This window comes from Pedobacter sp. HDW13, from assembly GCF_011303555.1.
Lineage (GTDB): Bacteria > Bacteroidota > Bacteroidia > Sphingobacteriales > Sphingobacteriaceae > Pedobacter.
Map to the genome: position 1 here is coordinate 634,388 of NZ_CP049868.1, position 115,343 is coordinate 749,730.

Genomic DNA, 115,343 nt, shown 5'->3' on the forward strand with positions numbered 1-115,343 from the left:
TCCCCTTAATGTCATATAGCCCGTTCGATCCCGACCACCACATCTGTGCGCCATAACGGGTGTTATCAATATTATCGGCCACGCCTCTGCCTACATCTTCATCATCAGAACCATTCCATAATATTTCACCGGTTTTGGCGGCATAAACTGCTGCCCCCGGTCCTTTTGTACCTTCTTCTATTTCATGTACGCCAAAAACTTCTAAACCCGGATGTTCGGGATCAAGATCCGAAACATGAATGGCATCGCCATGCCTTAAACCTGTGGTGTACAAACCTTTTCCATTATCATCAACACACATCGAACCATAAATTATTTCATCTTTACCATCATTATCTACATCAGCAACGGTAAGGTTATGGTTACCCTGACCCGAAAATGGATTTTTGCCATCTTTGGTATCAAATACCCATCTTGATGTTAGCTTTCCGTTACGCCAATCCCAGGCAGCCAAAACTGTCCGGCCGTAATAGCCCCTGCACATTACCACACTGGGATGTATCCCATCTAAATAGGCCACGCAGGCATTAAACCGGTCGACACGGTTACCAGTATTGTCGTTTTTACCATTACCACCTTTACCACCCCAGGCACCAATATCGCCACGGGCAGGAATGTAATCGGTAGTGGCCAGGGCTTCACCTGTTTTACCGCTAAAAACGGTTAAAAACTCCGGACCATCTAATATTTTTCCATTTTGGTTGCGCCAGTCCTTGGTGGCATCGCCAATTACTTTTCCTTTGCCATCAATTGATCCATCAGCAGTTTTACAAACCATTTCTGCTATGCCATCGCCATCCAGATCGTACACCATAAACTGGGTATAATGCGCCCCTTCACGGATATTTTTGCCCAGGTTAATTTCCCATAAAAAAGTACCATCCAGTTTGTAAGCCTGAAAAATTGGCGGGTCTGTCAATCCGTTTGAAGAGTTATCGCGGCCCCTGCCGGTTTGGTGCAACACAATATCATACTCACCATCGCCATCTAAATCACCCACCGAAACATCGTTTGGGGTATAGCCTGCAGGAGTTTTTAAAGGGATAGTTAAATATTGCTGAATAGGTTGGTTAGCAGCCAAAGTAAAAGCTTTACTGGCTTCAGATTCATGGCCTTTTAAAACCGGTTTAACAAAATAACTGTTGGCCTGCCCAAACTTAACACGAGCATCAATAAAGTTGCTGCTTTGGGTAATTGGGTCGTGATTGAGCTTTATCGCTTCGCTGTTTCCGGTTTTACGGTACAGGTTAAAAGCAATATCATCAGGATCGGTGCCCAATACACGCCAGCTTACATAAACCGAATCTTTATTCTGACGTACGGCAATTACCCCACGCCCCAGCTTTTCCAGCTGGCGCTGGGCAAAAATGGCACTGAAAGAAAATGTAAAGCTGATTAAACAGAAAATGAAGATTTTGATGTTCATAACTGTTTTATTGAAAATATAGTTTGTTCATGTTTGTATGTTAATTGGTTATTGAATTTTATAGCTTGCTTTGGCCGCCACAGCTACACCTTTATCGGTAATTCCATCGGCTTTAATACGCACATTGCTCTTATTATCACTGTTGTGAAAAGTAATAGTTGCCTCTCCGTTTTCGTTTGTTTTTACGCCGGGGTTCCAGAATATGGTGGTCCTTAAATCTTTGCTTTGGGTCGCTGGGTTAGCATAATTGGGAGAATAAAAAGTGCGGGCGTTGTAATAGCCATTTAAGTTAACGTTCAGCAGGTTTAAGTTCGCACCTCGCAACGCTTCGTCTTTTAATACCAGACTGATGAGATACACTTCATTATTAGAGCGACCAATTAAATGCTGCACTTTTACCTGACTGATCTGATCCATGGTTAAACTGTAATAATCGAGCCGTTCGGTAACCAGCTCTTCGCGGTTGTTTACTTTAATCCTGGGCCTTACTTTTTTTCCCTCAATAATAAAAGCCACCCCTTCATTCCCAATGCTATCGGTATCATCAACCGGCATGGCACCATTGGCCTTGGTTAACAGAAAATGTTCCAGTCCTTTATACGAGTAATCGGCTGCTGTAATGTTAAAAACCTGCTCCGGATAACCAAAACTGGTTAAGGTTTCTTCAAAAAGATTAACCTGCCTACTCTTCGCTGCTTTAATTTCCACTTCACTTAAGGTAATGGAATCGCCAAATTTATAAGTACGGTTATAATCCATGCGTTTACCCAACTCTACATTTAAAGGATTTGGAATACCCGTTTGTGGCATTTTTAGCGAAGCCAGGTTTAAGGGCTTAATTAAGGTATCAATCTGCAACCAGCCACCTTTTTTGCCTTTATCGTCTTTTGATGAAATTTTAATTGACTGGTTTCCGAACCATTTTAAGCCATCAAGGAAATAATTTCCCTCCTGATCGGTTTTGGTAGTAAAAAGCTTATCGCCGGTAAAATTAGAACCAAATAAAGTAATGTTCATATTGGCCAGTGGTTTATTGGCCAGCTTTTCTCTTACCGAACCTTTAATGGTAATACCTGGTTCGGGCATGTAGCTGATTTTTATACTCGAATCGGCCAGTTTTTTCCATAAATAATCTCTCCAGCCCTGTGTAAGTAATAGTAAGTCGAGCTGTTTTAACCGAGATGGATTACTTAGATCAAAATATTGTGCAGCGTTTTTAACCTCCCCTTTAATTTCCGATTGCAATAGCAGATAAGCCATGATATTTTGCCCATCATCCGGAATCATTTCATCAACAGCCGCCAAAGAGAGCGAAGTTTTAACTGGCTGGCCAAGTGCATTACTTGTTTTAACCTTTAATGTTACCTTTTCGCGTGGCTTATAAGTTGTCTTATCAGCCGTGATGGCCATATTGATATTTTCATCACCCTGAATAAATACGAGTCTTTCGCAATTAGGCCTGCCCTGATCGTCAAGGAGTGTGATAGCCGAAATTCCCCTTGCAAAACCCTTGGTTGGAAAAGTAACCAAAACTGTAGGCTTGATGAGTTTGATAGCGCCTGAATAAATTACATCACCGCCATGCTTTACCATGATAGTAATGGTTTTATCTTTTAATTCGGTAAAAATTGGTGCATTTGCACTAATTACTGCCTTTATATTAGCTGAATCGGTAGTAACGTGTAGCGAAAGTCCTTTACCCAATATAACAGGCAATGTTGCTGCGAATTTTTCCTGATCATACTGCCCGGTAACGCGGTACTTTTCGTCTGGTTGAGGCGTTAAAGCAAAAATGCCCATTCCGGCTTCGGTACTGTTAAATGTGGCAATGGTATCGCCTTTTGATGAGATTATGCTTCCGGTTGCTTTTAGTCCGTTTCCAAGCTCATCATTGGTTTTAAAAGCTACCACACTTGTTATGCCCTCAACCAGCGAACCGCCTTCGGGGAAAAACGCAATTGATTTTGTTTTGCCGGCTGTTGCAGTAACATCGTTCTTTTTCTCCGCATTGCGGGTAAAATAAGAAGCGTTTTCCACAATATTATTGCTTACATATATCCTTTTCTGAAACACAAAATCATTACCAAAATTCCGCATCCAGCTGGTGTATGCCCTAATGTTGTACCAGCCCGAAGGAATGGAATCTTTTAATTCGAAATCGCCTTTGCCCAAACCTCCATCAATTCTGATAATTTTACTATCGAGTACAACTGATTTTGAAGAAACCAGCTCAACATATAAGTTGTTGCTGGTAGCGGTTAAGCTGGTGCTTTTTCCATTAACCAGATAGGCACTAAACCAAACCGTTTCGCCGGTGCTGTAATAACTACGGTCTAGTTGCAAATAAGATTTCTCAAAAAACAATTTAATACCCGGCTTAGCAATAGCAGGTACAGTTTTTTGCTGCGCGAAACCACAAAATGCAAGTACATTTAAAAGTGTAAGCAAAAGATATTTTTTGAAATCCATAGTAATTTTTCGATGGAATAAAACTGCTTTTCGGGCATAAACAGCCCTGCAAAAAACATCATCAATACAAGAAATATTGGCGTAGCGAAGGCTCATCATGTGCAATTGGTTAGCGAATCTTAACAGAAGCGTAGTAACAACGGTTAAATGATCCAAGCCGAATGTAAATAGTATATTTTTAACGTGCATCCTGTAGTATCCTGCTTTTTAATGATGACAATATGTTATAAGAAAGATTTTAAGGGTTTCTTGAAAATAAATTAAAAACATCAAGTAAAAAGTTACTTTACTAAACCCTTTTACTACTCCCTGACCAATTTTCGCGCGTCATATCATTATTCAGAATGCTAATATTCTAGAATTTATTAACAAAATTGACATGCAACAAAAAAATAAATGTTAAATTAACGTTTATTATTTTAAATATTTTACTTTTACGATTAGATTCTTCCAAATATTAAACCGTATGAAATTAAATTACCCTGTAAAAAGTGTGTTTTCTGCATGCATAGCGTATGCTACAATTGGAATTGGGTTCATATCCGAAGTACAAGCGCAAACCGCAAAAGTAATTAAAGTAAAAACCGACCATGCTATTGCCAAAGTGCAGCCTAACATGTGGGGAGTTTTTTTCGAGGACATTAACTTTGGTGCCGATGGTGGTATTTATGCCGAGTTGATTAAAAACCGTTCTTTCGAGTTTGCCAAACCCTTAATGGGTTGGAGTATTCAAAGAAAAAGGCCACAGGAAGGCGAAATATTGGTGGTAAACCGCAAGGAGGTGAACACCGCCAACCCAAGGTATTTACAGGTAAAAAAACAAACAGACGATTTTGAACTGGTTAACGAGGGCTTTAAAGGAATTGGTGTAAAAAAAGGCCTGCGTTACGATTTTTCGGTTATGTACCGTCAAGCTAAGCCTGGGGTTAAACTGGTACTCCTGTTAAAAGATGCCAGCAACAAGGTAATTGGGCAAGGAAGCCTAACACCCGATCAAACGGGGAACGACTGGAAAAAGCAATCGGCTAGCTTTACTGCTACCGAAACCGACCCTAAAGCCAAATTCTCTATTTTATTCCAGGGCAATGGAAATATCGATCTGGATATGATCTCCTTGTTTCCCGGCGATACCTGGAAAAACCGTCCGCAAGGTTTAAGGGCAGATATGGTACAGTTACTGGCCGATATGAAACCCGGCTTTATCCGCTTCCCAGGTGGCTGTATTGTAGAAGGAACAGATCTGGCCAACCGTTACCAATGGAAGAAAACCATTGGCCCAATCGAAAACAGACAGCTGATTATGAACCGCTGGAATACCGAGTTTGCTCATCGCCCTGCACCCGATTATTACCAAAGCTTTGGTTTGGGCTTTTTCGAATATTTTCAACTGGCCGAAGATATTGGTTCGGATGCTTTACCGATCTTAAACTGTGGCATGGCCTGCCAGTTTAACTCGGCCGAAGTGGCTTCACTTGATGAACTTGATCCTTACGTACAGGATGCTTTAGACCTTATTGAATTTGCCAATGGCGATATCACCACCAAATGGGGCAAAATGCGCGCTGATTTAGGACACCCGAAACCTTTCAATTTAAAAATGATGGGCGTGGGTAACGAAAACTGGGGACCACAATATTTAGAAAGGGTGGCAATTTTTACCAAAGCCATCAAAGCCAAATATCCTGATTTTAAACTCATCAACAGCTCGGGTACCGACCCTGACGGCGACCGCTTTAACCTATTGAACAATACTTTAAGAAGCAACAATGCCGATTTTATAGATGAACATTATTACCGCCCGGCCGATTGGTTTTTAAAAAATGCTGGCCGATATGATAGCTATCCCAGAAACGGATCGAAGGTTTTTGTGGGCGAGTATGCTGTACATGCCAGTGGCAATATTACCGGCAGCAATAAAAACAACTGGCAAAGTGCGTTGGCTTCAGCATCGTTAATGACGGGTTTAGAGCGCAACGCCGATGTAGTGCAAATGGCTTCTTATGCCCCACTTTTTGCTCATATCGATGCCTGGCAATGGGCTCCCGATATGATTTGGGTTGATAACCTGAAATCGTACGGCACGCCTGATTATTATGTGCAGAAACTTTTTTCGACCAATAAAGGCACCGATGTGGTAACCATTACTCTGGGCGATAAAAACATTACCGGTCAGGATGGTTTATACGCTTCTGCGGTAACTGATAAAGGCAAAAAAGAACTGATCATTAAAATTGCCAATAACTCAGACCAGGCACAAAATATAGATTTTGACCTGGATGGAAAATTGAAACTCAGAAACAAGGCTACCAACGAGGAAATAGCCAACAGCAATTTAAACCAACTCAACTCTTTCGATAACCCGGAAGCAGTAAGTCCGCAAAAGCATACCATTAACCTGAAAGGCAAAAAACTGAACCTGGCTTTAAAGCCCTACTCTTTTAACGTTATCAAAATTCCATTTAACCAATAGATTCAAGAGATTATGATTAAAAAACTATTCTTCTCTGCCACCATGCTCTGTTGTGCCATTTTTGCACAGGCGCAAAACGAAACGCAGTTAACCATTAAACCTGCAGGCGATCAGATTGTAAGCAAACACATTTACGGTCATTTTTCTGAACATTTGGGCCGTTGTATTTACGATGGTTTTTGGGTAGATGAAAATTCAACTATTCCAAATAAAGGGCGAATCAGACTCGATATTGTAGATGCCCTAAAGAAAATTAAAGTACCTAACCTACGCTGGCCCGGTGGCTGCTTTGCCGATGAATACCATTGGCGTGATGGCATAGGACCACGAAACCAGCGCCCAAAAATGGTGAATACCAACTGGGGAGGCGTAACTGAGGACAATAGCTTTGGAACTCACGAGTTTTTAGATCTCTGCCAGATGATTGACTGCGAACCTTACATAGCGGGCAACGTGGGTAGCGGAACCGTTGAAGAAATGGCCAAATGGGTAGAATACCTGAATTTTGATGGAGTAAGCCCAATGACGGCTATCCGCAGCCAAAATGGAAGGGAAAAACCATGGAAAGTGACATTTTGGGGCGTAGGAAACGAAAGCTGGGGATGTGGCGGCAATATGACTCCTGCTTACTATTCTGATTTATACCGCAGGTATGCAACTTATGCCCGCAACTATCCGGGTGCACCGTTAAAAAGGATTGCCAGTGGTGCAAACTCGGGCGATTACAACTGGACCGAAACCTGCATGAAAAATATTGGCAACCAGATGTGGGGACTAACTTTGCATTATTATACGATCCCAACAGGCAGCTGGGGTGTAAAAGGATCAGCAACCAAATTTGATGAAGCACAGTATTTCTCGACCATGAAAAACTGCTTAAAAATGGAAGAGCTGGTAACCAAACACTCAGCCATTATGGACAAATACGATCCGAAAAAGAAAGTAGCCCTGGTGGTAGATGAATGGGGAATCTGGACGGATGTAGAACCCGGCACAAATCCTGGTTTCTTATATCAGCAAAACAGCTTACGCGATGCACTTATTGCCGGCACTACCTTAAACATCTTTAACAACCATTCTGACCGTGTTAAAATGGCCAATCTGGCACAAACTGTTAATGTACTTCAAGCCTTAATTTTAACCGAAAAGGATAAAATGATCCTCACGCCTACCTACCATGTTTTTGATTTGTACAAAGTGCACCAGGATGCTAAATACTTACCAATTGCTTTTACCAGTCCTGATTATGCTGTAGGCGACCAAAAAATTCCAGCCTTAAACGTTTCTGCCTCGCAGGATGCCAGCGGTGCAATCCATATTTCGTTGGTTAACCTCGATCCGAACAAGAAAATTGCTTTAAGCACAGTTTTAGATGGTTTGAAATGGAGCACAGTTACCGGCCAGATCTTAACTTCGGCCAAACTAACCGATGTAAACAGTTTTACAGATGCCAATAAAGTGCATAATGCCAAGTTTAACGGCGCAAAAAAATCAGGAAACAGTTTAAAGGTAGAATTACCGGCTCAATCGGTTGTGGTATTAGAATTAAAATAATTGAAGATGAAATATAAAATTGCAAGCCTTATATTTTTGCTGTTTTCAGCTAACCAAATGCTTAAGGCGCAAACTAAATACGAAATTACAAGCCCGGATAAAGAATTAAGTGTTTCAGTTTTTCTTAAAAATAAACAAGCTTATTATACCATCAGCAGAAAATCTGCTCCTGTACTGGCAAATTCATCACTTGGTTTAATACGCGAAGATGCAGATTTTGCTAAAAACCTTACCGTAATGTCGGTTTCTAAAAATGAGCTGGTTAAAGATAACTATACTTTAAAAAACGGTAAAAGGCTAAACAATCAATATCTGGCCAATAAGCGGATTTTACACCTGCAAAATGCATCGGCACAAAAGATGGATGTTATTTTTCAGGTTTCAAATGATGGCGTGGCTTTCCGTTATTATTTTCCTGATGCAGATACACAACTGAAAAAAATTACTGAAGAAAAAACGGCATTTCATTTCTTTGAAAGTACCAAAGCCTGGATGCAACCCATGTCGGTTGCTAAAACCGGTTGGGAAAGTACTAATCCATCGTACGAAGAATATTATAAAAAAGAGATCAGTGTAGGAACGCCTGCGCCCACCCAAGCAGGTTGGGTTTATCCGGCGTTGTTTAATTATAAGAATACCTGGTTGCTGGTTACCGAAGTTGGCTTAGATGGCGGTTATTGCGCCACCCGGTTAAAGCAAAATTCGCCGGCAGGAAATTATCAGGTGGGCTTTCCAGACGGCAGAGAAGCTTTTACCAACCAAAATGTAAATCCCGAATCTACATTGCCCTGGTACACGCCCTGGCGGGTAATTGCTGTTGGCAGCCTTAAAAAAGTAACCGAATCTACTCTAGGGACTGATTTAGCCGCTCCGGCAAAAACAGCTATCAATCCCGAGTTATTTCAACTTGGCAAAGCTTCCTGGAGCTGGATCATGTTGAAAGATAATTCGATTGTTTACGACATACAGAAAAAATACATCGATTTCGCGGCTGATATGAAATGGGAATACTGCCTGATTGATGTGGATTGGGACACAAAAATAGGCTATGAAAAAATGCAGCAACTGGCCGATTATGCCAAATCGAAAAATGTAGGTTTATTGCTTTGGTACAACTCTGCCGGCGATTGGAACACCGTAAAGTATACACCAAAAAATAAATTAACCACACACGAAAACCGTTTAAAAGAATTTGCTTTGCTCCAAAAAATGGGCATCAAAGGCATAAAAGTCGATTTTTTTGGAGGTGATGGTCAATCGATGATCCGCTATTACCTTGAACTTTTTGAAGATGCAGCAAAATTCGGTTTAAGTGTTAACTGCCATGGCGCAACTTTGCCAAGAGGCTGGCAACGCACTTACCCGAACCTGGTTACCATGGAATCGATTAAGGGAATGGAATTTATCACTTTCGATCAAAACAATGCAAACGAGGAGCCTTTGCATGCCACTACCATTCCATTTACGAGGAATATATTCGATCCGATGGACTTTACACCGATGAACTTATCTAAAATCCCAAATATTAAACGTAAAACCACTGCTGCATTCGAACTGGCCTTGCCTGTAATTTTCCAATCAGGTGTTCAGCATTTGGCCGAATCGCCTAATGGTATGGCGACAGTACCAGCTTATGTAAAATCATTTTTGCAAACTTTTCCGGCAAGCTGGGAAGACACTAAATTTATTGATGGTTACCCTGGTAAATTTGTAGTGATGGCACGTAAAGCAGGTTCGAAATGGTATATCGCCGGTATAAATGGCGAAAATTCGGATAAGCTAATCAACCTTGATTTTTCAAAATTCAACGCAAAAGAGGCTGAAATCATTATTGATGCCGAAGAGGGTACTGATTTTATAACCGGAGGCATCGACCTTAAATCTCCCCCTCCTGTTAAAATGAAACCATATGGCGGTTTTGTAATTGTTGTAACGCAGAAATAAAATCATGAAGAAACTATTCTATACAGCTTTACTGCTTATTTGTGCTATTTTAAATGTGCAGGCACAGGCTAAAAAGGAAATTTATCTTTTCGCTTACTTTAAAAGCAATGGCGAAGATGGGCTTCACCTGGCTTACAGTACCGATGCCTATAAATGGACAGCATTAAAAAATGATCAATCTTTCCTCACTCCTGCTGTAAGTAATGACAAGTTGATGCGCGATCCATGCATTATCCGTGGGGCCGATGGCCTGTTTCACATGGTGTGGACGGTTAGCTGGAAAGATAAAGGCATTGGTTATGCCAGCTCTAAAGATTTAATCAACTGGAGCGAGCAACAATTTATACCGGTTATGGCAAAAGAAGCAGGCGCACGCAATACCTGGGCACCTGAAATAACCTACGACAGCCAGACCAAAACCTACATGATTTATTGGGCCACAACCATTAGCGGTAAGTTTAACGAAACGGCTTCGACAGAAGAAAGTGGCTACAACCACCGGATGTATTATATTACTACTAAAGATTTTAAAACCTTTTCAGAAACTAAACTTCTTTACGACCCCGGCTTTAATGTAATTGATGCAACTATTGTTAAAGATGGTAAACAGTTTGTGATGTTTTTAAAAGACGAAACCCGTGAGCCAGCTCAAAAAAACATTAAAATGGCTTATTCCGATCAGTTAATTGGTCCTTACAGCAAAGCTGGAAACCCGATTACCGGAAATTACTGGGCCGAAGGACCAACTACCTTAAAAACCGGCAACAACTGGATGGTATATTTTGATAAGTACCGTGATCATAAATACGGTGCAATCCAATCTACAGATTTAAAAAACTGGATCGATGTTTCCGATAAAATCAGCCTACCAAAAGGTTTAAGGCATGGCACCATCCTTAGCATTAAAGAAAAAGAACTTAAAGAATTATTAAAACAATAAGTATGGTAAAGAATTTTAAAAGATGCGGATTGATTTTAATGCTCGCATCTACCTACTTTACAGTTAAAGCACAAGAGCAGATCATAGTAGCCAAAGGCAACCCAATTATTACCGATAAGTACACCGCCGATCCAGCTGCTTTTGTATATGGCGATTCGGTTTACCTCTACACCGGGCACGATGTACCGCCAAAGCCTAAAAACACTTACGAAATGCACGAATGGCTGTGTTATTCGTCTGCAGATATGGTTACCTGGAAAGAACACAAATCGCCGCTCAATGTAAAAGATTTTGCATGGGCGAAAGACGATGCCTGGGCTTCGCAGGTGATTGAAAGAGATGGTAAATTTTATTGGTACGTAGCCATTACCCATGGCACGATACATGGCAAATCTATTGGCGTAGCTGTAGCCGATAATCCGAGAGGCCCTTTTAAAGATGCTATCGGAAAAGCTTTAATCACCAATGATATGACTACCGATGTAAAAATTAGCTGGGATGATATCGATCCAACTGTAATTATCGATGATGACGGTCAGGCTTATTTATTTTGGGGCAATCAGAAATGTTATTACGCCAAACTGAAAAAAAACATGATCGAACTGGATGGGCCAATACAGAAAGTAGATGTACCCGAGTTTACCGAAGCCCCATGGGTACACAAAAGAAAAGGATGGTATTATCTGTCTTACGCCTCTCAATTCCCTGAAAAAATTGTGTATGCAATGAGTAAAAACATTAATGGTCCCTGGGAATATAAAGGCATTTTAAATGAAATTGCCGGAAATTCGAATACCAACCATCAAGCTATTATTGATTTTAAAGGTAAATCATATTTCATTTACCACAATGGCGCCATCAATACCGATGGAGGCAGCTTTAGGCGTTCGGTATGTATCGATTACCTGAATTATAACAGTGATGGAACAATGAAACGTGTGGTAATGACCAGCGAAGGGATTAAGAAAGCTAAGTAGATCTTTTAATCATTTACATCAATGCTGATCCGACAGTAAAGTATAGAAGTCAAGTTTTTAAAAACTTGACTTCTATGGATTATATGCATCGATTTTAAAATTCAGGAAAGGATTTAACCAATCTGTCCGTAGAGTTCCGAAGGGCGCTACGGATATTATAAATAGAAAAGAGTCTACGACTCGTTTTTATTGGGTTTAAAAACTCATTCTTATTCACTAATCCGTAGTGACGCTGCGCTTAACACTACGGACAGGAAATGAAGACGATCGTATCTGATTGTACAAAACCTACTTCACTAACCTCACTTCATACACATTCGCTATCGTTGAGCCACTATCCGCAACAAACTTCAGCTCCAGCTCTGCTTTTAGCAATGCCTTTGGAATTTCGTACTCCTGTGTATAAAAAGCCTCCCCTTTACTCCCATCAAGCTTTACGTGTTCAACAGCAACACCATTAATCCATATCGAAAAGTTTCTGTTCTTATCCTTCCCGTAATAAGTTAAGATCAGCTTCTTAGCCAGTAAATCCTTGTTTTTAAGTGAATAACCGAACCATCCTTTTCCATTTCTAAAATGTCTTTCTTTATATGTGCCGTTATCGGTTTGCTCACCTTTGAAATGATGATCCGACTCTGGTTGTTGTTCGCCTGTATTGACCAAATCGACTGTTTTCTGCTCCAATATCATCTTTTCCTCTTCTGCCAATTTAATCGCTTTGGCACGTTCGGGCAATGCCGTTGTACTGCTATATGGAAAATAAACCACGTAACGCTTTTCGGCCAAAGTATAAAACGGTACCAGCTTTAACGATTTATATTTAGGTTGATAAATCGCATTTTGAGCACTAAAAGTTAAAGTGTTCCGATCAGTCAGCGTAATTTCTTGCGCTAAAGTATTTTTACTACCTGTAACCAGCGGTGCATCGCTAATTGGAAATAAAGCGCCCGAAGCGATGTGCCCCATCCTGCTATCATCGGCTGTTAAATTGGGTTCACTTAAAGTATCGAGTGACGCTGCAAGCACAATCGGACCACGAAGAAAAGCCACCCAATCCGAACCATCAGGCATAAACTCAGTTGTGGTGTTCATTGGTAAGGCAATATTAACCACATCACCACTTGCCCAAACACGGTCGATACTGCAATAACCGTTAACATCATTTTTTACAGCTGCCTTTTTCCCATTCACCATAACCGTCATTTTTTCTTGCCCTACCCAGGCAGGTTTACGGAAATGTAAAGCAAAACGCTGTTTGTTTTTCAAACTAAATTTGAGCGTAGTATTTTCAGCATCAGGAAAAAGTGTTTGCTGTGTAAGCTGAATGCCTTTCTCCTTCCAGTTTAAGGTAGAAGGAATAAAAAGGTTTACATATACATCATTCGCGTTATGTGCGTAAATCAGCTCGCCATATTTCCCATGGTTCTCCAGTCCAGAGCCTACACAACACCAAAAACTCTCCTGCGGACTCGAATAGGTGCGGTAATGCCCCGGGCGCATGGGCGTAAAATACACAAAACCACCTTCCGGCCTTTGCGAAGTAAGAATATGGTTATAGAGTGTGCGTTCGTAATAATCGAGATAAGTATTAGCGGGAGCAGCCAAAAACAGCTGTTTGGTAAGCTTTAGCATGTTATAAGAATTGCAGGTTTCGGGTCCTTCGCGCGATTCTGTCATAGATGAAAAATCATTTGCCGGATGAAAATGCTCACGTACACTGTTCCCCCAATGGCTACGGTGCGATGTTCTACAACTGTTTTCCAGAAAAAGTTAGCTGCTTTAGCCCATGCAGTATCTTTATCCAGTAAAGCGATCTGCTCAAAACCAATTACTTTGGGATCTGCGTATTGGCATGTAAGCCATTTAGCGCATCGGTATTTTTTAAAAGCGGTTTAAGGATAGACTGATCTGAAAACCGCCTCGCTAATTTAAGATACTTTTGATCGCCGGTTATGGCATACACATGTGCAAAAGTTTCGTTTAAACCACCATGCTCGCTCTTAAGAAGCTCCTGCACCTGCTGATCAGATAAATTAGCCACCAAATCAACACACCAGTCGGTTAATTTTACCAGCATTTGCTTGGCCTGCGCATTGCCTGCAACCGCATAGGCATCGTATAAACCTGCATAAATTTTATGGATGTTGTACAAAGGCACCCATTTGCCATTTAGTGAGAAACTAGATGACTTAATATTACCAGCCTTAATTTCTTTCCAGATTTCCTTTCCTCCCGGAATACCCGCCAGATAACCATCATCATTTCGATTCTGGCATTTGGCAAGCTCCGCAACCATATAATTCAATCTTTCCTTTAAACGTACATCACCGGTAGCGGCATACATTAACGAAATGGCCGATAAATAATGACCGCCGATATGACCGTCCAAACCGGTATTTTCCCAATTACCATACGATAGCGCTTTGGGTGTTAATCCAGCTTCTCTTAAATATGGAGCAAGCAGCCGGTCGGTATTGAGCGACAGCATATATTTTAAATCGGTTTCCTGTGCCCGCTTAAAGGGGCTTTCCAATAATTTAACTTCGCTTAAGGCAAATGGCTGTAACGCGTTTTGCCCAAAAACAGTAACCGCCGAAGAAAAAAGCAGCAATACCAATGTTATTCTCATTTTCTCCATTTGTTAATTGCCATCAGGTTTAACTACACTACTTTTCGGACTTTCGGGCCAGTGCCAGTTGTTTACATCATCTGGTTTAGCCGGATCAAACTTCGGCAGGTCATTAACTAGGTATTTCGCGATGCCCAGTTTCTGTTCCTTAATTCCTAAAATAATGCATTGTGCAATTTCGTAAGCTCCATAAGGATTAAAATGGGTATTATCGGCCAGTGCTTTATCCTGCCCCGGATAACTATTGGCCGGATAATGAACAAATGCTTTTTTAGAAGGTTCTTCGCCTAGGGCATTAAATAAAGTTGTTGTCATAGCATTCAGATCAATCAAGGCAACTTTTTCTTCGGCAGCTACCTTACGAGCCGCATTGGGGAAATCGCCCAGAGAATTTACAATTTTTCCTTCCGTCCCAAAAGACCGCCTGCTGGTAGAGGTTACCACTACAGGGATCCCGCCCTTTTGCTTCACTTCCGAAATGAAAGTCTTTATCCTTTCGGTATACGATTTATAAGCACCATCGTTTGGTCCTTTTTCTTTCTGGTCGTTGTGCCCAAATTCTATAAACAGGTAATCGCCCGGTTTCATAATGCTCAGTATCTTAGCTAAACGCCTGCTCCCTGCAAAAGAGCCTAATGTTAAACCTGATTCTGCATGGTTAGCAATGGCCACGCCGGGTTTAAAAAAGCGGGGAATCATTTGCCCCCAAGAGGCCCAGGGCTCATCATCCTGATTCACAACCGTCGAATTTCCAGCCAGAAAAACCGTTATCTGATCTTCTGCTTTGGTAATTTCGATAGCTTGCAGGGCAGTTTGGCGATCAAATTCTAAAGTCAGTTTATCGTCCCAATCCAGCTTGGTTAGTTCGCGTGGCTTTAGCCCAACAACCTGCCCACCTGCAATATTTTTATCTTTAATGTTCACCACAAAGGTTTTGCTGAGCGATTGGCCGGCAGCAGTTTTGATATTCTCGAGCATAAGTCTGCGCGACTCGGCTTTTACAGTGCTTAGCGCTGCATTTTTAGGGTCGCCAAGGGTTACAGTCACTTTATAATTCCCTTCGGGCAAAGCCACAGAAAAATAAAAAGGTTTATCACTTTTAACCAAATCGCTGGTTAAAAGATTTTTACCGTCATTTTCTTCAGCACTTACTTTTGAGTCAAAATCAAATCCATACCCCTTTTCTTTGCTGTAGTCATCAATAGGTAAAACCTGGGTATAGCCTTTGGCAACCTTGCCTGGACCGAAATCAAATTTGTAACTGGTTTTCTGCTGGGCCTGCGAAAGATTGGCCAATAGTGCTAAAACAACGAATGGTTTTATAAAATGCTGAATACTCATAATTTAAATTGATACCGACCTACCAATGGCAACCCACGGCGCACGATAGTATGATTTGAATTTGGCTAAATTAAACGTCTTATTAACGATTATAACACGAATATATAAAAACAATTTCCAATTAAACCATTAATACAGAGATCTTTTGATTTATAGTGTTTTTAATATTTATAGATACCTATAGCTTCGGAAAAAGCTAACAAACGGATCTCAACACATAATGATTAAAAATAAATAAATGTATTATTAAAACTACTTGGTGTTTTTATGGAATTTTCATATAAAAATTCCAGACAAGATATAAGTCATAAAAAATGACAAAGAAAACATAATCTACACAGACAAATCTGCAAAAACGAGAATAATCAACAATTAAGAACTTATAAAAACGCAAGCTTAAGCACTAATAAAGCAATCAATTAACAAATAAACCATACGAATTAATCAATTGATAATATTAAATCAATAACTGCTTAATTTTTAGCTTTCAAATCCTAAAAAACCTTAAAAACACATCGATTTCATTTAAACAATATACTTTCTGTTCAGAAAATTCATTTTAACCTAAAACGAAAACTTTAGTCTTTTATAATCGTTCAGTTCATTCATTCAGCTCCATTTCAGAAAATCTGACGCTGCCAATTTGTATCTTAGTCTAATTAATCATACACGCTCATTTCAACACTAAAAAGCTGAATTGCTGCGTGTTAAAGCCGGCATAAAGAACCATTATGCCGTATATAAAGTCATCCACCAAACAAAGTAGAAGATTCAAATCTAAAGCCATGAACAAATACGCCATTATTGGAGTAACTCCCTTCGAAATCCCTGATAGTAGATTGGTTTCCAATTTACAAAAAGCAGATTGCTTTCCGGTTCTCAGTCTTGGACATCGTATAAAAGAAGCTGAAAACGCAATTTCCTCAACTATTGCTACCGGCATCTCCGATTTTGGAGTAAGCATCAACTCGGCCGCATTAGTTAACATTGATCTACCTGCAAACGTAAGTTTGGTTATTGCACCTTTCGATCTTGCCTTAAAAAACAAAACCACAGCAAAAATCATTTATCAGGTTTTCGATCTTGAATCGGCCCGCGCAGCAGAAAAAAATGGTGCCTATGGCATTATCGTAAAAGGAAATGAAGGTGCTGGTCGCGTTGCTTACGAATCTTCTTTTGTACTTTTCCAACGAATTATCCAAGCTGTTAACATTCCGGTTTGGGTTCAGGGCGGTGTAGGTATTCATACTGCCGCTTCTTTAATAGCACAGGGTGCAGCAGGGATTATTTTAGATAGTCAGCTGGCTTTATTCCCGAATCTGCTGTACCGGAAGATTTAAAAACAGTTTGCAGCAAATTAAGTGGAACAGAAACCAAACTGATCGATAATTGCCGGGTACTGGTTCGTCCAAATTCACCAGTATTGCCAGAAGATACCGATTACAATGGCCTGCAAAAATACTTTAACGGTTATAATCTCGAAACAGATTACCTCCCAATGGGACAGGATATTGCCTTATCGATCGATTTGGTAAACAAATATAAAAAGCTCGATAAATTGGTCTTCGGCATAAAGGAAGCCATTTACGGACACATTAAACAAGCCAAAGCCATCAATGTAATCAAGGCAAACAATTCGCTTGCCCAGGATTTAAACATCACCTACCCTATTGCACAGGGGCCCATGACACGGGTGAGCGATGTTGCACCTTTTGCCAATGCAGTTTCGGAAGCTGGTGCATTATCATTCATCGCATTATCTTTATTAAAAGGCGAATCAGCCAAAAATCTGATCGAAGAAACCAAAAAGCTTGCAGGCGAAAAAACCTGGGGTGTAGGTATTTTGGGTTTTGCTCCACAGGAGCTTAGGGACGAACAGCAGGAATACATTTTAAATGCCAAACCTCCTGTTTTATTAATTGCAGGTGGCCGACCTTCGCAGGCTAAACCTTTCGAAAAGGCAGGTATCAAAACTTTTTTACATGTGCCTTCGGCCTCGTTGCTGGATATGTTTTTGAAAGAAGGTGCCAAACGCTTCGTTTTCGAAGGCCGCGAATGTGGTGGTCACGTTGGTCCCCTATCCAGTATGGTGTTGTGGGAAAAGCAGATCGAGCGTTTGTTAAAAGAAGAAAATGCAGATCAGATCAGTGTTTTCTTCGCTGGCGGAATCCACGATGCTTTTTCTACGGCTTTCATCTCGGTAATGGCTGCTCCTTTGGCGGCTAAGGGAATGAAAATCGGCGTTTTAATGGGTACAGCTTATTTATACACCAAAGAAGCGGTAAGTACTGGAGCCATTTTAGATAAGTTTCAGCAGGAAGCGATGCAGGCAAACGAAACCGTGCTGCTGGAAACTGCTCCCGGACACGAAACCCGCTGCCTGAACTCTTCATTTGCCACTTTCTTTAACGAAGAAAAACAAAAACTTCAGGCAGAAGGGATGGATAAAAAAGAAATCTGGGCAAAACTCGAGTCGCTTAATGTTGGCCGCTTGCGTATTGCAGCAAAGGGAATTGAAAGACGTGGAGATAAACTTGTAAAAATAGACGAGGCAGAGCAAACCGATCTTGGCATGTACATGATCGGTCAGATTGCACCGATGCACAAAGAAGTGATGTCACTGCTCAATCTTCATCAGGATGTAGCCGATGAAAATTATACACATATATTAAATGCATTACTTCCTTCGCCTCCGGTTAATAAAGCAAAAGCACTTGATGTGGCCATTGTAGGTATGGCCTGTATTTTCCCCGGGGCTAAAAACCTCGAAGAATACTGGCGTAACATTATTTTAGGTAAAGATTCGGTAACCGAAGTGCCCGACGAAAGGTGGAACAAAGAACTTTATTATAACCCCGATTCTACAGCCGGCGATATGTCGCATTCTAAATGGGGTGGTTTTATCCCAAGGATAGATTTTGATCCGCTCGAATTTGGTATTCCGCCACAATCACTTGCCGCTATTGAGCCAACACAACTGCTTACCCTAATGGTGGCCAAGCAGGCCATGCAGCATGCGGGTTATGCCGATGGTGGTGTAGATAACGAAAATGTGTCGGTAATTATCGGTGCCGAAGGCGGAAACGACCTTGCCAACAGCTACAGCTTTAGGGGCTATTACAAACAGATTTTTGGCGAAATGCCTGCAGAGTTAGACGCCGCTTTACCAAAAACGACAGAAGATTCGTTTCCGGGTATTTTGGCCAACGTAATCTCGGGCAGGATTACCAACAGGTTAAACCTGGGTGGTAGAAACTATACTGTTGATGCAGCCTGCGCTTCATCTCTTGCGGCAATTGACCTGGCCTGCCAGGAATTGTTTTTAGAAAAATCAGACATGGTCTTGGCCGGCGGGGCCGATCTGCACAACGGCATTAACGATTACCTGATGTTTTCGAGCACACACGCACTTTCTAAAAAAGGAAGATGTGCCACTTTTGATGCCGAAGCCGATGGAATTGCCCTTGGCGAAGGTATTGCCATGATTGTATTGAAAAGATATGATGATGCTTTACGCGATGGCGATACCATTTACTCCATTATTAAAGGTGTAGGCGGATCGAGCGACGGAAAAAGCCTGGGCTTAACAGCACCACGTAAAAACGGACAGGTAAATGCACTGGAAAGAGCTTACAGCCAGTCGGGAATCACCCCTTCGTTAGTCGGTTTGGTAGAAGCACATGGTACAGGCACTGTAGTTGGCGATAAAACTGAAATCAGCGCATTAACCGATATGCTTAACCAAGCAGGTGCAACAGCGGGGCAAACACATTTAGGCTCTGTAAAAACACAGATTGGCCATACCAAGTGCGCTGCCGGTATTGCAGGCTTAATCAAAGCATCGCTATCGGTTTACCATGGCATTAAACCTCCAACCATTAACTTAAAAACACCGAATAGCTTTTATAACGCACAAACCAGTCCATTTGCTTTCCATACCGAAGCAGGTTTATGGATGGAAGAAAAACGTTACGCAGGTGTTAGTGCTTTCGGTTTTGGCGGTACAAACTTCCATGCGGTACTCGAAAGCGCCCAAAATATTAATAATGAAAATCCGATCTTAAAATCGTGGCCATCTGAACTTTTTGTTTTCAGGGGCGATACCTACGAAGAAGCCAAAAACCGCCTTGTTTCGGTTAAAAACCTTTTAGAACTGAACGATCAGATCGAACTGAAAGATATTGCTTTTAGTTTGGCTACTGCCGATGCAAAACCAGTTCAATTAAGCATTGTAGCCAACCATGCTGAAGATTTGGTCATGAAAATCGATCTTGTTTTATCGGGCGTTGAAAGTAAAGATACCTACCTAACCAAAAAACAGGAGGGTAAAGTTGCCTTTATGTTTCCTGGTCAGGGTAGCCAGAGGGTAAATATGGCAAGAGATCTTTTTGTGGTTTTCCCCGAAATGAGAAAACTATTGAAAGCTTATCCGGAGTATGAAAAGGTCCTTTTCCCCAACACGGTATTTAACGATGTCGATGCCAAAGTACAAAAAGAGCAGATTAAAGATACCCGCATGGCCCAGCCACTGTTGGGGATTGTAGACCTGGCCATTGCCAACTTTTTACGCTCGTTGGGTATTGTGCCCGATATGGTTGCCGGCCACAGCTATGGCGAATTGCCTGCACTTTGTTTTGCCGGAGCTTTCGAAGAAGAAGCTTTGGTGCATCTTAGTGCCAAAAGGGCTGTAGCTATTTTGAATGCGGTCGAGAACGGCGATCCAGGTACCATGCTTGCCGTAAGTACCAAACAGGAAAATCTTGCACAATACCTAAACGATATTGAAGAAGTTTATCCGGTAAACTTTAATGCTCCAACACAATGTGTAATTGCAGGCAGTACCGAAGGTATTGCCAAATTAGTGACGGTTTTAAAGGATGCAAAAATATCCTTCCGTCCACTCGAAGTAGCCTGCGCTTTCCACAGTCCGTTGGTTGCAAAATCGAAGGTACTTTACCAACAGGTACTTTCGGGTGTAAACTTTAATGATCTTAAAATTCCGGTATGGTCTAACACCACTGCAAAAGCCTACCCTATTGAGGCCGCTGCTGTAAAAGAACGTTTAACCGACCACTTGATAAAACCTGTCCTTTTTGTTGATGAGCTTAGGGATATGTATGCCGCCGGAGCCAGGGTTTTCGTAGAAGTTGGCCCTGGCAAGGTGCTAAGCGGTTTAACCAAAGCCTGTATCGGTAAGGACGAAGTGATCCTGCACACCGAAGATCAGGGTCAGAACAAATTAAGCAATTTATTGGGCACACTGGCCGGCTATATGGCTACCGGCCGCGAAATTAAACTCGAAAAATTATTCGAAGGCCGTTCAGTTAAAACGATCAAACTGGATGAACCTTCCAATTATAAAAAAAGTCCGGCTATCTGGTATGTGAACGGTCAACACGCTGTTCCGTCAACAGGTAAACTTCCGGCAAATGGTGCATCACCTATTACTAAACCGATTACCCTTATGAACAACACCTCTACCCAAACTGAAAATCAACAGGCTAATGGCTCGGCCAAAGACCTGATGATGCAGGAATACCTGCACAGCATGAAAATGCTGATTCAGGCACAACGCGATGTTATGCTTTCCTTTTTAGGGCAGGCACCTGCAATGCCGGCGCAGATCATCAATCAACCCTTAACATCATACCAAACATCTCAACCCGTACGGATTGAAAACCAGATCACGATAAAACAAGAGGTACCCCAGGCACAAGCTATTGAAGTAATAGCCCCTGTAATTGCAGCAAAAGACCTGAAACTGGTGCTTTTGCAGATTGTAAGCGATAAAACCGGCTATCCACAGGAAATGCTGGGTATGGAAATGGATCTTGAAGCCGATTTAAGTATTGATTCCATCAAACGTGTAGAAATTATCGGTGCATTACGTACCGAACTGGGTGGTTTCTCTCAGCTAAACCTTCCGGAAGATAAAATTATGGAACAGCTTGCCGGACTGAAAACTTTGAGCAGTTTGGTAAATTGGATTACCGAAAATACTGCGCAACCAACAGCTGTTAGCACGCCAGCTCCTGTGACTCTGCCTGCAAGCCTGACAGAGCCAGCAAAATTCTCGATTGATCAGTTAAAGTCGGCCATTCTGGATGTGGTAAGCGAAAAAACAGGTTATCCTAAGGAAATGTTGGGCATGGATTTAGATCTTGAGGCTGATTTGAGTATCGATTCGATCAAAAGGATGGAAATTATTGCTTCATTAAAAGAAAAAATCGGTTTTGGTGCCCAAAGCGAACAAGCTGATGATTTAATGGAAAAACTGGCGGCAATTAAAACATTAAATGCCCTGGTTAACTGGATTGCAGATGTTGAAGCGGAAAGCTCGGAGGTGCTTACCGAAGCAAAAAAGCTTATTGAGGAGAGCATCGATGATCAAACCGTTAAAGAAAAATTATCGCGTTTGAGATTTGAGCTTACTCCTGCGGCCTTAACGGTTACCGAAGCCGCCATTTTAAAAGGACAACGTTTTGCCTTAACAGATGATGGTGGCGGACAAGCCATCAAAATCAAAAAGCTTTTAGAAAAACATGGTGCCATTGCCGATGTAGTCAATTTCGAAGATCCTTTGGACGGCTATCAGGGACTCATCATCATGAACATGTTCGAAGCGCAAAAGAAATCAGGCATCCTGGATCATTTTGCAACCATTAAAAAACTCAATTTTGATACTGTTAAATGGGTGTATCTGATTGCTGATACCAAGCGCTATTTTAACGACCAGTCTGATATTTCTTTCTTAAGGAATTACCAGGGTTATTCGGGTTTCTTTAAAAGCCTGGATCGCGAGTATGAGCATACCAAATGTCGTTTCATCAGTCTGGAAACCAAAATGTCGGCCGATGAAATTGCCAACATGGCGCTGAACGAAATTTTAAACCCGGATAAACCTTCCGAGATTATCTACAACGACCATAAGCGTCACATCATGGAGCTGATACCAACGCAGTTAAGCACGGAAACCGATGCACACATCCATTTGGATAAAGATGCCGTGGTGATGGTTTTAGGTGGCGCACAAGGGATTACAGCCGAACTGATGATCCATTTTGCCAAAGATTATCCTTGCAAATACATCCTGGTTGGCCGTTCTGCAAATCCCATCGCCTCGGCAAATGAGGCCAGTGCTGCATTAAAAACCAAAGATGAGATCAGGCAATACCTGATTAAACAGGGAGAAATTAAAAAACCTGCAGAAATTGAACAGGAAACCAACCGTATTTATAAAAACAACCAGATTTTACGTTGCATTGCAACTTTAGAAGAAGGCGGTTCTACCGTGGTTTACGAATCGCTCGATCTTAAAGATGAAGAAGCTTTAACCCGCCTGATTAATCAGGTTTACGAAGAACATGGCCGTATTGATGGTGTGGTACACGGTGCAGGTTTACTGGAAGATAAATTGTTCCACAGTAAAACATCCGAATCATTCGGACGTGTTTTCGACACCAAAGTAACCCCACTAAGGGTGCTTGCCGAGCAATTACGACCAGAAACTCAGTTTGTAATCCTTTTCTCGAGCATTGCTTCTGTTTACGGAAATCGCGGGCAAACTGATTATGCCGCTGCCAACAGTGTAATGGACAAATATGCTTGGGCCTTGAAACAGAAAATACAGGGTAAGGTAATGGCCATTAACTGGGGTCCGTGGAAAGGTGCAGGTATGGTTTCGCCAACTTTGGAGAAAGAATACCAGCGCAGGGGAATTGCACTGATCCCACTACAGGATGGAATGGAAACTTTCCTTAACGAACTAAAATATGGTAAAGAAAGCCAGGTATTAATCATGGCTGGAAACACCTGGACATAGTTATTCCCAAAGCGAACAAGATGAAAAAAAGCGACATAGCAATTATTGGAATGTCATGCATTTTTCCGGGTGCGAAGGATATACAAACCTTTTGGGAGAATATCATCAACCGGGTAGATGCTACGCAACAGGTTCCGGCCGATCGGATTGATCCGGTACATTTCGACAAAAACCTGGGGGCGTTGATCGTTTTTACTGCAATCGTGGTGGGTTTATCCCCGATCATCAGTTCGATCCGCAGCGCTTTGGCATTTTACCATTAGCGGTTGAAGGTACCGAACCCGATCACCTGCTAACCCTCGATCTGGTTCACCAGGCACTCGAAGATGCAGCGGTATTCGAAAAAAAATACTCCCTCGATAAAACAGGGATCATCATTGGCAAAGGTAATTACGTAGGTCCGGGGGCAACCCGTGCCATCGAAATTGTGCGCACAGGCGAGCAGATTTCGAGCATACTGAAAGATCTGATGCCCCAATTGAGCGAGGCTGAAATAGAAAAGGTAAAACACGAATTCCAGTTGCGTAAAGGCCGTTTCAGCGCCGATACTGCCATGGGATTAATCCCTAATTTAGTGGCTTCGCTTGTAGCAAACCGGCTTAATTTAGGCGGTTTGGCCTTTACTTTAGACGCAGCCTGTGCCAGTTCGCTCATTGCGGTTGATCATGGCGTGCAGGAACTGAATAGCGGCCGTTGCGATATGATTATTGCCGGCGGTGTACATTTGGGTCAGAATGCTGCTTTCTGGAGTATTTTTTCACAACTGGGTGCTTTATCCAAACAAGAAAAAATCAAACCTTTCGATCAAAATGCCGATGGCTTGATTATTGGTGAAGGCTGTGGTTTTGTGGTGCTTAAACGCCTCGAAGATGCTATCCGCGACCAGGATAAAATTTATTCGGTGATTAGAGGCGTGGGCATCAGCAGTGATGGCAGCGGAACCAGTGTAATGAGCCCCTCGGTTAAAGGCCAGTTAAAAGCCATTACCGAAGCATGGAAAAATGCCGGACTGGAAAGTAAAAATATAGGCTATTTAGAAGCCCATGGTACCGGTACTCCACTTGGCGATAAAACAGAAGTAGAAACCCTAAAACAGTTTTTTGGTCAGGATGCTGATCTTCCAAAGGCTGGTATCGGTTCCGTTAAATCGAATATCGGTCATGCCATGCCTGCAGCAGGAATTGCCGGTTTGATTAAATCGAGTTTAGCACTGTATCACGGCATCATCCCTCCTACTTTACATTGTGATGAGCCCCTCGCGCAACTGGCAGAAACCCGTTTTTCTGCTGTACAGAAAGCTGCCGACTGGAACCAATCGGGTTTACCAAAATTAGCGGCCGTAAATGCCTTTGGTTTCGGGGGATTAATGCCCATGTGGTATTAAGCGCTTATGATAGTCCTAAAAAAGATGAGGTTTTGGTAATTGCAAGGTCAAATCATGAAAGCTTGATCCAATCGCTCGAAAATGGCGATTATAGCATCGGGCAGGGTAATTTCCGCTTGGTACTGTTCAACCCGAGCGAAGAAAGGATCAAAAAAGCCTTAAAAATTGTAGCTAAAAATTCTCCATGGAGAAATAAACAGGATATCTGGTACACCAATTCGCCTTTATTGGCCAACGATGGCAAAATAGCCTTCGTTTTTCCGGGTTTAGACGGGCTTGCCGGTGGCGAAATTAAATCGGTAGCCGATTATTTCAACATCAATATCGATGAGAACGACAAACAGGATGGACTTTTAAGCGAGGCGCTCAATATCCTGAACAAAAGCAGCGTTTTAGACCAGGCCTTAAAACAATTGGGTGTTAAATCGGATATGAACGCAGGCCACAGTCTTGGCGAATGGCTTGCAGCAAGATCTTCAGAATTGGCAGAAGAAAGTTCGGTAATGAATTTACTGAATGTACTTAACCCCGAAACTTTTGAACTTAAAGATTCGCGCTTTATTGCCGTTGGTGCTGGTTTGGCTACCCTTCAACCCATTATAGAAAGTATCACTGATTTATACCTCTCGAATGATAACTGCCCGCAACAGGTAATTCTTTGTGGCAGTAAAAATGCGCTTGATGAGCTGGTGCCGATATTAAAAGCGAAACAGATTTTTCATCAGATCCTGCCTTTCCAGTCGGGTTTCCACTCACCATTTGTGGCCGATAAACTGGGATTGATCCTCGAGGGCATGCAGGATATGCAGTTCAGGAAAACCACAACGCCGCTTTGGTCGGCTACTACCCTGGAAACTTATCCGAGGGTTTCGAAGCCATCCGTCAGTTAAGTGCCGAACACCTGATTAAACCCGTGCGTTTCCGCGAACTTACCGAAAAACTGTATGCAGAGGGTGCACGTGTATTTATCCAGGTAGGCTCGGGTGGTTTGGTGGGCTTTATCGACGATACTTTAAGGGGCAAAGATTTTAGCACCATTAGTGCCAACGTGCCCATCCGTTCGGGCATTACGCAATTGCAAAGGGTTTTGGCTGCACTTTTTGTCGAAGGGAAAGAAATCGGGCTTCATTACCTGGGCAACATTAAATCAACGCCACCGCAAAAAAACAAAGGTATTAAGCTCGAACTCGGTTCGCCAATTATCCATAACCTGCAAACGCTTAAAGGTTTAACCATTAAGCAAGCTCAGCCAGCACAACCTAAAACTTTTGTAGAAGCTAAACATCCCGTTTTACAGGCTTTTAATGAAAATGTGATGGAAATGATCAACATGCAGAGCGAAATGATCGGGCTTTTCGAAAATGCTGCGTTTCAGGTTGATCAGCCAGTTAATTGGGCACCAGCCACGCCGGAAAAACCAGTCAGACAAGCATTCAGCAAAACGTTGGATGTAAGTTTGGAAAACTGCCCTTACCTTATCGATCACTCGCTGTTGAGGCAGCCAAAAGGTTGGCCAACCGTAGAAGATATGGATCCGGTGATTCCGATGACCATGATTTTTGAAGTATTTGCCGAAATAGCCAATGCGCAATCGCCCGAAGAAAAAGTGCAAAAAATTATGAATATGCGCGTTTTCCAATGGATGAATGTTGTTAAACCTTTTCAGGAAACCGTAACCGGCGAGTGGAAAGACGAACAAAGGGTTTACCTTAACCTTGAACGTTTTGCCAATGCAGAAGTACAGCTTGCAGCACAGTTAAGTCCTGCTCCAAACCGGAATTTCGACATCGGAAGGTTATTGGATATCGACCGTACATCCGAACAGATTTACGATGCACACATGTTCCACGGACCAGATTACCAGGGTATCAAAAAACTAGTCGCTGTTGGCGAAAAAGGAATTACCGGTATTATCGAAGCTGCAGGAGGAAAAGGTTCTTTATTGGATAACGCCGGTCAGTTGTTCGGTTTGTGGTTGCAGCTCACTTTAGAAAAAGACCGCATTGCTTTTCCTGTTAAAATTCAGGAAATAGAATTTTTCGGTGATATGGCCGATCAGCAAGGCACTTTCGAATGTACCTGCGTGCTAACCGAAATCAATGATGAATTTGCCACGGCCGATATCGTGATGAAAAGGGATGGTATTACCTGGTTGATTATTTCGGGTTGGCAGAACCGCAGGCTCGAAATAGACGAACCGCTTTGGAATGTATCCATGTCGCCACTACACAACCGTTTATCAGAAGAAGTTGCACCTGGTGTTTTTCTTTTCGGTAACGCTTACACACGTGTGGTATCATGGGATTTTATCCTGAAAAGGTACTTCAACCAAACGGAAAAGAAACATCACAACAACCTTTTGCCCAATAAAAGAAGAACCTGGATGATCAGTCGTGTGGCTGCAAAAGATGCGGTAAGGAATTTACTGAATACGCAGAAAAACCAGGCCTGCTACCCGATTACCTTCGAAATTTATTCAGACGAACACCGCAAACCTTATGTTAAAGGTGGTTTAACGGATGATATCAACATTTCTATTGCGCATAAAGGCACCGATGCCGTTGGCATAGCCCGCTTTAACGAACCTGTTGGCATCGATATCGAACATATAGAAGAACGCAGCGCAGGTTTTTTTAATCTTGTTTTTAATGAGCATGAGATGGCCCTGCTGCAAAACCGCGACAAAATTGAATGGGCAACCCGTTTTTGGGTAGCCAAAGAAGCTTATGGAAAATACCTGGGCAAAGGCTTACAGGGCAACCCCAAAGCCTATACCGTAACGGAAGTAAACGGCGAAGAATTACGCATTAATAACACTACAATTAAAACAATCAAACATAAAAACTATATCATCGGATGGACACTATAGCAACTACGAAACTGAGCAGCGAAGAAATTTTCGACCTCATGAAAAAATTTATCACTGAAGTAATCGGCGAAGAATTTGTTGAAGAAATGGATATCACCCCCGAAAGTTCTTTCACCAAAGACCTCGAAATGGACAGCATTGAAATTGTATCCTTTTCCGAAAAAATCAAAGCACATTTTGGTGAACAGATCGATTTTACGGGCTGGTTATCGTCAATGGATTTAGATCAACTGATTAACTTAAATCTGGGTATGATCATCTCTTATATCGAAGAATGCCAGTCATAACGGTAAACGGCAAATCGGTTCATATTCAGGAGCTCAACAAAGGGGCTGCCGAAACCATCATCCTCATTCACGGGATGTTCAGTAACCTTTCTGTCTATTATTTTAATATCGCACCGCTGCTGGCCACAAAATATCATGTGGTACTTTACGACCTGAAAAGTCATGGTATGAGCGAAAAAACATTGCTCGGCTATGATCTCGAAAGCATGACTAACGATTTGCTTGCACTTATGGAGGAATTAAACCTGCAGCAAGTGCATTTGGGCGGTTATAGTTTTGGCGGATTGATAGCCTTAAAAATGGCTATCCGTTTTCCGGAGCGTATTAACAAACTGGCCGTAATAGAGGCGCCCGATCCAAACGATGATAAAACAAGGGGCATTATTGACGAGTACAGCCGCGAGTTTCTTGAACATTACGTCGAAAATTTTACCGATACCACCAGAGTTAAAATGGGCAAAAGACAGATGGAACGCAACCACCGCATGTACGAATACCTTTTTTATCAAACTTCGATCAAAACCGATATGGAGCTTGAAAAAGACTTTTTCGGCACCCCGGCAATCGGAACCATAAAATTAACTACCCTATTACTGTATGGTACCGATTCTAATTGTTTAAATGCAGGAAAGCACCTTGATGAGCTGATTGAAAATGCAGATTTAATTGCCGTTCCGGGCGATCATAATATCCCAATCCAACAACCATTAGTTATTGCAGAAGCATTATTAAACTTCTTCCAGGAAAAATAAAATTAAACACAGATGGCAAAATTCGTATTTGTAGTTCCTCCCCTAACCGGCCACATTAACCCAACTTTGAGTATGGGTGCAGCTTTATTGGATAGAGGCCACCGTGTAGCATGGATTACTTTAGATCAATCGCTGGGCGATAAACTTCCTGAGGGCAGCGAGTTGCTTGTGATCAGCTACGACCAGAACGACCAGCAGAAAAAAGATTCAGAAAAATACCTCGATATTATCACCCAAAAAATCGTTTACGGCATCGATAGCATCAAATTTCTGTACGAAGAAGTGCTGATTCCGCTAAACAGGCACAGTTATGAAGGCATTGCCGATCTCCTCGATCAGTTTAAGCCCGATTTGGTGATTACCGATCACCAGATGTTTGCCGGTGCCATTGCTGCAACCAATAAAAACTATCCTTATGTTACTTCGGTTACTGCCCCGGCGGCGATAAAAGTAATGGATGAGTTGCCAAAAGTGCACGAATGGGAGGTAAACCAAATTGTAGAACTGCAAAAAGAATTTGGCATTACTGCAAACGGCTCTATTGCCTGCTCCGATTTGGCTACTTTGGTATTTACCTCGCGCGTTTTTTTTGGCGAGATGGATTTACCTGAACATTTTAAATTTGTAGGCCCTGTTTTTAACCGCCGCAAAACAACTATTCCTTTTAACTGGGAAGCATTTAAGAACATTACCCAACCTAAAATACTGGTAAGCATTGGTACCACCTTCGATCATGAACATAAAAAGGCATTTTTTGCCAAGGTAATCGAGGCTTTTAGCCATGAAGACCTGCACGTGGTAGTGGTTTCAGATCCTGCTTTATTTAACGAGTGGCCGGCTAATTTTACCGTGCAGCGCCAGTTACCACAATTAGAACTTTTACCACACCTTGATGCCGTGGTTTGCCATGGCGGCCACAATACCGTTTGCGAAACTTTAATGAACGGACTGCCCATGGTAGTGATCCCGATTGCTTACGACCAAAGCCATGTAGCCGGACGTGTTTTCAGGGTTGGTGCCGGAGAACGCTTAAACTTTAACCGTTTTAAAGCCAGTCACCTTAAAGAAGCCGTAAATAAAGTGCTGCAGAACAACAGTTATAAAACAGCTGCAGAGCAAATTAAACAATCTTTTATCCAGGCAGGTGGAACAGAAAGTGCCGCCGATTTACTGGAAGCTTTAAGCAATAGAACCTCAAACGTTTTCATCAGTTAAATTATACATCATGTCAAAATTCCTTTTCGTTGTCCCGCCTTTTTTTGGCCATATCAGTCCAACTTTAAGCATTGGCGCAAGTTTACTGGCCCGTGGCCATGAAGTAAAATGGCTTGGCATTACCCCGCTTGCCCAGGTGCATTTGCCCGAAGGTGGCGAATTTATTTACCCGGAAGAAGACCTGGTTGAATATGCTGATGAAATACAACGTATTTTAAAACGTCAGGATGATGGCCCTGCCTGTTCTGGTCCTGAGGTGATGAAACTGGCCCTCGAAGAAACTTATGTGCCTTTTGCCAAAATGATGATGAAAGGTCTGAACAACTTTGTGGATACATGGAAACCTGATGTAATTATTAACGATTGCATTACCTTTGCCGGTGCATTAAGCGCACATTTAAAAGGCATTCCATCGGTTACCACTACTCCGGTACCACCTGATGTAATGGGCGATACCGCCAACAGCGCACCTAAAATATTCGAATGGCAACAAAACCTGATTAAGGGCTTACAAAGGGAAGTGGGCATTTACAGCGATGATATCCACATTCATTCGCACGAGCTGAACATGGTTTTTACCTCGCAGGCTTTTGCCGGTTTTGAAGAAAAACCACCGCACATGCATTTTGTTGGCCCCGTAAAAGGCAGGCCAAATTTAGCGCCTTTTGATTGGGAACGTTTAAGTCAGGCAACTACACCAAAAGTATTTGTTTCATTAGGTACTTTGCTTGTTGATATCCGTAAGGAATTCTTTCAGAAACTGATTACCGCTTTCGAGAACGAACCCGTAACCATTGTAGCGGCAACCAATCCGGATATTTTCGAAAAATGGCCCGATAACTTTATTGTAAACGGTTTTGTGCCACAATCAGAACTGATGCCGCACATGGATGCTGTAATCTGTCACGGAGGTTTTAATACCGTAAACGACACCTTCACCAATGGTTTACCGATGTTGATTACACCTATTGCCTACGATCATTTCCATACGGCAAAATTAATTGAAGGCGCAGGCTGTGGCGTGAGCATCCGCTATAAACGTTTACGCATCAGCGATTTAAGGAACACTATTTTCAAGCTTTTGGAAAACCCGAAATACCGCCAGGCCGCACAAAAAATAAAAGAAACATTTATTGCCGCTGGTGGCAATGATAAAGCTGTACAATTGCTGGAGGATTTTGCCAGAACAACAACATTAGAAGCGGTTTAATCCCAGATCGTCATTTCGAGCGGAGTGCAACGCAGTCGAGAAATCTATCGTACATAGATCTCTCCATTCCACTGCGTTTCAGTAGAGATGGCGAGTTTTATACAACACTAACCTAAATGAAAAGAAAACTGCTATTTGGCGAAAGGATGTTATACGGAGACGGCGAAAGCCCGTTTAACATTGTAATACCATTCAAAATCCGGGGAGAAATTAAAGAGGATGATTTAAAGTTTGCCCTGTTCAAAATCCAGAAAAAACACCCCTGGTTAACTGCAGCCATACGCTTTGATGAAGATAAGAGACCCTGGTTTGTAACCAATCTTACCGAGGTTTTTAAAATTCCGGTACGCATTGTGGAGCGCTTAAGTGATGAACACTGGGAACAGGAATCGACCCAGGAGTGGAAAACGGTTTTCGATGCTTCAACCGCGCCACTCTGCCGCATTACCTGGATAAAGGGAGAAAACATTTCCGAAATCCTGATGGTGTACCACCACTGCCTTTGCGACGGTACCGCAGCACTTTCTATTTTAACTGAGCTGCTTCAGCTTTTAGACGATCCGGATACCGATATCGGCAAGGAAATTCCCATTATGGGCGTAAAAGATGTAATACCGGCAAAGGTATTGAACAGTTACCGCAACCGCACCAAAAATGGTTTGATCGGCAAAATTGCCACACTTGCCCTGTGGATGATCCCTATCAAAAAAGTAGCGATTGAACGTAAAAGGGACTTTATGCTCCGCTGGAGATTCAATCAGGAATTGACCAAAGCCATTATCAGTTTCTGTAAAACCAATCAGTTTACCGTAAACACATTGTTGAGTGCTGCCGTTTTAACCGCTTTTAAAGAGGTTAGGAAAGAAAAAGCATTCAACAAGATATCCCTTCCGGTTGATATCAGGAATTTTAATCCGATCATTAAAAAAGACCACATTTTTGCCTTTGGTTTAATGATCGTGCTTTCCCTGTTGCCCGAAAAAGATTTTCTGGAAAATGTGAAGTTCCTACAAAAAGAGGTGAACGATAAATCGGCCAAACTCAATCCATACAGCCTCATGATGATGATGGAATCCTGTCACCCGGCACTTAAAAATTTCACCAATTTCTTAAAATATGGCAAATCGAGTAACGATTGTATGTTTTCTAATTTGGGTAAAATCGACATTCCCTACCAATATCAACATTTTGAAGTAGAAGCTATATTTAGTCCTTCGGTAATGGGACCTTTAGGTAATACCACTACCATGATTGCTTCTACCTACCGCAACCAGATGGATTTTACTTTTGTGGCCAGCGAAGGCTATGTGCCTTTTGTAGAAGCCCAAGCAATCAAAGAGCGGGTAATATCCATACTTAAAAGCCAGATCGTACAACCCATTGAAATTTTAAGCGCAACCGCATGAGAAGAAGATTAATTTTAGGAGAAAGAATTATGCATGTGGATGCTAAAACCCCTTTAAACTGTGTTTTTACAGCTAAGATATTAGGCAGTATCAGCAAAGAAAACCTGCACAAGGCATTGTATAAAATCCAGCAGAAACATCCGCTACTGCAGATGAATATCGATGCAACTGGCAAAGTCCCTTATTTTATACTGAACGCTAACATTGGTAAAATACCTGTTAGGATTGCTGAACGTTTTACCAACGAGGATTGGCTCGCGGAATCTAAAATGGAATGGTACAAACTGTTCGATACCCAAAACGAACCATTGGCAAGGGTAGTTTGGTTAAAAGGAGAAACTGAATCCGATCTTTTACTCGTACTTCCGCATTGTATCTGTGATGGCACCACCATTTTAAACCTCTTGCGCGAACTGATGACTTTGATTGATAATCCCGAACAGGAGCTTGCACCCTATCCATCATTTATTTCGGTAAAAGATCTCCTGCCCGAAGATTTTTCCATCACCAAATTCGGCCATTTTAAAGGAAAGATTTTTGCAGCACTCGGCCGTTTGTTTTTCTTTTTTAAGGCTACTTCAAATCACAATCTAGATCGGAGTAATTATGCCGTTCACTGGAAAATCAGTACCGAAAACACCAAAAAATTATTACTGAAATGCAAAGCGGAAAATACCACTGTGCATGCCGCCATCTGTGTGGCATTTATGGAAGCCTTTAAACAGGTGCAGGGAGAAAAAGCTCACGGTAAGGTGATCTGTCCGGTTGATATCAGGCGCTTTGTCGAAGCCATTAAACAAGATACCATGTTTGCATTTGCACCCATTGCTGAGCTAAAGCTCGATCAAACTGAAAATAGTTTCTGGACAAAAGCACAGACGTTAAAAAGTGACCTGGATGCAAAAGTTGCTGAAATGAAAGTTTATGATCTGTTAAGCATGAGCGAATATTTCCATTCATCGGTAAATAAAATGATCGGATTTTTGAGGACCACAAAAGGCACCCACGATGTGACATTAAGCAACATGGGGCTTTTAAACATACGGCAGGATTACCAGAATTTCAAGATTGAAACCATATACAGTCCCACGGTGGCTTTTCCATGGAGAAATGCCAATACGCTGGTGTGCAGCACTTTTAACGGACAACTGGATTTCTCTTTTATGTCTAATGAATCTTTTTTAAGGGAATTTGATGCCTGGCAGATCAAAGCCAGGGCAATGGAATTAATTAAGGAAAATATAAACGAATTGGCCGATGTCTGATTATGTAGAATACGATGAGCAGACCAAGGTATCTAACTGGCGGAAGTTTGTGCGCAAAAACCTGCTTTTGCACCTCATTCCCAATACCATACTGAATACTGTTGTTCCTTATTTTGCTTTTAAGATGCAAAATTCGGTACATCTTTTTAATGGAGAGCAAAACCTCGCCAGGTTTTTACTGCCTATGTCTGCATTGCTCCCTTTTATGGTTACTTTTGATATTTTAAAGAAAATAAAGGAGTTACAGCATTCAGAAGCCATTAATTATAAAGTGGACGAAAAAATAACAGGATATTCCTTTATTCTAAAGAAAGCCGGCCTTAATGGGCTGTATAGTATTGCTATTGTTTTTGTTTTTATGCTTGCACTGCATTTCTCCTTCCCGCCTAACCACGATTTCGGCATTACCCCATCTGCAGTTTGTGCAGGTTTACTGGCTGGTTTATACTCCGTTACTTTTTTCTACCTCGCCATCAGGAAGTTTAAGTTTGAAGTGGTGTAGTGAAAAATCATTATCACAAAGTCGTCATCTCGACCGGAACGCAGTGGAGCGCCCGCCCGTACAGGCGGAGAGAGATCTACTCGAGATAGATTTCTCTACTACGTTGCACTTCGCTCGAAATGACGGTACCAAGGGAACTTTGCTACATTAATACTTCAATAAAAAACGTCGTCATCTCGACCGGAATGCAGTGGAATGCCTGCCCGTACAGGCGGGGAGAAATCTATCGAGACACATCTCTCTACTACGTTGCACTTCGCTCGAAATGACGGTACCAAGGGAACTTTGCTACATTAATACTTCAATAAAAAACGTCGTCATCTCGACCGGAATGCAGTGGAATGCCTGCCCGTACAGGCGGGGAGAAATCTATCGAGACACATCTCTCTACTACGTTGCACTTCGCTCGAAATGACGACACTGAATGGGCTGTTACTAATATTGATTTTTATGAAATAAATTAACCCTCAGGATGACAGCTATGCTTAAAAGCGGTTCATTACTCCAACCACACCATCTGCGTAAAAGCGCCGTTGGTTGCAATATCCCAGGCTTCTACCCTTACCCATTTACGACCTTTTAAGTTGACCGGCCATTTGAAATCCTTTTGACCAAAAGCCTGCGTAGTATTTAAATTAATCCGGTTACGGTAAACCTTTTGCCCATCGCCCGATACAATCTCTACAAAGCTTAAAGGAAAAGTCCATTTCAACTGCATATTAACGCTGGCTTTACCGGTAGCATCAGTTTTCAAGATTTCTCCTGCACCCTTTCCGCTAATATTGAATGCCGGGATCAATACTTCTCCCGAAGAAACAAAAAACTTCCCTTGTCGCATCACATCCAAAACCGGATGCCATCCATCGGCATAATTCGGTACCTTATCCAGCTGTAAATAATTCACATTTAAATGCGCATACATTTCGTTCTGCTCGGTAATGGTAAAAATATCAGCTTCAGAAATTACATGTTTTTTCAGCCCCCAGTTAGCCATATCATCCATCAGGTTCAATACCCTTTTACTTAATGTTGGCAATGAAAGATCAGCCGGGATGGCTTTCCATGCAGCGCCCAAAAAGGTTTCTGACTTAAAAAAATCTTCGTCTTTGTATTTATCCGGATAACCTGTTGATGCTTTCGTTCTGGCATGGGCCGTCCAGGCTAAACCCTTTTCTTGTTCCAGCAACTTTAGCATTTCTACTTTATCGTTAATCCGGTAAACTTTTCCATACTTCGGATCGTTGCTTTCGAAAGGTTTATCGCTTTGCCTCGACATGATCCAATAAACCGGCTTGGGAAAAAAGGCCAGCCAATGGCCGCCATAAAAATTATTGGCTTCTTCTCCAGGTAACAATAAAAAGTTTGGATCAGATAATCGTTTGGTCTGCTTAAACAGCTCATCCAGTTCTTTTAAACGAATAGAATCTGGTCCTTTTGGATGGCCCGGTCCGTGAAATTCGGCAAGCTTAACAATATTTAAACCCGTTTTTTTAAGCACATCAACAAACTCAGGCTTTTCAGGAATAGGTTTCCCGCTGAGTACCACATCTGAAATAAATTCATTGTGAAAATGGCTGGCCATGGTTTTGTAACCTGCCAACGGAACGTAAGAATCGTTATGTGTAAACTTTTTAACTTCAGCCAAAACTACACCTGCTTTGCCGGTACTCAATAAACAGAAAAAATTAAGGCGCTGTTGTGTATTTGGTGGCGCATTAAACCAGGGTACATAACGCTTATCGCCCAAAGGGTCCTGACGGATACCAATACCGAAACCAGGAATCAGATTTAAATAATTACCACCTTTCCATGTAAATTTAAGATTGAAGGCTTCATCCAAGGGATAAAAATATTGATGCGGAGCCGGAAACAAAGCCAAACTGCCAGCCTTATTTTCTCCAATTACGGTGCGGTATTTCACTTCGAGGGTTTTAGCTGCATCTGTTTCTACCGCTTTCTCTATTTGAAGCTGTCCTTTCACATCTGACCAAACGACATTAGCCCACATATCCTTTTTATTAACCAGACCGGCATCATACAGAATTGCCGTAGAATCTTTTGCAGTAGATACTACCGCAGCAACATTAAACAACGGACTCCCGTTATACAATGTAATTTCTAAAGCACCCTTAAAAGTTTCGGCGCTTAAACCCGCTATTTTAATAATGGTTTGGCTACCCTGAGTACTGACACTGGCTGCTCCCTTTTCGAATTTTACGGCGTTGGTGGTATATGGTCGTGTAGGTACCCGATCAAAAAACACATCCCAACCCCCGCTCGAAGGGCTTAAAGTACGTTTACCTACTCTCAACACAAACGCCGGATCAAGATTAGTTGCAATTTCTTTTAAAGCACCTTTTTTCCTCAGCTGCAAGCTACTAAACAAAGGTTTGGTATTATCGAGGTTTAAAACCATTTTCCCCACATCCCCTTTTCCAACGGGCCAGGTTAAAACCAGTTCATTTTTATTGGAAGAAACGGTAACTCCGTTATTTTTGAATGATTTTAAGCTCACTTGTCCTTTTGCATAAAAAGCTGAAAAACAAGCCATAAGCAACATAAAAATGCTATTCTTCATATTTGGTTAATCGTTTTAGTAAGGCAAGATAACGATTACAAACAAAATATAGCCTGTTCATGCATTATCGTTACATATTGTTCATTATTTATTTTTTTTGGAAAAATCCCTTAACATTGTTTAACTTAATGAAACATTAAAAACCAAACTATTTTGCATCCCACGCTCATTAGAAACAACGTAAAAATTCTTGGCGAAGGTCGCCAGGTGATCATATTTGCCCATGGTTTTGGTTGCGACCAAAGTTCATGGAAATTCGTAACCGATGCGTTTCTCAACGATTATAAAGTTGTATTATTCGATTATGTAGGCTCCGGCGATTCGGATATGAGCCAATACGACAAGCGAAAATATGCTACTTTAGAAGGCTATGCCTGCGACGTTATTGATATCATTGAAGCGCTCGAATTAAAAGATATTATCTTTATTGGCCACTCAGTAAGCAGCATGATTGGTATGATTGCGGCCTTACAGATGCCCGAAGCATTTAAAAAACTGGTATTTATTGGCCCTTCGCCCAGGTACCTGAATGACAGGGATTATATCGGTGGATTTAATGCTGAAGATATTGAGACTATTTTCGAGCACATTGCAACCGATTATGTAGGCTGGAGTAAAGCGCTGGCACCAATTGTTATGGATAAACCATCGCAACCTGAACTTGCCGATTTTTTACAGGAATGTTTCGAGTCTACCGAGCCCAGTGTGGCTTTAGCCTTTGCCATGGCTACTTTTAAAACCGACTGCCGGGATAATTTAAGAAAACTAAAAGTCCCAAGCCTTACTTTACAAAGTTCATACGATATTATGGCCCCACTCTCTGCTGGCGAATATATCCACAAAAACACACCTGATAATTTTTTGGTGGTAATGAAAGCTACCGGTCATTTTCCGCATATCAGCGAGCCAGAAGAAACGATTAGGGAAATAAAAGACTTTATTGGCGACAGAAGTTTCAGGTCGGCACCCGACCACCAATATGCTTAATAACCAAGGGGCCAAAGAAAAAGCATGTGATATTTCAGGAGTTTAGAAATGCCAGTGCTTCTTCTTTGGCCTTTGTGCAGATTGTGGCAACCAGTTGAACCTGCTGCAAGAGCTGTTCTTTACTTAAATCGTCAAACTCAATGGCATGAAGGTGTGTACTTACCTTTGAGCCCAGGCCCATTACATAAATAGTTGAAAGCATTTTATGGGCTACACTTTTAAGTTCATGGTAACGGCCGGCGGCCAGGCAAGAGTGTAATTTTTCCAGGTCGGTAGAGATAATTTCGATAAATTTAACAGTCATTTCCTGTTCATAGTCTGCATCACCCATGCTCACTTCTTTCAGGTAAGTTAAATCTATGGCTTCATATCCTGATTCATGTCCATTTGTTTGATGCTGCAATGTTTCATTGTGCAAAAACTGGGTTAATATCCCCACTACTTCAATTTTTGATATGGGTTTGGTAAAGTAGCCGCTTACACCTGCATCAAAACATTTGCTTTGCAACACTTCTGCATCGTACGGAATAATGGCTACAACCGGAATATCTGCGGGTAATTGAGGCAAGAGCATAAACCCACTGTTTTCGAGTATATATACATCTACCAGTATCAACTTAAAAGAAGTGTCTGCCAGATCTTGTAAAGCCTCTGCTGCATTTGAACTTACTTTAAAACTAACATCGTATTCGTTCAGGCAATTCAATAAGTGCTTCTGATCAGCTGATACATCCTGCAACACTAAAACATCAACCCAGGTATTCAGTCCCATATCTTTTTCTCTATTCATGGAGATGTTTTATAGTATCTGCATTCTTTTATTTAAAATGGTTTTGTAAGCATCAGATATGGGCACAAAACTTTTATGGATAATTAGAGTATTGCCCTCCACAGTGTCTATCCGGCTAATATTTACAATGAACGAACGGTGTACACGAATAAAAATTTTACCGGGCAACTTCTCTTCTATTGATTTTAGCGAAGAATGAATCGCAAATATTTTCTCGTTATGATAAATTTTTAGGTAATCACCTTGCGCTTCCAGATAATTAATTTCATCGAGCTTTAAACGCCTGATCAGACCCACATCGCGAATAAAAACAAAATTATCATGCTTATTATCTAAAAACAGGTTACTAAGATGTTCAATACCTGATATCCCTGGCATTTCAATATCAAGCAATAATAAATCTATTTTATTAGCAGCGAGATTTCGGTAGGCTTCGGTTGCATCTTCACATACTCCAATCAACTTTAACGATTGCTCAATCTGTAAGAGGTGGCTCACTGTGCTCCTTGCAATTTCGTGGTCATCAGCGATTAAACAATTCATTATTATCAGATTAGTGTCACGAATAAAACTAAGCATAACCTATAGGAATATTTTTCTCAAATAAATAATGAACAAAATGAATAAAATATATATTTGTAAAAATCTGTCCCCCCGTTTCACTCCGTATACACGCCCGTTCGTCTAGGTTTTTTGCCTTTCTACCACCTGGATATAGCCGAATAAATCAATCAACTGTAGTTTTGTTTAACATTTAACCCAATTACTAAATCATTAATCATAAAAAAATAAAATGAACACCATTAAAACAATTGCACTTTCAACGCTAGCTCTCCTATCGGTTTATACTGCAAAAGCCCAGACATTTAAAGAGCCTGTTGGCTACAAGCTTAAGAACGGTATGAACATCATTATTTCTGAAAATGATAAATCGCCAAAGGCCTACTCTAGTTTTACTTTAGATGCAAAATCTTTTGAAGACAAAAAAGATGGTGTGGTTGAATTATTAAATGCAGTACTGAACGAAAGTGTTTCCAAAAACGCTAACATTAGCTTTAAAGATAATAGCGGTAAACTGGCTACTACAAACACTGATCTTGAACAAGACCTGGTTAAAATGGCCGCATTGATCCAAAATGCAACTTTAGATCAAAAAACTTTCGATACGGCTAAAGCCAAACTGATTATCAGCTTAAAATTACAAGATTACGATTACGACCAAACCGTAAACGAAAAATCTATCAATGCTTTAACATTGGCTGATGTACAAAGCTTTTACAACCAGATTTCTCCTGAAAAAACCTTTTTAACTATTGCTGGCGATGTACAGTTAAGTACAGCCAAAGCTTCGGCAAAAAATGCTTTTGGTAACTGGAACAAACCTGCGGCCAACGCATTAGCAAAATAAATCGTCTTAAACAATTAAAATACTGCCTTCTGGTTTAAGCCAGGAGGCTTTTTTATGGGCTAAACAGAAACATTTAAGGCTTACCGTTGTTTAGACTGAAAATTATCCAATGAAATTTAAACCTCTTGCTTTCATCATCAATATTGCCATTACACTTGGTATTGGGGCCCTAGGCGGCTGGGCAACAGCACAATCGGTTAAAACCTGGTACCCTACACTAAATAAACCTGCTTTTAATCCGCCTAACTTGCTTTTTGCCCCAGTGTGGACTACGCTTTACATCCTCATCGGCATTGCCGCTTACCTGGTATGGTTAAAACGCGATCAGATTGTGCATTTCCCCCGAACGGTAGCCATTTACTTTATCCAGCTGATACTAAACCTGGCCTGGTCGTTCATTTTCTTTTACCTGCATGAAATTGGTTTTGCCCTAGCCGAAATATTTTTGCTGCTCATTGTTATTATAGTTAACGCAGTAACGTTTTACAGAATAGATAAGTGGGCAGGGCTGATTTTTATTCCTTACATCCTTTGGGTAAGTTTTGCATCATTTTTAACCTACAATATCCTCATATTGAATTAATTTAAAAGAAAACCCTATTTTTAGGTGTGGTAACTTTTAAAAGATTTTTGCTGATACTTTTCGTTCTGTGCTGTAACCAATTACGTGCGCAAAAGGTAGGTCTTGTTTTTAGTGGTGGTGGTGCCAAGGGCCTTGCCCATATTGGCACTTTAAAAGCACTCGAAGAAAACCATATTCCTATCGATTACATTACCGGTACTTCGATGGGCGGTATTGTGGGGGCTATGTATGCATCGGGCTATAGCCCGGCGCAAATAGAAGAAATTGCCCTCAGCAATGATTTTCAGAACTGGGTAAACGGCCGCTATACCAGCGATTATACCTTTTACTTTCAAAAAAGGGCGCCAAATGCATCCATGCTAACGGCTAAGGTAGCTATCGATACCGGCTTTCATTTTAGCTTCCGCTCCAATCTGATTAACGATATTCCGTTAAACTTTGCCTTTCTCGAACTGTTTTCGCAGGCTTCCGCAGTTTCTAAAGATAATTTTGATAATCTTTTTGTGCCTTACCGCTGTATGGTTGCCGATGTTCTTTCGCAAAAAAGCATTACTGTTAGCAAAGGAAGTTTGGCCGAAGCGGTAAGGGCAACCATGACTGTGCCCATTATTTATCGCCCGATTAAATTAGATGGAAAATATGTATTTGACGGTGGTTTATACAACAACTTCCCGGCCGATGTGATGGAAAGGGATTTTAAGCCCGATTTTGTAATCGGAGCCAATGTTTCGTCAAAAATCTATAACGAATATCCAAAAAACATCGACGACCGTTTAATGAACCGCTTTTTGGTGTATATGTTCCTGTCTAAATCAGATTCGACCATGATTGGCAAAAACGGCGTTTACATCCAGCCCAATTTAGCCGGTTATAGTGTAACCAATTTCGCGCCGGTGGCAGAGCTGATAAAAAAGGGATACGATGCCACCATGGCCGATATGCCTCGCATTAAGGCCTTAATTAGCCGCCGGGTAAACGACGAAGAACTGGCCAGGCGCCGGGAAAAATTTAATGTACGCAAACCCGATCTGAAATTCAGCAATATTGTTGTTTCCGGTGTAAATAACCAACAAAAAAAATACGTAGAACGGCTTTTCAAAAGCGACAAAGCTACCTTCGATTTAAAAGATATTAAACGTGGCTACTACAAACTGGTAGCCGATCAGACGTTTGAAACGGTATATCCTAAAATTTCCTATCAGCCAGCAACAGATAGCTATACTTTCGAAGTAGTGGCCCAGCCAAAAAAGAGCTTTAAGCTCGAATTAGGTGGCAATATCTCAACACGGCCCATTAGCAATGTTTTTCTGGGCGCCGAGTACAATTACCTCAACCGTAAATCGTACACTTTTGGCACCAGCTTCTACTCGGGCCGCTTTTATGAGTCTGTACAAGTTAACGGCCGGGTGGATTATCCAACAAAACTCCCCTGTTCCTTGCTGCCGAGCTTACCTACAACCACTGGAATTATTACAATACCAGTCAGATTTTTATCGAGAACCCAAGCCCTATTTACATCGAACAGTCAGACCGCAAAATTGACTTAATGATGGGCATGCCACTCAATTACAACACCAAAATTGTATTGCATTCCACTTTTATCAACAATAACGACAGATACAGCCCTAACAATACTTTTGCAGTAGGCGATCTGTTAGATCAAACCACCTTCAACGGTTTCAGGGGATCGTTAAATTTCGAGAAAAACTCACTTAACCGGAAACAGTATGCCACCAACGGACAAAGCTTCTCACTAAGCTTTAATTACACTACCGGGCGCGAGAATTACAACCCTGGCAATATCCTCAGAAATACACCTGGTTTCGTTAAAATACCCGGGAGTAGTCAGTTACGCCATTGGGGGAGCATTAAACTTACTCAGGAGAATTATTTCCTCCATATAAAAAAATACACCCTTGGTTACATTGTTGAAGGGGTAATTTCCGATCAGCCTTTGTTCAGTAATTATTATTCTACATTGCTGGTGGCACCTGCATTTTATCCGCTTCAAGATAGCCGTTCTTTATTCCTGGATAAATTCAGAGCTAAAACATATGCGGCAGGTGGCATAAAAAATATCTACAATGTGAAAAAAAATCTTGATTTTAGATTAGAAGGTTATTTATTTTTACCTCATAAAGAATACGAACTGAACGGTTTTCAGGATGTAGATTATGCAAAAGCCATTACAAAAGTCCGTTATGCGGGTACTGCGGGCTTGGTATATCACTCTCCACTGGGGCCAGTAAGTTTAAGTTATAATTTATATAATGATGCAGTTAAAAGAAATGGTGTATTATTGCATATCGGTTATTTAATTTACAATAAACGTTCTATCGAATGAAACGAATCTTACTCTTGCTTTTACTCTGTTTGATGGGCTTTGTCGGCCAGGGACAAACTGCTGCCATCAATAATTTTCTGGTTAAAGAAAACCTGCTCAAAAACAATAAACTGGCCATTATAGCCGCTGATTCGCTAAATAACCCCAACGAAAACATTAACGGAGTCTATACCTTTAGTGTAAGTGGTTTTACACAGGTTTTAAAGTTTAACGATGGTATAGCCGTACTGCCCTTACCTATCGATAAATCTACCTTTGTTTACATTAAACATCAAAACGATTCTGGCACGCACAGTAAGCTTGTTTATGTATTTAAAAAGGATAGCGATTTAAGCCCCTATGCCATTAGCAGTTTGTGGCTTTTCATTATCCCCATTGCGTTGATTATTATTGCCTTTGCTTTCCGTAAACTCATCATTTTTGTGGTTATCGCCTTTTTAATATTTGTGTATTTTAACCATAGCAACGGCCTCAACCTTTCTACCTTTTTCGAAAGTATTTTTGATGGATTGAAGAACCTGATTTGATAGATTCGTACTGTCAGCTGGTAACAGCTGACAGTCATTTACAATCCCTTTAACGCTTACGCTTGTTTCTAACAAGGGTGTTAATAACCTGTCGTTTCTAATAACGCCACTTTTTTTACTAAAATTTTTAGTAAATTTACCGCTATGGAAAATCTTTTTTTAGTCTGTTTAGTCCCTCCGGTATCCATTGTTGAAGATGTTGAAGAGATCAGAAATTACATTTCTGATAAATTTAAAGTGTATGAATCCTTAAAACGGCCGGCACACATTACCTTATATCCCCGGTAAAAATATCCTCGCGAGAGGCCGAAAAGAGGTTTTTTAATGCGCTCGAAACAGCTTCTTTTATTAGCCCCTTTAACCAGATATTAAAAAACTTCAACGCTTTCCCCGAACATACCTTTTACATCGATGTGGAACCAAATGAAGGCATTATGAACCTAGGGAAACAAATCAGAAAAGAATTAATCCCTTTAAAGCTCCTGGACAAAAAAGACAGTAATAAATTTAATCCACATTTAACCCTGGCTTTCAGAGATCTGAAACCGCCTGTTTTTAAAGAGATTTTAACCGATTTTAAAGACCGTAAATTTAAACGGGAATTTCAGGTTTCTTCTTTTGCTGTTTATAAATATATCGATAAAAGATGGCAGCCCTATAAAGAATTCGTCTTTAAAGCACTCACCGATAAACCTAAAATACCAAGTCTGTTCGATTAATTAGAACGGCATACCTATACCGAAGTTGTACTGTAAAAAGCGGTAAGTATCAGGGGCATGAGTTAAATTATAATTATTTTTAAAATCTCTGGCACCCGATAAAAATTTGCCAATCACCCATTGGTCCGATCCGATAAACTGCGGGTCTTTAAGCTTCAAACCAACATCAAACCTGAAAACGAAATACTGCACATCATAACGTAAACCTACACCCGTACCAATTGCAATTTGTTTAGCCAGTTTATTTAATCTAAAAATGGTCAGTTCATCCAATTCCGGAACTCCGGCGCTTATCGACTCGTTTTTGCGAATACTCCATACATTACCCGCATCAAGAAATGCCGCTCCCTTCAAAGTAGCGCCAAAAAAGTTTCGGGCAACGGTAAAGCGATATTCAAAATTGGTTTCAATCCGCATTGTACCCAATTGATCGAGCCCAAAAAATGCTTTTCGCAATTCATTACTGGCAATCACCTCTCTGTTATAGTTACCTGGACCTAAAGTTCTGGCTTGCCAGGCCCTGATACCGTTCGATCCGCCGGCAAAAAATTGTTTTTCGAAAGGAATACCATTTAGTACTGAGTTACCATAGGCATAGGCTACACCGGTATTTAAACGCGCAATAAATTGCCTGTCTCCTCCCAGATGCTTATACCACCTGATATCTACCTCCGGCCGCATATACTGGTTAAATGGCAAACCTAAAATCTTCGCAGGATCGTCGTTAGCAGGATCGTGCTTAGCGCCTGTTAACCTAGATATTCCCTGCAATAAGTTACCCGCAATGTCCATTCCTGCTCTCAAATACACAAATGTGCGGTATTGATTTAGCTTATCGGCATTTAGCGTATAAGTATATTTCATACCTAAGGTTAAATCCTTCCGATTTAACAGCGTTGAATAGTAAATATTATTGATTACCGTAGCAGAATCTACATTTGGATCAAGGTTTCCGAAACGGTATTCAAAATTTAAAGGCGTAAACGAGTGCAGTTTAGATTTGGTTTCAAACCAATCATAAGTAATCGAATTAATGAAAATCCTTCGTACCGAAACGTCTTTTTGCAAGGCATAAATGTAACTGGTAGCAAAAGTGGTATGCGGCATTCCGTTTCCACCCAAAACCGGATTATAAAATGGAATCATTAACCTTGGCACCGAAATACTGGCACTGATTGAGAAATCGCGTTGGTAAATATCGCTGAATACCTTTGCGCCGTTGCCAATACGAGATTGCAAACCACCTTTAACCTGGAGTTCGAACCGTTCGGCACCCCTAAAAATATTATTATTGGTATAGGTATTTCCAATGGTAAAGCCTACCGTTCCCCCATTAAAAGGCACCTCTCCTTCCACACGGTTGCTCATTACCTTTTGGGGAATAAGCTGAATTACCGTATTGATTTTATTGGAAGTACTATCTCTCCTGAAATAATCAATTTTAACGTTTTTAAATACATTCAACTCATACAGGCGGTCGTAGGTTAGGTTTTCGTTGCGTATGTCGTAAAGTTCTCCTTGTTTAAGAAAATCGTACCTCACAATTGGATTTCGTCTGTACCGCTTAGAAAAATCGGTAAAAATAATCCCGTTTAATGTATCCTTACTGAGCTTATACCTTACCGAGTCAGGAAATCCATCCGGGTTTGGTGCAATAATCATGTGGGTATAACCAATGTTAAATTGTTTGTGGGCACCGTTATCCGGATCACTTACATTTAAGTTTAAATCAATTTTATTGGTTTTAGAACTGGGTTCGGCACCAAAAACATCAAAAGTTACATATGGCCTTAAGAAATAGAAATAACCGTTTTCTTTCATAATCCGGTAAATCTGCTCTCTTTCGTAGGTCAGCGAATCTTCGTCGTACTGCATACCTTTGTGCAAATGGGTAATTTTTGCTTTATTCGATTCGTAAAGGTTTCGGATATTGACATTAGGTATTGAATCGCTTATGCTTTGGATAACATAGGCTGGTCCTGGTTTTGCACTAAATATAATTTCAGCTTTTTTATTGGCCACTTTAATTGCAGCATTAACTTCTGCCTGACGATAACCTTTGCTTTTTAAAAATTTTTGGATCTGTGTTCTCGAAATTTCCACCAGAGTACTGTCTAGTATTGCAGGCGGAGAACCAAAAGGTTTAATGTTATTGGTTTTATAGCGTCCATCTTTGGTATTGAACAAATTATACAAAGGCACATTGATACTTAGTTTAGAGGCTGGCCTGATATCTTTCTGAACGTAATTGTACGCCTGCTCTTCAAATTTAGCGTCTACGCTATCTATGGTTACCTTTTTAACAATCGATTGGTAATCCGGAATGTACCTGGTTGATGAACAGGCTTGAATTAAAAGAATAATAAATAGTAATATTGCAGTACTTTTCAGTTTAATATTCATTAAGTATTGGTATGCTTTCAAAATCACAGATTAGTTTTATAAAGTCGTTACATCAAAAAAAGTACCGTAAAGAACATGGGTTATTTATTGTTGAGGGCATAAAATCCATCCAGGAGTTTTTCCAGTCAAGCTACCACATTCATACTATATTTTATAACAGCGAACAATACAATTTGTTACCCAAATTACCCGCAAATATAAACTTATTTGAAGTAAACAACGCTGAATTAGACAAGATTAGTACGCTGCAAACCCCGCAAGGTTTTTTAGCGCTGGTTCATATCCCCAAAAATAAGATCTTAAACAGCGATGATTTAAAAAAGCAGTTTACTTTGGTTTTAGATGGCGTTCAGGATCCAGGCAACATGGGTACCATTATCCGCACGGCCGATTGGTTTGGTTTCAACAACATCATATGTTCAAAAGACTGTGTAGAAGTTTTCAATCCGAAAACGGTGCAGGCTACCATGGGATCGCTGGCCAGGGTAAATATTTACGAAGAAGACCTGCCTTTATTATTAAGCAATAATACCTTACCTGTTTTTGGAGCCTTATTAGATGGTGAATCTATTTACCACACCCAGTGGGGCAACGAAGGATTGATAGTTTTGGGCAATGAAGGCAAAGGAATATCACCCGAAGTAATTAAAAAAATAAACAAACCAGTTACCATTCCGCGTGTTGGCGAAGCCGAATCGTTAAATGTGGCGGTAAGTGCGGCAATCTTTTGCGCTGAATTAGTGCGAGTTCGGAATTAAATTAGATAATTATTGATATAATATTTGCGGGCTAACTAATAATTGCTATTTTTGCAGCCTTGAATTTAAGGTCGAGTGGCCGAGTGGCTAGGCAGAGGTCTGCAAAACCTTCTACAGCGGTTCGAATCCGCTCTCGACCTCCATTTGTACAAATAAAATAATAAAAGGTTATTACCATGGCAGTTACCAGATTAAAAAGAAAAGACAGAAGAAATAAAAATACAGCTCACCAAGAGGTAGCATTTTTAAAAAGAGCAACTAACATCGAGTTAGGAAGCCGTTCTGCACAACCTAAAAACGATCAATTAGCTAAAAACAATGCTGTTTTAGCTGCTTTGGCAAAATAGTTTTTAGAGACTCTAAAAAATTTAAAGCATTCCTCTGATCAAGGGATGCTTTTTTTGTGCCTTATATTTTTTGAAATCACATTGAAAGTTTATCATGTTAACTCAGCTTGTACTGAGCTTGACGAAGTATCGAAACACATCGCACAGTATTACATGAGCCTTTCTACAAGCTATCAGTGACAGCGTAACAAAGGAGATTCCATCAAGCCCAATCCCCAGCCGTCCCCCTGAACTTGCTTCAGGGTTTCTTATTAGCAAACGCACACTATATAGAGGTACTGAAATAAATTCAGCATGACGATTTAAAGCCTGCCATCATTACTCCAATGTTTTACTAAATGAAATACTCCTCGCAAGCCCCCTAATTCCCTCCCTTAACCTCCTCATTCATCATTAAAAATCTTAACTTTATAAGGTCACCATTTTTACTGAACATGAACATCGAAGAAATATTAAAACAGCTTGAATCCCTTGCCGACGAGAAAGTACGCAAACAGCACATTAAAAATGGCGCACGAGAGAATCTTTATGGTGTAAAAATGGGAGATATCAGGACCCTGGCTAAAAAAATTAAAACCAACCATGCCTTAGCGCTCGAACTTTGGAAAACCGAAAACATTGATGCACGGATGCTTGCCATTTTAATTCTTAAACCAAAGGAGCTATCTACCGTAGAAATAGAGAAAATGGTTGCGTCAGAACAATTTGCCTGGGCCGCTGACTGGTTTTATAATTACGTAGTTAAAGAATATCCTGATAAAGAGCAATTCCGCGAAAAATGGATGAACTCAGGCGATAAGATGCTGGCCCGTGCTGGCTGGAGTTTAACCAGTGGCCGTATTACCAGAACACCTGAAGGGATTGACATTCCTGCTATTCTTAACCGCATTGAAAGCGAAATGACCAATGAAGCACCAGAAGTGCAATGGACCATGAATACCGTTTTAGCCCAAATTGGGATCAACCATCCAGCGTACAGAAACCTGGCATTAGCAATAGGTGAAAAGCTGGGTATTTACCGAGATTATCCCGTTTCTAAAGGCTGCACCTCTCCCTTTGCCCCAATCTGGATCAACGCAATGGTTAGCAGACAAGGCTAGAAAAACACTGCCCAGGAGCTAAAATTTACCAATCCCACAAAGAACATGAGTAAAGAACAAACTAAAGACCTGCTAATATTTTTAAAACCATTCGGTGAAGATATTACCACACTGGTAATGTGGTTACGCAATTTTGTTTGGGAACTGTACCCGCAAACCAATGAGCTGATTTACGATAATTATAATGCAGTAGCCTTTGGTTGGTCGCCAACAGATAAGGTTGGGCACACCTTCTGCTCAATTGCAGTTGGACGGACGAGTAAAAATATTCACTTCGGTTTTTATTGGGGCAGTGAACTTACTGATACCAACAAGATTCTTTTAGGAAAAGGAAATCAATACCGATATATTTTGGTAGCAGATAAAAATAGTTTCCCTCTCGCCTACATCCAAAACCTGATGAAAGAAGCATATCTAAATGCTGAAGCAAAAGTTAAGGATAAAAAACAGATTCAACATGGGCTAACCATCGTAAAATCAATTTCAGACAAAAAGCGTGAGAAAAATATTAAAATACCAAAACAGAATTGAGCCTGCAAATAAGCTATAAGGATGCTAACAAAAAAAGCTAAACGTTATTTTACAGATATTTTTCGCAACGAAATTTAACTTATTGCTTTAACATTCACCAGTGCTTTACAAATGCTTTTAATCAGTCCCGGTCCTTCGTAAATGAAGCCCGTATACAATTGTACCAAAGAAGCACCTGCATCTAATTTCTCTTGCGCATCTTCTGCTGAGTGAATTCCCCCTACACCAATAATAGGAAAAGCTTTATTCGATTTTTCCGAAAGATAACGAATCACCTCTGTTGAGCGTTCTTTTACAGGTTTACCACTTAGACCGCCTGTTTCTTCTGCCAAAACTTTCTCTGTAGCCAGGTTTTCGCGACTAATGGTAGTATTGGTAGCAATAATACCTGCAATTTTGGTTTCAGCAACAATCTCAATAATATCATCAAGCTGCGCATCGGTTAAATCGGGAGCAATTTTCAGCAGTATCGGACGCGAGATATTATTTTTTAGATTTCGTTGCTGTAAGGTATTTAGGATATTTTTTAAAGGCTCTTTCTCCTGCAATTCGCGCAGGCCAGGCGTATTGGGCGAACTTACATTTACCACAAAATAATCTACCACATCAAAAAGCCTGTCGAAACATTTAATGTAATCGTTAACCGCATCTTCGTTAGGTGTGGCTTTATTTTTACCAATGTTTCCTCCTACAACAATATCAGGGTGTTTATCTTTTAGCAAGCGCAAACGCTCAGCCATCACATCTACCCCTTTATTATTGAAACCCATGCGATTAATCAAAGCCTCATCGTTTGGCAGGCGGAACATACGCGGTTTATCGTTACCTGGTTGCGGCATTGGAGTAACCGTTCCTACTTCGATAAATCCGAAGCCCAAATTGCTCAGTGCTTCTACATACTCGCCGTTTTTATCAAAACCGGCAGCCAAGCCAACAGGATTTCTGAATTTTATACCAAAAACTTCTTTTTCGAGGCCTTTTATATGAACATCGAAGCTGCTACGGATAATGGTTTTACCCAAAGGAAACTTATCGTTAAACCATTTTAACCGCTTTACTACAAAATAATGTACATTTTCGGGGTCAAACTTGAAGAATATTGGTTTAATAAGGCGATACATGCCACGAAGATAAGTAAAATATGGAAAATGTAAAAAATATGGAGGATGGAAGAAGAAATGTTCTCCACCCCCATCTTACATCCTCCATCCCTTAATATGCTGCTGTAAACTGCTCCTGGTGATGTGCGTTATTTTCAAGCTCATCAACAATTACAATAGCCAGATCTTCTACTGAAAGGATAGAACGGCCAGCTTCGTTAAACACCGGACTGGTTTTACCCAAACGGTACTTACCTGTACGACCTGTGGTAATGCCATGGTGCATTTCGATAGCCGGACTAAAAAATAACCAGTCTAGCTCAGTTTCTTGTTTCAGTGTATTGAAATAATCACGCACTGCCGATGCGCCTGGTTTAAACTCAGCCGGGAAATTCGGACCATCTACCAACTGGTGACCATCGATTTGCAGGGTACCTGCTCCACCAATAAAGATATAACGTTTAACACCCGATGCTTTAACCGCAGCCTGAATCGCTTCGGCACCTGTAACGGTATCATTGTACAGGTTAGGGTTTGCCCAACCGGCATTAAATGCACTTACAACCGCATCTGCACCGCTTAAAGCCCCAGCTAGTTTTTCGATATCAAGTACATCTACAGCTACTTTGGTTACTTTTTCATCCGAACTTTCGATCTTGTCCGTATCGCGGGCAATGGCTGTTACATCATTTCCACGGTTTACCAATTCGTTTAAAATGGCTTTGCCTACAAATCCTGAGGCTCCTATTAATGCTACTTTCATATTATTTTAATTAAATTACACAGATTAGGGGATTACACCGATTTTGATAACCCCAACATCTGCTTATTGTTTATTATTTTGTTTATTAGTTAATGGTTCATAGTCCATAGCCCGATCCAACTGGAAACTGAGAACTGTAAACTGAAAATTGGTTCATAGTCCAAAGCCTGATCCAACTACAAACTGACGATCAAACTTAAAATTGTAACATTTTTTATTACAGTTATAATCAAATTTTTTTAATCAAATCCCATACTAAAATCTTTTAAGGTTTTTAACGAAAGATCTTTAATTAAAGCGTTTTCGGCATCGCTATATAACTGTGTTAACTGTTTGGCAATTTGCTTTCCTACAGGGCAATCGGGATTGGGTTCGTTTTTGCTTTCGCCAAGTAAACCTTTTTGTTTCACGGCTTTATACACTTCACCCAAATTAATATCAGCAGGTTTTTTAGCCAGGGTAGAGCCTCCGCCCTTCCCTTCTTTACTTTGCACAAAGCCATGTTTATGCAGGTTGGCCAGCTCTTTACGTACCAAAACAGGGTTACAATTAATGCTTCCGGCAATGTATTCAGAATTCAATAGCTGCCCGTTCACCTTATCGAGGAGAGTTAAAATGTGAAGCGATATGGAAAAATGACTGCTATTCATACTGTAACTTTTATTATTACAGAACAAAGGTATTAAAAAAAACAATAAAACAAAAAATGTTAAATTTTTATTCCTAATTCATCTAAAACGTATCTTTGCAACCGAAACTCCCTTTATATTAATATCTTGAAAAAGTTCTTAAAAATTTCGGCCATAACGCTTGCGGCATTATTGGCGCTTTTATTTATTATCCCTTATTTAATCCCACAAACCATTAATAAAGAGATTACCCAAATCATTAATAAAAACATAAAAGGCGAAGTAAAGTTTCAAAGTACCAATATTTCTTTTTTCAACCACTTCCCTTCGTTAACCTTAAACTTAAATGAATTTTTACTGAAAGGATCGGCTCCGTTCCAACAGGATACGCTCATTTACACCAAAAAACTGGCACTGGGCATTAACCTGCTTTCAATATTCTCCAAACAGGTTAAAATCGATGAGTTTTACCTCGATGATGCACGCATAAACATCCTTACCGATGAAAAAGGTCATGCCAATTACAACGTTTACGAAAGCAAAAAAGAAAACGATACACAGAATGAAGAAAGCTCAACAGCCATAAAAATTGAGGGTATTTTTATCAATAACAGTAATCTTACCTATAGCGATAAGTCAATCCCGATGATTATCCGTACACAAGGGCTCAACTATAGCGGAAAAGGCGATTTAAGCAATGCCATTTTTGATTTAAAGAGTAATCTTTCGATCAACCAAATGGACGTTTACTACGCCAATACCCCTTACCTGGTAAAGAAAAAAATAAACGCCAAGCTAATTACCAAGGTAAATACCAACTCCTTGAATTTGATTTTTGACGAAAACAACCTGATGATTAACTCGCTGCCCATCCGTTTTGTTGGTCATTTTTCGTTTTTAAAGGATGGCTATGATATCGATTTCAGAACTAACGCAAAAGAAACTGATCTGCAAAATATTTTCACAGCCTTACCTGCTGAAATTGCAGACAGGCTGGAAAAAACCAAGATTAAGGGTTATGCAGAAATTAATGCCTCATTGATTGGAAAATACCTGGCGGCAACGCATACCATGCCCACACTTGCTTTTAACATGAAGGTGCGCGAGGGTAACATCTCAAATCCCAATGCTCCTGAGCCCATCAGCAACATTTTTTTAAACCTCAAAACCAAACTCCCCAGCCTTAATCCAGATAGTTTGTTAATTGATATGGACAGCCTTTATTTTAACGTAGGCAAAGACTATGTAGCTTCGGTTACTAAAATTAAAGGTTTATCGGCACCAGAAATTTATACCGACACCCGCTCCAATATCGATTTAGCCAAATGGGCCAAAGTAGTAAACATGGACGATCTGCAGCTTAAAGGCCGTTTGAACATCAACCTCAAAGCCGATGGAAAATATACTAAAAAGGTACAGCGTTCGGGCATCAGGCAGGTTGATACCGTTATTGCTACAGTACCCAAATTTTCGTTGAAAGCCAGTTTGGCGGGTGGCTATTTCAAATACCCTGCCCTACCTGCTGCTATTGATAAAATCAACTTCAACATTAACGGTTCTAATACCGATGGTGATTATAAAACCACAAAACTGGCGATCGAAAACATCGATATCCAGGCGCTGAACAATTACATCAGAGGTTTTGCTAAGCTGCAAACCGCAGCTGATATGCCGATAGATATCCAGCTGAAATCGCTGATCAACTTTGCCGATATTAAAAACATTTATCCGGTTAAAGGCTACGAATTAAGCGGCATCATGAATATCGACCTGCAAAGTAAAGGTCCGTACAATAAAGTAAAAAAGCTTTTCCCGGTTACTGCAGCCAGTATTAAACTAAATAATGGCCGCATTAAAACGCCAAGTTTCGACCAGCCTTTAGAGCAGATTGAAATTGATGCCGATCTGATTAACACCGACGGAACTTTAAAAAACACCAAACTGAACATTAAACCCATTGCCTTTAAAATGGCTGGGCAACCGTTTATGCTGAAGGCCGATGTGAATAATTTCGAGAATATCGCCTACAACGTTTCATCAAAAGGTACGGTTGATATCGGTAAAATGTACAAGCTTTTTGCCGTTAAAGGTTACCACGTGAATGGAATAATCTTCGCCGATGTTTCTTTTAAAGGTTTACAGCACGATGCAATGGCAGGCAGGTATAACAAACTGCAAAACAACGGCTCTATGAGTATTAAAGACCTGAATATCCAGTCTGACTTATTCCCTAAAAGCTTTTTAATCAAAAACGGTGTATTCTCTTTCCGTCAGGATAAGATGAATTTTGATGAATTTAATGCCACTTATGGCCAGTCTGATTTTAAACTAAATGGCAGTCTGAACAATGTAATCAACTATGTTTTAAATGACAAAGCTAAACTGGAAGGGAATTTTAAGCTGACCAGTAAACAAATTTTAGCTGATGAATTTATGGTTTACTCAGCCGGTGCAGCCAACAATCCGACAACCTCAAATGGGGTAATCCTGATTCCCGATAACCTGAATGTTACTTTTTCGGCCAATGCCAACGAGGTAAAATACAACGGCCTTAACATCAAAAACGCAAAGGGAACCATGCGCATTAACAACGGTGCACTAACCTTACAGCAAACCGGTTTTAACATTGCCGGCGCACAGGTAGGAATGGATGCTTCCTACAAAAGCACAAGTCCGAAGAGTGGTTTATTTGATTTTCACCTAACTGCTAAAGAATTTGACATTGCCAGAGCTTACAAAGAAATTAAGCTGTTCAGGGAAATGGCCAGCTCTGCATCGAAAATTAAAGGTATTGTAGGTTTAGATTATCAGCTTTCGGGCAAGTTAAACGACCAGATGTTCCCTGTATTCCCATCCCTGAAAGGTGGTGGTGTTTTAAGTCTGAAAAAGGTAAGCTTAATGGGTTTTAAAATGATGAACGCAGTGAGTAAGGCTACCAAAAGAGACAGCTTAACTAACCCCGATTTATCCGATGTACAGGTAAAATCGACCATCAAAAATAACATCATTACCATCGAACAAACTAAAATGAAGGTTGCCGGTTTTAGGCCGCGCTTTGAAGGTCAGGTAAGTTTTGATGGCCGTTTAAATTTAAGCGGACGTTTAGGCCTTCCCCCTTTTGGTTTATTTGGCATCCCGCTAAGCATTACCGGTACGCAGGAAAAACCTGTTGTTAAACTGAAAAGAAATAAAGAAGGGAAACTGGAAGAAAGCCCTGAAGGGAAATAAATTGATCATTGCTGTTGACTAAAGCCAACAGCAATGATCATTAATCCAACAAGTGGTTAATCTGTGCATACTGTAAAAGCATAATCGTTTTACCGTCTTTTATTTCGCCGGTGCTAATCATATTCAGGGCTTCATTAAAGCTTGTTTCTAAAACCTCAATGTTTTCTTGCTCGTCGTGATGGCCTCCGCCGGCGCTAACTTTCATATCTTTGGTGTATTCGGCCACAAAGAAATACAGGATTTCGGTTACCGAACCCGGCGACATATAAGCTTCGAATACCTTTTTAACCTCTCTTATCTGGTAACCTGTTTCTTCTTCTGTTTCGCGCTTTATTGCCGTCTCCGGATTGTCTTTATCCAATAAACCAGCGCAGGTTTCAATCAGCATACCATCATCATTGCCGTTAATATAAGTTGGCAAACGAAATTGTCTGGTTAAGATAACCGTTTGCTGTTCCTTGTTATAAAGCAAAATTGTTGCTCCGTTTCCCCTGTCGTAAGCTTCACGGTTCTGAATCTCGCTGCTACCGTCTTTTTTACAGTACTCGAAAGTTATTTTGTTTAACGTGTACCAATTATCCGAAAGGATTTCTTTACTGATTATCTTAATGTTTTCGTTGCTCATATTGTAGTGGTGTAGCCCAAAAATACATTTTACCAGCTATGCCGGTTAAACACCACGGTAATAAATATATCATATTCGTTGTTGGTTGCTTTAACAAGCTCAGTCCTATCTCTTTTGAAGAGCAGAGACAACAGCTTTTTTTAACGTCAGCCCCGCTATCACTTCAATTCCGTCCATTACACGGTCCCTCCCGCTTCGGGCTTTCCGTTCTATCGGATCTATTTAACACCATACCCAGCTAAAATGAACGCATGGGCAAGCCGTTTTGAAAAGTCCAATCATTTCTATTTGAGTACCAGGGTTAAAAAAGCCTTTTAAAATTTGTACTTTTGCAGCCGAAATGATTTCAATAAATAATTTAACATTCCTGATAGGATCGAGAGCCTTATACGATGATGCCAACTGGCACATTAAACCGGGCGACAGAGCGGGCTTGATTGGCGCTAACGGAACAGGAAAATCGACACTTTTAAAATTAATTGTAGGTGAGTATGCCCCAAGTTCGGGTACTATTTCGATGTCGAAAGACCTGAAAATAGGTTACCTGAACCAGGATTTACTGTCTTACGATTCGCACCATAGCATTTTGCACGTGGCCATGGAAGCTTTTGAGCGCCAGAACCAGCTGCACGATGAAATTGAAGAATTGCTTAAAAAAATCGAAACCGATTACAGTGAAGAGGTTTTATATAAACTGAGTGATAAACAACAGGAATTTGAGGCTTTAGATGGTTACAACATCGAATACAGGGCCAACGAAATCCTGGCCGGTTTAGGTTTTAGCACAGCCGATCAGCTCCGTCCGTTAAATACCTTCTCCGGAGGTTGGCGGATGCGGGTAATGCTGGCCAAAATCCTTTTACAAGATCCGGACATCTTATTACTCGATGAGCCAACCAACCACATGGATTTACCCTCTATCAAGTGGTTAGAGAACTATTTAATGGGTTTTGAAGGTGCAATCGTTATTGTATCGCACGACAGGTATTTCTTAGATAAGATTGTAAACCGTACGGTTGAATCGCGTAAAGGAAAATTAACTGTTTATGCAGGTAACTACAGCTTTTATGTAGAAGAAAAAGCACTGCGTGGAGAGATACAGAAAGGTGAATTTAAAAACCAGCAGGCTAAAATTAAACAGGAAGAGCGTTTAATTGAGCGTTTTAAAGCCAAAGCATCTAAAGCGAAGATGGCGCAATCGCGCATGAAAGCTTTAGATAGAATGGAACGTGTGGAGGATGTGGACGACGAAAACCCAACCGTTAATTTCGCCTTTAAATTTACGAAACCATCGGGCAGGCACGTAGTGCGCATAGAGCATGCTACCAAGCATTATCCAAATGTACATATCCTGGAAGATGCAGAAGCTGTGATTGAAAAAGGCGATAAAATTGCTTTGATTGGTGCAAACGGTAAAGGTAAATCGACCTTACTACGGATGATTGCCGGGACGGAAAAATTTGAGGGTTTCTGCGAAACCGGTCATAATGTTTCTACCACCTTCTTTGCCCAGCACCAATTAGAATCGTTGCACTTAGGCAATTCGATTTTAGAAGAGCTACAGGCTTTTGCACCTAAACACAGTGATACAGAATTACGTAGTATTTTAGGTTGCTTCTTGTTTACCGGCGATGATGTTTTCAAGAAAATCAAAGTACTATCGGGAGGTGAAAAATCTCGTGTGGCCCTGGCTAAATCGCTAACTACCGATTCAAATTTCCTGATTCTGGATGAGCCTACCAACCACCTGGATATCCAGTCGGTAAATATTCTTATTCAGGCATTAGATCAGTTTGAAGGTACTTTTATTGCAGTATCTCACGACAGGTATTTCCTGGATAACGTAGCCAACAAAATCTGGTTTATCGAGAACGAGAAAATTAAACAATACCCGGGTACCTACGAGGAATACGAAGAGTGGAACAGCAAACGCGTAATTCCGGCATCGAAACCTATTCCAGTTAAAATGCCTGATAAACCAAAGGAAGCACCAAAACCAGCGAGTCCTAATACAGCTAATCAGTTAAAAAAGCTGAACGATGAGCTGAAAAAAATCGAAGCACTGATTGCTGAACTGGAAACAACTGTTTTAAGCATCGAAACTGAACTGGCTGATGAAAATGTTTACAGCAACGCCGATAAGCTGGCCGAAGCGAATAAACGTTACCTGGCCGCTAAACAGGATTTAGATAACAGTCAAACCAAATGGGAAACCCTGGCTACCGAAATTATGGAGCTGGAAGGGTAACTATAATTTATAATGAAGCCGCAGATAAAACCTGTGGCTTTTTTTTGCTGTGCTGTCAGGTGTTTCCACCTGACTCTAACAAAATCAAGCAATGGAGGCACTGATTTACACGGAATGTTTTTATGCGATTTTTCATAGTGGACGTCCTGAATTTATTTCAGGGTCTCTTTCCTACTAAAGAGATGCTGAAACAAATCCAATAGCTATCGGATCAGCATGACGGTAAGTGAGCTATGGCTTCCGGGCATCCGTGGCTGAACTAAGCACAAAACAAAATTTCTTTTTATCTCTGCCGAATACTATGTAGCTTTATCCATGCAAAAACTAATCGCTGTACTACTTTTCTTTATTCCGACACTCACCTTTGCCCAAAACGATAAAACGTTTACCAGCGAAAACAAAATTTACCTTCCCAACATTAAAACTGTGCTGTGTTACAACAGCAATAAAGAGCAGAGCTTGCCTGTTATTATGCTCAACTCGTCAGAAACCATTACTTTTTCTTTTGATGATTTACTGGCGGGCACTAAAAATTACTGGTACACCATCGAACATTGTACTGCCGAGTGGAAGTCTTCACAAATCTCAACTATAGATTATCTGGGCAGCTTTAACGACGACCGCATCATCAATTACCGCTACTCTTCTAACACTGCCCGAAAATATACCCATTACGAAATTAGCCTGCCCAACACACAGATACAACCTAAAATTGGTGGTAATTACGTGTTAAAGGTTTATTTGGATGGCGACAAAAACAAGCCGGTAATTTCTCAGCGATTCTATGTGTTAGATAGTCAGGTTGCCATAGCAGCTGAAATAACCAACTCCTTACAGGTAGAATTTCGCAATAACAAGCAAAAAATCAACTTCACGGTTAATCATGCCTTCCCAATCCCAAACCCCTACCAGGATTTAAAAGCAGTGGTGATGCAGAACTTTAATGCCAATACCATTCAGCTTAATTCGAGGCCATCTTTTGTACGCCCAAATCAATTGGTGTATAACGATTTAAATACCAACGATTTTTGGGGCGATAACGAATTCCGGAAGTTCGATACGCGTAGTTTAAGGTACAAAGCCGATAATGTGAAAGATATTTACCGCGATAAAGAATCGGTAAACGTGATGCTTTTTCAGGATGCGCCCCGCAGCGTTGGTGCCTTTGGCAACCAGTTCGATGAAAATGGCAACTTCTTTATCCGCAATACCGATGGCCGTGATGATAAAACAGAAGCCGAATACATGGGTGTGCTTTTTACCTTAAACGCTGCCGCGCCAAGCTCTAACGGCGATGCTTACGTAGTAGGCCGTTTCAATAATTACACCATGAGCAACGAAAACAAACTGTTGTACGATGCCAGTCGCAAACAGTTTTATGGGAATATTATGCTTAAACAAGGCTTATACGATTATGAATTTGCCTGGTTTAACAAAGATACCCAGCAAATGGAAACCAGGGCATTTGAAGGTGCTTTCTTTCAAACAGAAAACAGTTACCAGATTTTCGTCTATTACCGCCGTCCGGGTGCCCGCTGGGATACCCTGGTAGGTTTTACCAACCTCAGCAATAAGGTTAGCGACAGAAGATAAATTAACCCCTTCATAAACACATTAATTGTCAACTTGACTTTTAATGTTACAATACTTACCTTTATTGTTACATTAATTTTCTTTGTTTTATCTGCTGTTCTTTACTTTAGCGAAACCGGAGTAACCAGATAAACACCTAGATAATAAGTGTTTCTAACCAAAAATTATGTTTAAAAAATTAATTGCCGTAGCATTATTAGCCCATCCCTGTGCACATATTTTTGCACAAAGCACAAACAGCCCGTACACCCAATCTATCAATGGGACTAAATTAAAATTTGATATGCAGGCCATTCCTGCAGGCAAATTCAAAATGGGAAGTAAAACGGGTAAACCCGACGAACAACCTGTACACGAAGTAAAACTCGATGCTTTCTGGATCGGGAAACACGAAGTAACATGGGATATTTTCGAACCTTTCTTATACCGCGATTACGAAAAGAAAGCCAGCGAAGGTGCCATTCCTGCTGATGTTGATGCGGTAACGCGTCCAACCAAACCTTATCTGGATATGACTTTCGGTATGGGCAAGGAACACCAGCCAGCGGTAGCCATGACCCAATATAACGCCATTCAGTTTTGTAAATGGTTATACGTACGTACCGGCGTTTTTTACCGCTTACCTACCGAGGCTGAGTGGGAATATGCCTGTAAAGCCGGTGCCGAAACCACTTACGGCTTTGGCAATGATGCCAGCAAACTGGGCGATTATGCCTGGTATAAAGATAACAGCGATAATAAAACCCATCAGGTTGGGCTTAAAAAGCCAAATGCCTGGGGCTTATTCGATATGCATGGTAATGTTAGCGAATGGACTTACGACCAATACATAGCCGATTTTTATGCTAAAAGCGCAGGCAAAACAGCCGAAAACCCTGTAGCAACACCCGAAAAACTTTACCCCAATGCCGTTCGTGGTGGGTCTTACGATGAAACACCCGATAACCTAACTTCAACCGCAAGGCTGGCTTCAAATCCAACCTGGAAACAATTAGATCCGCAAATCCCGAAAAGTAACTGGTGGTTCCCTGAAGCACCGTTTGTGGGGATGCGTTTAGTTAGGCCGGCAAAAACTCCTTCAAAGGCAGAAATAGACGCCTATTACAACAAGTTACCTATCAAAGACTATTAATTAAAATCACCCTAACCACAATAAAGAACTAAACACATGAAAAAACCAATTAATCAACAAGATCGTCGCGATTTTTTAAAGGCAACAGCCATGCTTGCCGGTGGAGCTATGTTGAGCAGCATCCCATTGGCCGGAGCATACGCTTCAGGATCGGACACCATTAAAATAGCCTTAATTGGCTGTGGCGACCGCGGTACCGGAGCAGCATTTCAGGCTTTAAGCACTAAATTTAACATTAAACTGGTAGCCATGGCCGATGCTTTTCAGGATCGGTTGGATAGCAGCTACCAATCTTTAAGCTCGAAATTCGGCGCAAAGGTAGAAGTTCCAAAAGAACGTCAGTTTGTAGGTTTTGATGCTTATTTAAAGGCTATTCCATTAGCCGATGTAGTATTGCTAACTACGCCTCCGGGTTTCCGCCCTATCCATTTCGAAGAAGCGGTAAAACAAAACAAGCAGATTTTTATGGAGAAACCGGTTGCTGTTGATGCACCTGGAATCAGAAAAGTACTTGCAGCTGCCGAAGAAGCTAAAAAGAAGAAACTAAACGTGGTGGTGGGTTTACAACGCCGTTACCAAACCAATTATCGCGAATCGATTAAACGCATTAACGATGGTGCCATAGGCGATATTATGGCAGGCCAGGTGTACTGGAACAGCGGTGGCGTTTGGGTACGTCCGCGTACAGCCAATCAAACTGAAATGGAATACCAAATGAGAAACTGGTATTACTTTAACTGGTTATGCGGCGATCATATTGTAGAACAGCACGTACACAACATCGATATTGCCAACTGGGTAAAAAATGCACACCCAATTTCGGTACAGGGTACCGGAAGCCGTGCATGGCGTACCGGTAAAGATTATGGCGAAATTTACGATAACCACTCTATAGAGTTAACCTATGCTGATGGCGCAATTATCCATAGCCAGTGCAGGCACTTTGAGGGGATCAGCAACCGCGTTGATGAATCATTCCAGGGCACTAAAGGTAAAATATATCTATCGGGCAGCAACCAGGCCATTATGAAAGATTACAGTGGCAAGGAGCTGTACAACCACAATACCAAAGGAAATGCCAACCCTTATCAAACCGAGCACGATGAACTTTTCGAAGCGGTTTCTAAAGGCGAATACAAATTCAGCAATGTAGATTATGCTGCAACCAGTACATTTTCATCAATTATTGGCCGTTATGCAACTTATTCTGGCCAAACCATTAAATGGGATGAAGCATTGGCATCGAACATCAGTTTAATGCCCGAGCGTTTTGCCTGGGATGCCAACCCTAAATTAATGCCTGATGAGAAAGGCTTGTATCCGATAGCTATGCCCGGACAGGCCAAAGTAATTTAACGAATAGCGTAATGCCTTATAAATTGCTATTCCTGCTCATCCCCTTGTTTTTAGGTTTTTCTGTTCAGCAGGAACTTAAACCATATAAAATAAGCGGTTATGCACAGGGAACTGATTATGCAATTACCTATTATGCCAGCGATAGTTTGGCAACCAAACAAGGCATAGATAGCTTGTTGAATGAAATCGATTTATCCATGTCGCTTTACAAAAAGGGATCGTTGATCAATCAGTTTAACGCTTCCAAAAGCGGGGTCAAATTAGACCATTTTATGAGCGCTGTGCTGAAAAGAAGCTTTGAAATTAACCAGGATACCAAAGGTGTTTTCGATATTACGGTAGCACCTTTGGTACAAGCCTGGGGCTTTGGACCAAAAGAAACCAGAACGGAACCTGATCCGGCAACCATCAAATCTATACTGGCCAATGTTGGCATGCAGCAGTTAAAATTAAAAGGTGGCTGGCTCAGTAAGTTAAACCCAGCTGTACAGATCGATTTAAACGGAATTGCGCAGGGCTACAGTGTCGATCTTATTGCCGCTTACCTTGCCCAAAAAGGCATTAAGCAATATGTAGCCGAACTGGGTGGCGAAATCCGCATTGCAGGACCTAAACCCGATGGACAAGCCATGAAAATAGGTATCGAAGGACCTGATAAAGACGGTACGCCGGTAATCAGGCATATTGCCGCCATTAATACCGGTGCCGTTACCACTTCGGGCAATTACCGCAAATTTCACCAAAGCGGGAAAAAGAAAATCTCTCACCTGATTAATCCTAAAACCGGATATCCGCTGGATAACGAAATGATCAGTGTAACGGTTTATGCCAACGATGCCATTACCGCCGATGGCTACGACAATGCACTGATGGCCATGCACCTCAAAGATGCCATGGCCTTTGTTGAAAGCCGCAAAAACCTCGAAGCTTATTTTGTATACCATAAAAAAGATGGTACCGTTGCCGACACCCTGACAACAGGGTTTAAAAAATTGATTATCCCCTCCCCTCAGTTTAAAAACTAAATGATGAAAAGAAGTGAATTTATCAGAAATAGCCTGCTCACCGCCGGTGCTATAACCACAGGTGCGGGAATTACCAATACTTTTGCAGCCGAAAAGCCTAGTACTGCTCTTGGCGATAAGACCTTTAATCTCGATTACGCTCCGCACCAGGGCATGTTCGAAAACCATGCCGGCAAAAGCTTTTTAGATCAGATCCAGTTTATGTACGATAAAGGTTTCCGCTCAATAGAAGATAACGGTTACCTGAACCGCCCTGTTGAAGAACAGGAAAAAATTGGTAAGCTGCTGTCGAAATTAGGTATGCGCATGGGGGTATTTGTGGTTGATGGTGGTGATAACTGGAAAACATCGCTCACTACCGGTAAAAAAGAGTTTAAAGATAAGTTTGTAGAAACCTGCAAAAAATCAGTAGAAGCCGCTAAACGATGCAATGCCAAATGGTTAACCGTAGTACCCGGCTTTTACGAACGTAATTTACCTTACGGCAACCAGTTTGCCAACGTAATAGATGCCATGCGTGCAGGCGCTGAGGTTTTTGAGCCACATGGCTTAATTATGGTACTCGAAACTTTAAGCGATACCCCGGAGCTTTTTCTGCAAAAAACCAACGAAACATACGCGGTATGTAAGGCTGTTAAAAGTCCGTCGTGCAAAATCCTTTACGATATTTACCACATGCAGCGCACCGAAGGTGATCTGATCAAAACCATCGACCGCTGCTGGGATGAAATTGCCTACATCCAGATCGGTGACAACCCGGGCCGAAAAGAGCCAACCACAGGCGAAATCAACTATAAAAACCTGTTCAAACACCTTCATAAAAAAGGTTATAAAGGTGTTATGGGGATGGAGCATGGTAACTCGAAAGGTGGTAAGGAAGGTGAGCTGGCAGTAATTTCGGCCTACCGTACTGAGGACAACTTTTTGTAATTAAAATCCGTCATTTTCAACCGCGAAGCAGTTTTAATGCTTGCGCTACCAGCGCTCAAAGATTGCTTCGCCGGCTGAAAAAGCCTTCTCAGCAATGACGGATTTTCTAAAGCCATGGTCGTCTCTGTACAAAACAACCCCATTTCCACTTAACCAGCCTTCAAAACCCATACCGAAACACTACCAGCATTACAGTAAAACTCTGCCCAGCCGTTTTCATCTATGGTTATCTCCTCTTCCCGGTTGCCCAAAGCATCAACAAAGGTTTTCCCTGCAAAATGAGCGCCTAATTCCATTTGTTTAAAGCCATCATCTCCCGTGCTCAAAAGCACCGCTAAACCACTGTTTTCATGTTCCTCATCGCCGGCGCGTGTCCAGCCTATGCAATCGCTGTGATCAAAATAATCGCGCTGCTCACCATAAGCCAGAGCTGTACGGATTTTACTCATCGTTTCTACTTCAGGTATCCCAACAAGCTCCACATGTACATCCTCGCCCGCTTCATTCTTGTCATCATAAATCCCTCCGTATAAATCCGGGAAAAACAAGCAAGGAATGCCCTGCTCTCGCAATAAAATCAACGCATAGGCCAATGGCCTGAACCAAAATTCTACATACGATTCCAGGGCTTGTAAAGGTTGCGAATCGTGATTATCGACAAAAGTAACCGCCAGCTCAGGTTTAACCTGAACCAGTGTACCCTCAAAAATTGCACTCATGTCGAATTCACCGCCGGCTTTGCTGGCCAGGAAAAAATTGTGGTGTAAAAGTGAATCAAAAATCTGCGTGCGGCCTCCTGTAGTTTCGATATAAGCCAGCTGACCTTCAATATCTTCAACATTCCAGTCTTCGGCTACGATAAAGAATTCGCGACTATATTTATGATTCAGGTGGTCAATCCATTCGATAATGAAATCGGGGTTAATGTGCTTAACTGCATCCAGCCTGAAACCGTCTATTCCTGTGGTTTCTACCACCCATTCGCCCCAGTATTTCAACTCTTCAATCACTGCTCGGTTGCGGTAATCAATATCGTTAAACATTAGGTAATCGTAATTACCAAATTCGGTTGAGGGCACCTCTTCGAAGCCTTCCCCGTAGGTATTTTGAATTGAATAAATAGCTGTTTCCTGCAGGTCTTCCGCCCAATCTACCCCGCTAAAACATTCTTGGGTCCAGATAAATTCCGAGTATTTACCCTGGCGGCCGGGAAAAGTAAACTTTGTCCAGGCTTCAATTTCAAAAACATCGCTGGTAAATTCGTTCCGGTTATCAGGGTTAACCCTGCGCACGGCTATTTTCTCCAGCTCATCGCCCCCAGCTTTATGGTTAAATACCACGTCGGCCAAAGCCGCAATTCCTTCTTTGTGCAGGGCTTCAATGGCTTGTACATATTCGTCTTTCGATCCATATTTCGTCGGCAAGCTGCCTTTCTGGTCAAACTCACCCAAATCAAACAAATCGTAAACGGCGTAGCCTACATCGTAAGCCGCATTGTGCGATTTGTAGGCAGGCGGCAACCACACTGAGGTAACACCAAGCGACTTTAAATGACTGGCTTCTTTGGCCACTTTAGTCCATAATTTTTGTTCTTCGTTATAATACCAATGGAAAAATTGGATCAGGGTCTGGTTCTGCATTAATTGGATTTTAGATTACATAACATGTTTAATATGCAATTGTTTTTTTTTAGATTTACAGGAATAACCCTGTACGCTTTTTCTGCTGTTTGCGCAGATCACCGCAGAAAAACAAAACAATCACTCTGCGCGCTAGTCTGTTTCATCTGCGGGAAAAATCTTACCCATAATTTTCCTGCTGGTTGCAGAGATTTCCATGGAAATAGCATAGCTGCCCGTTTTAAATACAACTTTAACAACAATTTCCTTATTTTTGCGGGCAAATGAGCTTAAAAAAGAAATTTGCCAGAGAGAGTTTTACCATCATGAACGAGTTGGTATTGCCGAACGATACCAATACGCTAAACAATCTGATGGGTGGTCGCCTGCTCCACTGGATGGATATTGCAGCGGCAATTTCAGCGCAAAAGCACTGCAACCGCATTGTGGTAACCGCATCGGTTGATAATGTTTCTTTTAAGCAACCCATTAAACTCGGCGACGTAATTACTATTGAAGCCAAGGTTACTCGCGCCTTTAATACTTCGGTAGAGGTTCGTTTAGATGTTTGGGCAGAGAACATTCCCAGTGGTGCACGCCAGAAAAGCAATGAGGCCTATTACACCTTTGTAGCCGTAGATCAGAGTGCACGTACCATTCCTGTACCCGAGCTTATACCCGAAACACCTGAGGAAAAAGACCTGTATGATGGTGCCCTGCGCCGTCGCCAGTTACGTCTGGTTTTAGGTGGTAAAATGGATCCTGATGATGCCAGCGAACTGAAGGCACTTTTCTTTAAAGCCTAATTTTTACACTAAAACTTCTTGGTAGTTAAACGGTTTGTTTTATTTTAGCAGCTTACCCTGCGCTGAAAAATATGACAACCTATACCATACTTATTATTTTAAGCGGATTGGTGATCTTCTCCTATCTGTTTGATCTGGTGGCCAGTAAAACCAAAGTACCATCGGTTTTATTGTTACTTTTATTAGGCATAGGCCTGCGGTTTCTGGTCGATTATCTCCAGATCCATACCTTCAATTTTCTGTCTATTTTACCTATGCTGGGTACTGTTGGGCTAATTCTGATTGTTTTCGAGGGTTCGCTCGAGCTGAAATACGACCAGCATAAAAACAAGGTCATCCGTACCGCTTTATTATCGGCGCTAAGCGTTTTACTCGGTTCCATTGCTGTTATTACCGCTATTATTTATCAAATCACACATCAGGATTTATACACCTGCATGGCCAATGCCATTCCTTTTAGCGTAATTAGTTCTGCCATTGCCATCCCTTCGGCAGCGGCACTGGGCAATAAAGACCGCGAGTTTGTAATTTACGAATCTTCCTTTTCCGATATCCTGGGGTTATTATCTTTAACTTTGCCATTACCAACCATGGTTTTAGTACTTCGGCAGTGATTGGCCTCGGCTTAAGCACTTTTTTAATTGTACTGCTCTCGGCCATTGCCTGCGTGGTATTGCTTTATATCATGGGCAGGCTTGTACACCACATTAAATTCTTTTTAATTATTGCCATACTCATACTCGTTTACGCCATAGGTCAGTCGTACCATTTATCTTCGCTGGTGCTCATATTAAGTACCGGTTTATTCCTCAACAATGCCGATACCATCAGGAATGCCTGGTTCAGGAGTGTGTTTTTGTATAAAAATCTGTCAGCAGATTTATCTCAGCTTTACCAACTCTCTGCCGAGAGTGCTTTCATTTTACGCACCTTCTTTTTTGTGATATTTGGATTTACCATGAACCTGAACGAGCTGAACAACCAGAATGTACTAGCCAACGGATTTTTCATCCTGCTCGCTATTTATCTCATCAGGTTAGTGTTTCTAAAAGTATTTAAAAAAGAAAGCCTGAGTCCCATTTTATACATTGCTCCGCGTGGTTTAATCAGTATATTGCTGTATTTGCACCTACCTGATAGCCTGAAAATACCCGGAGTAGGCACGCCGTTTTTATTCCTGGTGGTATTGGGCTCCAGTATCATAATGACGTTGGGCATTACCCTCAGCAAAAGAAAAACAGCCGAAATACCTAAGGTCTAAAGCTGCCTGAAATGGCTTTGAGCTGTTGCAGCTCGGCCAAAGTGTTGGGGTTGGCCTGGTAATAAATAGAATAATAACTCAGCTCGTTTACCTGCTTGGGGGCTTTATCACTGAACTTAAAACGTGCAACATTAGGGTTAATGGCATGAATAGGCAAAGCAATGGCATTGCCCAATGCAGTAAAAATAACCGAAAATACAGTGGCCGATACATCTTCCTTAAAAGTTGGTTCTTCTTTGCCCCATTTATCTACCATTTTACCACTGGCATCCATTTTATATTCTTCAGCGCGGTCTTCACCAATTTTAATTAAACTAAATCCTTCATAGCCTTTTTTGACCGTCCTGATTTGCACCGTTTTAATTTCATTAAGCAGCACCGGAATAAGCGTACCTTCATGATTTAAAACCACCTTTACCGAATCTACCCTTTGTAAAATACCTTTGTACTTAACATTTTCGGTTTTAACAATGGCGATATAGGGTTTAATGCTTTGACCCATAGCCAGAGTAGCGGTAAGCAAAAGAGAGAGGGTAAAAAAGATGGTTTTCATATGAAAGCGTTAAGATTGCTCAAGATAGTAAGATCTCATGTAAAAGCGTAATGCACGGAGCATGGCCTCAGGCGCTTAGCGTTAGGCTTTAGTTCAGTAACTGCCAACTAAAAACTCCAAACTTAGAACTGCCACCTCCAAACTGAAAAGTCCCCTCTGCAAACTGCCTAGCTTCCCATCTCCAGGATCTTATCAAACTCGGCAGCTTTTAAAGGCATAACCGAAAGACGGCCCTGGCGCACCAGCGAAATATCAACCAAACTTGGTTCGGCTTTGATCTGCTCTAACGAAACCGGTTTTTTTAAGCTTTCAACAGGCGATAAATCAACCACCACCCAGTTGGTATCATCGGTTGTAGGGTCCTGATAAAACTCTTTTACTACTTTGGCAATACCCACTACGTTTTTACCCTCGTTACTGTGGTAAAAAAGTACTAAATCGCCTTCCTGCATTGCTTTGAGGTTATTCCGGGCCTGGTAATTGCGCACACCATCCCAAAAGGTGCGGCCATCTTCATTAAATTTCTCCCAGCTGTATTTAAAAGGTTCTGATTTCACTAACCAATGATTCATGTATTGTATTGTTTAAAGGGCTTTAAAGACATATTATTAGTTCTATTTTCGGATTGGCGACAAAAGTGGCGACAAAAGCAAATTATGAAACAGTCAAAACAATCCCAATTGATACACATTTGGGAAGATTATGAGTTCTATCTAAGCATTCCGAAAACATTTACTGGCTCTAATAAGCCCTATGTTTATTTCTATTATTTAGACTCCAAAACTAAGAAAAGGGAATGGATTAGGAAATAATTATCGAAAGAAGGCAAGATAAAGATCCGTTGCAATGTTGTGCTTTTTTATTATACTTGAATTCTAAGTTAACGCTAATGGAAATCACAGGTTACACAGTAGGCGAGGTTTTAGGTACTACCGCGGTTACAGGCACATTTATATATTTCATAATTAAAGGTTTTATCAATCCAAAAGCTGATTGGCTTACCATTTATACCATCACCTTTATTGCAATGTTTCTTCTATGGTATCTCAGCAGCCCAGTAGCTTTATACGATAATATATTATTTAATGCTTTTAATGCAATACTCTTTTTAAGCGGTATTGCCGGATGTGTAAAATACTATTGGCAGATGTGGAAGAGAAAAAAACAAGCGCAACCGTAAAACAAACTTCTTTTGTAATTGAATTTCGTCAATTCCACAGTTATTACAGAATACTATTTCCCTATACTCTTAATATTTGGAATTGCTGAACCCCATTAACTTCTATGAAGCTGACAAAAAACACGGCCTACCTGCTATCAAACTGCTATAGTACCATAGCATCTTAAATCCATTCCACTCACTAAAACTGTGGCGCAATACATAAAGTACTTAATCTTCGGGTTGTTTAGTCCTAAAAGCTCTACAAAGCCAGATAATAAAAGCAATTATAAAGATATAACCAAACGATCGTTCTAATATGTAACTGAAGCCTTGCTTTTCTTCCACTTGACGATTGATCGTTTCTTGTTTCAAATCAGTTTTCTTTCCGATAATCGAAAATGAATTGAAGAATAATTCTCGTTCTGCTTGGGTTTGGAGTTTATTTTTTGCAGACGTCATAAAATCTATGCTAATCACAATGCCATTGATAAATATCGCCCGCTTAAATTTTAAATCGGGAAGACTTGGGGTTGACCCCAAATAAACCATTTCTATACCCTCAAGCCCGTTTACGATAAATGTCCTTTTGCTGATTAATTTAGCCTTATCACCTTTCAATGTGCTTTCCTCTAAGCCTCTATAAAAATCCTTTAAATTTTCAGCTTTTAAGTAAAAGCCGTCTAATTTAGTCATGTCCTTCATAGCAACAAGGTATTCAGCATCATCATTAGAGTACCTGTAAGTTTTAACACCTAGAGTATCGAAGGTTATTGGAAGTGACGGAAAGTCAATGGTCGCGAATTTCGTTAAAGCAATTTTATGTGTGCTTTGTGCTTTAGTTAGAGTCGATGATATGATAATCAAAGCGACTAGATACAATTTATACATCTTTGGGAGCATTACAATCCAAATATGCAGATAATCATTGACATCCTAAAGCCATTCCTCTCTCCAAAACTGTGGCTTAAGCGGAGAAAGGAATGGTTTAGTCTTTAAATCAGTGATTTGGCAACAATCAGCTTTCTTTTAAGCTTCTGCTGTTACTTTTAGCCAGTAATTCTTAGCTCAGGGCACTGCAAATCCGATTAGGGAGATCGGTACTACGCCATGTCTAATGCCACTTAAAACACACGCCATTCACTACGTTTCTGTCATGGTTTTAATTTTGGCAAAGCGGATGGCTTCGTGAAAGCTCACTTACATTTATCTAGGATTTGCTTCGCTTGCATCCTGGATAAATCTAACCGCTTTCCTAGTTCAGCGTACCTGCGTGGTCACTCAGGCTTCAGCTTGTCATGATTATTGAGGACTTACCATACATGAATTTAAAATTCAATAATCTCGCCAAAGCATCGTGTTTTATTACATAAAACATATCGTTGCATCGTTCTGCGAACTTTACTGCAACGACCCTCGTTCCATACGCATGTCGGTACGCAAATTATCATTCCAAATCATTATGTTTACATATCTAATAATAAAACTCTCATAATGAAAATAGAATCAATACGCATTGAGAACTTTCGTTCTTTTAAAGACCAAACAATAACTCTAGATGATTATACATGTTTCGTCGGGCCTAATGGGGCTGGCAAATCAACTGTGTTTAATGCATTAAACATCTTCTTCAGGCAATCAAAAGATAGCAGGACGGATCTAAGCAAACTTGTGGATAGTGATTTTCATCATAAGAACACAAATAATGAAATCAAGATCACAGTTACCTTTACTGAACTTTCAGATCAAGCTAAAGCAGATTTAAGCAACTATGTTCGACATGACAAATTAATTGTATCCGCTGTCGCAGTATATGATCCACAAACGCAAAGGGCGGAGATAAAACAGTATGGCAATAGACTTGCCATGGAGGATTTTAAACCCTTCTTCGATGCTTTGAAAGCCGGGGCAAGCGTTTCAGATCTTCAAGCAATATACTTACAGTTAAAAGAAAAGTATGCTGATTTACCAAAGCCTGGAACAAAAACAGCAATGACCCAGAGTCTAAATGATTTTGAAAATGCTAATTCAAAGTTATGTGTCTTGATACCAAGTGAAGACCAATTTTATGGAATTACCAAAGGGAGTAACAAACTTGCTCCTTATATTCAATGGGTATTTGTTTCTGCATCCAAAGATGCCTCAGATGAAGGGGAAGAATCTAAGACCAGCGCATTAGGTCAACTGCTTGCAAGAACTGTAAGATCTAAAGTTAATTTCAATGAAAGGCTCACGGAAATGCGTTTAGCCGCCAAAGCACATTACCAGCAAATGCTAGAGAATGAGCAAGGGGCTCTTAATGAAATTTCAGCTTCATTACAGAAAAGACTTGCAGCTTGGTCACATCCAAATATTACAGCCAAGGTACTTTGGAAGGAAGATCAAGAGAAATCAATTAGAATTGACGAGCCATATGCTTTCATAAAAATTGGAGAACGTGGTTTCGAAGCAGAATTGGCTAGATTTGGTCATGGTCTGCAACGATCCTATATGCTTGCCTTATTACAAGAGTTGGCACTTATAGATGACACTTCAGCTCCTACCTTAATTATGGGAATTGAAGAACCAGAATTATATCAGCATCCACCGCAGGCAAGATATCTAGCCGAGACCTTAATTGAATTATCAGGAAAAGATTCACAGCTTCTAGTTTGTACGCACAATCCATTATTTATCCCCGGAGAGAACTTTGATAAGATTAGAATTGTTCGTGAAAATGGAAACCCTAGTTTCACAGTAATATCATCATTAGCTTATACTAAGCTTGCAGAGGAATTGGAAAGTGTTGGGGAAAAACTAAATAAAGAAATGGGGATGGTTGCAAAGCTATATCCGTCACTGAATCCAGTCATGAACGAGATGTTCTTTTGTAAAGTATTGGTATTAGTTGAAGGATATGAAGATATAGCATATCTAACAACCTACTTAATTCTTACTGGACGACTGAATGACTTTCGTAAATATGGATGCCATATTGTTCCTGTTGAAGGAAAAAATAATTTGATTAAACCTCTAACCATGGCAAAACTTCTTAGCATACCTGCATTCGTGATATTTGATGCTGACACTGACAAAGACCAAATTGAGGAAGAAGCGCGCAGAACCAATGAGGTTAGGCTACATAAAAAAGAAAACAAAACAATCTTAGCTATACAGGGTGTATATGATAACAATGAGTGGCCAGATGATCATTTGTTTATGCAAAATACAGTCTGTTGGAAAACAAATATAACCAACACCATAAGAGAGGAGATTGGGGATGACTGGAAGGAACACTGGAATCAAGCGTGTGCATTTTACGGTAATGCAGCTGGTCTTCATAAAAATCCACTAGCAGTTGCTAGGTGTTTAGAAAGTTCATGGATTAAGGGGCTTAAATCAAAATCTCTTGAAAGATTAGTTGACGTGGTTATAGAATTTGCAAAAAGAGGTAACGAATAATGTATCACAACTGATTTAAATTATATTCTCAACTAATGGACATTAGGTTGGGTTCGAACCAACAACCTCTTAAATCAGCTTTATTTAAGTGTTCTACCCGTTGAACTACTAATGCCATTGGCTGTCACTCTATAATATTCTAGGTAACCAGAGTGCCCGACCTTTAGAAGGATCCTCCTTTTCAACCAATTCAAAGGTAATCAATGTTTTGATTTGGCAAACACTTGAAGAGTTTATAGAGCTTGAAAGGAGAATATCCGGTGGAGATCCAAAACGATTGGAACGTTTACAGATAAAAGATCCTATAGAGGGAATTAATGCAGCTTATGAACAATTACAGTCATTAAAGGAAGGATGGAGGTTTTTGTTAAAAGGGTGATTGAATATTATAGAACTTGTAAATAGCATTATAAAGCGATTTTGATTCTTATATTTGTTTTATATCATAATTAATATGCTTCAATCAACAGAACTCAAAAACAAACTCGCTCATACAATCGCCGAATTCAAAAGTGCACAACCATTCACTCAAGAAGTGAAACAGCAAATTGATGATAAATTCAGATTAGAATTTAACTTCAATTCCAACCATCTTGAGGGCAATACATTAACCTACACAGAAACAGAACTATTACTTCGTTTTGACAGAACCGAAGGCAATCATGAATTTAGGGAATACGAAGAAATGCAAGCACATGATGTTGCATATCTTATGATTGAAACTGAAGCTCAAGACAAGGAACGCCCTTTAACAGAAAACTTAGTTAGAACACTAAATCAAACATTGTTGGTTAAGCCCTATTGGAAAGATGCCAGAACACAAGGTGGGGATTCTACCCGCAAACAGATTATCCCCGGAGAATATAAGTCAACTCCTAACTCGGTTATACTTACTAACGGAACAATTTTTCATTATACCGCACCCGCAGATGTACCTAATGAAATGAATAAGCTTATTACTTGGTATAATGATAATGAAGAACTTGAAGACCCGATAACCTTAGCAGCCACTTTACATTATAAGTTTGTTAGGATTCATCCATTCGATGATGGAAACGGGAGGACCGCACGCTTACTCATGAATTATGTTTTGCTTAGATCTGGTCTTCCGGTTGTGATCATTAAAGCTGAAGAAAAGAAAGATTATCTCTCAGCTCTAAATAAGGCAGATTCAGGCGATATCCAATATTTTGTCGATTACATCGCCAATCAGCTACTTTGGAGCATCAATATCCAATTAAAAGCATCAAGAGGAGAAACAATAGAGGAAGAGGATGATGTTGAGAAAGAGCTTTCTATCTTACGACGAAAACTTGCTTCTTTACCAGATGAGTTTGATCAGGAAAAGAGCAAGGCTACAATACTTGAAATGGTCAATAAAAGTATATTTCCGTTATTCGACAGTGCAAGTGAATTGGTTGATAGCATTTCTGATTTATTCGTGAGTACAAGCTTTTACTTATTTGCATATTATCCAGAATCAAGCGACAAGTTGGAGCCTCATACTGTCCAAAGAACGGCAAGCGAGGATTTCTTGAAGAAATTAATTGATACGCAACCTAAGCTTGCCAAATTTAGTTTCTGGTTTAGATTTAATGCGTTAAAGAAGGCAACTACATCAATTGACTTCAAACATGAAATTAACGTAACTCTAGAGAGATATCACTATAGAATAACATTAGAAGATACAAAGTTAGAGACAAGATTGCCTTATGGAAGAGTTATTTCAAACAGTGATATTAATATGCTAATTAAAGGCCTTAAGAAAGAAATAATACAGGAGGTTAAAAATGCCATTAACATTGATTAACTACAATAGAAATTGATTAAATCAAGTGCAAATTTAAGCTTCTAATCTCCTCACCCTTCGAGAAATTTGATATATATGTTACCTCAGCGATGATATATCGCTTTAAAATGAAAAGGCTAGGCTCCGTCTCACTAAATATGAGTATTTTACGGTTTACCGTATGGTAACTAACCTTTAACTATATACATTAGTAACAAATTAACCTTTCATAATGAAGAGAACTCCCTTAATATCGATAGCTGTACTATTAATGGTCGCGCTATTAACGTTTACATCCTGTAATCATAAAGAAAAACCCTTACATATCCTTACAACAAAGGTTGTTGGAATGGATGAAAAACAGATAAGAAAAGACACCACTACTACTGTCGAATCAGAATACTTTGAAGTCAAACTATCATCTGTTAGCAATGGGGAATTTTATGTTGCAGGCAAACAACTTCTAAAGCCTCAAATTGGCAAAGAATATAAGACGGAGTTCTTTAAAGTCATTGATGAACAAGGTAAAGAACTTGAATTTAAGACCCCTACTGATTTCCTAAACTTTATGAGCAAAGCAGGCTATGAATTAAAAGAACAGGAAAAGCAGAAGTTTGGTATTGATTACACTTTTAAGAAGAAGCCCTAATATATCTTTTAAACGTTAAATTAATCAGCGATGAATGCTTTATCGGGTTCAATATTCGGAGCAATCCTAGGCTTCATATCCTCTTTTGGATTTATGGCAATGAACATCAAGAAGAGCCAACGATCGCAGTTATTTCCAATAATAGCAGTAATTACTACAGTATTCGGAGCTGTTGGCGGTGGCCGTATTGGCTACAACCTCGATAAATCAGATAAGATCGCCAGAAGTTTGGGTTTAGATAACATAAAACACACTCACTATAAAGTTGGCCGACTTTGGGAATCCCAATCAACATGGAATGATGTTAAAGGGGCTCGCCATATGGTTACAACCTTAAAGCGCAACAATAATATAGTTTCCCTTTACAATGGTGGCGTAATATCCACACATGGCACTTCCGCATCATCAGTCAATATTACTAGATACCATAATGAGGCAAGGAACATTACATTTGCGAAGCTAAAGGAAAGGGTTGGAGATGGTTATATTAAATACTTAAGCAAGTGATATTGATGGCATCTGAACCGAATTTAACAAGTTTAAGAGTTTCTGTAAGATATAACTATAAAACCATAATTACATATATTAGAGATAACTTTATCCGAAGAGATAACAAGGGAAAAGCGATTAGGACAGATGAATTGCCCATATGTTACTTTTGTGGTTCAAACCATGGTTTAACCAAAGAACATATTATACCTCGTTGGGTATTTAACAAAGACAATGAGTTAAGCTTTGATATAACATTAAATGGTCATCTACAAACTTATAACAGATCAACAATAAGAGCATGTGCTAAGTGCAACTCGGAATTGTTAAACTCACTGGAAAAGCACATTCAGCTAATCTTAAAGTATTTCAAAGATAATGGCAGACTATTGATGAGGGATGATTCCTCAAATATAATTCGATGGCTAGAGATCATAGATTATAAGTTTCATATCATGAATATTACTATGAAATTCTTAAGCCCAATGAATGGTAAACATATTCCATATCTTGCTGATTTTCCTTTATCTATGTTACTTCAGAACAAAAACAGTTCTCCAAGTAAAGTTACTAATGAAATCAGAAAAACTTTGTTAAGACTAAGTATTAGAACAAAGGATAATCAAGTCAATTCATTAGTTGTATTTAAGACGAGTAATGACAATAACCACTTCTTTCACAACTTAAATGAATTTATCTTTCTGGAGATAGCACAATTCAGCATAGCTTTATTCTATTTTTATGAAAGATCTTTTCAAACGATAGAAGAGGCAAGAGATGAAGCAATGTTAATTATCAGGCGGCTATACTAGACATTATTAAATAATTATATTTGGCTATAACTAAATAACACCTCATGATTAAAAAGTATTTACTTGACGCTACTGCTACACTTCCTAATGGAGAATTAGTTGTCGGCCCCATAGTAACAGCTAATGACACAGAATACCTATTCGTAAATAAGTATAGTGATTTAGACTTCTATTTAACAATGCAAAAGAACCAGAATGGATGGTATCAAAGTGGAGGACCCAATATAATCCATCCTCAATCAATGGTGGACGAATTAGGTCTACAGATAGACAAATTTCTTATTGAGAATCCAGCTCTGAGTAAAACAAACCTTAAGGATAATAATGACTAAGCGACTACCTTCTGAGTTTGCTATAAACATGTATCTAGAGAAGATGATGATTCTACAGCAAACAGATCTTCATATGGTGGGCGATCTGAATTACTTTGACGAGCAAGATCCTTGTCATTTGTATTTTATTGGCAAGAGGCCTAGGGTTACAGTCGTACCTGATAAGTTTAAGCATGACGAGAGTTTGTTATATATAACGTTTAAGATTCAGAAGCAGAATTCATTTGAAGAGGTGGAATTGAAATTAGGCCATAAGTTTAAGGATAAAGAATTGACGATTGAAAGCAAATATCCATTCAATATATTCGACATCATGGTTGATGGTGTTCAGAATTATCACATCAAAGCTTCTACGTTGATCCAGAAGGCTAGTACTGGCATAGATACAGAATTCCTAGATTTCGATGTGTTATATGTCGGTCAATCCTATGGTGTGGATGGAGCAAGAACTGCGCCTGACAGATTAGTGAATCATTCTACTCTGCAGGGGATTTATGCAGAAGCAATGATAAACAATCCTGATTATGAAGTTTGGTTAGCCCTAGCTTCATTCAGGCAATTGAATTTGATGATGTTTGATGGACGAACTAAGTTCAGCAACGAAGAAAGAAAGGCCGATAAAAAGAGGTTTAAGAAAGTTTTCAATAAGATACAAAATGTTGGTCTTAATGAACAACAAGTCATCAATTTTACAGAGGCTGCTTTAATAAAGTATTTTCAACCACCCTATAATAAGATATATAAGGATTCATTCCCTAATCCAGCCCACAAGACATACGCTGAATGCTATGAATTAGATATTAACTCTGTTTGTATTGAGATGCAAACCGACGATCTTGTCAATTGCAGTTTCTTTTCCGACACAGTTAAAAGAGCCCCTTGGAACATGGAAAGTTTCTTTCTCCATTCTTCAGCTGATCGGAAAAGCATGTTCGACTTTATATAGAAATTAACCATTACTCAAATTCAGGCCTATAATCTCATCACACCTAAGGGAATCCGCCATAAACTTACAAAGCAAACACTATCCACTTAATGCATTGCTCTTTATGTAATGTCTAAAATTTAACTAACATGAAAAGTATATTCATCTTTCTAACTCTTGGTTTGTTATCAATTGCAGCTAGCGCTCAAAGCACATCGGAACCGCCTGTACAAAATATTTCACCAGACAGCACTGTCGTGTATCGACTCTTTTCCACTAGGAACATGTATACATTTATAAAACTGAACACTAGAAATGGCCAAATGTGGCAAGTTCAATGGGGCACAGAGAGCAAGTATAGATTTGAAAGTACACTTTCGGATGTCTCTCAGGTAAGTCCTGCCGAAGAGAAAAATGGCAGATTCTTCCTCTATCCTACTACGAACACATATAACTTTATTTTGCTTGACCAAGTAAATGGTAAGTCGTGGCAAGTACAGTGGGGAAAAGAAGGAGAAAAAATGGTTCTTCGTATAAATTAGAGTGTTTTACAGATCATGCGAGATGGTACACATAATTATTAATCATTACACAAATTTAAGCTTGTAATCTCAACACGCCTAAAGGAACTACGGCATAAACGCTCCAATGGCCACCACACAACCAATTTATTCCGTTCCTCCTTTGCTTAGTTGCGATTAAAGCTTGCCATCGTACCATAATTAATAAATCATATGGTACAAGAACAAACCTCATTTAGAGTGACTGAAGTTGAAGTAAGCTACAGATCAAACTACAACATTACGGAACGACCAAAAATTAACAGTTCAAAGGATGCTTACCAAATATTGATGCAACATTGGCAATTAGGCAGAATCGAGCTGTTAGAGGAATTTAAGGTGATTTTACTGAATACCAGTAACCGCGTATTAGGAATAGTCGATATTTCGGTTGGTGGAGTGGCTGGAACGTTGGCTGATCCTAAAATCATCTTTGCGATTGCGTTAAAGACGAATAGCAGCAAATTAATACTGGCTCACAACCATCCGAGTGGAGGATTGATACCAAGTGAAGCTGATAAACGGTTAACTCAGAAATTGAAAGAAGGAGGAAAGCTACTTGATATTGAGGTCTCTGACCATTTGATTATTACAAATCATGGCTATTACAGTTTTGCTGATGATAACGAGATTTAACTAACTTAGCGACAAATAACAAATTATTAACTCCGCTACGCTTGTCGATAAGCGTGTTCCAAGTTCTTTAAACGAATATATACTGAATCATTTTGAGCCACAAATTGGCGACAAAACAGCCGACAAAATGAGCTAAAAGAGGCGATTTTAGGGCAAAATCAGTGGAAATTAGAAGCAGAAATACGCTTGAACCAAATCTTAAAACGGTTCAAAAACAGCGCACAACATCCCAAAAGGTGCGGCCATCCGCATTAAATTTCTCCCAGCTGTATTTAAAGGGTTCTGATTTCACTAACCAATGATTCATTATTTTCTATTTTTAAAGGGCTTAAACGGTACCGATAAGCAGTTTGTGTATTGTTATTGTTTAAACTTCAAAACTAAGAAAAGGGAATGGAATAGGAAGAATGAGTAAAATATAAAAAGATTTAGATGATGATTTAATTAAGCGGCTAAGCCAGAAACCTAAAGGCAAGCATTAATTTAGTTCTCCAACGCCTCATTTCGGCCTGTAAACCGATGGGATGCTTTTTCTAGCCTACCGGATCTTCATCCCGATGGTTTTACTTTCATTTTTTGTTATTTAAGTAGACTCACTTATTTTTTTAATCAATAGTGCCCATAGATATTGTACCATCTTGTCAGATTCGGCAGTTATAACCATGACCCGCCCTGCGGCTGTACAAGCAGCCTCTTATATTTTCAACAGTAGTATGCATTTTTATTTCTTCTCTAACATGAAGTCCGCCATTGCAACGCCTAGTTTAATCGGCTTGTGAGGATATTGCTATCTCACCCTACGGTTCTGCAAAAAACCTCTTAATATCTTACTCAACAATCATCTGGATGCCTGCCATTTCTGCCTTATAGTTGATTTTGTCCTTAAGGCTATAATAGCTCCAGTTCTGCAACAGGTAATGATCTTCTTTCGCTATTTCCTCTTTTTCCTGCTGGTTAATCAGTAATAATGTTGCCGCCCGGTGTTTCACACAGAAATCGATCAGCATCCGGCTGTAGACATGTAGTTTATACTCCACATACCGTTTTTCCATATTGCGGTAATCTTCAACGCTTTTCATTTTCCGCTTCCTGCCATGGCCGCCACGGTTAAAAGTTACGGCTTTTTTGCCCCTGTTTACCGCCGACTGTATTGCTAGCCTCCTATATAGGAATTCTTCCCTGTTTCCAATTGCATGCTCGTGCCTACCGATCTTAACCGTTACCGGGTGCTCTATTGAAAGTGAGGCTTCGGCAATGATCATGGGATCAAGTACATGTTGTTCTTTTTCGATCGCTATAGCAGCTAGCAAAAATACCTTACCCTTATCGAGCTGAATGTGGCTGGCGCGGAGTTTCAATGTACCGCCCAAGATCCTTTCCAGCATGATCTTTTTGTCCGACCTGTCTTTTCCAAGATAAGTTCTAAAGGGAATCTGAAAAAGCCTGAAGGTAAAATTCCTGTGGTCAGAAGTTTTGGCCAGTTTGGAAATTACCTCTGCCCCAAAAGGCAGTGGGATATTGCGTTTGTAGTTCCTCAATGACTTTTCTCCTTTCCAATAAGCATCCTTCTCTTTGTTGAAAGAGGATATTAAAGTATTGTTGAGGTTACTTAGGATATTGGTAGGAATCTGCCCCTTGAAATGATTGGAAAGCAGTTTGTAGGTAGTATTCTGGCGTGAGGAATTCAGTATCCCGTTCGCTTCCTTTTTCTCATCGGCTATTTTCAGCTTGATCTCCTCGGTCAGGTAAAAGAAATCCTTTACCTGTTCCTGCACAAAATGGTGGCTCATGATCATATTGGCAGCACGGAAACAAATGCGTTGCCAGTCGTATAGCTGATCCTTCGCAGCTCTGATCACTTCTTTATCGTCCGAGTCAATCAGTAGCTGGATTTTACGGGTGACAATCATCGTTTCTTTTTCCATGGCATTAATTTTTTATCCTTTTTACTTTGGTATAGGCTAGCACAAAAGCTCTTTTGATATGCTCCTGGCTTAAATTCAATGCTCTGGCGATCTCTTCAAAACTGTACTGGAGTTCATACCGCATGTGCAGAATACGGGATTGTTCCTCACAGAGATCGCCCTCAAATTTGAATTTCTTGGCTTTTCCGGTAGACTCAAGTTTTTGTGAGCTGGTCAGAATTGATTTTAATGTTTCCAGTGTTTTTTCCACGGTTCGGGCCACCTGATAATCCGAAATGCCACCAATATGCCAGGCAATGCGTTCATAGTTGAAATTATATTTAAGGCATAGCTGAATAAACAGCTGCTGGTTTTCGTTAAGGTTAGGCATGACCGCCTCGACTTGCCGCCATTTTAGCTTTAAGCGTTCATCCAATTCTTCCTGATATATTACATCTTCGGGATCCGGTTCAGTCTCCGGATCGTAGCCTCCGATGAACTCCTGATAGTTTTCGATCTCGTCGAGTTTGAGCATATTCCGTTGAAAATTGTGGCTGGAGATCTTATAGTAAGCTTTGCAGGCCTTTAGGGTGGTGCTATGGAGAAAGCTTTTAAGGTGGTTCGGACAGGTTATACTATTTCTGATGAGCCAAAGACGAAGAAAAGCTTCGCTAACGATACAGTCCGCGTTAACGTCATCTTTGATGTACCTTCTCCTTTGATAAAATAACGAAGGATAGAGCTGATTATAAAAGTATTCAAGGCCTCTTTCATCACCACTGCTGAATTTGTTGAAATAAAAACTCTTCTCGTTTATGTTATATGTGGTTTCTGCTCTCATAAATCAGTGTTTATGTTCTGATTCAAATTATTATTAAGATAATGGGGGCGAAATAAAGCAAAAACCAGCCCTTCCGCGTTAATATCTGCGGATATGGTAAACCATATTTGTTATTAGAAAAAAGATACTTACCTTGGGATTGCGAAAAACCATTGTGCTGCACCTTTGCCTAATTAGCAATAAAGGGCTGGTAACAAGCTAAATTAACCTGCTGGGCTTTGTGCGCTCTCTTCACACTAGCCTCTGCTTTTTTGGGCTATATTTTAACTTGGAATTCTGGCACGTATTACGATGGAGAACAAATAACGTTCTTTAATAATAGTTGTAGGGAATAATTACGAATCACTTCCTGGAGGTGAATGATTTTGATGGCGCTTAATTTTTTCGTTTTCATAACCGGTTAATTTTTATGTAAAACGATGTAAACTCTACAAAGCAGAAGGCAAACCAGATTGGTATCAACCAATAGGGCGAAACTCAATGCTTTTGAAAGAGGTACCGTCAAGAACCACTTAAGCCAAGGCTTAAGTTCCACAAAAGACTGACATGAGTTGCGCCCTATTGAATATGATATCACGAAGATAACAAAACTCAATAGATACGGCGAACTCACGATCGGCTCATGTGGAAAGTTTGACGGTTTTCTTTCATGAGAGACATCGTAAAAAGCAAGATATAATCCTTACTCTATTTGTCGCTATTAAACTAATTATTAAACAAATATAAATATTACTTGACTATTATGCAAGTTTTTATCAAGATAAAATGTCTAAGAAAATAAATGATATAGCAAAAGCCATTAAGGATTCGCCTCTTCAAGTTGCTGCGTTGGCATTATATCTAGATGTTGATGATACAACAATAAGCAAATGGAATTCAAATATTGCCCAGCCTAGTTTAAAACGACTAAACGAAGTTGGTGAAATTTTAGAAATTGATAATAAAGAGCTACTTATTTCACAGCCAAGAAAACAAACAGGGCTTGCTGGAGCGCTACAAGTCGAATATAAAAGATTATTATCTATTGGATTGACCAAAAAAATAATAATAAAGGAGGATAATGGCGGCCATAAAGAGGTTAATAATCCGGAAATGGTAAAAAAACTGAGGGAGTTTGCTTCTAAATATGAAAATAATGCTAAACCATAAGCAATTTTATTTCATCATATACCAATTGCAAGAAGGATAGATAATCAACAAGCTCATATTAAAAATTAACCGTAACTAATTTAAGCTGTAACTTTTCATGACTAAGCCAATAATATTTGGAGAGATAAAAGGTATCGCAGAAGGCTATCAATTTGAAGATAGAAGAATTATGATGAAGGATAGTTTCCATAGAAACTGGGCCGGAGGAATAGATGGGACAGGGATAACAGGCATTGCAGCAATAGTACTTTCAGGGGGCTACGCAGATGACAAGGATCTTGGTGATACAATCATTTATACCGGTGCTGGCGGTAACGAAGGTGACAGTAAAAAGCAAACTAAAGACCAAGACTGGAATAACCGAGGCAACGCTGGGCTATTGAAAAAGCATGGAGGAAGGATTACCCGTGAGAGTAATTAGGGGTGCAAACACAAAAGCCCATTTTCTCCAAAACAAGGCTTAGAGATGATTTCAATATCGCTTATATGAATTTCTATAAAAACTTTCATTCCGAACTCGGCCATTATTTCAGGTACCTGTATAACCTACTCCAGTTTACGTTAAAAACCAGAAAACCGACTAATGACCATTTGAATTACATTAACCTCATACAGGCGCAGTTATCCAATAACGAATTGGCCCTGATCTATTACAACGTACTGAGTGATAAAGGACTAAACAGAAACAAAACCTTCAATTCCCATAATCTATTGGATGAATATAATTTCTTCGAAAAAACTAAGCTAAATCTGTCTCCCCTAAAACGTTTCAAACCCCATCTCATAGATCTAAACACCATATTTGATGCTATTTAATCCCGGGGCCTGTACTCTGATCTAAACTTAAAAAATGTAATACCAGTAACTATTGGAGAAAGCCGGATATACAGTTTGGAATGAGATTCGTTACACAATTCATAAAGCTCTAATTACAGTCCCGTTTAATGATATTTGCGGTCTTAATGGTTTCTGTATTAAAATTTTCATTGCGAAACCGGTTCATTTTTGCAATGGCAATATATTTATCCGCATCTTCGCAGTTGCCGATTTTATAACTATAGATCGCTAAATTAAAGCTCAATACATAATACTCAAACTGATCTTGTTTTGATCTTTCAAAACCTTTCTTTAAGATTGCCATAGCCTCGGGATATCTTTTAACTTCCCCGAGTATAGTTCCATAACTGGCATAGGCCTGTAAATAATTGCTATCTAATTGAATTACCTTTTTGAAATGAACGATAGATTCGTCCGTTTTTCCCATGTGACCTTCAATATTGGCCAGCGCATTTAAGACATTAGGATTATTAGGTTCTACTGAATCCGCTTTTAAATAGCAATCCAATGCATTCCCGAAGTCCTGGTTACGTGCGTTGCTGTCACCAAGCCTTGCCAACCTTTTGACCGTTAGCGACTTCATTCCCTTGTATTCATTTCCGATGATCACCCTTTCGTTCTCCTCCTGGCCAGATTGGCCACAGGCGCTTAGGATTGTACAAACCAAGATAATCAAATAGCATTTGAGCCTCATTTATCTACTTTTTATTAATGTTTTTTAGCAAAATTCAGCTTTTTTCTATCCTCGACCTTTACTTGCTTCATTGAATATCCATAAATTGCTTCAACCCCTTATTCACTGCCTCATTGTATTCTTGTTTAAAGGCATAACGAAAACTGTCCTCTGATTTTATTCCGATAAACATAGGCTTTTCATCAGACTCCCATTCTTTAATTAGCAAAGCAACTCGTACAATCTCATCATTGAGTTTCCTAATGAAAAGTCCTGTTATCACATCGTGGCTTTTACAGGCTAGTGTAATACCTTGAATACTCAAACTTTCTTTAACTCCAAATGGAGGAATTAAAGAAAATTTGAATTTTCCGTAGAAATCATAATTCATGACCAGTACATTTTCATCTTCGTATCTGTTATGGTTTAAAGAGACAATTTTTACCGCATCCAAATTATCTTCCCGAACATACAAAAACGAATAAGTGACATTGTCATATCGATGAAATTTACCACCTTCATAATAGACTATATCAAATCCAGCACCCCAGCCGTCAAGTAGATTTTCTTCGCTGCCAAATTCTAAACTGATGTATTTAATGCAAGCTGTCAGCGCCCTAAATATACAATCAGTGCGTCTATCTCCCATGCTTTGGGAATAACCTTCGTTTTCGACAAAATGCTTTACCCATTCAGAAGCGCCACTTCCCGTAGCCAAAATATCCAAATTGGTTTTACTGTGATCCTGGAGCCAATTACCTAAACACACGACCATAAGCTTATTATCTTCCAATTCCGGACCGCCAAGTGCCAAAAGGACAGACACGCTGGAGTATTCCTCGAAATTATCACTAATGTCATCTACAAGGATGAGTAAAGATTGTTTATTGATGTCCCTATGCGTAAAATAATCTACAATATAGCTGCGCAGGGCTTCAATCTGTGAAACCAACCCTGCAAATGCAACACATAAAATATCTTTAATAATAGTAGATTTAACCCGAAACTCGACCACCGGTACTGGGGATCCTGTTTCCTTACCTGTAGAAGGAATAACAATGTTTTCCAAAATATCAGGGTCTGAAATCGCACGATCACTGATGATAATCGGGTAGGCATTGCCATAAATAATTGAGATAAGGCTCATTGCTAGAATAAATAAAGATGCCAAAATATTAAATCCATAAAAATATTCAACAAGCTGTCTATTTTTATTTATTATTTACCATAAGATATTGCTCTTATACCAGGAAAGTTAAAAAGAAAGCGGAAATGAATGCTAAATTCGTTTCCGCTTGAATTTGATATAACTAAAACCTAAAAAAAGGAATCTTTTAAATCCAGGATTAAACGTTTAACACCAATACTAAACGAGACCTGCGGCCTATCTGCAATTCTACTTAGCCCCGCTTTCCCCGGACTGAACAAATATGCTCCTCCGGTTGGAATCACCCAATTTTGCTTATCATCAGATATATTTACCTCTCCTAGAGGACAACTAAGCTTCAAACTCCTGTTTAGATTAGAACGTCCTACCAGAAGATCATTTCCAGGTTGCCTGCCAGGCCGGTCAACCCCGTTCATCCACTTCGCACTGATAAACTCGAAAGTGTCTTCAATCGAAGTCTGATAGGAAACAAACATTAATCCCTTTTCTCCCTGGGGTTCTTCTTCGAAAGGCTTCCCATAGGGAATACCCCTTCTTAATAACCTGGGCACATCAACGACATCTTTGGGGCCTTTACGGGGATTAACTTTCCTGATATGCCCACCAAAGGGGCAGCCTTTTCCATCCTGATCGTCAGAAAAATCGAACACATTATCATCTGGGATTGCTCCGGGATCTGCCGATTGCGTGAAAGAAACCAGGGCCCCGTTAGGCCAACGACCAACAATCAATGCCTGAACATGTTCTCCTGTAACACCAGGCAGATGCAGCTGTAACTCAAGTGCCTTCTGATCGCAAAATGAACGGAATTTTTGAACATCCTGATTTAGCCTGCGAATGACGAGCAATGAACCATTTGCTGTTAACTGCCTGGGATCCGTACCGGCAAATTCAGCAGTCCCTCCTTCAACCTTGGGGTATCCAAAAACAAAGTTCCCCATTTCCAATTCTCCATCCAGATCAAAGCCTTTGACCGTAGGCTGTGAAATCCCATCCCTGAACCCAAAGTGCTCCAAGTCCTTATTGCGTTCAGCGGTCTCAAAATAAGTTTGTTTTAAGCCCGCCAATTTAGCACTGTTAATTAGTTCAGTTGCCCGCTCCTCGGCGGTATTTCTATCGTTAGCCCCTATGGTTAAAAGAATATCAATTGGATTATTCTCCCCGCCTATTTTCCAGCTAGTTTGAGGAGTTCGGTCGCCTAAAAGCGGACCTGCACGTCTCACCATGCCAAGCCGGAAAGCCGCATCATTAAATAACACATCAGGTGATGTTTTTGAAAAAACCTTATAGCTTAAGGCCAGCGAAAGCCATGAAATATCCTGCAAGCGATCCATATCCCGAATCGGCCTCCGCTGCTCCCGCACTTGATTAACTGAGGTTAGCTCTGGAGCGCGCGCTGCCAGCCAGAAAGCAATTTCCTGCCAGGCATCCTCTGTATTATTGGTTAAGCCAGCAAACACCTGAAAATTCGTATTAAACCCTGCAAGGATGTTTCCCTGAATGTCATCAAGATTACTCATAAACCAATAGCTAAAGCCTAGTAATGGATTTAAAAGCACTAGCTTTCACTTCGATCTCTTTAGGTTTTGGCAGTAAGCCCTCAAAGGCCAGCTCATAACCAGGTACACAGGCTCCTGTACTATTCAAAACCAATATTTTGGTTCCTGTTTTTCTACAGCAGGTGCATTCACAGTTTACAACAGGACCAACTGAATTTGTAGTACGCTTCCATCGGGTAACAAAGAGATGAACAGAAAGCAACTGGGCCAATTGTGCGCCATAAACAACCGGGTTTCCATCAATTAATAAATCTGCCAATATTAAGCCTTCGCTGGCTGGAACTTCCAATTCCAAACGTAAAACCCTGCTTTCTGCGGGAATCCAAAGGTCCGAGCCTCGCACTACTTTCCACCATTCACGTGGTATAGGTTCTCCGTTTGGCAAAGTCAATCGCTGCTCTTCAACTGCCGCAATATAGAGTCCCACCGGATCTGCCAGTGTATAGTGATAAGCTGCTAAAACCTGCGCGTATGCCTGTTCTCCAATAAGCGGATCGCTATTCCGATTGGGATTTCCGCCATTTGAACAGCAAAGCAATAGTTCAGGTTTTCCAACTTTAAGGATATTCCCATCCGTTCCTTTACGTGCAATCCCTGATACGCCTGCCAAATTAACTTCAGCACCAAGGGAATTCGCACGATGCGAAAGGTGGACGATTCCAGGATCAATATTGTAGCCATTCCTCCAGTTGAACCCACCTTTTTCAACCAAGGTTACAGGCTTGGTTTTACCTGGATACAAAACTTGCAACCCTTCCAGTGCCCTGAGCTCATCCACCTGAATACTGTTAATCCCCGTGAATTCGCGGTACATATCCCTCACCAAGGTTGGGTCATTTTCGAATAAAGTAGCATAATAATCATAACCTTCGGCTACAAATATCGCTTTGGTGATCTTACCATCCTGGTTGCGGCGAACTGTCCATTCCAGGTATTCATCCTGCCTGTGCCGAACCGGAAAAGTGAGTGGATTTCCATTCAGGTCACTCAACTGGCCATTATGGATATCTTCATTACCGGATTGTTCAGATGCCCTGAAATTCCCTTTGAAATCGATATCATCCGGTGGAAACGGCCACGGTGCATTTCTTTCCACAGCTCGCGGAAAGGCTCCCCAGGGAGATATCCCAATAGTTTCTGCATCAGCCGGTGGTGCGGTAACAGTTGGATCTACATAGGCAAGCTCAGGTCCCACAGCCAGAATATCTTCCGGGGTAATGTCTTCATAATCTTTCCCAAGGGTTTGACCTACAAGAATTCTGATAATGTCTTTGGCTTCTTTTTCCATGGCATCATGCCATTTAGATGGGTCTTTAAAATCATGCACGTTTCCAGGTGCATTAAATTTCCAGGCGCTCATAAAATTTGAGATTTGTTAATTGATTAGTTTGTTTATTTATTGGTTTACTTAAAGTTATAAATCATACTTGAAATCAGGAAATCCTATGTTGATAAAATCAGGACATTGAAATTTATAAATGCCGCTTTAAAAATGACTTCGAAAAAACGGCTCTTTCTATCCAGAAAGAACCGTCAACTAACTAAAACCTATTTTTCGCCATTTGAAATGACGACAAATACTACTAGGGCATCCCCCGCAATCACCATTAGAGGTAATTATCTTAGCTGATCCTCAATTGATCATCAAAACCATGGGCTTACTTACCTTTTTCCCTTGGTCTTATTTTTTTGAAGCTAAATTTCTGTAATTTTCGATAAAACAACCGTCTGCAAAAATTACTTAGAAATCCCGCGCTTAATGGCTGCAATCCCTGAATAACCATTTTTCAGCCACCACTAATACGATCAAAATAATCAGGATAGTAAAAAAAGGGAATAGTTTATAACACTTTTGAACCATTGAAATTTTTTATAATTACTGAATCCATGATAATACCATAAAGTGTGCTGTGGCTTTCTTCGAGTTTCTCTACCAACTTAAATTGTGCCCTTGCACGCTGCAGATTATGATCAGAAAACTGCGTCTTGTAGTAGGTATCACCATTTAGATAGTCCGTTAAAAATCGAACTCCCATGAGAAAAGGCAATAGCAAGACACCATCTACAAGTGAATAAATTTCAGTTGTATGCATATGATGTATTGTTTGTTGCATAAATCCCTCTGTAAAAGCCCTGAACAAGTCTATATTGAGCTGTATCTTTTCAAGGTCCGGTTCATCCTCCGGGGCAGTACTGATAATGGTGCGTACTGCATCACCAAAATCAAATGCAGCATATCCAGGCATCACAGTATCTAAATCTATCACGCACTGCGCTTCATCCTGCTCGTTGAGTAATACATTGTTAAATTTTGTATCATTATGGGTTACCCGCAACGGAAGGAAGCCAAGCTGGGCCAGACGGTCAATCTGGTGCATTTTATCTACTCTTTGATTGATAAATTCAAGTTCGGCTGCCACACACAATACGCGCATGCAAAGATCGGCCTCCCTAGCCGTCTTTAACTGCTTCAACCGAAACGGGAGGTGGTGGAAATTCGGAATGGTAATCACAAGTTTATTGGCATCCATGTCCGATAACATAGTTTGAAAACTTCCAAAAGCTTTCCCCCCTTCAAATGCCTGCTTAGGTGTGGTTACCAGATCATAACTTTTGGTCCCTGCCAAAAATAGATAAAGCCGCCAATAGCAGCCGTCCTGGTCACAATAATAATATTCCCCATCCTTACACTGGATCAGGGTAAGTACACTTTGGAAAACATTATCACAACCAATTTGACCAAGCTTATCCTTTATGTGGTTAGTCACATGCATTATATTGTTGATCAGACCGGGAACATCTTTAAAAATGTTGTGGTTAATTTTTTGGAGAAGGAAATCCGGGGTAGCCTTATCTAACGTACAGACTTTGTAAGTATCATTTATGTGTCCCGATCCAAACGGAACCGCGCTGTCAATCTCTTCTTCTATGTTGAAATTTGAAATAATATTAAGGATATCAGAATAAGTTAAATTGTTTTTTTCCATTAAAATTAAGTTGTTATTTTTATTGTTAAGGGTCACTACTTTATAATTTCTCCAAATGGACCCTGCGCTAGAAGTAGCTCAATGTTTACTTACAACCATTAACACTAAGCGCTTGAAGTCTCCGAAATGTCCTGCCGTATCTCACCAGTTATCGAAACGAATCAACCGATTGGTTTTTAGCATATTGACCGATTTATAATCTTACTACGACCCAACCAACTGATAATCGTTTTGCATTGAATACCACAAACTTTCTTTTCATCGTGCCAGTGGATTTCAAAATCAAAAAAAGGCACTCCGATTAAGGTAACAGTGTATAACCACGCTCTTGCAAAATTCTTTGTAAAGACAGAAAACTACTGATGCCAATCCCATGGATTTTTTTTAATTCACTAAAAGAATAACTTTCTACAAAAAATTTGCATGGGACATCAGCAACACATGAAAAAGGAATTTTCCGGTTTCTTATTTCCGAACCCAAAAAAAAGCGTAGGGCGTTTATAGTCCTTATATTGGAATGTTTTTGTAAAAGATCCAAAATAGATTCATTAGAATTTTTAATTTGAAAATTTTCAATAGTTGTTTTAATATTCAGTTCTTCATTTTTCAACTGAAGATGGAAACGGTTAACTTTTTCGAGCGCTTTCAAATATTCCTCATAACCGATCTTTTTAATTTTTTACTTGTTTACTGATTTATAAACATCAATCATTTGACCTCGATATGAACCATGCTATGTTGCGGGGCTGCAAGCCTGACAATCTAAAGCTTAAAGTAGCCTACAGGACAGTTAAAAGACCGCTGAAAACGCAAGGGACGATGACATCCTTTAAATTAAAGGCATGTAGATAGATTAATTTTACGTTTAACAAACGGAATTTAACTGCCTGTGAGGCATAACAAATCCCCAAGGATTTCAAGAATTTCCCCAGATTCTCACTGCGTTATATCCTAATTAGGGCTTAACTAAGAAATGCTGTTACTGTGTTTCGAGATAAAAGTCATCACCATACACCGTTCCGTTTACAGCAGATTTATATAAGAAAATTGTTGCTGAAGTGTTTGTCGAACCAGTGGTAAAAGTGATTAGCTTTTGCTGATAGGATGTGGTTGTAATTGCTTGTTCCAAGTTTGCACCTCCATAACCTTTGACTCCCATCGATGCCCCCAACGCTGTTGAGGCCAATTTAGCATATCCGCCAAAGACATAAGTTGTGTTTGGCTGTAATCCTGTAATGGTTTGCTCTACCGAAGTTTGTCCACCCTGAAGGCTTACTGCCCTACTTCCTGAGCGTGCATTACTTGCAACAACCGAGACTGTCCCACCACCCACTGGCTGCCAGGCCGTCCATGGAGATAAACTTGCGGTTTCAAAACTGCCATTAACGGCTTGAGTAAGTTTGTACACCCGAATATAATCTACGTGCATGGTAAAAGGTAACTGGGAGTTTGTTATTGGACCTGGCCAGCCAAGGCCTCCAGACTGATTCAAAATAATATAGAAAGGTCTATCAAATGGCCATTGCCTCCAGTCACCACCAACGGTTTTGTTATAGGTATAAGCCAACACATTGTTGGTATACATTTTTATTGATGTAGGAGTCCAGTCTAACCGGTAAATGTTATAATCATTTTTAACATGACCATAGGATGTGGAAGACGAACCATTATTTCGGTGCAGAGAGTGCCATACTACGTTTTCATTATTTACATGTTCCATTAGATCTATTTCTCCTCCATCAGGATTTGGGCCATGCTGAGTAGCTGGTTCTGGGAGTAGCCAGATTGCAGGCCATGAACCTTGCCCTTCTTTCATTTTTGCCCGCACCTCTATCCTACCGTATTTTAAGTTAATTTTTCCACGGGAGGTTACCCCGCCTGCATGATACGGCTGCGAGTTACCCGCCACTGTAGCATTATCCATCCTTAACACAAGATTACTGCCATCCTGATAGGCATAATTTGGATTAGAAATTAAGTAACTGCTCCATGGTGAGCCATCATTTTGTGCGTATGCCCAATTGGAAGCATTAAAAGAACCAGATGAATTAAACTCATCTCCCCACATTTGTATAAATGTCGGCGTAGCAGCAACTGAGCTAACTGCTGAGATTGCTTCAGGACGAATTAATTTTTCTGTTTCCAAATCACCAATGTTTTCGTTTTTCCGACAGGAAGTCATGGCAAGGATAGCCAGACTGGCCAGCCATAGTGAAGGTTGCATTTTTTGTTTCATAGTTTTTCTTTTTGTTTTGTGGTTAGATTATTATACTTATTTAGATTACCTGCAGAACCAAAAAATAGAAGTTCGTTTTACTATTTAGAGATATCGATTGGATCTGGTCTGAAATCATCAGAAGTTATTAATGTGCCACTCTCGCGCTGATGGGCGATTAGCCTGGTCAGGGCCTACCTAAAATCGTTAATGGCACAGTATCCGTCCAATTCTCGCTCAGTCTCCAAAGTTTGAGTGTTTATGTTAGTTCAGCAGGCAAACTGTTTGGGTCTTTTAGTGATTAATCAGGGACTTTGTTTCTTCCATCATGTCCTGAGCTGTGAACTCTGCCAAAGATCTTATCTCAAACTTCTTTAATGCCCGGTCAAGTTGAATCAGTTTATCAGTTTGACCATTTTTTTTGTACAATGATTTCAGATACCTGATCTTTTCAAAATCTTGCGCACCTTCCAATAGCTTTTCAAACCTTACCGAACTTAAGGGGCCTGGATAAACCAGGTAGGTGTCGCCTGCCGGCCATGAAGTAAACCGACTATCCAATAATGGTTTCTCTGTCCAGCTATTATATGCCCACCGCAGGTAACCATCCATATTTTTTCCAGCGGTATACCAGCCTATCCATACGGACTCGGCTGGCGAAGAGAAGGTAAACCCATTTGGGTAAGGTTCAATACAACAGGTGTACCATGTGCTAATCTTGCCTTCTGACCGCCTTCTTTGCAGGACACTATCCGGAAAACTCCACTTCGAGGCAATGCAGTAATTATCGATATCTCTTTCTATCTCCGCATGATAATCACCTGCCAAAGCTATTTTCCAATTTTTATCAATATCTTTCAAAAGTCTGATCACGGATTTCATTGCCTCCATTGGCCTTTCATCCATTGCTATATAAGTTTTATCAAACCAATTCTTTCCTTTAAGATGCCCCGTAAAATCTACGAGCATAGTCTTCCAAAAAGTGTTGTAGGTATTTGTGCCAATGGCATCGGTGAATACACCTTCCTTGTTAAGCGCTTCGTCGAAATAGGTGAATGCAATTTTCCATGGCACCATACTGTAACAGTTGATACGCTCAGAAATACCGCATTTCATAACAAATGCAACATACTTGTCGAAAAGCCTATAATCATATTTCCAGGTTCCATCTTTTTTCTTTATCCATTTTACTAAAGAGGGATAATCATCATAAGTTTGGTGTCCCCAAGGCTCATTCACTATACTGGCAGTAATTGTTTTCTGCCCAGCTTCTGCAAGCATTGTATAGTATCCTTTCATCAATGAAAAATGCTCATCACTCCATAGGGGTACGTTATGTACACGGGCAATTGCTGCCGGATGTTGCCAAAGATCTAAATCATATTGCGATTTACCGGGTGGAATCAGCGTCTTATCAATAACCTTCACATTAATTCCCATATTATAGTTCTTGTCACCCCGAACGGTAATGGTACCTTTATAGCTCCCAGGTTTTGTGTTAGCTGGCACCCTCAAACTAACCCAAATTGGTTGTGTACTATTTTTCGCTATAGATACTGATGCAATTTTCGTATCGATTATATCAGCAACATATGAAGAGTCATAGTCCTTCTTCTGACGTTTACTGCACCCGTCTTTAAATTCATCGGTAATCACATATTTTAAGAAACCCGTGGAAATATTTTCTTTCCGAATGGTGCCGCCTTCAATGTTTTTAAGATCCGACACTTCTAAAGTAATCCTGGCAATATCCCTACCAGCCCATAACAGTAACTGGGTACTTATTTTTTCACCCTTCCAGGCCTTTGCTTCCCAGGTTGACTGGAACGTACCTTTTGGTGGCAGTTCTCTGGCATAGCGAACATCTGATGAGGCAAAGCCCAGGTTTAGTTCTTTTGAAACTTCAGTCCATTTATTAATAATTGCTTGAGCGGAAATTTGCGGTTCCTTTTGTAAACTAAGGCTTACATCCTGAGACCTAACATCCAAACAGAAGAGAGACAAGTAGATAATAACTAGGTACTTCATATTAAAAAATTTTACAGTTGATGATCGTTTTTGTAAATAATTTGGGCGTTGAATTCACTGTCTACGTTAATTGGATACATTAAGGATTTGTCTTCGTTGACGCAGCAATATTGATCCTAGCCCTGGCTGGTTTACCGCAATCTTTAGCGGTCGGAAGCTCTATCACATGCGATGTTCCGTTTATAGTAAGTTCAATCCTTTGCAGTGCGGTATTCATCTTTGGATCTGACAAGGATACATCAACACTGCTCCCCCTATCTTCTATTAGCACTACACAAGGAGCGGATGAAGAGAATTTAATCCTCCCTGCCTTTATTTCAATGCCTGGGGTGTAAAATACAGCTTCAGTTATCTTTTGATCCACAGATTGTACGCATTGAACAAGCGTATCGTTACGAACAATTTTAAAGGGCAACTCTACTGCCGGCAGACCCTTCCCTGCGTAAACAGCATATGCATATCGACCATTGAGGGCCTCACGGCCGTGATCGATCCATATTCTGAAAATATTCGAATGAGTGGGAAGTCCTGTTTTATTTCTATTAACAAGATTCCTTTTTTCCCATTCATTTGCTTTTCTCTGCGAAGTAAAATATGCGTTGGAGGAATTGCCAGGCAGTACAGTATAAGAAAATCCTCCTTCCTGTCCTATCCATATAGGCTTTTTAAGTACTGGAATCAGTTGCAGACCATTTCCAACAACCGACTTTTTGCCATTTTCAAATCTAAACGGTGCTCCGCTAACGGCGGTTTGATCGATTGAGGTGCGGATATTCCCCTCCAACTCCGGCTGTTTATTTGAAATGCCAGCGCCCAGCGCGATGATGTAGTCTCCGATAATAAAATAACCTTTATGTGCCTTTACTCCATACATTACGCTGTTACCATCATTCGTTATTTTTCCCTTCTGTTCAGCGTTCATTTTTTCGAAAATGAAAGCACCAACCGCATTCTCTCCACCAAAAGTGGCACCACCTGCAAAATTATATTTGCTGCAATATCCTCTCCAGTTGGTCACTGGCTTTAGCTTTTCCGCCCCTTCTCTCGCGGTAACACCTGGGGTCGCCGTGATATCCATAGCTCCAATTATCTTTCTGTACTCGTTTCCATTTTTTTGGTAAAAAGTAAGTCCGTCATTTGCAAAGAAATTATACTCATCGGCAAAGTCTTTGGCACTTTCCAAGCCATCACAACGGTTTGAGGCCATGTTTACCATTACATAATAGTCCTTTGTGTTTTTCACAAGATCATCATTATTGTAAAACCATCGCGTGCCGCTATAGTCACCCTGGGTAAAATTCTGCATCCTAATATCATTTCTCAGCACTTCTACCTCCAATTGTTTTAGCTCTTTGAGCTGCTCTTGAGAAAAAATACCAGGCCAATTTTGTAAACATGACTGTAGCATCTCCAAATAGGGAATATGGTAGCTCTTTTCCTGAAAATAGACTGTTGAATACCTGTCCAGGCATGGAGGAATAAATCCCTTATAATAATAAAAACTACTCCCGCGCAGAAAATTCAAAATTGCATCTGCATTTTCCCGGTCGAGTTGTTTTGCCCAATACGATCCCTTGAGCATGTTTAATATGCCCAGGGCGCTTATTCCCCCATGAATTGGATATCCCCATACCAAAGACTGAAATCCATGCCCCCATCCTGCGCCATCTGCGGTGAACCCTTCAATCCAAAATGCTTCATTGTAGGTGGATTGTGATACATTACTAAGGCTCCGTTTTGCTACCTCAGCCACGACTTCGGCCATCCTGGTTGATTTTACCATCATCGCGGTCTTGAGTAGCGGTCTGTAGGCAAGTGCATTACCGCCAACCCACCAAACATGGTTTCTGAAGCGTTCTACCTGAACAACATCCTTATCAGTATCATCCCCGCGATAAGGTTGTGTCCAGGACTGCATGGCCAGCTTCTTCAAGATTGCATTGGCCTGCTGAATAACCGGGTTAGCCTGCTCACTTTTTTCAACCTCCTCCATAGCTTTGAAAAGCGTAAAATAGATGCCGCATGCTGCCTGTGGAATGGCAAAACAAGAAGCATGAAATCTATGCTTATCGTTTAACCTGCTAAGTTCTAAAGTGCCATAGTGTTCAATCGCCTTCCAAAATTTTTCAGGTATGGAACCTTGGTTGGATTTGAATTGCCCGGAAATAGCATGAAGTCTGTTCATATTGGCAGCAAGGAAAAAGCCCATGCGCTGTTGATCTTCAAAACCCGCCTTTTCCAAAAGTTTAGTGGCATGGATATGGTTCTCATATTCGATCTTATCTTTAAATATCCCCCGATCATCCAGCAGCCCCAGAAACAGCAATCCGCTGTCAGCAAGTTTCGTTTTCTTTTCCAGGGAAGCTTCCTGGGCATATTCCAAACGAAGTCTGCCAATACTTTCATCTGCAGATTCCTGACCTGAAGCCGCTATTGTACAAGTAAATGAAAGCAGCAGAATACCTATAACATTGACTAAAATCCTTGCGGGCATACTTTCAATTACCATTAAATTTCACCTTAAACATTTCGCATCCTGCAAGCAAGAATGCACCTGTACCGAAGACATCGGTATCCTCTGGCCCTACCTGTTGTGGATCTGCACCCTGGGCCTGGACATATCCAAGTTTTCCGTCGGGATGAATACAGGATACCAGGCAATTCCACGCCTTTTCAATCTTCGGAAGATACTCCTTACGCTCAAGGATCCCCTCATTTATTCCCCAAGCGAGGGCGAAGCAGTATAATGCTGTGCCACTTGTTTCCTTAGAATTATAATTTTGAGGATCCAATAAACTTGCACGCCAGGAACCATCAGATAATTGCAATTCTGAAACCCGTTTTGCCATCTCCCTGAATTGCTTAATAAAACGGTCTCTGTCCGGAAAATTTTTAGGCATTGCGGTCATAAATCTGGCAAGACCAGCGAGTACCCAGCCATTTCCCCTGCTCCAAAACACCTTTTGGCCATTCTTTTCCTTTTTTTCAAAGTATCTGCTATCTCGGTAAAAAAGTCGCTCTTTCGGATCATACAGGTGATCAGAAGTTTTCCACCAAAGTTCAGCGGCTTTTTTCAAGTAACGGGGATCATCCAGCGATCTTGAAAGATAGGCGAGTGATGGTGGTCCCATGAACAAAGCGTCACACCATGCCCATTCCTTTAGATAAATCTCGTTTTGCCATGTCAGGGACCGATCGTGTGAAACACTCAAAATACTATCAGACTGTTTCTTGAAGTCTTTGATAAAATCATAATTCCCTAATAAATTATAACAGTCGATATAAGTCTGCGCAATACAATAATCATCAGCGAAGAGACGCTCTTTTCCGGTACTCCAATTCATTTCTTCACATGCACTAATTATTTTATGGTAGTTATTCCATCCGCTTAACCGTGCAAATTCGGTCATTCCAGCTAACATTACACCATAGGTCCAATCGGTCTTTGCAGTTTTCCATCCTTTTTTATCGATCTCCTTCCATTGCCAGTCATTTACTCGATTCATGCTTCTGAAGATAGAATCCACACTATCCTGTGCCGTGGAATTGAACCCGATAAGCAATAAAATAGCGAAAAGGGAACAAGAAACTTTATTTTTGATGATGTTTAAATTCATAGGGCATCGCTTTTATTTTCGCAAGACTGCAAATTGGTTAAAGGGTTAATAAATAAATATGTGTTTCATTGGGCTTGAAGCTATCAGATAGGTTCCCGTTTTCAACCTGAACCGACCTGTTTTCGCCATTAACCTGAAATGTCTTTGAAGAATACCCAGACAAAGCAGGAATTTTTGTTTGAACATTGATTACAGATTCACTTTCGTTTACTGCAATGATGGTAATCTGGTTTCCACTTTTACGGAACCAGAAAAAAACTTCACTCGAAGGGCCTGATAGCCAATTAGACGAATTTTGAAGGGGTGTGTGAACCCTGGGCCAAAGGTCGGTAACCTCTTTCAGTGTTTCTGCAAATGCTGTCCTGAGCGCGGGGCGTAAAAAAAATGTGTAATATCCCCAACGTTCGTGGAGGCTGTTTTCAGGCTGTAACAACCAATACCATAAGCCATTGGAACCGCGAGCAATCAAGTCCCATGCTTGCCCCCTAATTTTATCCCGGGTATCGGGAAAGGTGCCCAATGTTTGGTAAGGCGGATTTTGCAGGTTTGCTTGAATGTTTCGTATCTTCTGTAAAACCGTTGCCTCTTCAGGACTTCCAGGGGTGACCTTGGAGCGCATAAAGTCAGGGCTGAGCACCTCGGCACCTGGCAAATGGTATGCTGCAAAATCGATACAGTCATGCGTATTGGCAATACCTACCCACTTTACGCCTAACCTGGCAGCGCGTGCCATGTATCCGTTTAGGTAATTCCCTTTACGTAGCGCAGAGGGCGGCCCATTGTAGAACTGAGGCATATCGTAATCTAAAGCCGTTTTAAAGTTTTCCAATTCCCAATTGGAAGTATATACGGGATGTTCCCTGTCGGTCTGTTTAATCCAATCGTACACTGACTTAAGTTCAGCTACAGATATCTCTTTGACAGATGGCTCATCAGACAAATACCAGGAGTAAATTGCCGGGTGGTTCTTGTATTGGCTTACCTGTGCTTTAACCCGGTCAAAAATTGTCGCGCTATAGGTCTTAACCCCCAGGTGAAAATGAACTTTCAAATTGTACCTTGCAGCCGAATCCATGTAGGCCTTAATTTGATCATTATTCATACTGCTAAACTGATAGGAATGAACGACATTAAAACCATAGCTGGCAGCGCGTCTCATATCTGGAATATTTGCTGCAAAAATACCTTTGACTAAAAAAGGTACTGGAGTAGCAACGGTATCTGTTACCACAGTGGTTGGAGTGGTTGGGGTTTCTTTTACTTCAAGCCTATTGCGCTTACAGGCGAAGACTGAAATGACCACAGAAATAAGCAATACTTGATTTAAGATCGTTTTCATACGTTTAGGTTAATTTTCAATAATTGTTTTTCGTAGGGTAATTCGTGTTTTTATATCTCAGTTATTCTAAGGGGCTAAGATTGAGCTCCAAAATTTTCATCAGTTCCTTGCCTTTTATCTCAACAGGTATCATGCTAATGGTATGTAAACCCGGTTTGAGTGTGATTTCGCCTATCTGGATGGTTTCCCGGATCCCCTTTCCATCTTTTCCTTGTTTCACATCGTGCTGCGTTTTTACCCCATCGACAGCTAAAAGGTAGCTGCCTCCGGTTTGGTTATCCACTATGTAATCAGCAGAAAGCTTAAACTTGCCAGGCTCAATAGTCCTGAAAGTCCAACTAATTTCCTGGTTGTTGTTTGTCCATCCATATAAGTAGTAGGAGTCCTTTTGCCCAGATGATTTCTTAAGCGGATCGCCTTTTTGTTCTGCATCGTAGGCAAGAAATTGGGTAGATAAATTAGCGTCGACAAAGCGTTTCAGGTCAGTTTTGGCACTTCCCTTCAATTCCAGAACAATTACGGTACTGATGCTATCTGGTGCCGATTTTGGCAAGCTAACCATCAAATCCTGTTGATTAAGCCTATTCACGACCAAAGTGTTTTTGCTAGAAAGCAGGTAAGCCTTTCCAATTTCACTTTGCAAACCTCCAACAATTAGTCTCCCGTTTTTAGGCCATTGAAGTACGTGCAGATAAATAAAATTTGCCTTCGCTGTACTCACCCCCAGTTCTGCAGCGGCAAACCAGACGCCCCTGTGCCATATATGCTTTCTCCATTTTTACTCATCCATTTCCCGATACCTCCTAAAATATTTTTGTCAGGGGCATCAATGGTTCCATCACCTTTAGGGCCTATATTCATCAGTAAATTGCCTCCCCGGGAAGCAGCTTTTATGAGTAAACGCACAAAGAAGGAAACCGACTTGTAGTTTTTATCTGCTCTCGAATAGCCGTAAGAATCATTTGTAGTAGGGATTCCTTCCCAATCTGCCCCTTTGGACGAAAACTCGACAGGCTGATCATCGGTACTTTTGTAATCTCCCCACTCTCCATATGGCCAACTATCGGTTATTCTTCCATTTACTACAATGTTCTTGTCTTTTATCCAAATAGCTTTTAAAATCCTTAGGTTCTCAGAATATGGTAGCTTATGTGGCGTATCAAACCATAATATATCCGGATGGTATTTATCGATCAATTCATTTAATTGTGGAATCGCTTTCTCATCAACATATTTTGCAGCCTTTGCCACCAACTCGGGGTGCTCGTCATACCACCTGCGACCTCCATAAAGATTTTTATCTCCACCAGGGTTATTAAACTCCCAATCGTTACCAGGTGCATCCGGGTGTTCCCAATCAAAGGCATGAGAGTAGTAAAACCCGAACTTAACGCCATACCTTCTACAAGCGGACGAAAGTTCAGCCATAGGGTCTCTTTTAAATTCGGTTGTTTTTCCCAGTGTAAACTGAGAAACCGCTGAAGGATACATGGCGAAACCATCATGATGTTTAGCGGTAATTACAAAATACCGCATTCCCGCATCCCTTGCGGTTTTGATCCATTTATCTGCATCAAAATTGGTGGGGTTAAAACCTTCGGCGATCTTTAAGTATTCTGCTTTGGTAATCTTTTCCCGGCGCATCAGGTGTTCGCTATAGCCACCCAATGAGCGGTCCTTCCAGTCGTTTGCAGGTAATGCGTAAATTCCCCAGTGGACAAACATGCCGAATTTACCTTCACGCCACCAGCGCATCCGCTCTTGGTGACTTGCCATAGCCTCTTTCCACCAGCCATTTTTGGCCTCTTCTATTGCTATCAGGTCTCTCTTTTTTGCTATATCAGCAGGTTTTTCCTGGGCAAGAATGACATTGCCCAGGAAAAAGAAGACCATAGTAATTGTTACTTTAATTCTCATTAGCACACATTTTAATGGGTCCTTATCAATATTTACTTGGTTTAGCGCCCGAGATAAAAATGAGGTAGGCTAAAGAGATCTCTATTAAATACATTACTCATCCGGATTCTTATTTAATTACAAGTTGTAACTCCTTTATCATCTCTTTCTGATGGTCTGCATTGATGTTTGACGCTTCAAAAACAGCTTTATAGGTAGCTTTCGAACTGTAATTATTAACCTTTGGTATAGTATAACTGGTTACGCGATTGGCGATATTTTTCACTACGACTCCCTTATCCGCCGAGACCTTTCTCAGGTTTATCGGCCCTATGATTGCCCAGGTGTCCGCGTTCTGCGCAGCTGTGGCAAGGTTCGCAGCAGCAGGGACATCGAGGGTAAAAGGAGCGGCACTGGTTATGGTCCAGCCAACCAAAGGACTAACTGCATTATCTCTGGACATTGACCAACCCGGATTATAAGAATTTACACCATAATTGGTGAACGGAGCTGTAGGCAGGTTCATATTTGCTATGGTATATTCTGTTCCATCATCAAGCTTGTTTTTAATTAAGAAATCCCGAATAGACCATCTCGGCTGTATGCTTCCAGCGTTTGCTTTATAACGGAATCCTACGTAAACGGGCTTGCTGCTTGCAGCGAACTCCTCCAAATTGATTGAGCCAGATGAAATATAATTCGCATTGTCACCTGGGGACATAGTTGCCCGACTAGTTATGTCTGTCCAGGTTGCCGATTTTATGTTACTGGTCGTCGCCAGTGTGTCTCTAGTAACCAAAGACCATCTGGTTACATTGACAATTCCTGCAAAGTCATTTGAAACCAGCACAGCCAACGAATTCGGTTGGTTTTGGTTTCTCTGGATATGTGAGGTGGTAAAACTCAATAGCGGTGTTCCCTTGGCTTCCTTTCTATTTCTGAATTCGTAGCGGCCTCCCGGGGTTCCGGAATAAAAAGTTATCATATCAGGATTACCGGTAAAGTTGAAATTGATTGTATCACCTAATAAAAACTGATTTGTTTGAACTTGCCTTGTATTATAACTCAATACATCGAATTCAACATCTCTTACTGCAAGTTCCTTTTTACATCCCGCGAAAACCAGGGCAATTAGGGAACTGAATGCCAAATATTTCTTTAATTTCATGATTTTTATTGTTAAGAATAAATACGTTACCAACCTGGGTTTTGAACTAATTCCTTATTGGAAGCAATTTCACCGGCAGGGATTGGAAGTAATAGATTACGTGCCGTAGCATTAGTAAATGCCAAATGCCCGTAATTAAAATAGTTATTGATAGCCCTTATCCTTTGCGAAAATTCGGACATTGTTGAAACAAAATCGCCCCATCTAACTAAATCCTGCTTTCTCAGCGCTTCGAAACATAATTCCTTTGATCTCTCCTGCTTCAATGCCTGACGCAATGTGGTCTGAGAAAGCCCGGAAAGATCAACAACGGTTGTTCCCACAATTACGGTGGAGAAAGTAGCTTGCTGGGCATATTCAAAAATAGCACCTGTCACCCCAACAGCGCTGATGGCACCAACCCCGGTTTGCGTAGGACCTACATTTGTTGACCTACCGGCTTTAGTTACATGGTAATAATTTGCCCCATTACGGACGTAGCTATTAATTGCATAGTTAGTATTTGGCTGCCAGTCTGGAGTTGAAGCAGGCCATGGTGTAGAAAATTGAATCGTAGTGCTAGCACTATATTTTCTACCAGGATTTTCAATATAAACGCCTGATATTTTTCCGTTTGCCTGATCGACTGAAGCTTTTAGAACCGCACCGGTTCCACCCGAGGGATCGCTAACTGTTACCGTTACATTATCATCTCGAAGGTACCCACTTCCAGAACCTGAACCGCTTCCCTGAAGACTTATATGTTGAATACTGGAGAAAGGAGTACTGGAAGTTGCATTTACCGGCTCACCGAAAGCCCTTCTCCTCACCTGGTTTATTGCATCATATGCTACCTGGGTAGGACCATTAACCTCGTTTTCTGCTTCGGCCAGCATCAATAAAACATCAGAATAGCGCAGAATGGCAAAATTGATCTGAGTATTACTATTGATTTTGTTATAAGATAATTCCATCTCTCTTCTCCATTTCCCAACCTGGTAGCCAAAATTGCCTTTATCAACCGTATTGTAATCTACATAAACTTTACTCAGTTTGGTGAGCTGATCTGTTGCATCTGTCGCATCTCCACTTCTTCTTGAGCGCTGATAACCAAATGGAGAAATTGACCAACCCCTCCTTAAATCTCCTGGTTCGTACAGGTCAACGAATTGGGGAGAAACATTGAAATTATTGTAATTATAACCGTACAAATTGGTTATCTCATTAACAGAAAACTGTGTAGTAATCCCGGGATTGTTTCCCAAAGTACCTAAATTACCTTTACCATCTGTTCCATCGCCGAGAAACTCAACCTCCCACATACTTTCACCGATATTATAAACGTTTCGGTGCATATTGATAAATACCTGGCTATAAGCAGAATTGGTAAGACTGCTGTTGAACGTTTCCAGGAGCTTATGCTTTCCACTACTAACAACTTCCTTTGCCCATTTTAAAGCAGCCTGATAATATACTTTACTGTCGCCCGCTGAAGCAAAAGCTGCTCCGGCTCTGGTCAAACAAACTCTTGCTAGAATTCCCTGAACGGCTGTCTTGGAAACACGTCCTGAATGTCCGATTTTATCGATATCCCTAACCAATGGTATTGCCGTTTCCATATCTGCTATTACCTGGGCAAAAACGTCCCTTGCCGGGGTTCGGTTACCCTTTAAGTTTGACGGATCTTCAGATCGCGTTAACTTAAGGGGCACATCGCCAAAATAACTCGCTAAAAGAAAATGATAATAAGCTCTTAAGAAAAGTGCCTCACCTTTGAAAGCGTTTCTATCTTCTTCACTTAACTCCGGAACCTGTATATTATCAAGCAACACGTTGGCTCTTTCAATACCGGTATAACATTGAACCCATAAGCCGTTAACCACAGGGCTTCCACTATCAAAACTATTTACCACTACGCCTGTGGTTATATAATTCCATCTGACGAAGGTCTCATCCGTAATTGCACCAAACTCGTTGATCAGAGAACCTCCATATAGACGATTAGTAGCCAGGGGCTGATACACCCCTGCCAAGGCAACCATCATTTTATCTTTGCTGTTATAATAATACTTTTCGGCCAAAAAATCGGTTGGCTCTGTATCAAGAAACTTTTTACAGGAAATGAACGATAGGCTCATCACCAGAAACATTAAGAATATTTTTTTCATCTTATTAAATTTTAGAATTGAGAACTAATAGTTCTTATATTTTTTAATCAGGAACTTTCCAGTTAAAAAGTAACATCCAAACCAAACGAAATCACCTTGGCTCTGGGATAAGCACTGTAGTCGAAGCCACCTGTTAATACATTGTTGAATGTGCTTACCTCTGGATCGAATCCTGAATATTTCGTCCAGGTCAAAAGATTTTGAGCACTCATCGAGAGTCTGGCAGACTTGATTTTAGCTTTTTGCAATAATTTTTGCGAAAAATTATAGCCCAATGAAACCGTCTTAAGTCTCAAATAGCTTCCGTCTTCTATGGTTCTCGAAGACAAACCAGTTCCATAATAACCGCCGCCCGACACGCCTGCGCGGTAGTTTGGAGAACTTTGATTGTCAGGACTCCAACGATCGCTGTAAGAGGCGAACTGTTGAAACCCACTTTTACCTAAAGCATTTCCTTCAAAGACAAACCTGTTGTTATTTTGGATCTGATTGCCATATGACCATTGCAAAAAGACATTTAGATCAATAGACTTGTATCTGAAATTATTTGAAAATCCTCCGATATGAATGGGTAATGATCTTCCAATAACTGTTCGATCGTTTGCATCAACAACTTTATCTCCGTTAATGTCCTTGTATTTAATATCTCCAGGCCTGATCAGTTCGCGCACATTTCCATTTGTTGTCACTTCATCCTTGAGCACATAAACACCTTCAGTAGTTCTGTTAAAATCACTGAACTGATAATTGCCATCCCACATCCAGCCATACATCAGCCCCAAAGGTTCATCAACCTTTGCCATATAAGCCGGAACAGTACTATATGCGAAATCCCAATTGACTGCAGATAGCAAAGTTTCCTGACCATCGGCAAGCGCCAGCAGTTTATTTTTGTTAAAAGAAATATTGAAATTACTACCCCAACTGAAATCTTTGGTTTTGATGTTTTTGGTAGTAATGGTGAACTCCAAACCTGTATTTTGGACACTTCCGATATTGAGCAAGGATCTGGTATATCCAGAATATTGGGGAATACTTGCATTCAGGATTAAATCATGTGTTTTCTTGGTATAAAAATCTACCGTCAGTCCTATTTTATTGCTAAACAACGATAAATCTATACCGGCGTTGTATTGGGCAGTTGTTTCCCACTTCAACTTTTTATTTCCCATTGAAATATCTCCCCAATCGTTCTTTCCCACAAATAGAATTGGAGAAAAAGCATTATTGAAAGAGTAGTTAATATTTCCCGGGAGTTCAAACCTTGCAACATAGGCAAAGTCTGACGCTCTGTTATTACCAGTCTCTCCATAACTCAGCCTTAACTTACCGTCGGATATGATTTTGTTATCTTTAAGAAAGGATTCTTTTGAAAACCGCCATCCAGCCGAAACTGCGGGAAAAAATCCCCAGCGGTTCCCTTGGGCGAAACGAGATGTTCCATCAGCCCTATAAGAAACCTCCATCATATATTTATCAGCATAGCTATAAGACACGCGGGAATAAACTGAAGAATTCCGCCAAAGGGAACTTTCTGCAGTAGGACCAGGATTTAATGTCCCTTCATTAAGCCCACTTAAGCCAAGCTGCTCATTAGGCAAAAGCCTTGCAGAATATCCATAAGCCTCAGAATTGCTTCCTAAGGCACTAAAACCTGCCAAAGCCGTAATTCTATGTTTTTCATTAAAGGTTTCCGAATACGTCAAGGTGTTCTCATTAGCCCAATTCTGATATTTATACAACGTTATTGAGCCATTTACCCCATTCGCAGCATTCCAACCTACAGGGCTTCCGTATTGGGTAAGCGAATTATTAAAAGACTCATTAGCTTCATTACTTCTATTGTAAATCCCACTTACCCGCAGTTTCAAACTTGGCAGGATGGCATACTCGGCAAATGAGTTGATATTGATGTTTTCCGTTTTATAATTGCTAACCGCATTTTTCTGATGCAATATTGGATTGAAACGATAATCATGGATACCATTCAATGCCTGGGTCACATCCTGGATCGGCAGTTCACTAATGGTGTCAATTGGACTATAACCCCAAACATTATACAAAATAAATGAACCTGCACCACCTCCTAAGCCGGCGCTTGCACCCTGGCCGTAACGTATATTATTGGAATAAGATGTATTCATCCCAACCTTTAGTTTGTCATTAACCTTATGGTCTAAATTAAACCTGCCTTGATATCTTTTATAACCAGTATTAATGATTGTACCGGTCTGCCTGTTAATGTTGCCAGATAAAGAATAAGTTGTCCTGTCAGTACCTCCACGAAGAGCCAAATCATAGTTCTGTTGGTAACCTGTCTGAAAAAATGGTTTCTGCCAGTCTGCCCCCGAAAAGTTCTTGTAAAAGTCAACATAGTTTTGTTCGTTAAGCCCTTTAAAATCTACCATATAATAGTAAAATGTATTGGGTCCCTGGATAGGGTTCCGATCGAGATTATATCTGATGAACTCATAGGGCGACATCAGCTCCATACGCTGATTGTTGCTACTGATATTAACATAGGAGTTAAAGTTCACCACAGAACTACCGGACACCCCTTTTTTGGTGGTAATCACAATTACACCATTAGCTGCCCTTGCACCATAAATAGCAGTCGCTGCTGCATCTTTTAGTACGTTTATTGATTCTATCTCATTATTACTGATGTTATTCAGGTTAAATCCTTCGACCGGAAATCCATCAATCACATATAATGGCGAATTAGACTGTGTCACTGAATTTGCTCCCCTGATTTGAATACTAGCTGATGCTCCAGGCTGTCCGTCTGTAGAAGTCACCTGAACTCCTGCTACCCTGCCTGCTAGTGCCTCATCCAGAGATCGTACCGGAGCTTTTGTAAAGTCACCCATATCCACCGAGCCTACTGCTGTTGTCAGGTCTTTTCTACTCTTGGAACCGTATCCAACTACAACGACCTCTGATAACGCTTTTTGATCGACCTCTAGTACGACATCAACCGCAGTTCTCTCGCCCACTGCAATTGCCCTTTCCAGATAACCGATATGGCTAAACAACAGTATGTCACTAGCGCCGCTACCGGTAATCGAATACTTTCCGTCTTCATTGGTTTTTACAGACTGTTTGCCGTCTTTTAAGCGCACTGATGTCCCAGACAAGGGCCTCCCCCATCCCTTGCGGTCACCCTTCCCGTGATTTGTCTTTTAACCTGGGACTGTGCCATTGACACATACCCTAGCAAAAGAACGATGATTAGTTTAATACAAATTTTCATAATTTATTATTGGTTTGTTTGTTTTGTTTATTTATCTCATTTACCAATGCTTTCGCATTATCCCTGATATCAAAACCAGGTTACATCTTTAGATATGGCGACACAGATTTTTAATTTGCTACCTTCTCCCAATTGGGGCCAGTTTTAACAATTCATATCCGCGCTCACTATCAAGCTTCCAACGGGTTGTAGAAAAGGATTTCAGCTAACGCACAAATCCCATTTCTGCTTGTAGCAGGTTTACAGGTAATAGTGGGCTTTCTATCTAAGCTATTTTTCATAATAGTCTGCTGCATGACAACTCCTCTCCACTATAGGATATAGCCTCATCATTTAGCAAAAAATCCCAGAATAGCACACTTAATTTTTAACAGAAAGCGGGAGGTAGACGACCTTTATCGATATCTTTCTTAAAATTCCTGGGGTGAAATAACTTGGTATTGGTTCATATATATTTGTCTTTGGTTAGTTATTGAATGGTATAAAACTAGTTGCTAAAACAGCTTTTAGCAGCCAAAATCATACAAAAAAAAGCCAAAAAAATACATTTTTAAGCCGAACAAAAACAACACAAACAACTGAATAACAGCAACATAATAGAAAACAAACAACTTAACGACTAAATTCAGCACAGAAATGTATCAGGGAATTGTTTTTATCGGTTTTAAGGGAGTGTAACTGGGAAAATTTTTGAAGATCATTACCTATGTAAAACATAAGGTTAAAGATTACCCTGGAGAAAAAAAGTAGCCTAAAACCAACGGAAGGAAGCCAGTTACAGGTTTATGTAGAACCGTATTTTCTTTTCTGGTATGCTAGCTTATACTTCCCAGGTATTTTCGGCTTTCGCTTTCGATGCTAAAAGCAGATCATTTCCGACAGACTGGCTTTTTAGGATAAGCCATAGCAGAAAAATTCAGGATATACTTCCCTTAGGGTATCCAGAACAAAGAATATCAAAGGTTTACATGTATTTAGGCACATCAGAAAGTTGCCTCTTCTGCTTCATTGCAGTTGATACATGCCTCACAACCCTATTTAAAATTAAACCTAAGCCTTGAATATAATTTTCAGGATGAGCATTGATGTCCTTTGCCAATACGTTTATATCCATAAACTTAAAATTTTCCTTCTCCATGGGATGGATAGCCGGCAGGGTTTCACTCATTCCAAAATAAACGTGACTTACTTTATACTCAGTTAGGCCACCTGAAAATTTGGTATTATGGGTAAATTTAAAAAGGAAACTGATATCACAGCCCATTCCCAATTCTGCCCATATTTTTTTAATTGCAATATGAAAATTGCTCTCTCCTACCTTAGCATGGCCTATACAAGTATTAGCCCATAAGGCTTTGGAAGAATACTTAGTTTTTTGAAGTAATAACTCACACTTTGAGTTAAAAATAAAAACTGAAAAGCCACGATGCAGCAATCCCCTCTCATAAGCTTCCTTTTTTTCGATGTGCCCCTGTGGATTATCATGCTGATCAACCAGTATCACGTGTTTAATCATTTAAATTATTTTTTTTCAAGCAGAACTATAACTAGAAGCCGGAGCACGATAATTCCCCACATGCAATTGATCAAAATTAGTGCTAGATGGCAACAGCCAAAACGCTTAGCCTACCCATAGCATCTTCCAGGATAGGACCAAAAGTCCAGCTGCCTAAACAATCAATATTCGCCTTAGATGAGTCTAAAAATGGTATAGGTTTAAGGGGGCTTCCCAGGAAAGAATTCGCGATTTGGACTTTAGTAACCATATCAATAAGGGAATTAAATTACCCTCCCGGCACTAGCGTTACATTAACATTTTTTTCACCATTAACCAGTACCTCCTTTGTTTTGAAATTTCGGGCGGAAAAAATCAAAGTATCCCCGATTTTCGCTTCGATGACATATTTTCCGTCCTTATCGGATAATACAGAAGTTAATTGGTTTTTTACTTTAATAATGGCTTCTGCAACAACCGTTGACTGAACATCCCTAATGACCCCAGATACGGAAATTTTTCGTCCTTCTGGGTTGATCTCTCCATTTCTTTGGCCACCCGAATGGGTAATATTTTCTTGTCGAACCATGTTTGCAGGGTTCACGAAAACCGATTGCTGTAATTTTATGTCCTGTGAGGATGAACCAACCATTAATTTAAATTCCCCTGGCTCAACAACCTTGATGTAGTCTGTATTGTACAAGGCCAGGTCAATAACCGGAACTTTAAAATTAACAGTTCTTTGTTCTCCAGCTTTAAGATGAATTTTTTCAAACGCTTTTAGTTGTTTCACGGGTGTGGATACTGAACTTACCACATCTCTGATATATAACTGAGGTACTTCCTGACCATCGCATTTACCAACATTAATTACATCCGCCGATACTACAATAGTATCAGCGTCCTTAAAATTTAACTTGTTTACTTTGAGATTTTCATATTTAAAGTTCGTGTAACTTAATCCAAATCCAAATGGATACAATGCATCGGGAGAAGAAAATACATAATCTCTTCCCGGTTTATCCACAGTGCCACTCCTTTTATAGTAGCCTTTGTCCGAGGGCAGGTAATTGTAATATGCGGGAAGATGTCCCGCGCTTTGGGGAAAAGACACTGCCAGTTTACCAGAGGGATTAACCTTGCCGAAAAGTATGTCAGCGATTGCATTCCCCTGTTGTTCGCCCGCATACCACTGCATAATTATCCCCTCGACGTACTCTTTAAACCAGCCAATCGCAAACGGCCTTCCGGATACAATGACTGTAACGACTGGTTTACCAGTTGCCTTTACAGCCTTTACAAGGTCCTCCTGCACTCCCGGAATGTTGAGGTCAGAAAGGTCAAACCCTTCTCCACTGGTAGAGTTAAGGTATTCCCGGGAAAGTGATGCACTTTGCGAACCAACAAACACTATAGCCAGATCGCTCTTACTGGCAGCCAAAACGGCTTCATTAAAACCACCTTTATCTCTTGAAGTGAGATCACAGCCTTTGGCATAATTTATTTCGACGCTATTTTTTACAAACGCTCTAATACCTTGCAGGGGTGTGATACCATCCTTATTGTTCCTCGTCCAGGAATAGTCGCCAAACTGAACCTGATCCGCATTGGGACCAATGACCGCAATAGATTTTAGCTTGCTGGCATCCAAGGGAAGGATTCCGTTGGCATTCTTTAACAGAACGGCACTCTCATTGGCAATCTGCCTGGATAACTGTACCGATTGGGGCGTGTGGATTGATTTTTTGTAGTTCAATGTATCCACAGGTTGATCTTCGAAAAGGCCTGAGGCAAATTTAGTATAAAGCACATGAGCCGCTGCAGCGTCGATATATTTGGCAGCAAACTGCTTATTTTTGACCAAACTTTCCAATTTGGCGTAGTCTTCCCCTGAAGCTTCCAGATCGAGACCGGCTTTGATAGCTTGCATAGCTGCATCTGTCTGGTTTACTGCGGTTTTATGAAAACTGGAAAGCATTTCTATGGATCCCCAGTCAGAGTAGACATAGCCTTGAAATTTTAGTCGCTTCCTGAGCAGATCGGTTAGGAAATAGGCTGATCCGGTAACCGGTTCACCATCATAGGCACTATAGCAGTTCATAATAGATAAAGGACTAAGTGCTTTGATTACCGCCTCGAAAGGCTGCATATAGAGACTAAAAAGTTGTCTTTTCCCTCCTTCAACAGATGCCAGGTTAAGCCCTCCAAGCGGGCTCCCGTGCCCTATAAAATGTTTTGGGGTACTTATGATTTTGTGCAGATTTAAGCCCTGAATGTATGCGATTCCCATTTGTGAGACTAAAAATGGGTCCTCTCCGTAAGTCTCTTCAACCCTTCCCCAGCGAAGTTCTCTGGCAAGATCCAGGTCAGGAGCTAAAACCTGTTTTACCCCCATTGCCTTGGCCTCAGCACCTATAAATCCTGCCATCTGGTAGGTTAGTTGTGTATTAAACGTACTGGCTATAGCAATGGATTGCGGGTAAATAGTACTTCCATCCTGAACTGCTCCATGAAGTCCTTCCATCACCGGAATAACCGGGATACCAAACCTGCTCTCTTCCCTCATATATTTTTGGGTATGATAAATGAGTTTGGTATATTGATCTGAGGAATATGGGAAGCCCTCCAAACAACCATAACTGATCCCCTTACTAAAGTTAAATAGCTTTTGTAAATTTGGCCTCTGGTCCACCTCATACTGGCCGGATTGTATGTGTTGCATCTGCGATAATTTCTCTTTCAGCGATAGTCTGGGAAGCAAGTCTTTTACCCGCTCTCGGGGAGACAACTCTGGCCTCTTGTATAGAGGGATAGCTGGCTTCTGGGAAAACGCATTAAGCGAACAAACAATAGCAAAGAAGGCTATACAATAACTTTTCATTTAAATTTGCATTTTTTGGTAATGATTGATTTGAAGAATTTATTGGACTTGAATTTTAAGTTCTACCATTGTCGCAATTCGATCAAATGATATTCTAAAATCGCCCAAAGCGGCACTAACTGATCTGGAGGCATTGGTAAATTAAAATGCGTACCGCCATAAATCCACTTTCAACTGTCGCCAAAAATAGTTGCCGGATAAAATTCCGGTGGGCAAAATCATACAAAAAAAAACCAAAAAAATTCATTTTTGGTCTCTTTGAAATATTATGTATTTATCAGCAGCATTTTAACTAAGAAATCTGCGTAACCGTTTATTTCCGGGACGCTTTGTAGCTACCGACCTCTCTTCCAGCATCATCCAACATCGTGACTGCTAATTCCTGTTTAGTCACCTTGATAGCAGTTATTGTTCTTTTTCCATTAGCCGGCCCACCTCCGATAATTAACGGATAGTGATTTGCATTTAGGTCTGGCTGATGCACTTTGTATCTATGGGTGTGACCACTTAATACCAGATCAACCCGGCCACGGTTCAACAATGGATCAAAAAGCATTGTGCAATGTTTTGGACCATGCGCTTCGCCAGAAAAGCGCGGAGGGATATGCATCAGAACTATTCTAAATGATGCTTTCTTAAAAGCCTTGGACTCAATTTCATTTTTTAACCAGGCGGCCTGATGAAGCCTATATTCGTCAAAATTAACGATACCCGCATAAACAGGGTGAGTATCTTCTTTATCTTCGCCCGTGTCCAGAATAACAAATCGAACAGGTCCTAGTGAAAATGCTGAATAATTTACCTGCATAAAATATTCCGGAAACTCACGCGCGAACTTTCCGCGGGTTTCGTGATTGCCACGAACATAAACAAATGGTGTATTTTTCGCAAAGCAGTTAACACATGGCAGTAACATATTGTCGATAAGTTGTTTTTCATCAGCCTGGTGATCGAAAATATCGCCATTAAAAAAAACGAAATGTTTTTTTTGTTCAGGTACCAGGTTGAGCAGGTGCGGAATAGATTCCGGTCTATCGTGCAAATCATTCAACATTACAAAGGATAGCTCTGGAGTATTCGGATCTACATTCACAAATGTTTCCATACCACCCGTTATTAAACTCCCATATTCAAGATTATATGGTTGAAAATTTCGAATTTCTTTTGAAATAATCCTGTAATAGTATTTACTTCCAGGTTTCAAGTTATTAATAGTAACCGCATTTCGCGTTCTGTAAGCCCCCGAAGCCCCATTTCAGCGTTTGAGTAAGCTTTATAATTTAAGTTTGTTGGTTCCTCGCCATACTCCACCCAACCGGTGCCAAGCTTGTTTGTTAGCCATAGTACGGTAATGGAATTATTAAAATTTGTCTGGAGGTAAGGTCCGGCTGTAAATTTGAAGTCCTCTTCGGTTTCTAAAATATGTGCATTTGCATATTTAGGTGCTATCAGTGAAGATGCTCCCAGGGTCAAGCCCAATTTAAGGAAGCTTCGCCTTTGAAAATTATTTTTCATATATATTATTTATTGGCTAGCGAAAATTTGAACATTTCCATTTGAGATTATCTGGTCGGAAAATTCAGAGCTCAATCATTATCCATTGTGTTAGAAAAAAATTGCTTTCGATAATGCAATGGTGTAATCTGATAACAATCCTTAAAACATTTACTGAAATACTTTGCTGAGGTAAACCCTAGATTTTCAGAAATTTCAGAAACAGATATTTTAGGATCTGTCTTCAACATTAGTGCTGCTTGTTTTAGCCGTATGGTTAGCGTGAACTCGTTGGGGGTTTGACCTGTAATCCCTTTTAGTTTTGAAAAAAGGTTGGTACGGGCTATCCCCATTTCTCGCGAGAATATGTTAACATTAAAATCAGGGTCATCTATATTGCGTTCTATAATCGAAGTCGCCCGTTCCAGAAACTCTTTATCAATCTGTGTGGTCGCTAAGATCTGCACCGATGCAGCAGGCTGTTTACTGAATTTCTCCTGAAGAAGAATACGATTATTAACCAGGTTGTTACAGCGTGTTAGCAAAACCCTGGCATTAAAGGGTTTTGGGATGTAGTCGTCAGCCCCGACCAATAAGCCCTCAAGATTATACTCGATAGATGCACGGGCTGTTAGTAGCACAAGGGGGATATGAGAGGTGGCGTAATCACTTTTCAACTTTTTGCACAGGTCAATCCCGGAAAGATTCGGCATCACTACATCACTAACGATTATATCAGGCATAATATCCTGAGCAATAACCCATCCTGCTTGTCCGTCATCGGCAGTTTCCACCTCATAAAATTCTGCGAATACATCGACCAACACTTCCCTAATAGCCGGATTATCTTCCACTATTAGAATTTTTTTTCGCTGATCTGATTCCAGGACTATTTCAGGCGATGCAATCTCAATATCCTGTTCCTGCAACTGCTTGATCTCACTTTGGCTACTATCCTTAAATTGATTGCTAACTGCTAAGCGGATTGTACCTTCCGGGTATACGACCTTTAATGGAAGTTGCACTATAAAGGTAGTCCCTATGCTTAACTCGCTTTTGACCAATAACTTCCCTTGATGAAGTTCTACTACTCCTCTTGCGAGAGACAAACCGATTCCAGTTCCCAACACGCTTTCGCTAGTCTGGTAGAAAGGCTCAAAGATTCTGTTAATTTCGTCAGGAGGTATTCCGGGACCTGAATCTTCCACAGCCAAAGCAACATGTTCTCCTTGCTGGGTTAGTGATAACACGATTTTCCCTCCCACAGGTGTATTTTTAAAGGCATTTGACAATAGATTGTTCATCACCTTTCGCATTTGCCGGATATCGATAAAGGCCTTTAGCGCTTTGACGTTTATTAACAAATCATAATCGATCTCCTTTATTGTAGCCAAAGGGCGAAAAAGCTGAAAGCAGTTGGATATAAATCCTGTCAAATCCACTTCTGAAGGATAAATTCTATTAAGGCCTTCTTCCTGTTTCCTAAAATCCATCA

Annotated in this window: 91 protein-coding genes, 2 tRNA genes and 3 pseudogenes (2 of these 96 running past the window's edge); 54 read left to right on the forward strand and 42 right to left on the reverse strand. The window is 40.5% G+C overall.

Annotated features, from left to right (window positions below; translation table 11 throughout):
- Positions 1 to 1,426: the 5' portion of a rhamnogalacturonan lyase gene (locus G7074_RS02645; RefSeq protein ID WP_166206715.1), read on the reverse strand. Its footprint begins 422 nt before the window's first position; the window shows 1,426 of its 1,848 coding nt (coding positions 1-1,426); the start codon lies at positions 1,424 to 1,426; its stop codon lies beyond the left edge, outside the window.
- A gap of 48 nt (positions 1,427 to 1,474) precedes the next feature.
- Positions 1,475 to 3,994, reverse strand: coding sequence for a hypothetical protein (locus tag G7074_RS02650; protein ID WP_166206718.1), 2,520 nt, complete (start codon positions 3,992 to 3,994; stop codon positions 1,475 to 1,477).
- 367 nt (positions 3,995 to 4,361) lie between these two features.
- Between G7074_RS02650 and G7074_RS02655 the strand changes: the two genes are divergently transcribed.
- From G7074_RS02655 to G7074_RS02675, 5 genes are read left to right on the forward strand one after another with little or no spacing between them, the layout of a single operon-like run.
- Positions 4,362 to 6,365 (forward strand): alpha-L-arabinofuranosidase C-terminal domain-containing protein, encoded by a 2,004-nt coding sequence (locus G7074_RS02655; RefSeq protein WP_166206721.1) that lies wholly within the window; start codon positions 4,362 to 4,364, stop codon positions 6,363 to 6,365.
- Positions 6,366 to 6,377: 12 nt separating this feature from the next.
- The gene (locus tag G7074_RS02660; RefSeq protein ID WP_124560130.1) at positions 6,378 to 7,919 is read left to right on the forward strand and encodes an alpha-N-arabinofuranosidase; all 1,542 of its coding nucleotides are present in this window, start codon (positions 6,378 to 6,380) and stop codon (positions 7,917 to 7,919) included.
- Between the two features lie 6 nt (positions 7,920 to 7,925).
- The gene (locus G7074_RS02665) at positions 7,926 to 9,863 is read left to right on the forward strand and encodes a glycoside hydrolase family 97 protein (RefSeq protein WP_166206724.1); all 1,938 of its coding nucleotides are present in this window, start codon (positions 7,926 to 7,928) and stop codon (positions 9,861 to 9,863) included.
- A gap of 4 nt (positions 9,864 to 9,867) precedes the next feature.
- Complete coding sequence (locus G7074_RS02670; protein ID WP_166206727.1) at positions 9,868 to 10,803, forward strand: glycoside hydrolase family 43 protein; 936 nt, start codon at positions 9,868 to 9,870, stop codon at positions 10,801 to 10,803.
- 2 nt (positions 10,804 to 10,805) lie between these two features.
- Positions 10,806 to 11,780, forward strand: a complete 975-nt coding sequence (locus G7074_RS02675) for a glycoside hydrolase family 43 protein (protein ID WP_166206730.1) — start codon at positions 10,806 to 10,808, stop codon at positions 11,778 to 11,780.
- 288 nt (positions 11,781 to 12,068) lie between these two features.
- Here the strand turns inward: G7074_RS02675 and G7074_RS27825 are convergent, their stop codons facing one another.
- The 3 genes and pseudogenes from G7074_RS27825 to G7074_RS02685 all read right to left on the reverse strand — a co-directional run bounded on the left by G7074_RS27825 (position 12,069) and on the right by G7074_RS02685 (position 15,750).
- Complete coding sequence (locus G7074_RS27825; protein ID WP_370526636.1) at positions 12,069 to 12,872, reverse strand: DUF6805 domain-containing protein; 804 nt, start codon at positions 12,870 to 12,872, stop codon at positions 12,069 to 12,071.
- A gap of 57 nt (positions 12,873 to 12,929) precedes the next feature.
- A pseudogene (locus G7074_RS27830) lies at positions 12,930 to 14,418 on the reverse strand (glycoside hydrolase family 127 protein); the annotation flags it as partial.
- A gap of 3 nt (positions 14,419 to 14,421) precedes the next feature.
- Entirely contained in the window at positions 14,422 to 15,750 is a 1,329-nt protein-coding gene (locus G7074_RS02685; protein ID WP_166206733.1) for a rhamnogalacturonan acetylesterase, read from the reverse strand.
- A gap of 785 nt (positions 15,751 to 16,535) precedes the next feature.
- Between G7074_RS02685 and G7074_RS26475 the strand changes: the two genes are divergently transcribed.
- The 13 genes from G7074_RS26475 (at position 16,536) to G7074_RS02730 (ending at position 34,462) form a co-directional block, all read left to right on the forward strand.
- Positions 16,536 to 17,090 (forward strand): hypothetical protein, encoded by a 555-nt coding sequence (locus tag G7074_RS26475; protein ID WP_205944146.1) that lies wholly within the window; start codon positions 16,536 to 16,538, stop codon positions 17,088 to 17,090.
- A gap of 344 nt (positions 17,091 to 17,434) precedes the next feature.
- On the forward strand, positions 17,435 to 23,572 hold the full coding sequence (locus G7074_RS02690) for an SDR family NAD(P)-dependent oxidoreductase (RefSeq protein ID WP_370526637.1): 6,138 nt from the start codon (positions 17,435 to 17,437) through the stop codon (positions 23,570 to 23,572).
- Positions 23,573 to 23,592: 20 nt separating this feature from the next.
- Complete coding sequence (locus G7074_RS27515; RefSeq protein WP_205944148.1) at positions 23,593 to 23,835, forward strand: beta-ketoacyl synthase N-terminal-like domain-containing protein; 243 nt, start codon at positions 23,593 to 23,595, stop codon at positions 23,833 to 23,835.
- Positions 23,787 to 24,956: a polyketide synthase gene (locus tag G7074_RS27520; RefSeq protein WP_205944193.1), complete on the forward strand. Its 1,170-nt coding sequence runs from the start codon at positions 23,787 to 23,789 to the stop codon at positions 24,954 to 24,956. Before G7074_RS27515 ends, G7074_RS27520 begins: the two co-directional genes overlap by 49 nt.
- Complete coding sequence (locus tag G7074_RS26490; protein ID WP_205944149.1) at positions 24,947 to 25,846, forward strand: acyltransferase domain-containing protein; 900 nt, start codon at positions 24,947 to 24,949, stop codon at positions 25,844 to 25,846. The genes G7074_RS27520 and G7074_RS26490 overlap by 10 nt, the downstream gene beginning before the upstream one ends.
- Entirely contained in the window at positions 25,789 to 27,825 is a 2,037-nt protein-coding gene (locus tag G7074_RS26495) for a 4'-phosphopantetheinyl transferase superfamily protein (RefSeq protein ID WP_205944150.1), read from the forward strand. The genes G7074_RS26490 and G7074_RS26495 overlap by 58 nt, the downstream gene beginning before the upstream one ends.
- Positions 27,813 to 28,112, forward strand: a complete 300-nt coding sequence (locus G7074_RS02700; protein ID WP_124560137.1) for an acyl carrier protein — start codon at positions 27,813 to 27,815, stop codon at positions 28,110 to 28,112. Before G7074_RS26495 ends, G7074_RS02700 begins: the two co-directional genes overlap by 13 nt.
- Positions 28,100 to 28,864 (forward strand): alpha/beta fold hydrolase, encoded by a 765-nt coding sequence (locus G7074_RS02705; protein ID WP_166206736.1) that lies wholly within the window; start codon positions 28,100 to 28,102, stop codon positions 28,862 to 28,864. Before G7074_RS02700 ends, G7074_RS02705 begins: the two co-directional genes overlap by 13 nt.
- Positions 28,865 to 28,876: 12 nt before the next feature.
- Entirely contained in the window at positions 28,877 to 30,079 is a 1,203-nt protein-coding gene (locus tag G7074_RS02710) for a glycosyltransferase (RefSeq protein WP_166206739.1), read from the forward strand.
- Positions 30,080 to 30,089: 10 nt separating this feature from the next.
- On the forward strand, positions 30,090 to 31,289 hold the full coding sequence (locus tag G7074_RS02715; protein WP_166206742.1) for a glycosyltransferase: 1,200 nt from the start codon (positions 30,090 to 30,092) through the stop codon (positions 31,287 to 31,289).
- A 116-nt stretch (positions 31,290 to 31,405) separates the two neighbouring features.
- On the forward strand, positions 31,406 to 32,695 hold the full coding sequence (locus tag G7074_RS02720) for a condensation domain-containing protein (RefSeq protein WP_166206745.1): 1,290 nt from the start codon (positions 31,406 to 31,408) through the stop codon (positions 32,693 to 32,695).
- On the forward strand, positions 32,692 to 33,960 hold the full coding sequence (locus tag G7074_RS02725) for a hypothetical protein (protein WP_166206748.1): 1,269 nt from the start codon (positions 32,692 to 32,694) through the stop codon (positions 33,958 to 33,960). Before G7074_RS02720 ends, G7074_RS02725 begins: the two co-directional genes overlap by 4 nt.
- The gene (locus G7074_RS02730) at positions 33,953 to 34,462 is read left to right on the forward strand and encodes a hypothetical protein (RefSeq protein ID WP_166206751.1); all 510 of its coding nucleotides are present in this window, start codon (positions 33,953 to 33,955) and stop codon (positions 34,460 to 34,462) included. Before G7074_RS02725 ends, G7074_RS02730 begins: the two co-directional genes overlap by 8 nt.
- A 499-nt stretch (positions 34,463 to 34,961) precedes the next feature.
- On the opposite strand, the gene G7074_RS02735 is transcribed toward G7074_RS02730, so the two are convergent.
- Positions 34,962 to 37,040, reverse strand: a complete 2,079-nt coding sequence (locus tag G7074_RS02735) for a hypothetical protein (RefSeq protein WP_166206754.1) — start codon at positions 37,038 to 37,040, stop codon at positions 34,962 to 34,964.
- Between the two features lie 153 nt (positions 37,041 to 37,193).
- On the opposite strand from G7074_RS02735, the gene G7074_RS02740 reads away from it, so the two are divergent.
- Complete coding sequence (locus G7074_RS02740) at positions 37,194 to 38,027, forward strand: alpha/beta fold hydrolase (protein ID WP_124560145.1); 834 nt, start codon at positions 37,194 to 37,196, stop codon at positions 38,025 to 38,027.
- A gap of 34 nt (positions 38,028 to 38,061) precedes the next feature.
- Here G7074_RS02740 and G7074_RS02745 read toward each other — a convergent pair whose 3' ends face one another.
- Together G7074_RS02745 and G7074_RS02750 are read right to left on the reverse strand one after the other, a co-directional pair.
- Positions 38,062 to 38,817 (reverse strand): response regulator, encoded by a 756-nt coding sequence (locus G7074_RS02745; protein WP_166206757.1) that lies wholly within the window; start codon positions 38,815 to 38,817, stop codon positions 38,062 to 38,064.
- A gap of 9 nt (positions 38,818 to 38,826) precedes the next feature.
- A complete protein-coding gene (locus G7074_RS02750; RefSeq protein ID WP_166206759.1) occupies positions 38,827 to 39,360 on the reverse strand; it encodes a LytTR family DNA-binding domain-containing protein in 534 nt (177 codons plus the stop codon).
- 250 nt (positions 39,361 to 39,610) lie between these two features.
- Between G7074_RS02750 and G7074_RS02755 the strand changes: the two genes are divergently transcribed.
- The 7 genes from G7074_RS02755 to G7074_RS02780 all read left to right on the forward strand — a co-directional run bounded on the left by G7074_RS02755 (position 39,611) and on the right by G7074_RS02780 (position 44,398).
- Positions 39,611 to 40,225: an insulinase family protein gene (locus G7074_RS02755; protein ID WP_124560148.1), complete on the forward strand. Its 615-nt coding sequence runs from the start codon at positions 39,611 to 39,613 to the stop codon at positions 40,223 to 40,225.
- A gap of 109 nt (positions 40,226 to 40,334) precedes the next feature.
- Positions 40,335 to 40,808, forward strand: a complete 474-nt coding sequence (locus tag G7074_RS02760) for a TspO/MBR family protein (RefSeq protein ID WP_124560149.1) — start codon at positions 40,335 to 40,337, stop codon at positions 40,806 to 40,808.
- A gap of 47 nt (positions 40,809 to 40,855) precedes the next feature.
- Positions 40,856 to 42,355 carry a patatin-like phospholipase family protein gene (locus G7074_RS26960; RefSeq protein WP_240916453.1) on the forward strand — a complete coding sequence of 500 codons (1,500 nt, stop codon included), beginning with the start codon at positions 40,856 to 40,858 and terminating at the stop codon, positions 42,353 to 42,355.
- Between the two features lie 8 nt (positions 42,356 to 42,363).
- The gene (locus tag G7074_RS26965; RefSeq protein WP_240916454.1) at positions 42,364 to 43,152 is read left to right on the forward strand and encodes an outer membrane protein assembly factor; all 789 of its coding nucleotides are present in this window, start codon (positions 42,364 to 42,366) and stop codon (positions 43,150 to 43,152) included.
- Positions 43,149 to 43,679 (forward strand): hypothetical protein, encoded by a 531-nt coding sequence (locus G7074_RS02770; protein ID WP_166206762.1) that lies wholly within the window; start codon positions 43,149 to 43,151, stop codon positions 43,677 to 43,679. Before G7074_RS26965 ends, G7074_RS02770 begins: the two co-directional genes overlap by 4 nt.
- A 144-nt stretch (positions 43,680 to 43,823) precedes the next feature.
- The gene (locus G7074_RS02775) at positions 43,824 to 43,967 is read left to right on the forward strand and encodes a 2'-5' RNA ligase family protein (protein WP_166206765.1); all 144 of its coding nucleotides are present in this window, start codon (positions 43,824 to 43,826) and stop codon (positions 43,965 to 43,967) included.
- A gap of 77 nt (positions 43,968 to 44,044) precedes the next feature.
- Positions 44,045 to 44,398 (forward strand): 2'-5' RNA ligase family protein, encoded by a 354-nt coding sequence (locus tag G7074_RS02780; RefSeq protein WP_240916544.1) that lies wholly within the window; start codon positions 44,045 to 44,047, stop codon positions 44,396 to 44,398.
- Here G7074_RS02780 and G7074_RS02785 read toward each other — a convergent pair whose 3' ends face one another.
- A complete protein-coding gene (locus tag G7074_RS02785; RefSeq protein WP_233603880.1) occupies positions 44,399 to 46,801 on the reverse strand; it encodes a BamA/TamA family outer membrane protein in 2,403 nt (800 codons plus the stop codon).
- A gap of 11 nt (positions 46,802 to 46,812) precedes the next feature.
- Here G7074_RS02785 and G7074_RS02790 point away from each other — a divergent pair, with 11 nt between their 5' ends.
- From G7074_RS02790 to G7074_RS02810, 5 genes are all read left to right on the forward strand, one after another.
- Complete coding sequence (locus G7074_RS02790) at positions 46,813 to 47,559, forward strand: RNA methyltransferase (protein WP_166206768.1); 747 nt, start codon at positions 46,813 to 46,815, stop codon at positions 47,557 to 47,559.
- 69 nt (positions 47,560 to 47,628) lie between these two features.
- Positions 47,629 to 47,702, forward strand: a tRNA-Cys gene (locus G7074_RS02795).
- Positions 47,703 to 47,735: 33 nt separating this feature from the next.
- A complete protein-coding gene (locus G7074_RS02800) occupies positions 47,736 to 47,906 on the forward strand; it encodes a hypothetical protein (RefSeq protein WP_029275070.1) in 171 nt (56 codons plus the stop codon).
- 434 nt (positions 47,907 to 48,340) lie between these two features.
- A complete protein-coding gene (locus G7074_RS02805; RefSeq protein WP_166206771.1) occupies positions 48,341 to 49,006 on the forward strand; it encodes a DNA alkylation repair protein in 666 nt (221 codons plus the stop codon).
- Between the two features lie 45 nt (positions 49,007 to 49,051).
- On the forward strand, positions 49,052 to 49,537 hold the full coding sequence (locus tag G7074_RS02810; RefSeq protein WP_166206774.1) for a hypothetical protein: 486 nt from the start codon (positions 49,052 to 49,054) through the stop codon (positions 49,535 to 49,537).
- A 74-nt stretch (positions 49,538 to 49,611) separates the two neighbouring features.
- Here the strand turns inward: G7074_RS02810 and G7074_RS02815 are convergent, their stop codons facing one another.
- The 3 genes from G7074_RS02815 to G7074_RS02825 form a co-directional block, all read right to left on the reverse strand.
- The gene (locus G7074_RS02815) at positions 49,612 to 50,658 is read right to left on the reverse strand and encodes a quinone-dependent dihydroorotate dehydrogenase (protein ID WP_124560156.1); all 1,047 of its coding nucleotides are present in this window, start codon (positions 50,656 to 50,658) and stop codon (positions 49,612 to 49,614) included.
- Between the two features lie 91 nt (positions 50,659 to 50,749).
- Entirely contained in the window at positions 50,750 to 51,400 is a 651-nt protein-coding gene (locus tag G7074_RS02820) for an NAD(P)-dependent oxidoreductase (RefSeq protein WP_166206777.1), read from the reverse strand.
- Between the two features lie 239 nt (positions 51,401 to 51,639).
- Complete coding sequence (locus tag G7074_RS02825) at positions 51,640 to 52,050, reverse strand: Rrf2 family transcriptional regulator (RefSeq protein ID WP_166206780.1); 411 nt, start codon at positions 52,048 to 52,050, stop codon at positions 51,640 to 51,642.
- Between the two features lie 171 nt (positions 52,051 to 52,221).
- On the opposite strand from G7074_RS02825, the pseudogene G7074_RS02830 reads away from it, so the two are divergent.
- Positions 52,222 to 55,080: pseudogene (locus G7074_RS02830) on the forward strand (AsmA family protein); the annotation flags it as partial.
- A 217-nt stretch (positions 55,081 to 55,297) separates the two neighbouring features.
- On the opposite strand, the gene nudK reads toward G7074_RS02830, so the two are convergent.
- Positions 55,298 to 55,882, reverse strand: coding sequence for a GDP-mannose pyrophosphatase NudK (gene nudK / locus G7074_RS02835; protein ID WP_166206786.1), 585 nt, complete (start codon positions 55,880 to 55,882; stop codon positions 55,298 to 55,300).
- Between the two features lie 340 nt (positions 55,883 to 56,222).
- Between nudK and G7074_RS02840 the strand changes: the two genes are divergently transcribed.
- The 6 genes from G7074_RS02840 to G7074_RS02865 all read left to right on the forward strand — a co-directional run bounded on the left by G7074_RS02840 (position 56,223) and on the right by G7074_RS02865 (position 64,166).
- On the forward strand, positions 56,223 to 58,130 hold the full coding sequence (locus G7074_RS02840; RefSeq protein ID WP_124560161.1) for an ABC-F family ATP-binding cassette domain-containing protein: 1,908 nt from the start codon (positions 56,223 to 56,225) through the stop codon (positions 58,128 to 58,130).
- A gap of 315 nt (positions 58,131 to 58,445) precedes the next feature.
- A complete protein-coding gene (locus tag G7074_RS02845; RefSeq protein WP_166206789.1) occupies positions 58,446 to 59,723 on the forward strand; it encodes a DUF5103 domain-containing protein in 1,278 nt (425 codons plus the stop codon).
- 166 nt (positions 59,724 to 59,889) lie between these two features.
- Positions 59,890 to 60,855 (forward strand): SUMF1/EgtB/PvdO family nonheme iron enzyme, encoded by a 966-nt coding sequence (locus G7074_RS02850; RefSeq protein WP_124560163.1) that lies wholly within the window; start codon positions 59,890 to 59,892, stop codon positions 60,853 to 60,855.
- A 36-nt stretch (positions 60,856 to 60,891) separates the two neighbouring features.
- Positions 60,892 to 62,211, forward strand: coding sequence for a Gfo/Idh/MocA family oxidoreductase (locus G7074_RS02855; RefSeq protein ID WP_124560164.1), 1,320 nt, complete (start codon positions 60,892 to 60,894; stop codon positions 62,209 to 62,211).
- Between the two features lie 11 nt (positions 62,212 to 62,222).
- A complete protein-coding gene (locus G7074_RS02860) occupies positions 62,223 to 63,236 on the forward strand; it encodes an FAD:protein FMN transferase (RefSeq protein ID WP_166206792.1) in 1,014 nt (337 codons plus the stop codon).
- A 3-nt stretch (positions 63,237 to 63,239) separates the two neighbouring features.
- Positions 63,240 to 64,166, forward strand: coding sequence for a hydroxypyruvate isomerase family protein (locus tag G7074_RS02865; protein ID WP_166206795.1), 927 nt, complete (start codon positions 63,240 to 63,242; stop codon positions 64,164 to 64,166).
- Positions 64,167 to 64,315: 149 nt separating this feature from the next.
- Here the strand turns inward: G7074_RS02865 and G7074_RS02870 are convergent, their stop codons facing one another.
- Positions 64,316 to 65,806, reverse strand: a complete 1,491-nt coding sequence (locus G7074_RS02870; RefSeq protein WP_166206798.1) for an alpha-amylase — start codon at positions 65,804 to 65,806, stop codon at positions 64,316 to 64,318.
- Positions 65,807 to 66,069: 263 nt separating this feature from the next.
- On the opposite strand from G7074_RS02870, the gene G7074_RS02875 reads away from it, so the two are divergent.
- The 3 genes from G7074_RS02875 to G7074_RS26975 all read left to right on the forward strand — a co-directional run bounded on the left by G7074_RS02875 (position 66,070) and on the right by G7074_RS26975 (position 67,852).
- Positions 66,070 to 66,591, forward strand: coding sequence for an acyl-CoA thioesterase (locus G7074_RS02875; RefSeq protein WP_124560168.1), 522 nt, complete (start codon positions 66,070 to 66,072; stop codon positions 66,589 to 66,591).
- A gap of 71 nt (positions 66,592 to 66,662) precedes the next feature.
- Positions 66,663 to 67,205, forward strand: a complete 543-nt coding sequence (locus tag G7074_RS26970; RefSeq protein ID WP_240916455.1) for a cation:proton antiporter — start codon at positions 66,663 to 66,665, stop codon at positions 67,203 to 67,205.
- Positions 67,202 to 67,852 carry a hypothetical protein gene (locus G7074_RS26975; protein ID WP_240916456.1) on the forward strand — a complete coding sequence of 217 codons (651 nt, stop codon included), beginning with the start codon at positions 67,202 to 67,204 and terminating at the stop codon, positions 67,850 to 67,852. Before G7074_RS26970 ends, G7074_RS26975 begins: the two co-directional genes overlap by 4 nt.
- Here G7074_RS26975 and G7074_RS02885 read toward each other — a convergent pair.
- Positions 67,842 to 68,405 carry a hypothetical protein gene (locus tag G7074_RS02885; protein ID WP_166206801.1) on the reverse strand — a complete coding sequence of 188 codons (564 nt, stop codon included), beginning with the start codon at positions 68,403 to 68,405 and terminating at the stop codon, positions 67,842 to 67,844. The two genes, G7074_RS26975 and G7074_RS02885, sit on opposite strands and share 11 nt — an antisense overlap.
- Before the next feature lie 167 nt (positions 68,406 to 68,572).
- Entirely contained in the window at positions 68,573 to 68,977 is a 405-nt protein-coding gene (locus G7074_RS02890; protein ID WP_166206804.1) for an EVE domain-containing protein, read from the reverse strand.
- Positions 68,978 to 69,294: 317 nt separating this feature from the next.
- Between G7074_RS02890 and G7074_RS02895 the strand changes: the two genes are divergently transcribed.
- Positions 69,295 to 69,585, forward strand: a complete 291-nt coding sequence (locus tag G7074_RS02895; RefSeq protein ID WP_166206807.1) for a hypothetical protein — start codon at positions 69,295 to 69,297, stop codon at positions 69,583 to 69,585.
- Between the two features lie 210 nt (positions 69,586 to 69,795).
- Here G7074_RS02895 and G7074_RS02900 read toward each other — a convergent pair whose 3' ends face one another.
- Entirely contained in the window at positions 69,796 to 70,455 is a 660-nt protein-coding gene (locus G7074_RS02900; protein ID WP_166206810.1) for a hypothetical protein, read from the reverse strand.
- Between the two features lie 603 nt (positions 70,456 to 71,058).
- Between G7074_RS02900 and G7074_RS02905 the strand changes: the two genes are divergently transcribed.
- The gene (locus G7074_RS02905) at positions 71,059 to 73,005 is read left to right on the forward strand and encodes an ATP-dependent endonuclease (protein ID WP_166206813.1); all 1,947 of its coding nucleotides are present in this window, start codon (positions 71,059 to 71,061) and stop codon (positions 73,003 to 73,005) included.
- A gap of 38 nt (positions 73,006 to 73,043) precedes the next feature.
- Here G7074_RS02905 and G7074_RS02910 read toward each other — a convergent pair.
- A tRNA-OTHER gene (locus G7074_RS02910) sits at positions 73,044 to 73,120 on the reverse strand.
- Positions 73,121 to 73,459: 339 nt separating this feature from the next.
- On the opposite strand from G7074_RS02910, the gene G7074_RS02915 reads away from it, so the two are divergent.
- The 8 genes from G7074_RS02915 to G7074_RS02950 all read left to right on the forward strand — a co-directional run bounded on the left by G7074_RS02915 (position 73,460) and on the right by G7074_RS02950 (position 79,197).
- Positions 73,460 to 74,815, forward strand: coding sequence for a Fic family protein (locus G7074_RS02915; RefSeq protein WP_166206815.1), 1,356 nt, complete (start codon positions 73,460 to 73,462; stop codon positions 74,813 to 74,815).
- 211 nt (positions 74,816 to 75,026) lie between these two features.
- Positions 75,027 to 75,443: a hypothetical protein gene (locus G7074_RS02920; protein ID WP_166206818.1), complete on the forward strand. Its 417-nt coding sequence runs from the start codon at positions 75,027 to 75,029 to the stop codon at positions 75,441 to 75,443.
- A 30-nt stretch (positions 75,444 to 75,473) separates the two neighbouring features.
- A complete protein-coding gene (locus G7074_RS02925; protein WP_166206822.1) occupies positions 75,474 to 75,950 on the forward strand; it encodes a hypothetical protein in 477 nt (158 codons plus the stop codon).
- Between the two features lie 5 nt (positions 75,951 to 75,955).
- A complete protein-coding gene (locus G7074_RS02930) occupies positions 75,956 to 76,744 on the forward strand; it encodes a hypothetical protein (protein WP_166206825.1) in 789 nt (262 codons plus the stop codon).
- 44 nt (positions 76,745 to 76,788) lie between these two features.
- Complete coding sequence (locus G7074_RS02935; protein WP_166206828.1) at positions 76,789 to 77,076, forward strand: hypothetical protein; 288 nt, start codon at positions 76,789 to 76,791, stop codon at positions 77,074 to 77,076.
- Positions 77,069 to 78,022, forward strand: coding sequence for a hypothetical protein (locus G7074_RS02940; RefSeq protein WP_166206831.1), 954 nt, complete (start codon positions 77,069 to 77,071; stop codon positions 78,020 to 78,022). The genes G7074_RS02935 and G7074_RS02940 overlap by 8 nt, the downstream gene beginning before the upstream one ends.
- Positions 78,023 to 78,150: 128 nt before the next feature.
- Positions 78,151 to 78,543, forward strand: coding sequence for a hypothetical protein (locus G7074_RS02945; RefSeq protein WP_166206834.1), 393 nt, complete (start codon positions 78,151 to 78,153; stop codon positions 78,541 to 78,543).
- Between the two features lie 192 nt (positions 78,544 to 78,735).
- Positions 78,736 to 79,197 carry a RadC family protein gene (locus tag G7074_RS02950; protein ID WP_166206837.1) on the forward strand — a complete coding sequence of 154 codons (462 nt, stop codon included), beginning with the start codon at positions 78,736 to 78,738 and terminating at the stop codon, positions 79,195 to 79,197.
- A 217-nt stretch (positions 79,198 to 79,414) separates the two neighbouring features.
- Here G7074_RS02950 and G7074_RS02955 read toward each other — a convergent pair.
- From G7074_RS02955 to G7074_RS02965, 3 genes and pseudogenes are all read right to left on the reverse strand, one after another.
- Positions 79,415 to 79,504, reverse strand: a pseudogene (locus G7074_RS02955) (EVE domain-containing protein); the annotation flags it as partial.
- Between the two features lie 520 nt (positions 79,505 to 80,024).
- The gene (locus G7074_RS02960) at positions 80,025 to 81,122 is read right to left on the reverse strand and encodes a hypothetical protein (protein WP_166206840.1); all 1,098 of its coding nucleotides are present in this window, start codon (positions 81,120 to 81,122) and stop codon (positions 80,025 to 80,027) included.
- 4 nt (positions 81,123 to 81,126) lie between these two features.
- A complete protein-coding gene (locus G7074_RS02965) occupies positions 81,127 to 81,942 on the reverse strand; it encodes a sigma-70 family RNA polymerase sigma factor (RefSeq protein ID WP_166206843.1) in 816 nt (271 codons plus the stop codon).
- Between the two features lie 765 nt (positions 81,943 to 82,707).
- Between G7074_RS02965 and G7074_RS02970 the strand changes: the two genes are divergently transcribed.
- The 3 genes from G7074_RS02970 (at position 82,708) to G7074_RS02980 (ending at position 83,907) form a co-directional block, all read left to right on the forward strand.
- Complete coding sequence (locus G7074_RS02970; protein ID WP_166206846.1) at positions 82,708 to 83,091, forward strand: hypothetical protein; 384 nt, start codon at positions 82,708 to 82,710, stop codon at positions 83,089 to 83,091.
- 97 nt (positions 83,092 to 83,188) lie between these two features.
- Entirely contained in the window at positions 83,189 to 83,512 is a 324-nt protein-coding gene (locus tag G7074_RS02975) for a YDG/SRA domain-containing protein (protein ID WP_166206849.1), read from the forward strand.
- 65 nt (positions 83,513 to 83,577) lie between these two features.
- Positions 83,578 to 83,907 (forward strand): putative phage abortive infection protein, encoded by a 330-nt coding sequence (locus G7074_RS02980; protein WP_166206852.1) that lies wholly within the window; start codon positions 83,578 to 83,580, stop codon positions 83,905 to 83,907.
- Positions 83,908 to 84,016: 109 nt separating this feature from the next.
- Here G7074_RS02980 and G7074_RS02985 read toward each other — a convergent pair whose 3' ends face one another.
- The 21 genes from G7074_RS02985 to G7074_RS03080 all read right to left on the reverse strand — a co-directional run.
- Positions 84,017 to 84,622: a M48 family metallopeptidase gene (locus G7074_RS02985; RefSeq protein ID WP_166206855.1), complete on the reverse strand. Its 606-nt coding sequence runs from the start codon at positions 84,620 to 84,622 to the stop codon at positions 84,017 to 84,019.
- A 67-nt stretch (positions 84,623 to 84,689) separates the two neighbouring features.
- Positions 84,690 to 85,748 carry a hypothetical protein gene (locus G7074_RS02990; RefSeq protein ID WP_166206858.1) on the reverse strand — a complete coding sequence of 353 codons (1,059 nt, stop codon included), beginning with the start codon at positions 85,746 to 85,748 and terminating at the stop codon, positions 84,690 to 84,692.
- 170 nt (positions 85,749 to 85,918) lie between these two features.
- Positions 85,919 to 87,289 carry a Dyp-type peroxidase gene (locus G7074_RS02995; protein ID WP_166206861.1) on the reverse strand — a complete coding sequence of 457 codons (1,371 nt, stop codon included), beginning with the start codon at positions 87,287 to 87,289 and terminating at the stop codon, positions 85,919 to 85,921.
- A gap of 10 nt (positions 87,290 to 87,299) precedes the next feature.
- The gene (locus G7074_RS03000) at positions 87,300 to 88,688 is read right to left on the reverse strand and encodes a hypothetical protein (RefSeq protein ID WP_166206864.1); all 1,389 of its coding nucleotides are present in this window, start codon (positions 88,686 to 88,688) and stop codon (positions 87,300 to 87,302) included.
- A 481-nt stretch (positions 88,689 to 89,169) separates the two neighbouring features.
- A complete protein-coding gene (locus G7074_RS03005; protein WP_166206867.1) occupies positions 89,170 to 90,315 on the reverse strand; it encodes a phosphotransferase enzyme family protein in 1,146 nt (381 codons plus the stop codon).
- A gap of 301 nt (positions 90,316 to 90,616) precedes the next feature.
- Entirely contained in the window at positions 90,617 to 90,925 is a 309-nt protein-coding gene (locus G7074_RS03010; protein ID WP_166206870.1) for a hypothetical protein, read from the reverse strand.
- A 369-nt stretch (positions 90,926 to 91,294) separates the two neighbouring features.
- Positions 91,295 to 92,551 (reverse strand): family 16 glycosylhydrolase, encoded by a 1,257-nt coding sequence (locus tag G7074_RS03015; RefSeq protein WP_166206873.1) that lies wholly within the window; start codon positions 92,549 to 92,551, stop codon positions 91,295 to 91,297.
- A gap of 273 nt (positions 92,552 to 92,824) precedes the next feature.
- The gene (locus G7074_RS03020) at positions 92,825 to 94,558 is read right to left on the reverse strand and encodes a DUF4091 domain-containing protein (protein WP_166206875.1); all 1,734 of its coding nucleotides are present in this window, start codon (positions 94,556 to 94,558) and stop codon (positions 92,825 to 92,827) included.
- Between the two features lie 79 nt (positions 94,559 to 94,637).
- A complete protein-coding gene (locus tag G7074_RS03025) occupies positions 94,638 to 97,067 on the reverse strand; it encodes a polysaccharide lyase family 8 super-sandwich domain-containing protein (protein WP_166206878.1) in 2,430 nt (809 codons plus the stop codon).
- Positions 97,057 to 98,175 carry a glycoside hydrolase family 105 protein gene (locus G7074_RS03030; protein WP_166206881.1) on the reverse strand — a complete coding sequence of 373 codons (1,119 nt, stop codon included), beginning with the start codon at positions 98,173 to 98,175 and terminating at the stop codon, positions 97,057 to 97,059. The genes G7074_RS03025 and G7074_RS03030 overlap by 11 nt, the downstream gene beginning before the upstream one ends.
- Before the next feature lie 37 nt (positions 98,176 to 98,212).
- Positions 98,213 to 99,514, reverse strand: coding sequence for a glycoside hydrolase family 2 TIM barrel-domain containing protein (locus tag G7074_RS03035; protein WP_166206884.1), 1,302 nt, complete (start codon positions 99,512 to 99,514; stop codon positions 98,213 to 98,215).
- Between the two features lie 61 nt (positions 99,515 to 99,575).
- Positions 99,576 to 100,103, reverse strand: a complete 528-nt coding sequence (locus tag G7074_RS03040) for a hypothetical protein (RefSeq protein ID WP_166206887.1) — start codon at positions 100,101 to 100,103, stop codon at positions 99,576 to 99,578.
- 128 nt (positions 100,104 to 100,231) lie between these two features.
- The gene (locus tag G7074_RS03045) at positions 100,232 to 101,431 is read right to left on the reverse strand and encodes an alpha-L-fucosidase (protein ID WP_166206890.1); all 1,200 of its coding nucleotides are present in this window, start codon (positions 101,429 to 101,431) and stop codon (positions 100,232 to 100,234) included.
- Positions 101,432 to 101,540: 109 nt separating this feature from the next.
- The gene (locus G7074_RS03050) at positions 101,541 to 102,578 is read right to left on the reverse strand and encodes a DUF5017 domain-containing protein (RefSeq protein WP_166206893.1); all 1,038 of its coding nucleotides are present in this window, start codon (positions 102,576 to 102,578) and stop codon (positions 101,541 to 101,543) included.
- 26 nt (positions 102,579 to 102,604) lie between these two features.
- Positions 102,605 to 104,725 (reverse strand): RagB/SusD family nutrient uptake outer membrane protein, encoded by a 2,121-nt coding sequence (locus G7074_RS03055; RefSeq protein WP_166206896.1) that lies wholly within the window; start codon positions 104,723 to 104,725, stop codon positions 102,605 to 102,607.
- Positions 104,726 to 104,787: 62 nt separating this feature from the next.
- Entirely contained in the window at positions 104,788 to 107,847 is a 3,060-nt protein-coding gene (locus tag G7074_RS03060) for a TonB-dependent receptor (protein WP_240916457.1), read from the reverse strand.
- 1,095 nt (positions 107,848 to 108,942) lie between these two features.
- Positions 108,943 to 109,494, reverse strand: coding sequence for an isopentenyl-diphosphate delta-isomerase (locus G7074_RS03065; protein ID WP_166206899.1), 552 nt, complete (start codon positions 109,492 to 109,494; stop codon positions 108,943 to 108,945).
- A gap of 268 nt (positions 109,495 to 109,762) precedes the next feature.
- On the reverse strand, positions 109,763 to 112,354 hold the full coding sequence (locus tag G7074_RS03070) for a glycoside hydrolase family 3 N-terminal domain-containing protein (protein ID WP_166206902.1): 2,592 nt from the start codon (positions 112,352 to 112,354) through the stop codon (positions 109,763 to 109,765).
- Positions 112,355 to 112,667: 313 nt separating this feature from the next.
- The gene (locus tag G7074_RS03075) at positions 112,668 to 113,459 is read right to left on the reverse strand and encodes a metallophosphoesterase (protein ID WP_205944151.1); all 792 of its coding nucleotides are present in this window, start codon (positions 113,457 to 113,459) and stop codon (positions 112,668 to 112,670) included.
- Positions 113,460 to 113,554: 95 nt separating this feature from the next.
- Positions 113,555 to 113,869 carry a hypothetical protein gene (locus G7074_RS26500; protein WP_205944152.1) on the reverse strand — a complete coding sequence of 105 codons (315 nt, stop codon included), beginning with the start codon at positions 113,867 to 113,869 and terminating at the stop codon, positions 113,555 to 113,557.
- A gap of 71 nt (positions 113,870 to 113,940) precedes the next feature.
- Positions 113,941 to 115,343, reverse strand: the 3' portion of a protein-coding gene (locus G7074_RS03080; protein WP_166206905.1) for a two-component regulator propeller domain-containing protein. The gene runs 2,599 nt beyond the window's last position; only the last 1,403 of its 4,002 coding nucleotides appear in the window; the start codon falls outside the window, past its right edge; its stop codon occupies positions 113,941 to 113,943.

Excerpts from the sequence above, each read along its gene's own strand:
- G7074_RS02940 (WP_166206831.1), top strand. The coding sequence starts at position 77,069 with ATGACTAAGCGACTACCTTCTGAGTTTGCTATAAACATGTATCTAGAG.
- G7074_RS03045 (WP_166206890.1), bottom strand. The coding sequence starts at position 101,431 with ATGAGAATTAAAGTAACAATTACTATGGTCTTCTTTTTCCTGGGCAAT.
- G7074_RS02665 (WP_166206724.1), top strand. The coding sequence starts at position 7,926 with ATGAAATATAAAATTGCAAGCCTTATATTTTTGCTGTTTTCAGCTAAC.
- G7074_RS02745 (WP_166206757.1), bottom strand. The coding sequence starts at position 38,817 with ATGAATAGAGAAAAAGATATGGGACTGAATACCTGGGTTGATGTTTTA.
- G7074_RS03055 (WP_166206896.1), bottom strand. The coding sequence starts at position 104,725 with ATGAAAAAAATATTCTTAATGTTTCTGGTGATGAGCCTATCGTTCATT.
- G7074_RS02815 (WP_124560156.1), bottom strand. The coding sequence starts at position 50,658 with ATGTATCGCCTTATTAAACCAATATTCTTCAAGTTTGACCCCGAAAAT.
- G7074_RS02685 (WP_166206733.1), bottom strand. The coding sequence starts at position 15,750 with ATGAGTATTCAGCATTTTATAAAACCATTCGTTGTTTTAGCACTATTG.
- G7074_RS02840 (WP_124560161.1), top strand. The coding sequence starts at position 56,223 with ATGATTTCAATAAATAATTTAACATTCCTGATAGGATCGAGAGCCTTA.
- G7074_RS02820 (WP_166206777.1), bottom strand. The coding sequence starts at position 51,400 with ATGAAAGTAGCATTAATAGGAGCCTCAGGATTTGTAGGCAAAGCCATT.
- G7074_RS02975 (WP_166206849.1), top strand. The coding sequence starts at position 83,189 with ATGACTAAGCCAATAATATTTGGAGAGATAAAAGGTATCGCAGAAGGC.
- G7074_RS02760 (WP_124560149.1), top strand. The coding sequence starts at position 40,335 with ATGAAATTTAAACCTCTTGCTTTCATCATCAATATTGCCATTACACTT.
- G7074_RS02845 (WP_166206789.1), top strand. The coding sequence starts at position 58,446 with ATGCAAAAACTAATCGCTGTACTACTTTTCTTTATTCCGACACTCACC.
- G7074_RS02980 (WP_166206852.1), top strand. The coding sequence starts at position 83,578 with ATGAATTTCTATAAAAACTTTCATTCCGAACTCGGCCATTATTTCAGG.
- G7074_RS03075 (WP_205944151.1), bottom strand. The coding sequence starts at position 113,459 with ATGGAAACATTTGTGAATGTAGATCCGAATACTCCAGAGCTATCCTTT.
- G7074_RS02885 (WP_166206801.1), bottom strand. The coding sequence starts at position 68,405 with ATGAAAACCATCTTTTTTACCCTCTCTCTTTTGCTTACCGCTACTCTG.
- G7074_RS02700 (WP_124560137.1), top strand. The coding sequence starts at position 27,813 with ATGGACACTATAGCAACTACGAAACTGAGCAGCGAAGAAATTTTCGAC.
- G7074_RS02730 (WP_166206751.1), top strand. The coding sequence starts at position 33,953 with ATGTCTGATTATGTAGAATACGATGAGCAGACCAAGGTATCTAACTGG.
- G7074_RS02935 (WP_166206828.1), top strand. The coding sequence starts at position 76,789 with ATGATTAAAAAGTATTTACTTGACGCTACTGCTACACTTCCTAATGGA.
- G7074_RS02990 (WP_166206858.1), bottom strand. The coding sequence starts at position 85,748 with ATGAGCCTTATCTCAATTATTTATGGCAATGCCTACCCGATTATCATC.
- G7074_RS02875 (WP_124560168.1), top strand. The coding sequence starts at position 66,070 with ATGAGCTTAAAAAAGAAATTTGCCAGAGAGAGTTTTACCATCATGAAC.
- G7074_RS02725 (WP_166206748.1), top strand. The coding sequence starts at position 32,692 with ATGAGAAGAAGATTAATTTTAGGAGAAAGAATTATGCATGTGGATGCT.
- G7074_RS26970 (WP_240916455.1), top strand. The coding sequence starts at position 66,663 with ATGACAACCTATACCATACTTATTATTTTAAGCGGATTGGTGATCTTC.
- G7074_RS02965 (WP_166206843.1), bottom strand. The coding sequence starts at position 81,942 with ATGAGAGCAGAAACCACATATAACATAAACGAGAAGAGTTTTTATTTC.
- G7074_RS02895 (WP_166206807.1), top strand. The coding sequence starts at position 69,295 with ATGGAAATCACAGGTTACACAGTAGGCGAGGTTTTAGGTACTACCGCG.
- G7074_RS02670 (WP_166206727.1), top strand. The coding sequence starts at position 9,868 with ATGAAGAAACTATTCTATACAGCTTTACTGCTTATTTGTGCTATTTTA.
- G7074_RS02650 (WP_166206718.1), bottom strand. The coding sequence starts at position 3,994 with ATGATGAGCCTTCGCTACGCCAATATTTCTTGTATTGATGATGTTTTT.
- G7074_RS02710 (WP_166206739.1), top strand. The coding sequence starts at position 28,877 with ATGGCAAAATTCGTATTTGTAGTTCCTCCCCTAACCGGCCACATTAAC.
- G7074_RS02905 (WP_166206813.1), top strand. The coding sequence starts at position 71,059 with ATGAAAATAGAATCAATACGCATTGAGAACTTTCGTTCTTTTAAAGAC.
- G7074_RS02655 (WP_166206721.1), top strand. The coding sequence starts at position 4,362 with ATGAAATTAAATTACCCTGTAAAAAGTGTGTTTTCTGCATGCATAGCG.
- G7074_RS27515 (WP_205944148.1), top strand. The coding sequence starts at position 23,593 with ATGAAAAAAAGCGACATAGCAATTATTGGAATGTCATGCATTTTTCCG.
- G7074_RS03070 (WP_166206902.1), bottom strand. The coding sequence starts at position 112,354 with ATGAAAAGTTATTGTATAGCCTTCTTTGCTATTGTTTGTTCGCTTAAT.
- G7074_RS02750 (WP_166206759.1), bottom strand. The coding sequence starts at position 39,360 with ATGAATTGTTTAATCGCTGATGACCACGAAATTGCAAGGAGCACAGTG.
- G7074_RS03035 (WP_166206884.1), bottom strand. The coding sequence starts at position 99,514 with ATGAAAACGATCTTAAATCAAGTATTGCTTATTTCTGTGGTCATTTCA.
- G7074_RS02890 (WP_166206804.1), bottom strand. The coding sequence starts at position 68,977 with ATGAATCATTGGTTAGTGAAATCAGAACCTTTTAAATACAGCTGGGAG.
- G7074_RS02900 (WP_166206810.1), bottom strand. The coding sequence starts at position 70,455 with ATGTATAAATTGTATCTAGTCGCTTTGATTATCATATCATCGACTCTA.
- G7074_RS02925 (WP_166206822.1), top strand. The coding sequence starts at position 75,474 with ATGAATGCTTTATCGGGTTCAATATTCGGAGCAATCCTAGGCTTCATA.
- G7074_RS02960 (WP_166206840.1), bottom strand. The coding sequence starts at position 81,122 with ATGGAAAAAGAAACGATGATTGTCACCCGTAAAATCCAGCTACTGATT.
- G7074_RS02660 (WP_124560130.1), top strand. The coding sequence starts at position 6,378 with ATGATTAAAAAACTATTCTTCTCTGCCACCATGCTCTGTTGTGCCATT.
- G7074_RS02855 (WP_124560164.1), top strand. The coding sequence starts at position 60,892 with ATGAAAAAACCAATTAATCAACAAGATCGTCGCGATTTTTTAAAGGCA.
- G7074_RS03050 (WP_166206893.1), bottom strand. The coding sequence starts at position 102,578 with ATGAAATTAAAGAAATATTTGGCATTCAGTTCCCTAATTGCCCTGGTT.
- G7074_RS02920 (WP_166206818.1), top strand. The coding sequence starts at position 75,027 with ATGAAGAGAACTCCCTTAATATCGATAGCTGTACTATTAATGGTCGCG.
- G7074_RS02755 (WP_124560148.1), top strand. The coding sequence starts at position 39,611 with ATGAACACCATTAAAACAATTGCACTTTCAACGCTAGCTCTCCTATCG.
- G7074_RS02995 (WP_166206861.1), bottom strand. The coding sequence starts at position 87,289 with ATGAGTAATCTTGATGACATTCAGGGAAACATCCTTGCAGGGTTTAAT.
- G7074_RS02770 (WP_166206762.1), top strand. The coding sequence starts at position 43,149 with ATGAAACGAATCTTACTCTTGCTTTTACTCTGTTTGATGGGCTTTGTC.
- G7074_RS02720 (WP_166206745.1), top strand. The coding sequence starts at position 31,406 with ATGAAAAGAAAACTGCTATTTGGCGAAAGGATGTTATACGGAGACGGC.
- G7074_RS03065 (WP_166206899.1), bottom strand. The coding sequence starts at position 109,494 with ATGATTAAACACGTGATACTGGTTGATCAGCATGATAATCCACAGGGG.
- G7074_RS02985 (WP_166206855.1), bottom strand. The coding sequence starts at position 84,622 with ATGAGGCTCAAATGCTATTTGATTATCTTGGTTTGTACAATCCTAAGC.
- G7074_RS26965 (WP_240916454.1), top strand. The coding sequence starts at position 42,364 with ATGCCACTCAATTACAACACCAAAATTGTATTGCATTCCACTTTTATC.
- G7074_RS02870 (WP_166206798.1), bottom strand. The coding sequence starts at position 65,806 with ATGCAGAACCAGACCCTGATCCAATTTTTCCATTGGTATTATAACGAA.
- G7074_RS02715 (WP_166206742.1), top strand. The coding sequence starts at position 30,090 with ATGTCAAAATTCCTTTTCGTTGTCCCGCCTTTTTTTGGCCATATCAGT.
- G7074_RS03015 (WP_166206873.1), bottom strand. The coding sequence starts at position 92,551 with ATGAAACAAAAAATGCAACCTTCACTATGGCTGGCCAGTCTGGCTATC.
- G7074_RS02800 (WP_029275070.1), top strand. The coding sequence starts at position 47,736 with ATGGCAGTTACCAGATTAAAAAGAAAAGACAGAAGAAATAAAAATACA.
- G7074_RS02865 (WP_166206795.1), top strand. The coding sequence starts at position 63,240 with ATGAAAAGAAGTGAATTTATCAGAAATAGCCTGCTCACCGCCGGTGCT.
- G7074_RS02775 (WP_166206765.1), top strand. The coding sequence starts at position 43,824 with ATGGAAAATCTTTTTTTAGTCTGTTTAGTCCCTCCGGTATCCATTGTT.
- G7074_RS02805 (WP_166206771.1), top strand. The coding sequence starts at position 48,341 with ATGAACATCGAAGAAATATTAAAACAGCTTGAATCCCTTGCCGACGAG.
- G7074_RS03020 (WP_166206875.1), bottom strand. The coding sequence starts at position 94,558 with ATGAAGTACCTAGTTATTATCTACTTGTCTCTCTTCTGTTTGGATGTT.
- G7074_RS02850 (WP_124560163.1), top strand. The coding sequence starts at position 59,890 with ATGTTTAAAAAATTAATTGCCGTAGCATTATTAGCCCATCCCTGTGCA.
- nudK (WP_166206786.1), bottom strand. The coding sequence starts at position 55,882 with ATGAGCAACGAAAACATTAAGATAATCAGTAAAGAAATCCTTTCGGAT.
- G7074_RS03000 (WP_166206864.1), bottom strand. The coding sequence starts at position 88,688 with ATGAGCGCCTGGAAATTTAATGCACCTGGAAACGTGCATGATTTTAAA.
- G7074_RS02945 (WP_166206834.1), top strand. The coding sequence starts at position 78,151 with ATGAAAAGTATATTCATCTTTCTAACTCTTGGTTTGTTATCAATTGCA.
- G7074_RS02915 (WP_166206815.1), top strand. The coding sequence starts at position 73,460 with ATGCTTCAATCAACAGAACTCAAAAACAAACTCGCTCATACAATCGCC.
- G7074_RS02790 (WP_166206768.1), top strand. The coding sequence starts at position 46,813 with ATGCTTTCAAAATCACAGATTAGTTTTATAAAGTCGTTACATCAAAAA.
- G7074_RS02705 (WP_166206736.1), top strand. The coding sequence starts at position 28,100 with ATGCCAGTCATAACGGTAAACGGCAAATCGGTTCATATTCAGGAGCTC.
- G7074_RS26475 (WP_205944146.1), top strand. The coding sequence starts at position 16,536 with ATGAACAAATACGCCATTATTGGAGTAACTCCCTTCGAAATCCCTGAT.
- G7074_RS02810 (WP_166206774.1), top strand. The coding sequence starts at position 49,052 with ATGAGTAAAGAACAAACTAAAGACCTGCTAATATTTTTAAAACCATTC.
- G7074_RS03030 (WP_166206881.1), bottom strand. The coding sequence starts at position 98,175 with ATGAATTTAAACATCATCAAAAATAAAGTTTCTTGTTCCCTTTTCGCT.
- G7074_RS03025 (WP_166206878.1), bottom strand. The coding sequence starts at position 97,067 with ATGGTAATTGAAAGTATGCCCGCAAGGATTTTAGTCAATGTTATAGGT.
- G7074_RS26500 (WP_205944152.1), bottom strand. The coding sequence starts at position 113,869 with ATGAAAAATAATTTTCAAAGGCGAAGCTTCCTTAAATTGGGCTTGACC.
- G7074_RS02690 (WP_370526637.1), top strand. The coding sequence starts at position 17,435 with ATGACACGGGTGAGCGATGTTGCACCTTTTGCCAATGCAGTTTCGGAA.
- G7074_RS03005 (WP_166206867.1), bottom strand. The coding sequence starts at position 90,315 with ATGGAAAAAAACAATTTAACTTATTCTGATATCCTTAATATTATTTCA.
- G7074_RS02785 (WP_233603880.1), bottom strand. The coding sequence starts at position 46,801 with ATGAATATTAAACTGAAAAGTACTGCAATATTACTATTTATTATTCTT.
- G7074_RS02930 (WP_166206825.1), top strand. The coding sequence starts at position 75,956 with ATGGCATCTGAACCGAATTTAACAAGTTTAAGAGTTTCTGTAAGATAT.
- G7074_RS02825 (WP_166206780.1), bottom strand. The coding sequence starts at position 52,050 with ATGAATAGCAGTCATTTTTCCATATCGCTTCACATTTTAACTCTCCTC.
- G7074_RS02950 (WP_166206837.1), top strand. The coding sequence starts at position 78,736 with ATGGTACAAGAACAAACCTCATTTAGAGTGACTGAAGTTGAAGTAAGC.
- G7074_RS27825 (WP_370526636.1), bottom strand. The coding sequence starts at position 12,872 with ATGAACACCACAACTGAGTTTATGCCTGATGGTTCGGATTGGGTGGCT.
- G7074_RS02735 (WP_166206754.1), bottom strand. The coding sequence starts at position 37,040 with ATGAAGAATAGCATTTTTATGTTGCTTATGGCTTGTTTTTCAGCTTTT.
- G7074_RS02860 (WP_166206792.1), top strand. The coding sequence starts at position 62,223 with ATGCCTTATAAATTGCTATTCCTGCTCATCCCCTTGTTTTTAGGTTTT.
- G7074_RS02970 (WP_166206846.1), top strand. The coding sequence starts at position 82,708 with ATGTCTAAGAAAATAAATGATATAGCAAAAGCCATTAAGGATTCGCCT.
- G7074_RS02675 (WP_166206730.1), top strand. The coding sequence starts at position 10,806 with ATGGTAAAGAATTTTAAAAGATGCGGATTGATTTTAATGCTCGCATCT.